Genomic DNA, 115,343 nt, shown 5'->3' with positions numbered 1-115,343 from the left:
TACGGTCGGGATATCAGCTCTTTGCCCAGCAGCGCCAAATGATCCAGACCCAGCTCCAGCAGCGCATAGCTCACCAGATGTAACGTCGCCCAGAAAAAGCACCACAGCCCGAGGAGGCGTCGGCAGCGAATAAGCAGCGGCTGTTTGCCGTAGCGCGCTAATGGTGTAACCAGCAGCGTCGCCAGCAGCAATTTCAGCGCCATTCTTCCGGTAAAGTGCTGGATATCTTTGGCCGGGTCGGCACTGAACCACCCTTGGTCAACGGACAATATCAGCCACAGCAGCGGCAGAAAACCAGCCAGATGGAGTAGCACTTTTAACCGGGTAATGTGTTGTAACGTCAGTCTCATGCTGATGTGGATTCCTATCCTGACAAGGTGTTATTGGCTAGACGTTTTGTGTTATTAGCTAGATGTTTTGTGTTGTTAACTAAAAATTATCGCGCAGATTCAGGCTGCGATACAGCGAGGCGACCTGATCGGCATAGCCGTTGAACAACAGCGTGGGTTGGCGCTCAACGTTAAGTAGCCCGCCGGAACCAATGACGCGTTCTGTCGCTTGCGACCAGCGCGGGTGATCCACATGCGGGTTAACGTTGGCATAGAAGCCATATTCATCCGGTGCCGCCAGATTCCATGTGCACGGGGGCTGTTCGCGAGTAAGCCGGATATGCACGATAGATTTGATGTTCTTGAAGCCGTATTTCCACGGCGTGACTAAGCGGATGGGCGCACCGTTCTGTGGCGGTAACGTCTTGCCGTAAACGCCGACGGCCAGCAGCGCCAACGGGTTCATGGCTTCATCGAGCCGCAGCCCTTCTACATAGGGGTAATCCAGCCCGCCGCCCATGAAGCGATCTTTTTGTCCCGGCATCTGTTCCGGATCGTAAAGCGTCTGAAACGCTACGTAGCGGGCATTGCTGGTGGGTTCGGCGTATTTAATCAGTTTGGCTAACTCAAACCCGACCCACGGAATCACCATTGACCACGCCTCAACACAGCGGAAGCGATAGATGCGCTCTTCCAGCGGAAAGCGTTTGAGCAAATCGTCGATATCCAGCGTGAGGGGTTTGGCGACATCGCCGTCTATTTTGACGGTCCAGCCTTCGGTTTTTAGCCCGCCGGCATTCGCTGCCGGATCGGCTTTATCCAATCCAAATTCATAGAAGTTGTTATAACCCGTGACTTTATCTTCCGGCGTGAGCGGCAGATCGAGTTTCCAGTCGGCAGGTTGGCTAAATGTGAGCGGTTTACCCGGCGGCGCTTTCGGTTTATCACCGCCTTTAAACCAGGCCAACAGGTCAGCCTGTGCAGAAAATGGCAGTGAGAGCGCCGCTGCGGAAATACCCAGCGCTTTTAAGACGCGCCGACGCTGATAGAAGAGGGATTCCGGGGTAACGTCGGCTTCCGTGAACTTGCGATGTTTGTGCATGTGAACTCCCGCCAGTCATTATTATTGTTGACGCAAAGTGGCGTTTTTAATGCTTACCGTTCACTTAGTTATAGATTAATTGCGGTAGAAACCGCGACAGGAGAGATGAAATACTTTTTTGCAGGGTGTAACAGCCACCCGAAGGTGGCTTATACCCGTCATACTTCAAGCTGCATGTGCGTTGGCTTCCCTTACTCACCCCAGTCACTTACTTGAGTAAGCTCCTGGGGATTCGCACGGTTGCCGTCTTCCTGCAACTCGAATTATTTAGGGTATAGCGTACAACAAGAAAAAGACGTTAGCTGATTTTCACCAGCGTGCGGCCAGTGACTTTGTTTTCCAGCAGTGCGGCAGCGACAGCAGGGACGTCTTCTAATCCGATTTCCTGTGTGACCTGCTGATAGAACGACTCAGGCAGAATGGTAGCCAGACGCTCCCACGCTTGCTGACGGCGAGCCAGCGGTGCCATCACGGAATCCACGCCTTGCAGGCGAACATTGCGTAAAATAAATGGCATCACGGTAGTCGGCAGGGCAACACCGCCAGCCAGACCGCACGCGGCGACCGTTGCGTTGTAATCCATCTGCGCCAGCAGCGTCGCCAACACGTTATCGCCGACGGTATCCACCGCGCCAGCCCAACGTTGTTTCTCCAGCGGACGAGGGCTTCCGCTGAATTCGCTGCGATCCAACACCTGTTTGGCGCCCAGTTTCTTTAGGTAATCGGTGTTGTCAGCACGGCCGCTGACGGCAGTGACCTGATAACCTAGCTCTGCAAGCAGGGCGACTGCTGTGCTGCCGACGCCGCCGCTGGCACCCGTCACAATAATGTCGCCGCTTTCCGGCGTGATGCCACCGTCTTCCAGCGCCATCACACACAGCATCGCGGTAAAGCCCGCTGTACCAAGAATCATGGCCTTACGCGCATCCAGCGACGCGGGCAGTGGCACCAGCCAATCGCTCTTCACGCGCGCCTGTTGCGCCAATCCGCCCCAGTGGTTTTCACCCACGCCCCAACCGGTCAGGATAACAGGCTGGCCGACGCTAAACCGATCGCTGTCGCTGTGGCGTACGGTTCCTGCGAAGTCGATCCCAGGAACCATCGGGAAGTTACGGATAATTTTGCCTTTGCCGGTAATGGCAAGCGCATCTTTATAGTTAATGCCGGACCAGTTGATATCGACAGTTACATCCCCGGTGGGAAGCTGCTCGGCGTCAATCTCGCGAATCTGAGCGTGGGTCAGTCCGTCTGACTGTTCAAGAACTAAAGCCTGCATGGGCTATCTCCTGTGGCAGGATTAAAATGGGGAAGTCATTAACGACTATAGTTATTACAGGTACTATTTGTTAAAAGGTACTGTTTGTTAAAAAAGGTACTATGTTGCTGGCCTATGCGAACTGATAAAAAACAACAAACTCGCAGAAATAACAATTATTTGGAATAGGACGCAGGGATGGGATTTACGACCAGGTTCTCGATACTCATAGTATTGCTGACGGTTCTCGCCATTTTTCTTATGCTTTTCAGTAGCATATTTAGCCTCTGTTATTATAGCCAGTTGCGAACCGAGCAGCAGCTACGCGAGGTCACGGCCAGTATCGATCAGGCGCTATTAGTGCAATCGCCCGAAAATATTCAATATTGGCTGCCGGGAATGATGAAAACGGCAGGCATTGTGGCGTTGGATATTCAGGATAACGATTCGACCCTCTATTCAATACAGCTGCCCGAGGCCGGCTGGGAACGCACGCATCTCTATCATGAGGTCGAGTTTCCGCTGATGCATCATTTGAACATGACGATCGCCTTAAAATATGTCGACCCGCTGATTGGTTTACCGCGTTTCGTGGTGTCGACGCTATCAGTATTGCTGGCCGCGGGCCTGATGCTCCTCATGCTGTACTTTTCCATTCGCTGGCTGCGTCGGCAGGCTGCCGGACAGGAAGAGTTGGAAAAACGCGCACAGCGTATTCTCAAGGGCGAGCGAGAATCGGTTATGCAGGGCTCGGTACGTGAATGGCCAGTTAAGACCAGCGGGGCGCTCGATCAACTGCTGTCTGATTTAGTGGAAGCGCGTGAGGAACGCGGGCGGGTTGATACGTTAATTCGTGCTTTCGCCGCGCAGGATGCTGAAACCGGGCTGAGTAATCGTCTGTTTTTTGATAATCAATTGACCACACAGCTTGAGGATGGCGAAGAAGTGGGGACGCACGGCGTCGTCATGATGATTCGCGTACCTGATTTTGAAACTTTGCAAGAAACGCACGGCTATACCAGTGCGCTTCAGGAATACCGTTTCACGCTGGTCAACCTGCTATCGACGTTTGTCATGCGCTATCCCTCTGCGCTGCTGGCGCGTTATTTCAGCAGCGATTTCACCGTATTGCTCCCCCACAGCACGCTAAAGGAAGCCACTGCGATTGCCACGCAGTTGGTGAAGTCTATCGATATTCTCCCCGCCTGTCCGTTGATCGATCGCGAGGACGTTCTCCACATTGGTATTTGTGCCTATCGCGGCGGGCAAAGTGCCGAGCAGGTGATGGAGAGTGTGGAAGACGCGACGCGCAATGCGGTGTTGCAGGGCGGTAATAGTTGGTGCGTGTTTGACAGGCAGGTGCCTGACAAAGGACGCGGCAGCGTGAAATGGCGGACCTTGCTGGAACAGACGCTGGCACGCGGTGGCCCACGGCTGTATCAGAAACCTGCGGTGACAAAAGAGGGCGTGGTACATCATCGCGAAATGATGAGTCGGATTTATGACGGGGAACAGGAACTGCTCGCAGCGGAGTATATGCCGCTGGTTCAGCAACTGGGGCTGGCAGCCAGCTATGATCGGCAGCTTGTCGCACGAATTATTGACCTATCAGCAAGCTGGCCTGGAGAAACACTGGCTTTACCGGTAAGTGTGGACTCACTTTTGCAAAAGCCTTTCCTGCGCTGGCTAAAAGAAATGTTGCTGCAATGTCCGAAAACGCAGCGTCAGTGCATTTTATTTGAACTTGCAGAGGCAGATGTCTGTCAATATATCGGCCGCCTGCGCCCGGTTCTCAATTTGATCCTGGGATTAGGCTGTCGCCTGGCGGTTACGCAGGCGGGTTTGACGCTGGTGAGTACGACGTATATCAAGTCACTCCCCGTGGAGATCATCAAGCTTCATCCTGGTTTGGTCCGCAGCCTTGAGCGCCGTCCGGAAAATCAGCTGTTTGTACAAAGCCTGACCGAGGCCTGTAAAGGGACGCAAACGCGGGTGTTTGCCGCTGGCGTGCGAACCAAAGAGGAGTGGCGGATGCTGTTGGGCAAGGGAGTTTATGGTGGGCAAGGCGATTTTTTTGCCGCATCAGTCCCTGTAACGGATGAGCTGAAAAAATATTCACCGCGGCATCGTGTTTAATATAAACGTCCCGTTCAAATTGACGTAGAATGAGGCGGTTGTTAAATCGGTTAGTGTGTGCTTACGTTAGCGGCAATCCGATTAAATGTTAGATTTTATGTCCTGTGTTAGCGCAATTCTGTCGGGTGGACAGTGGTAAGATGCCTTGCCGCCTGAGGAGAAAGCATGTTGTGCCTTCTCCCTGACGCCGACGTGCGCAACTCAGACTTATTTTTCACCGAAGCAGAGCCTTTTCGTGCCTTGTCGCTGCTTCGTGTGGTTGGTAAAGTAGGCGGATTTATTTTTCGCCCCCAGCTTGCAGGATTATCCTTTAGTTATGTTTAAGAAATTTCGTGGCATGTTTTCCAACGACTTGTCCATCGACCTGGGTACCGCCAATACCCTGATTTATGTTAAAGGGCAGGGCATCATACTGAATGAACCCTCTGTGGTTGCGATTCGTCAGGATCGTGCCGGTTCTCAAAAAAGCGTGGCGGCAGTCGGCCATGACGCTAAGCAGATGCTGGGCAGAACGCCTGGGAATATCGTGGCGATTCGCCCGATGAAAGACGGTGTGATTGCCGATTTCCAGGTCACAGAAAAAATGTTGCAGCACTTCATCAAGCAAGTGCATAGCGACAGCTTTATGCGTCCGAGCCCGCGCGTGCTGGTATGTGTTCCGGTCGGGGCAACGCAGGTTGAGCGTCGTGCCATTCGCGAATCCGCGCTGGGTGCCGGTGCCCGTGAAGTGTTCCTGATTGAAGAACCGATGGCGGCTGCGATTGGTGCTGGCATGCCAGTATCCGAAGCGACCGGTTCCATGGTGGTGGATATCGGTGGTGGTACCACGGAAGTCGCGGTGATCTCGCTGAACGGCGTGGTGTACTCCTCTTCTGTACGTATTGGTGGTGACCGCTTTGATGAAGCGATCATCAACTACGTTCGCCGTAACTACGGTTCACTGATTGGTGAAGCGACGGCAGAACGTATCAAGCATGAAATCGGCTCCGCTTATCCGGGCGATGAAGTGCTTGAGATTGAAGTGCGCGGGCGTAACCTTGCTGAAGGTGTACCGCGTGGGTTCACGCTGAACTCCAACGAAATTCTGGAAGCGCTGCAAGAGCCGTTGACGGGTATCGTCAGCGCGGTCATGGCGGCGTTGGAACAGTGTCCACCGGAACTGGCCTCCGACATTTCCGAGCGCGGTATGGTGTTAACCGGCGGCGGCGCGCTGCTGCGTAACCTGGATCGTTTGCTGATGGAAGAAACCGGTATTCCGGTTGTGGTGGCTGAAGATCCGCTGACCTGTGTCGCCCGTGGCGGTGGCAAGGCGCTGGAAATGATCGACATGCACGGTGGCGATTTGTTCAGCGAGGAGTAATCCTGTCTGGAAAAGGGGGGACCGGATGGATGAACGCCTGCGTTTTTCATCTTTCGTGGTTACCCCTTTTTTATTTGCCTGAGCAATGAAATTCGCCCTACGGGGCACCGCTTTGTGACGTTAAAAATCGCCAGGTGCGATTTGAGGTTGCTGTCGAGGAATACGCAAATTTTATGAAGCCGCTTTTTAGCAGGGGGCCTTCCCTGCAATTACGACTTTTTCTTGCTGTCGTTACCGCGATTGTCGTGATCGTTGCGGACAGTCGGCTCGGTTCGTTCGTCAAAATCAGAACATACATGGACACCACCGTCAGTCCATTCTATTTTCTGGCGAATGGGCCCCGTCAGGTTCTGGACAATATGTCTGCCTCACTGGCAACCCGTGAGCAATTAAGCCTTGAAAATACCGCGCTGCGTCAGGAACTGTTGATGAAAAACAGTGACCTGCTGCTGCTAGGCCAGTTCAAGCAGGAAAATGCGCGCTTACGTGAACTGCTCGGCTCGCCACTGCGTCAGGATGAGCAGAAAATGGTAACGCAGGTGATGTCCGCCGGAACCGACCCCTATAGCGATCAGGTGGTGATTGATAAAGGTCAGGCGAACGGCGTGTATGAAGGGCAACCGGTCATCAGCGATAAAGGCGTGGTGGGTCAGGTTGTGGCGGTTGGTCAGTTTACCAGCCGGGTTTTGTTGATTTGTGATGTTTCCCACGCGTTGCCGATTCAGGTGCTACGCAATGATATCCGCGTGATTGCCGCCGGCAATGGCTGCGCCGACGATCTGCAACTCGAACACTTGCCTAACAATACCGACATCCGAGTGGGTGACGTGCTGGTCACATCGGGTCTGGGCGGTCGTTTCCCCGAAGGGTATCCCGTTGGTGTTGTGTCATCGGTCAAGGCCGATACACAGCGAGCCTATACGATTATTCAGGCACGTCCGACCGCAGGGCTACAACGTCTGCGCTATCTGCTCTTACTGTGGGGCGTGGAAAACAACTCCAATACGGCGCTGCCGCCAGCGGAAGTCCATCGGGTTGCCAATGAGCGTCTGATGCAGATGATGCCGCAGGTTTTACCGTCGCCTGACGACATGGGACCGCCGCTTCCTCCTGATACCGCTGCGCCCACCGCCGAGCCGCAAAGAGGCCGCCAATGAACCGTTATCGCAGGCATGGCAACTGGATTATCTGGCTTTCTTTTCTGATCGCCATGGTTTTGCAGATTATGCCGTGGCCGGATGAAATCTATATGTTTCGCCCCTCCTGGCTGACGCTGTTTCTCATTTACTGGGTGATGGCATTGCCACATCGGGTGAATGTCGGCACAGGATTTATATTAGGTCTGATTATGGACCTGATTCTTGGGTCTACACTGGGAGTACGGGCGCTGGCGCTGAGCATTATTGCTTATCTGGTCGCCTTTAAATTCCAGCTATTCCGAAATATGGCGCTATGGCAGCAGGCGTTAATCGTCATGTTGTTGTCGCTGCTGATGGACCTCACGGTATTCTGGGCAGAATTTTTAGTTATTAATGTCTCTTTCCGACCGGAAACATTCTGGAATAGCGTCGTTGATGGCGTACTCTGGCCGTGGCTGTTCCTGCTGATGCGTAAAATTCGTCGTCAGTTTACTGTGCAATAAGGTGATTCATGACTCAGCTTTATCTGGCCTCCGCTTCTCCTCGCCGTCGCGAACTGCTCACGCAGCTCGATATTCCTTTTTCTGTACTGAATGTCGCGGTGGAAGAACAGCGGTTACCGGAGGAGGCGGCGGAAGTTTATGTCCGGCGTCTGGCGCATGAGAAAGCGGCTGCGGGTGTCGTGGCGGCTCCGTCTGATTTGCCGGTTCTGGGTGCCGACACCATTGTGGTACTGAACGGCCAGGTATTGGAAAAACCACAGAATGAAGCCCATGCGGCAGAGATGCTGAGTCAGCTGTCCGGGAAACCGCATCAGGTGATGACAGCCGTCGCGCTGGCAGATAAAGACGATGTATTGAGCTGTCTGGTGGTAACCGATGTCGTTTTCCGTCCGCTCTCGCAGCAGGATATCGAACGGTATATCGCCAGCGGCGAACCGATGGATAAAGCCGGGGCTTACGGTATTCAGGGCAAAGGTGGATGCTTTGTCCGGTCGCTTAACGGGAGCTATTACGCGGTGGTTGGGCTGCCGCTGGTAGAAACCCATGAGCTATTCAGTAATTTTGCTGCGTTGCGGAGTGCAAGAGGAAAACATGACTGCTGAGTTACTGGTAAACGTTACACCGTCAGAAACGCGCGTTGCCTATATCGATGGCGGCATTCTGCAAGAAATTCATATTGAGCGTGATGCGAAGCGCGGCATTGTCGGCAACATTTATAAAGGCCGCGTGAGTCGCGTCCTGCCGGGCATGCAGGCGGCGTTTGTGGATATCGGTCTGGATAAAGCGGCATTCCTGCACGCATCCGATATCATGCCGCACACCGAATGCGTTGCCGGTGACGAACAGAAGAATTTTCACGTCCGTGATATCGCCGAACTGGTGCGTCAGGGGCAGGATCTCATGGTGCAGGTGGTCAAAGACCCGCTGGGAACCAAAGGCGCACGTCTGACGACGGATATCACGCTGCCATCGCGCTATCTGGTGTTTATGCCCGGTGCATCGCACGTTGGCGTGTCACAGCGGATTGAGAGCGAAGCGGAACGCGAGCGCTTAAAGAAAACGGTCGCTGAGTATTGCGATGATGACGGTGGTTTCATCATTCGTACCGCGGCGGAAGGCGTCGGTGAAGAAGAGCTCTCGCAGGATGCGGCGTTCCTGAAGCGTCTGTGGGGCAAGGTGATGGAGCGCAAAAAGCGCAACCAGACCAAATGTAAGCTCTATGGTGAAGTGGCGCTCGCCCAGCGAATTTTGCGTGACTTTGCGGGTGCCGCGTTGGATCGCATTCGCATTGACTCCCGACTGACGTATGAAGCGCTGCTGGAATTTACCGCCGAATACATCCCGGAGATGACCCGCAAACTTGAACACTATGCGGGTAAACAGCCGATTTTTGACCTGTTTGATGTGGAAAATGAGATTCAGCGTTCGCTGGACAGAAAGGTTGAACTGAAATCCGGTGGCTATTTGATCATCGATCAGACCGAAGCGATGACGACTGTCGACATCAACACGGGGGCATTCGTTGGCCACCGCAACCTGGATGAAACCATTTTCAATACCAACACGGAAGCGACGCAGGCGATTGCACGACAGCTGCGTTTGCGTAACCTCGGCGGCATCATCATTATCGACTTCATCGATATGAATAATGAGGATCACCGTCGGCGGGTGCTGCATTCTCTGGAGCAGGCGCTGAGTAAAGATCGGGTCAAAACCAGTATTAGCGGCTTCTCTCAACTAGGATTAGTGGAGATGACGCGTAAGCGCACGCGTGAGAGTATCGAGCACGTGCTGTGTCATGAATGCCCGACGTGTCATGGTCGTGGCACGGTGAAGACGGTAGAAAGCGTCTGCTATGAAATCATGCGTGAAATCGTGCGTGTCCACCACGCTTATGACACCGATCGTTTCCTGGTCTATGCCTCACCGGCAGTCGGGGAAGCGCTGAGAAGTGAAGAGTCGCACGCGTTAGCTGAGGTTGAGATTTTCGTCGGCAAACAGGTCAAAGTACAAATCGAACCCCTGTATAGCCAGGAGCAGTTTGACGTCGTCATGATGTAAATTCGTGCGCTCGTCGTCGGCGACGAAAGAAGGAGAAATTAGTGAGGCGACTGCCCGGAATACTCATCATCACGGGTGCCACTCTTGTCGTGATGGTAGCGCTGTTAGTCAGCGGCTTAAGACTGGTGCTGCCACAGCTCGATCACTTCCGGCCACAGCTGGTGGCCTGGGCGCAGTCTGCTGCCGGTATTCCGTTAGAAATCGGCTCGATGACGGGGCGCTGGGAGTCCTTTGGCCCCACGCTGGAAATTGAAAAGCTTCGCACGTCCCTGCCGGAATCGGACTGGCAGGTTGACCGTATTACGCTGGCGCTGGATGTGTGGCAGTCGCTGCTGCACGGGCGCTGGCAGTTTCGCGATCTCACGTTTCACCAATTAAAACTGGATATTAATAGCCAATTTACCGGGCAGCAGCAGGATAGCAAACTGATGGAGTCAGGGAAGGTCAGCGATCTTTTCCTGCGCCAGTTTGACCACTTTGACCTGCGTGACAGCCACATTACCTTTCTTACCCCTTCCGGTTCCCGCGCGGAGCTGAGCATCCCGCAACTGACCTGGCTGAATTCCGAGAAGCGCCACCGGGCAGAAGGCTTGATCAGCCTGTCGAGTTTTAATGGTCAGCACGGCGTCGTGCAGATGCGTATGGACTTGCACGACGATCAGGGGCTGCTCAGCAACGGTACGTTCTACCTGCAGGCTGACAATATCGATATGAAGCCCTGGCTCAGCCGCTGGATGAAAAACACGACCGGACTGGAAAGTGCCGATTTTAGTCTGGCAGCCTGGTTGAACGTCCGTGACGGCGACATCCACAGTGGTGATGTGTTCCTCAATCACGGAACGGCCAACTGGGGTGAAGGCAGCGATGCGCATCGCCTGAATGTAGATGACATGACGCTGCACGTCAGCCGTCAGGAAAATGGCTGGCAGGTCGATGTGCCTGAGTTGAATCTGGCAACGGATGGCGTCGTCTGGCCGAAAGGTCAGCTCTCAGCTCTCTGGCTGCCAAAGAATGAACACATGTTAGGGCCCGATCGGCAGGAAGCGCTGCGCGTTCGAGCCAGCAATCTGGCGCTGGAGCGGGTCAGTACGCTGCTCCCACTGCTGTCCGGGACGACGCCAGAATTGAAAGCGCGCTGGGATGAACTGCAACCGACGGGCACACTGAATACCGTTGCTGTCGATATCCCTCTGCAACAGCCGGAGCGAACCCGCTTTCAGGCCAACTGGCAGGATGTGAGCTGGAAGCAGTGGAAATTACTGCCGGGGGTCGATCATTTCTCTGGTTCTGCGCGCGGTAGCGCCGAGCGTGGTCAGGTCAGCGTCGAATTAAAACAGAGCACGCTGCCCTATGTGGATATGTTCCGTGCGCCGCTGGAAATTAAACAGGCCAGCGGCACGATTGACTGGCGTAATGATGCACAGGGTCTGGCGCTCTGGAGTCATGGACTAGACGTGCAGGCGAAATCGCTATGGGCTAACGGCGATTTCCGCTATGAACAGCCCGCTAAGCAGGAGCCGAAGCTGGATATTCTGGCGGGTATTCGGCTGACCGATGCGGCGGATGCCTGGCGCTATTACCCTGAACTGTTTATGGGCACCGAGCTGGTGGACTATCTGAGCGGTGCGCTGAAAGGCGGCCGTGTCGATAACGCCACGCTGATCTTTGCTGGTAACCCGCAGCATTTCCCGTATACGCACAACGAAGGCCAGTTTGAAGTCTGGGTGCCGGTTAAAGATGCCACCTTCGAATTTCAGCCGGGCTGGCCTGCGCTGACGCCGCTGGATATCAATCTGGACTTTGCCAACAACGGCCTGTGGATGTTTGCACCGCAAACCTGGCTGGGCAAGGTGGAAGGCAAAAACATTAGCGCGGTCATTCCCGATTATGAAAAAGAGATGCTGCTCGTCGATGGTGAACTGGATGGTCCGGGGCCGGAAGTAGGGAACTATTTTAATCAGACGCCGCTGAAATCCTCGCTGGGTGCGGCGCTGGATGAGCTGAAAATTGGCGGGCCGGTGAAAGGCACACTGCATCTGGATATTCCGCTTGCTGGTGATGATGTTCGCGCCAGCGGTGATATCGCGCTGAACAATAACAGCCTCTACATCAAGCCGCTGGATACCACGATTAAGAACCTCACCGGTAAGTTTCGCTATGAAAACGGCAACTTACGCAGTGACACGCTTCAGGCGAACTGGATGAATCAGCCGATGGCGGTCAATTTCACGACGGAAGAGCAAGCGAAGGCTTTTCTGGTGAATGTTGGCTTGCAGGGCGACTGGCAGCCTGCGCTCTTGCCCGGTTTACCAGCATCGGCCAGCAAAGCCCTGTCCGGCACGGTTGGCTGGAAGAGTACGGTGGCCGTCAACCTGCCGCATTCCGGTAAAACAACCTATGATGTTGATGTACTGGCTGATCTCAATAAAGTAAGTAGTCACTTACCTAACCCGCTAAGTAAACCCGCTGGCGAGAGCCTGCCGCTGGAGGTAAAAGCCAGCGGTGACCTGAATGGTTTCGCGATGCAGGGACGGCTGGGCAAGGATAACCACTTCAATAGCCAATGGCTGCTGAAAGGCGATACCGTGACGCTGGCGCGGGCAAGCTGGCAGAACGGGGCAGCGGTGGCGCCTGCATTGCCAGACGATTCTTCGCTGGTGCTCGATCTTCCGCCGCTGGATGCTGAAAGCTGGCTGGGACTCCTGCCTTCGTTGCGTGCCTCGACATCGGCGGAAGGGAAAAAAGCGCAGAGCGCTTTCCGTTTTCCTGAAGCGGTGACGCTGCGGACGCCTGAGCTACAGCTGCTGGGGCAACAGTGGCACGATCTGGAAATCACGCGCAAAAATACGCTTGCTGGCAGCGAAGTGCAGGCAAAAGGGCGTGAAATTGACGGAACGGTTGAGATACCCAATCGTGGCATGTGGCGCAGCGACATCAATTATCTCTACTACAATCCTCAGTGGAAAGGGAATGAAGCGACCAATCCGGTGGCATTAGCAGAGAAAAAATCACCGCTAAACGACCCGAGTATCAGCTTTGAAGACTGGCCGTCGCTGGCGGTTAACTGTCGCCAGTGCTGGATTATCGGGCAGAATATGGGACGTATTCAGGGAACGCTGCTGACAGAAAAGGAAAAATTAACGCTGGCAGACGGTATGATTGATACGGGCAAGGCGCGTCTGACGGTAAACGGTTCCTGGCAGGAAAATGCGGAAGGCGTGCGGACGGCGCTAAAAGGCCGTCTGACGGGGGATAGCCTGGAGCAGAACGCTAACTGGTTTGGCGTTGATTCACCGCTGAAAGCCGGTTCTTTCGATGTGGACTACGATCTGTACTGGCGCGGTACGCCTTGGGCGCCGGATATTGCCAGCCTGAGCGGAATATTGCACACGCGTATTGGTAAAGGTGAAATTGCCGAAGTGGGCGCGGGTCAGGCGGGTCAACTGCTACGTCTATTGAGCTTCGATGCGCTGATGCGTAAGCTGCGATTCGATTTTAGCGATACGTTTGGTCGCGGATTTTACTTCGACTCGATTCGCAACACGGCATGGATTAAAGACGGCGTGTTGCATACTGATGATATGTTGGTCGACGGTCTGGAGGCCGATATCGCGATAAAAGGCGATCTCGATCTCGCTAAGCGACAGGTCAATATGGAAGCGGTTATCGCCCCGGAAATTTCCGCGACGGTGGGGGTGGCGACCGCATTTGCCGTTAACCCGGTTGTCGGGGCCGCGGTGTTTGCTGCCAGTAAAGTGCTGGCACCGCTATGGAACAAGATTTCGCTGATTCGCTACCAGATTTCCGGTAGCCTCGATCAGCCAAAGATTCAGGAAGTGTTGCGTGAGCCGAACAAGAAGAAAGGCGAATAATGCCGTTGGGGCAGCGCAGCGTACTCAGCCGATTATCTGATAAAGAGTGAAAAACTATGAGCCTTTCGTTTGTCAGTGAGCAGTTACTCACCGCCAATAAATTGAATCTTGACGATCTTTCTGCTGTGCTGGGGTCGCTTAATGAGCGTCGACTGGACTATGCCGATCTCTATTTCCAGTCCAGCTACCATGAGTCCTGGGTACTGGAAGATCGCATCATTAAAGACGGTTCTTACAATATCGATCAGGGCGTGGGTATCCGTGCGATTGACGGTGAAAAGACCGGGTTTGCTTATGCTGATCAGATCACGCTGAACGCATTACATCAGAGCGCGCAGGCTGCACGCAGCATTGTGCGGGAACAAGGCACAGGGACTGCGCACACGTTGGGAGCGGTATCGCATCATGCGCTTTATCCAACGTTGAACCCACTGGATAGCCTGACGCGTGAGGACAAAATTGCGCTGTTGCAGCGTGCTGACACGGTTGCACGTGCCGCAGATGCGCGCGTACAGGAAGTGTCAGCTAGCTTGACCGGCGTGTATGAGCTGGTGCTGGTGGCAGCGACGGACGGTACATTGGCGGCGGATGTGCGCCCGCTGGTTCGTCTGTCGATCAGCGTGTTGGTCGAAGCTGAAGGCAAACGCGAACGCGGTTCCAGCGGCGGCGGCATGCGTGGCGGCTATGACTATTTCTGGGAAGTGGCTGACGGCGAAGCACGTGTTGATGCCTGGGCGAAAGAAGCCGTTCGTATGGCGCTGGTTAACCTGTCGGCGGTGGCTGCTCCTGCCGGGCCAATGCCTGTGGTGTTGGGTGCCGGCTGGCCGGGCGTATTGCTGCATGAAGCGGTTGGTCATGGGTTGGAAGGTGATTTTAACCGTCGCGGCACGTCAGTATTCAGCGGACAGATGGGGAAACTCGTTGCGTCAGAGCTGTGTACGGTGGTGGACGACGGCACGCTGACCGGACGTCGTGGTTCGCTCTCGATGGATGATGAAGGTGTTCCGGGGCAATACAATGTCCTGATCGAAAACGGTATTCTGAAAGGCTACATGCAGGACAAGCTGAATGCGCGTCTGATGGGCGTTGCGCCAACGGGCAATGGGCGCCGCGAATCTTATGCGCATCTGCCGATGCCGCGTATGACGAACACCTATATGCTGGCCGGGAAATCCACGCCGGAAGAGATTATCTCCAGCGTCGAATACGGCCTGTATGCGCCAAACTTTGGCGGCGGTCAGGTCGATATTACCTCTGGCAAGTTCGTCTTCTCGACCTCCGAAGCCTACCTGATCGAAAAAGGTCGCATCACCACGCCAGTCAAAGGTGCCACGCTGATTGGCTCCGGCATTGAAGCGATGCAGCAGATCTCAATGGTCGGCAACGATCTGGCGCTGGATAAAGGCGTCGGCGTATGCGGCAAAGAAGGGCAAAGTCTGCCTGTCGGCGTTGGCCAGCCTACGCTGAAGCTGGAAAGCCTGACCGTCGGCGGCACTGCGTAATTTGCTCTGAATCCTGAGTTCCCTTTAAGACCGCGCTTTATTAGCGCGGTTTTTTTCAGGGGTTGCTATGTAGCGGAACACACAATCAGGACACCGCGGCAATAATTGATTTGAGCTGCTTGATGTGTATTTCATCCCGCTGTACCAAAACGTCTTCCTTAATCTTGAGAACAATGCCTTTTAACAGATCTGTGGTGCTGGAGATATTTGTCGCGGTTTTGAGTACATCAATGTCTGTCGCGACATGCCTGCCTTTAAGCGAAAGACGTTTCTCGGATTTTCCTTTTGCCAAATCACTTTGTAGAAAACGCGGGATATCTTTTGCCGCTGCGTGGTCAGCTGCCAGCGTGTGCAGATAATATTTCATCAGCGTGGGAATAAAATCGGGCTCCCCACCTAATTCGCAACTTGCCAGATTCAGGATGTCTATCATGTGCGCGGGCACTCGACTTTCCAGCGCTTTACGCTGCACATCCAGCGCTTTCTTAATCATGGGGGTCGACTGATGGGGGATGATGGCAACATTTCCGCAGCGTTCGCAAACGCCAACCAAAACCTGCCTCACCACGCCGCTATTATCGCTGAACGGGACGTCTCTAAGCTGAAACGTCGCAGTTTCAAGTGACTGGCATGTGTTACAGAGAGTGGCTTGTGTATCGCCGACTTTGAAAATTTTCATGTCATCGCCTCAATGGTGGACGCTAATAAAGACACAATCCGGCTCGGTAAAATACCATTTGATATACCACGGTATTCCCCGATGGCGGCAACGGATGATATGAACATCAATATGCGCTGCAAAATGATGGGGTGAAGAGGAGTAAGATGGCCCGGCAGATTGATAAATAATATCAATGAGTTCTGTTATTGATGTTTGTCCGGTTGCCAGCAAATTCTTCGTGCTGATGTTCCCTCTGGCTTCATGCAGCACATTACCTGACTGCAAACAGACAATAAGCTGCTTTTTGGCATCCTTGAATCCCATCTCTCACCTATATTGTACGAATTTATTCGTACGTTATCCATGTGATTTTACTTTCCTGAACGAAGGGAAGAGATATAACGCAAGGATGGTGGGATCGGGATGTGTTTTGTATGAAAGAGGGAAACGCCTCGCATTTTCCTCTTTGCAAAACCTACTTTTTTTCCTCGCTATGATTCTGCCGATAGCCCTGATAGGTCAGGGCGACGTTTTTGAAGTATTCCGTCATGTAGTTAATGCAGACTTGTACTTTCAGCGGTAGGTTGTCTTTGCGGGTGTAGAGCGCGTAGACCGGGCGCGGGTCGGAGTGGTAGCGGTTAAACAGAATCTCGATTTCACCGCGGTTAATTTCATCCACGACCCACATGAGCGGCACGTACGCGATACCCGCGCCAGTCTTAAGCCAACGCACCAGCGTTTGTGGGTCGTTAGTGACAAAGCGCCCTTGTGGCGTGACGCGGGTCGAAATGCCTTCCGGGGCGATCAGCTCGAATTCGCTGTCGGGCCGTACGCTGTATTCCAGCCAGGAAAAATTCACCATATCTGCTGGTTTATCCGGCGTGCCGTGCTGTGCCAGATAGCTTTTTGCGGCGCAGACCACCATTGGCATCGAGCCTAAGCGTTTCGAGAACAGGCTGGAATCCTGTAGCGCGCCGACGCGGATAACGATATCCAGCCCGTCGGCAATCAGATCGGGAGCGGGAATTCCGGTGACCAGATTGACGGACAAACCAGGATATTCCTTCAGCATAGCGGCAGTCATGGTGGACAACACATTCTGCGCCATCGTAGAAGAACTGCCGATGCGCAGCGTGCCGATCGGCGTGTTGTTGAAGGCATAAAGCTGCTCATGGACTTCATGTGCCTCATGCAGCATGCGGCGACAGCCGTGGTAATAGATTTTCCCTGCTTCCGTCAAACCAATGCTGCGTGTGCTGCGATTAAGCAGCTTAATCTGTAGCTCATCTTCAAGCTTGGTAACGGTCTGGCTGACGGCGGATACGCTCATCTGTAACTGACGGGCAGCAGCGGTAAAAGAACCAAATTCCACCACGCGGGCAAACACCGACATACTCTTTAGTCTTTCCATTATTCACTCTGGCTTAAAAGTGATTTAGATCACGCTATGTAGATAAGGTGATAATAAGCATCCATAATATAGCCTATCCGGTGGTTCTGGGCAGAACAGAGCCATTCAATGATTGTGTTTATTTACCCAATTAGAGTAATACGCTGATTTCCCATCGTTAGTCAGCCTCTGCTGACATCGCTATTCATCAGTTTAACGCTATCCCATCCGTTGGCTACTCGCCTGCGGGATGAGGCTCTGTTGTCGGTGCTGAAAGGCCGCGCCAGACGACATAATTTACCACCCGGTAGCGCACCTGCTCGTTGCCGCTCTCTAATAGAAAAAGGAAAAGAGGATGAGTTCACTCCCGGTTATGGTGCTGTTCGGGCTGTCATTTCCCCCCGTATTTTTTGTCTTGCTGGTATCGCTGACCCTGTTTTTTGTCGTGAATCGCCTGCTGCAACCGACGGGGATCTATGACTTCGTCTGGCATCCTGCGCTGTTTAACAGCGCGCTGTTCTGCTGTCTGTTTTATTTACTGTTCCGTTACGGTCTGTGAGGTGTCTGTGAAAGCGTTCTTTTTACCCTTGTTTAAACAGCAGGCCGTGCTGATCAAAAAACTGAGCCGCGTGGTTATCACGTTGGTGATTGTACTGTGTGCGATCGTGGCCATTTTTCGTGTCTGGGCGTTCTATACCGAATCACCCTGGACGCGTGATGCCAAATTTACGGCGGATGTCGTGGCAATTGCGCCGGACGTCAGCGGGTTACTGAGCGATGTTCGCGTGACGGACAATCAGCTGGTGAACAAAGGTGACGTGCTGTTTGTCATCGATCAGCCGCGCTACCATCAGGCCGTGGCGCAAGCGGAAGCCGATGTTGCCTACTATCAGGCGCTGGTGACGGAAAAACGTCGGGAATCAGGGCGTCGGGCGCGACTGGGCATCAGTGCGATGTCACAGGAAAATATCGATCAGTCCAGTAATGCATTGGAAACCGCCACGCACCAGCTTGCTAAAGCGCAGGCGGTATTGTCACTGGCGCAACTGGAGCTGGAACGCACCGTGGTACGCGCCCCTGCCGACGGCTGGGTGACCAACCTGCATGTGCAGAGCGGTGAGTTCATTGAACGAGGTAACACGGCGGTAGCGCTGGTGAAGAAGGATTCGTTCTATCTGCTGGCGTACATGGAAGAGACCAAGCTTGAAGGCGTGCGTCGTGGCTACCGTGTGGAAATTACGCCGCTGGGTAGCGAAAAGATATTTTATGGCACGGTTGATAGCGTGGCGGCTGGGGTGAATAACAACAGTAACAGCGCGAACAGTAAAGGTCTGGCTAACGTGGATTCCAATCTGGAATGGGTGCGCCTGGCGCAGCGTGTGCCGGTAAAAATTCGCCTCGATAGCCAAATGGGCGACCTCTACCCGGCTGGCACCACGGCCACCGTGGTGATCACCGGTGAGCAGGTCAACAATGATAAAACGCCTTCGCCGCTCATCCGTCTCCTGTATCGTCTGCGTGAGTTCGGCTAAGTGAGGCGATGATGAAAACTCCGTCGCTAACAGGCTCTATGTTCTTTACGACGCCACAGTTTGCACGCTTGCGCTTTGCTTTCAAGCTGAGCTTCGCGATCGTGCTGTCCCTGTTTTTGGGCTTCCACCTCCAGTTGGAAACGCCGCGCTGGTCGGTGCTGACGGCGGCGATTGTCGCTGCTGGCCCGGCGTTTGCTGCGGGCGGCGAGCCATTTTCCGGCGCGATTCGCCATCGTGGCATGCTGCGTGTCGTCGGCACCTTTATAGGCTGTATCGGCGCACTTGTCATCATTATTGCCACCGTTCGCGCACCGGTTGTGATGTTGATGCTGTGCTGTATTTGGGCTGGCCTCTGTACCTGGGTTTCCTCGCTGGTTAAAGTCGAAAACGCCTATGTGTTCGGGCTGGCGGGCTATACCGCGTTGATTATTATTGTGTCGACGCAGGGGACACCGCTGCTGACGCCGCAGTTTGCCGTGGAACGCTGTAGCGAAATTGTGTTGGGCATCGTCTGTGCGATTCTGGCGGATTTGCTGTTCTCGCCACGCTCGATCAAGCAGGATGTTGACCGCAGTATCGGCGAACTATTGGTGGATCAGTATCGGTTACTGCAACTCTGCATGAGCGGGGCGGAGAAAGATGCGATAGATGCGGCATGGCACGCACTGGTACGCAAAACAACCGCGCTAAACGGCATGCACAGCAGCCTGATGTTGGAGTCCTCGCGCTGGCAGAATAGCAATCGCCGCTTAACGTCGCTGCATACGCAATCGCTCACGATGATTACACAGGCGTGTGAAACCTATCTGATTTTGCAGGACACCCCGACTCCCGTAAAAAGCAGCCTGAAACTGGTGTTGGATCAGCCTGTTGAGTCGTTTCGCGATGTGCATTGCCGTGTGAAAGCGTTGCGCCAACTGATTGCGGCGGACAGTCGTGACGTGCCGCCGATGCTGATCAGTTGGGTCGGAGCGGCGACGCGCTACCTGCTGCTGGCGAAGGGCGTGCAGACCAACGGACGTATCAATACGATTGAAGCCGATGTGCTGAACAGCGAAGTGGAAATTAAAGTGCCATCAGCTGAAACTCATCACGCCATGATTAATGGTTTACGCACTGGCGTGGCGACGGCGCTGGGCTGTCTGTTCTGGCTGAGCACGGGCTGGACTTCCGGCAGCGTGTGTATGGTGATGATTGCGGTGGTGACGTCGCTTGCCATGCGGTTGCCGAACCCGCAGATGATGGCGAAGGATTTTCTTTTCGGGACGATCTACGCGCTGCCGCTGGGGGCGTTGATGTTCATGTTTATCATGCCGTCAACGCAGCAAAGTATGCTGCTGCTATGCCTGAGTCTGGGAGCAATGGCCTTCTTCCTCGGCCTTGAAGTGCAAAAACGTCGACTCGGCTCACTGGGTGCATTGGCCAGTACGATCAATATTCTGGTGTTAGATAACCCGATGACGTTCAACGTCAGTCAGTTTCTGGATAGCGCGATCGGCCAGATCATCGGCTGTTTTCTGGCGTTGATGGTGATCCTGTTGATCCGGGATAACACCAAGGCACACACGGGGAGAACGCTGCTGAACCGCTTTGTGTATGGCGCGGTCTCGGCGCTAACGACCAACACGGCGCGTCGCAAAGAAAACCACCTGCCTGCGCTGTATCAGCAGCTGTTCCTGCTGTTGAACCGCTTCCCTGACGATATTGCCAAGTATCGCCTCGCACTGTGGCTGATCATCATGCACCAGCGTCTGAGAACGCTGGATATTCCGCAAAACGCGGTGCTGTCTGCCTTCCATCGCCAGATTCGTGCAACGGCGGAGCAGGTGATTTTGGCCCGACGCGATAGCACGCGCAGCCGCTATTTCACGCAGCTGTTGGATGAACTTGAACGCTATCAGCAGATGCTGACAGAACAGCAGCTTCCCCCGAGCGTGACAGCGCCGGTGGGACGATTGACCGGGATCCTGCGTGCTTATCAGCATGCGCTGAGCAACTAATCTTAGTGGGCGAGGTGGAGCGGTAACTCTGACGATTAATCCGAGAGTACCGCAGCTCTCGCCCATCACTTCTATACTGAATTATCTATAGCTTCCCTCATAACGTCATGGAATATGACCATTTTCAGGAGGTAACACGATGTCAGGACAAAATTTGCAGGATCATGAACTGTTTAAAACGGGCTACTTTGCTGCGGGGAAATGGCAGCAGAGCGGCGCTACCTTTGAGGTCGTGAATCCGGCGACGGGCGAGTCGATTGCCAGCGTGGCGAAAGCGGGAAAGAAAGAGACGCAGGCGGCGATTGACGCCGCGTATGCCGCGTTTCCTGCCTGGAAGCGTAAAACCGCGAAAGAACGTTCTGAAATTCTGTATCGCTGGTACGAGTTGATTCTGGAGAATAAGCACTATCTGGCGGAGCTGATGACCGCCGAACAGGGCAAGCCTGTGCAGGAAGCCGAAGGCGAAGTCGTCTACGCGGCGAATTTCATTCAGTGGTTTGCTGAGCAGGGCAAGCGGGCTAACGGTGAGATTATTCCGCCTGCGAAACCCGGATCGAAGATTTACGCCACGCGTGAGCCCGTTGGCGTCGTTGTTGCCATTACGCCGTGGAATTTCCCGCTGGCGATGCTGACGCGTAAGCTGGGGCCGGCGTTGGCCGCAGGATGTACCGGTGTGATCAAACCTGCGAACAACACGCCGCTGTCTGCATTTGCGCTGTTGGCGCTGGCGCAGCAGGCGGGTGTGCCGGATGGCGTACTCAACGGCGTGGCGGGCGACACGCAGGCGATCAGCGATACCGTCATGGCGAGCGATAAAGTGCGCAAAATCTCCTTCACCGGCTCGACAGAAGTAGGGAAAACGCTGGTGCGCAATGCCGCAGAGACCATGAAGAAAGTGTCGATGGAGCTTGGCGGGAACGCGCCTTATATCGTGTTTGATGACGCAGATATTCAGGCCGCAGTAAAAGGCGCGATAGCTAACCGTTTCCGTAACGCAGGTCAGGTTTGTGTTAGCGCCAACCGGTTTTATATTCAGGACGGCGTCTACGATGAGTTTGTTTCTCTGCTCGCGGAAGAAGTGAAGAAACTGAAAGTCGGTAATGGTATGGATGACGGCGTCGTGCTCGGTCCGCTGATTGACGATGCCGCCGTTGAGAAGGTGGAAAAGCATGTCAATGATGCGGTGGAAAAGGGGGGCAAGGCGCTTGTCGGTGGTAAACGGCACAAGCTGGGCCACAGCTTCTTTGAGCCGACGGTGATTGTTGATGCCAACGAAGCGATGCTGCTGGCGCAGGAAGAAACGTTTGGTCCGGTTGCTCCCTGCTTCCGTTTCAAAACGGAAGAAGAAGTGATTCAGCGCGCCAACAATACGCCGTTTGGGCTGGCCGCCTACTTCTACAGCCAGAGCTTGCAGCGTGTGTTCCGCGTGGCAGAAGCGCTGGAGAGCGGCATGATTGGTATTAACGAATGCGCGGTTTCAACCGAATTAGCCCCCTTCGGCGGTGTGAAAGAGTCAGGATTAGGCCGCGAAGGCTCGGTTCTGGGGCTGGACGAATTTCTGGAAGTGAAAACCTGGCATTTGGGCGGGTTGTGATCTGAATGGATGCTGCGATCGGCATTGATCGAATCCGATTGAATACCGGAAAACAAGATAGGTAATACGTGGGATGAGTGAGTCAGACTCCTCATCCCACGTTAGCCGTTAGTCTGTGGTTTCAGCCAGTTCGCGCAGATACTGGAAGATCTGACGGGCGGATTTCGGCGGCTTGTTCGTCGCTTTCTCTTTCTGCGCATTACGCACCAGAGAACGTAACTGCTGACGGTCAGCGTGAGGATAAAGCGCCAGAATATCGGGAACCACATCGTCACCTTCTTCAATCAGACGGTCGCGCAGCTGTTCCAGTTTATGGAATAACGCGACCTGCTGATTATGACGGTTGTTCAGCTTATCCAGCGCGGTTTGGATCGGCTCTGGATCGCGGGCGCGCAGCATTTTACCAATCAGCTGTAGCTGGCGGCGGCGGCCTTCTTTCTTGATCCGCTGCGCCAGTTCCACCGCCGCACGCAGATCGTCGTCCAACGGGATCTTCTCCAGGGCGTTTTTGCCCAGCTCGACCAGTTCCGCGCCGAGATCTTTCAGCGCTTCGGCATCGCGCTTTATTTCACTTTTGCTGACCCAGATAATTTCATCATCTTCGTCGTCTTCTTGGTTATCTGGGACGTCATTCAGCCAGTCTTCGTACTTTTGCTTCATGGTTGGCTCCTAAAAAGTGTCCAGGAGCAATTCTTAACGCTACGCGTAGCGGCTCCGGGATGGTGAACAGCGTGCCCACCAGAAAAAAGAGGCTGATACTAACAGGTTTGGGCTTTGTGCGAAATTGTCCGTAGATCCTGTTAGACTAGAAAGCATTATGCTACACCTTTTTATGCTCGTCATACTTCAAGTTGCATGTGCGTTGGCTGCGTTCAGTCACCCGAATCACTTACTTGAGTAAGCTCATCGGGATTCCTTCGCTTGCCGCCTTCCTGAAACTTGAATTATTTAGAGCATATTTCTCTCTACTCATATTTTTCGAGTGGGGATGATGGTGAGCTTTCTTCCACTCATTATGGCAGAACAATGACGATAACTACTCAGGTTGCAGAGCAGCGTAAAGCGCTGGAGCTCGCGGTGGCTCAGGCGCTGGAACTGGCGCGTGCCGGTTCTGATGCGGCAGAAGTCGCGGTGTCAAAAACGACGGGCATTAGCGTCAGTACCCGTTATGGTGATGTTGAAAATGTTGAATTCAACAGCGATGGCGCGTTGGGCATTACGGTTTATCACCAACAGCGTAAAGGCAGCGCATCGTCTACCGATCTCAGCCCGGATGCGATAGCCCGTACCGTACAGGCCGCGCTGGATATTGCTCGCTATACCTCTGTCGATCCGTTTGCTGGCCCGGCGGATCGGGATCTTCTGGCGTTCGACGCGCCGGATCTGGATCTGTTCCATCCAACCGAACTGGATGCGGATCGCGGCATTGAATTAGCCGCTCGCGCAGAGCAGGCCGCATTACAGGCGGACAAGCGCATTACCAACACCGAAGGCGGCAGTTTTAACAGCCACTACGGCGTTAAGGTGTTCGGCAATAGCCACGGTCTGCTGAAAAGTTACTGCTCTAGCCGTCATTCTATGTCCAGCTGTGTGATTGCCGAAGTGAATGGCGATATGGAGCGCGATTATGCCTACACCGTTGGCCGTGCGCTGGATGACTTGCGCAGCCCGGAATGGGTAGGCGAAGAGTGCGCGCGCCGTACGTTATCCCGCCTGTCACCGCGTAAGCTGCCTACCATGCAGGCTCCGGTGATGTTTTCTGCGGAAGTGGCGACGGGCCTGTTTGGTCATTTGGTTGGTGCCATCAGCGGCGGCAGTGTTTATCGTAAATCCACTTTCCTGCTGGATAAGCTGGGTCAGCAGATTCTGCCTGAGTGGCTGACGATTGAGGAACAACCGCATCTGCTGAGAGGGCTGGCCTCTACGCCGTTCGACAGCGAAGGTGTGCGGACACAGGCGCGTGACATTGTGAAGGCGGGCGTGTTGCAGACCTGGCTCATGACAAGCTACTCCGCGCGTAAGTTGGGAATGCAGAGCACCGGCCATGCGGGTGGCATTCATAACTGGCGGATTGCCGGACAGGGGCTGGATTTCAACGGTATGTTGAAACAGATGGGCAAAGGCCTGCTGGTGACCGAACTGATGGGGCAGGGTGTGAGCGGTGTGACGGGGGATTATTCCCGTGGAGCATCCGGCTTCTGGGTCGAAAACGGTGAAATTCAGTATCCGGTCAGTGAGATTACTATCGCGGGTAACCTGAAAGACATGCTGCGCAATATTGTGACGGTGGGGAATGATATCGAAACCCGAAGCAATATCCAGTGTGGTTCCGTGTTGCTGCCAGAGATGAAGATCGCAGGGGAATAAGCCTGCTCTTTGTGAATAACCGTCGCCGTCGGCAGTGTCCGACGGCTGTTACTCTATGCCTTATTAGCACGCATTTATAGCAGAGTAGCACCTTGCTGGTTTAGCGGTGGTACTCGCCTGCGGCTTCTGGCTGATAGAGTAGTTCTAGTACTTCAATTCGTGTTTCTTCACCGTTTGGCAACTGCCAGGTGATCGAGTTTCCCACATGCATTCCCAATAGTGCCGCACCCAGCGGAGCCATCACCGACAGCGGTTCTTGACTGTCCTTCACCGCGGCCGGATAAACCAGCGTGCGGATGTGCTCTTCGTTGGTATTCAGATCGCGGAAACGCACCCGACTATTCATGGTGACGACATGTGAGGGAATTGATGCCGAAGGCAGAATGTCCGCCCGATCCAGCTCCTCATTCAACGCCTGTGCGATATCGCTGTCCGCAAAGGCGGGCTGCTCCAATAACATATCCAGACGTTCTGCATCCAATTCACTAATTGTCAGGTTAGGTTTCGTCATACTCCTCTCCAGTTGGTATTTTCAGATGATATAAAAATAACCCCCCGCACCCAAAGGAGCAGGGGGTATAAGAAAATATTATGATTTATAGAGGTAGATAGTAGGAGGTTCGGAAGGGAAAGTGAAGCGCTCCTTGCTACGAAGGCTGGCTGATAGCCTGCTAAGGAAATGCTAGTCCTCGTCGAACCCGGCTTCGAACAGCCCGATGACGGCGGCAAGCGCCTGCTCTTCATCCGGGCCTGTCGCTTCTACCTCGATGAGCCGCCCTTTGGCCGAGTCCAGCATTAGCATGGCAATCACGCTGCTGGCTTCGGCTTCGGTGCCGCTGTCATTACGCAGTATCACTTCTGCATCAAAGCTCTGCACCAGCTCGAACAACTTCATGGCTGGGCGAGCGTGCATGCCCAGCTTGTTTTTGATTTCAACCGTTTGCCGGACTGTCATAGGTTACCTGGTTGGTCTGGTTTGCCGACTCTTACGAGGGTTTACGTTTTTCCAGCGTACGGTGGCGAGACTGTACGTTCTTACCGCGTGAACGGAAGTAGTCTGCCAGCTGTTCGGCAACGTAGACGGAACGGTGTTTACCGCCGGTACAGCCAATGGCGACAGTCAGGTAGCTGCGGTTATTGGTTTCCAGCATCGGCAGCCACAGTTCCAGATAGCTGCGAGTCTGGTAGATGAAGTTGTGAACTTCGGTGTGCCTGTCGAGGAAGGACGCAACGGGCTTATCCAGACCGGTCATCGGGCGCAGTTTCGGATCCCAATGCGGGTTCGGCAGGAAGCGCACGTCAAAGACGTAATCCGCATCGATAGGGATACCGTGCTTGAAGCCGAACGATTCGAACACCATTGTGAGCTCGCGTTCCCGCTTGCCGAGCAGACGGGTTCGCAGCATCTCGGCCAGTTCATGTACCGACATCTCTGAGGTGTCGATAATCAGGTCGGCGCGTGAACGCAGCGGCTCCAGCAGGTCGCTTTCTTCATCAATCGCGCTTTCCAGTGACAGATTCTTGCTGGAGAGCGGGTGAAGACGACGAGTGTCGCTGTAGCGACGGATCAGCGTATTGCGATCGGCATCCAGAAACAGCAGTTGAGGCGAGAAGCTTGGCGGCAGTTGCTCCATGGCATGCTCGAAGATCTCGGGTGATTCCGGCATATTGCGCACGTCAATGCTGACTGCTGCGGAAATGTTACGTGCCGCAAGCGTATTAGCCAGTTCTGGCAGTAGAACCACTGGCAGGTTATCTACGCAGTAGAACCCCATATCTTCCAGTGCGCGCAGGGCGACAGATTTCCCTGAACCTGAGCGACCACTGACAATCATCAGCACCATCTGACGACTCCCCTCTGGCAACGTGATGGCGAATTTTCATTGCCACTGTTTTTATAAAAAAGTGATGTATAGCTAAAAAAATGACGGCTTAGCGCAGGGATTGCAAGCATTCTCTGAATCCACGGCGAATCGCCCGTCATCGTGAACATGACAACCATCCGGCTTAACCGGCTTCCGTCATAATCTGGTACAGCTCTTCATCGCTTTGCGCCGCACGCAGGCGTCGGCAAACCGTTTTATCCGCCAGCCGCTTGGCAACAAGCGACAGGGTATGCAAATGGGTTTTACATTGTTCCGCTGGAACCAGCAAGGCAAAAAGCAGATCAACGGCCTGATTATCAATGGCATCGAAAGCGATCGGTTGCTCTAACTGGATGAAAACACCGATGGCACCCAGCGCATTATCGTCTTCCAGCTTACCGTGAGGAATGGCAATGCCGCCGCCGATTCCTGTGCTGCCCATCCGCTCCCGAGTCAGGATGGCATCAAAGATAATCTGCGAAGGAATGTTAAGCTGCCTGGCGGCCAGCTCACTGATAATTTCCAATGCCCGTTTCTTACTCTGGCAGTGGACGGTGCTTCGGGTGCACTCAGGACGTAATACGGTGCTGAGCTGCAATACGGGATCGTGGTTCATTTTATTTTCACTTAACGACGCTTTCACTTCTGGTGATCCCGACCCACCCGATGGATGGGCCGAGTTTGTCCTTTGCCAAATGGCAAAGAAGAAAATTAGTGCTGCTTGAGTTTATCTTTATGCTTATTGAGCTGTCTCGCCAGCTTATCAATCAATAAATCTATCGCGGCGTACATATCTGCCGCCTCTGAGGTTGCATGCAGCTCGCCGCCATTCACGTGGAGCGTGGCCTCGGCAATTTGCTGAACTTTTTCCACTCTCAATACCACATTGACCTGATTAATCCGGTCAAAATACTGCTCTAATTTGGCAAACTTGCCATTCACAAAATCACGCAGTGGTTCAGTGATATCGATGTGGTGTCCGGTAATGTTGAGCTGCATAGTGTCTTCCTTCTCTGTTGAGATCAAACCAGTTGTTTACGCTGATTCGACGGTGGGATAGATAAAGACTCTCGGTATTTTGCAACGGTTCGACGCGCCACGATGATGCCCTGATCGGAGAGCAGTGCCGTAAGCTTGCTATCGCTCAGTGGCTTCACGGGGTTTTCCGCTGCAATAAGCTTCTTCACCAACGCGCGGATTGCCGTTGATGAGGCTTCTCCGCCGCTATCGGTATTAACGTGGCTGGAGAAGAAATATTTTAGCTCAAAAATGCCGCGCGGGCTGTGCAGGAACTTCTGTGTCGTCACGCGTGAGATGGTGGATTCATGCATATCCACCGCTTGAGCGATGTCTGCCAGTACCATGGGCTTCATGAATTCTTCGCCCTGCTCGAAGAAATCCTGCTGCTGTTCGACGATGCAGCGGGTGACCTTCAGCAGCGTGTCATTGCGACTTTCCAGGCTTTTGATGAGCCAGCGCGCTTCTTGCAGATTGCTGCGGATAAACTGCCCGTCGCTGTCGTTGCGCGCGCTGTTACCCAGCGCGGCATACTGCTGGTTAATCTGCAACCGGGGGACGCTGTCGGTGTTCAGTTCGACGGCCCAGATCCCCTGAACTTTACGTACCAGCACGTCAGGAATCACGTATTCGGATTCACCGGTGTTGATCGATTGTCCCGGACGGGGATCGAGCGATTGGATCAGCGCCAGCGCTTCTTTCAGCACCTCTTCTTTCAGACGAGTAACGCGGATCAGGCTGCGGAAATCATGGTTGGCTAACAGATCGAGATGATCGCTGACGATCAGGCGCGCTTCGGTCAGACGTGGCGTGTCGTCGGCGAATTGGGAAAGCTGCACCAGCAGACAATCACGCAGATCGCGAGCGGCGACGCCAACGGGATCGAAGCGCTGCACGCGTTTTAGCACGGCTTCAACCTCTTCCAGCGTCACGTCGTCGTCACCGATGCTGTCAAGAATGTCCTGCAACGGTACGGTCAGGTAACCGGTGTTGTCGACTGCATCGACGATAGAGGTCGCGATAGCCGCGTCGGTGTCGGAAAACGGCGTTAGCTCAACCTGCCACATCAGGTAATCCTGAAGCGTTTGCGTGGTTTCGCCTTGATAAATCGGCAGTTCTTCATCGCGATAGTCGGTGCCAGTGCCCGACGGCGTGCCTGCGGAGTAGATTTCATCCCAGGTAGCATCGAGCGGCAATTCTTCCGGCATGTCTCTTTGTTCAAGGGCTTCGCCGGTATCCAGCGAATCGCTGTCTGCCTTTTCAAATGACTCGATTTCGTCGTGCTGATCCGTTTGTTCGAGCAACGGATTGCTTTCCAGCGCCAGTTGAATTTCCTGTTGCAATTCAAGCGTGGACAGTTGCAACAGGCGGATCGCCTGTTGGAGCTGTGGAGTCATGGCCAGTTGCTGGCTAAGCCTGAGTTGCAAACCTTGCTTCATAAATCGCGCTAACGTCCCATAAGTACTGCAAAGATAAAATATTACCCTATCAGAGTCGGAAGCCTTCGCCCAGATAGACGCGTTTCACCTGTTCATCGGCCAGAATATCGGTCGGTGAACCGTGGGCGATCAGGTTGCCCTGACTCACGATGTAGGCTCGTTCACAGACATCAAGCGTTTCGCGGACGTTATGATCGGTAATCAACACGCCAAGCCCGCTGTCACGCAGATGCTCAATGATTTTTTTAATATCCAGTACGGAGATCGGGTCTACGCCCGCAAACGGTTCATCCAACAGGATGAACTTCGGATTCGCTGCCAGCGCACGCGCAATTTCTACGCGGCGTCTTTCTCCACCGGACAGCGATTGTCCCAGACTATCGCGCAAATGAATAATATGGAATTCTTCCATTAGCTCATTGGCACGATCTTCTTGCTGTTCGGTCGTCAGATCTTTACGGATCTGTAACACCGCCATCAGATTGTCATACACACTTAAGCGACGGAAGATAGAGGCTTCCTGCGGCAGATAGCCGATGCCGCGCAGCGCGCGTTCGTGCAAAGGAAGCAGGCTGATGTCGTCATCGTCAATGACGATACGTCCTTCATCACGCGGAACGATGCCTACGACCATGTAGAACGTTGTCGTTTTGCCAGCACCGTTCGGCCCAAGCAGGCCGACGATTTCGCCGGAATTCACAGTGAGGCTGACGTTTTCCACGACCTTACGGCCTTTGTACGCCTTGGCGAGATTTTCTGCGGTTAATGTTGCCATAACTTATTCAGTGACCCGTGGTTGCGGTTGCTGAGAACGAGAAGGCTGGCTCTTGTTCTCTTTCTCCTGAAGCTGGGAAGGAACCAACACCGTCGTCACGCGTTTTCCTTTGTCGCTGGTCGCTTCCATCTGCTGCTGTTTCACCAGATAAGTGATGCGATCGCCTTTGACATTGCTGTCCTGCTGTTCCAGATAGGCATTGCCAGTCAGCACCAGAAAGTCAGTGGCCAGCTCGTAGCGGATTTTCTGCGCGTGACCTTTTACCGGTTTGCCGTTGTCCTGCATCTGGTAGAACGTCACGGGGTTGCCGTAACCTTCCACCACTTCACTGCCTTGCGCGCCCTGTGGACGCGTCACGACGACCTTGTCGGCTTTTACTTCAATCGTGCCTTGCTTCACGACAACATTGCCAGTGAACGTCACCGTGTTGCCCTGCATGTCCAGAGATTGCTGTGCTGAATCAATGTGAATAGGTTGATTGCTATCGCCGGTCACGGCAAAGGCGGAAACGCTGACGGCGAACAGCGAGCTGGCGATCAGGGTGTTACGCATCAGATTATTGGTTTTGGATTTCATAAGAGGTTTTTACCTTTTCGATCAACTCGGCCGTTTTGTTACGCAGATTCCCGCGCATTTTCATTCCGCTTGACGTGAAGCTGGCGCCGTACAGGGTGACTTCATCATCGGAAGAGACGTCCTGCGTGACCAGATTCACCTGGGCATTATTCGTTGTGATGCGCTGAAGCTGTGCGTCTTTCGTCAGGCTATTCACCTCAACGTTGCCGTACAGATAGAGCATCTTGTCTTTTGTCAGCTTGGCGCGATCGGCGCGTACTGACCAGGTTGCGGTGCCTTGTTCATTGAACAGCGTGGCGACAGGCTTGGTAAACCAGCTCAACTGCTCGTCGTTGAAATACTCCGCTTTTTCCGAAATCAGTCTGTAGCTCAGCTTACCCGCAGGGCTGTATACCTGCGTATTCGTCTTTTCGCTGGTATAAACCGGCACGGCGGGGTCGTTTGCACCCGGTGCTGCTACCGTGTCGTCATCTGCAATATTCCAGCCGATGAGGATAAGCACCAACAGGGCCAGAAAAGCGGTGAGCCAACGCTTGGTTTTACTCATATTGACAACCCTTTGGCATGCTCCAGCTTGTCCTGCGAGAACAGAATCAAATCACACAGCTCACGTACTGCGCCACGGCCTCCCGCAATGCGGGTGACATAATCTGCGCGTGGTAACAGCAGCGGATGGGCGTCTGCCACGGCAACGCTCAGCCCGACCTGCGCCATCACTGGCCAGTCGATCATATCGTCGCCGATATATGCCACCTGATTTGCCGTTACTGACAGTTTATCCAACAGATCGTTGAAGGCCAAAACCTTATCCGATTGCCCCTGATAGAGATGGTTAATGCCCAGCGTCTTACACCGATCTTCCAGCAATTTTGCTGAACGCCCGGTAATGATGGCAACCTCAATATCAGACGTCAGCAAGCAGCGAATGCCATAGCCGTCGCGGACGTTAAAGGCTTTCAGCTCTTCGCCGTGATTACCCATGTAAATCAGACCATCGGACATCACGCCGTCAACGTCGCAAATTAACAGGCGAACCTCACGGGCTTTATCCAGTACCTGTTGATCGACAGGCCCATAGCAGGTATCGGTTTGCGCCCTGACTTCACTCATTCACTATTATCCTTTCTTTTTAAACCACGCCAGCTCGCAGCATATCGTGCATGTGGACGATCCCGACCAGACGATCGTTTTCTGCCACCAGCACTGAGGTGATGTGGCGCGACTGCATCAGGTTAAGTGCATCCACCGCCAGCGTTTGCGGTGTGACCCGGATGCCGCCCGCGGTCATCACATCAGCAATGCGCGCGCTGTTCAAGTCAATATTCATGTCGAAGATGCGGCGCAGGTCACCATCGGTAAAGATGCCCTGAATTTTCATATCCGCCTCGCAGATTACCGTCATACCCAGATTTTTGCGCGTAATTTCCACCAGCGCATCACGCAGCGAGGCATCGTGTGGGACATGGGGAATCTCATCACCTGAATGCATGATATCGCTGACGCGCAGTAAAAGTTTGCGGCCAAGTGCGCCACCGGGGTGAGAAAGGGCGAAATCTTCGGCAGTAAAGCCGCGTGCCTGTAACAACGCCACAGCCAGCGCGTCTCCCATGACCAGCGTTGCAGTGGTGCTGGTGGTGGGTGCCAGGCCGAGCGGGCAGGCTTCCTGCGGGACGTGAACGCACAGGTGAATATCCGCAGCCTTGCCCATCGTACTTTCTGGTGCGCTGGTCATGCAGATCAGGAACACTTTCTGGCGTTTCAGAACCGGAATCAGCGACAGAATTTCATGGGACTCGCCAGAGTTGGAAATAGCAATCACGATATCGTGCGGCGTCACCATGCCGAGATCACCGTGGCTGGCTTCGCCCGGATGAACAAAAAAAGCAGGCGTACCGGTGCTGGCGAAGGTCGCGGCAATCTTGCAGCCGATGTGGCCGGATTTGCCCATTCCCATCACGACTACTTTGCCCTGGCAATCGAATATCTTTTTGCAGGCGAGGGTAAAGTTGTCATCAATGTACTGGTCTAATTGCGCCAGCCCATCGCGCTCGATACTCAGTACTTGCTTGCCTGCTTGCTGGAAATCGAAATCGGCTGGTAGTTCATGAGCCTTTTGTAACCTATGGCCGGTTTGTGAGCCATGATCGGCTCGTAGTGCATGATCGGATAGTGCACGGTCAGACTGCTGTTTTAGATGAGCATCTTGTTCAAACTGTGACATACCAATAGTCCTGATTATGATGAAAAACAGAGCGTCTTATGAAAAACAGGTTCTTATGAAAAAAAGAACAGGGTCGTCAGATAGGCGATAAAGGCGCAGCATAATAATGCGCCTGCGCCCTGTCCTATACGGCGTTTTTTGCTGAGGCACAGTGCGGTTAACAGCACGCTCGCCGCCAGCATGACCCAATAGTCGCGCTGAAAAGCCTGAGGGTTCAGTGCGCCCGGCGAGAGCAGAGCAGGTACGCCCAGAACAATCGCAATATTAAAAATGTTCGAGCCAATCAGGTTACCCAGCGCAATATCATCTTCTTTCTTCAGCGTCCCGACGATGGCGGTAGCAAGCTCAGGCAGGCTGGTGCCAATCGCCAATATGGTCAGCCCGATAGTTAACTCACTGACATCGAAGTAGCGTGCAATGACGGTAGCGTTATCCACCACCATACGAGCGGCCATGGGTAAAATAATCATGCCAAGAATCAACCACAGCACGGCGACCATCTGGCTGCTGTCATCCTGCGGGAGTTCCGCTAGTTGTTCGCGCGTCAGGCTATCGCCGCCTTCCCGCTGTGCCTGTTGTGCCATGCGAAGTATCAACACCAGACACAGAATGGCGGCAAAGAGCAGCATGATGCCGTCGGTGCGGCTCAGGTAGCTATCATGCAGTAAAACGCCACACAATAAAGTGACGGACAACATGAGCGGCAATTCCCGGCGCAGAATGGCCGAATGTACCGTTAGCGGGCGAATGAGTGCCGCGCTGCCGAGAATGAGTAAAATATTGGTGATATTGGAACCCAGAACATTACCGACGGCCATGTCGTTCTGATCGTTCAACGCGGCGGTAACCGAAACGATCAGCTCGGGTAGCGAGGTGCCGAAGCCGACAATGGTGATGCCGATAACGAAAGGCGGTAAGCCAAGAGAACGCGCAAGCACGGCGGCACCATAGACAAGACGATCGGCACCGTAAACCAGTAATAGCAAACCAACGAACAAGAGTAGTGTTGCAAAAAGCATGCAGCGTCCTTTAATAGGATATAATCACCGGCCTGTTGTCGAATAAGTCAGTATTTCTGGACGATTTTCGCACAAAAAGCATTTTCTGTGATGAGTGCTAATTCTGACGGTGCTTGGCGAAAAAGTAAAACCTGTCGCGATAAGTAAAACCCAGTAACGGTTTGTGCCGCCATTTTGGACAAGAACTTACGGTAAGTTTTTGTAAAACTCGCACCTTGATGAAAGCCAGCCGTTAGGCTGGAGTAAAAGACCTCTGTATGAGCGTACTGATGGGTAAGGAATGGAAATAATGAACCATGAGGCAACTAATCTGGTCGAGATCCGTGGTCTTAGCTTTCGGCGCGGAGAGCGAGAGATTTTTACGGACATCACGCTGAATGTGCCTAAAGGCAAGGTCACCGCGATCATGGGGCCTTCCGGTATTGGGAAAACCACGCTGTTGCGCCTGATTGGCGGACAGCTACCGCCGGACAGCGGCGAAATCTGGTTTGATGGTGAGAATATCCCGACGTTGTCGCGCAGTGAGTTGTACAACGCGCGCAAGAAAATGAGCATGTTGTTTCAGTCCGGTGCGTTATTCACCGATTTGAACGTGTTTGATAATGTCGCCTGGCCGCTGCGTGAACATACCAAACTGCCGGAAGAACTGTTACGTAGCATCGTCATGATGAAACTGGAGGCAGTGGGACTACGCGGCGCGGCGAAACTGATGCCGGCGGAGCTTTCCGGCGGCATGGCGCGGCGCGCGGCGTTGGCGAGAGCCATCGCGCTCGACCCGCAGTTGATTATGTTTGATGAGCCTTTTGTCGGGCAAGACCCGATTACGCTCGGGACACTGGTGAAGCTCATCGACGAGTTGAATCATGCATTGGGCGTGACCTGCATTGTGGTTTCTCACGATGTGCCGGAGGTGATGAGCATTGCCGATTATGCGTATATCGTGGCCGATAAGCGGGTGATCGGGGAAGGGACCGCGGATCAACTGAGAGCAAACAGTGACCCGCAGGTTCGTCAGTTCCTGGATGGTATCGCCGACGGACCAGTACCTTTCCGCTTTCCAGCCGGTGACTATAAAACGTCGCTGCTCGGTTCAGGGGGTTAACGCAGTCATGTTATTACGGACGTTGGCGTCGTTGGGGCGCCAGGGAATCTCTACCAGTGCCTCGTTTGGGCGCGCCGGCCTGATGCTGTTTAATGCGCTGGTGGGTAAACCCGAATTCAGAAAACAGTGGCCGCTGTTGGTGAAACAGCTTTACAGCGTTGGTGTGCAGTCGCTGCTTATCATCATGGTTTCCGGCCTGTTTATCGGCATGGTGCTGGGGTTACAGGGCTATATCATCCTGACAACATACAGCGCTGAGGCCAGTCTGGGCATGATGGTGGCACTGTCGCTGTTGCGTGAACTTGGTCCGGTGGTGACGGCATTGCTGTTCGCGGGCCGAGCGGGCTCTGCGCTGACGGCAGAAATTGGCCTGATGAAGGCGACAGAGCAGCTCTCCAGCATGGAGATGATGGCGGTCGATCCGCTGCGCCGCGTTGTCGCGCCGCGCTTCTGGGCAGGGTTAATCAGCATGCCGCTGCTGGCGGTGATTTTTGTCGCGGTGGGTATTTGGGGCGGCGCGCTGGTCGGTGTGGACTGGAAAGGCATCGACAGTGGGTTCTTCTGGTCTGCCATGCAAGGTGCGGTTGACTGGCGTCAGGATGTCTTGAACTGCGTGATTAAAAGTATCGTATTTGCGATTACCGTGACCTGGATTGCACTGTTTAACGGCTATGACGCGATCCCGACGTCTGAAGGGATCAGCCGTGCAACGACCCGAACCGTCGTGCACTCGTCGTTAGCGGTACTGGGATTGGATTTTGTGCTGACAGCACTGATGTTTGGGAACTGAGTCGATGCAAACAAAGAAAACTGAAGTCTGGGTTGGTGTGTTTATGTTGATCGCGCTGGCTGCCATCCTCTTTTTATGCCTGAAAGTCGCCGATCTTAAATCGATTGGTAGCGAGCCGACGTATCGTCTGTATGCGACGTTTGACAACATTGGCGGGCTGAAAGCGCGTTCTCCGATCAGAATTGGCGGCGTAGTGGTTGGCCGCGTAGCGGATATTTCGCTGGACGAGAAAACGTACCTGCCACGCGTGGCGATGGATATTCAGCAGCGCTACGATCATATTCCTGATACCAGCTCTCTGGCCATTCGTACCTCCGGCTTGCTGGGCGAACAGTATCTGGCGCTGAACATTGGGTTTGAAGATGAAGAAATGGGCACCGCGATCCTGAAAGATGGAGGTGTGATTCAGGACACCAAGTCAGCGATGGTGCTTGAAGATCTCATCGGTCAATTCCTATATAAGAGCGGCAGCAATAGCGAAGATAATGCCGGTCAATCAGGTACGGAACCGGGTGCCAATCCTGCGGCAACCCCTGAACACAACAACGAACCTGTTCCTTCACATCCATAAGAGGATATCTGCATGTTTAAACGTTTACTGATGGTGGCTTTACTGGTGGTCGCGCCATTAGCCAACGCGGCGGATCAAACGAATCCCTATCGTTTAATGAATGAAGCGGCGGAAAAAACTTTTGATCGTTTAAAGAACGAACAGCCAAAGATCAAACAAAACCCTGATTATTTGCGTACCGTCGTACGTGAAGAGCTGCTGCCGTATGTTCAGGTGAGATACGCCGGTGCGCTGGTTCTGGGTCGTTACTACAAAGATGCGACACCGGCACAGCGTGATGCCTATTTCAAAGCGTTTGAAGCCTATCTGGAGCAGGCTTACGGCCAGGCGCTAGCAATGTATAACGGGCAGACCTATGAGATTGTCCCTGAGAAACCGCTGGGCGATGCCGATATCGTTTCTATTCGCGTCACCATCATTGATAACGGCGGCCGCCCTCCGGTACGTCTGGATTTCCAATGGCGTAAGAACAGTAAAACCGGTAACTGGCAGGCGTACGACATGATTGCCGAAGGTGTCAGTATGATCACCACCAAGCAGAACGAGTGGGCGGCAATATTGCGTCAGAACGGCGTGGATGGCCTGACTAAACAGCTGGAATCCTCGGCGAAGCAGACCATCACGTTGGATCAGAAAAAGTAATTTGGGTACAAACATGGCGAACGCATTGAACTGGCAGACACAGGAATCAACGCTGGCGTTAACGGGCGATCTGGATCGTGAAACGCTGTTACCGTTCTGGCAGCAGCGTGAATCGTTGCTGGCGGGTAAAACGACGCTGGATGTGTCTGGATTAAACCGCGTTGATTCTGCCGGGTTAGCATTGCTGATGCACGTTTATCAGCAGCCGTCTTCAGGCGGAGAGATAACGATTGTCGGTGCCAGCGATCGGCTAAAAACGCTCATTGCGCTCTATAACCTGAATGAAATCATCCCTGTGTCTTAAACGGTAACGCGGGTTACCGGATTCGCCCCTTTAGGCATCGTCTGAAGGGGCGTATTCTTTGTTTAAGATAGCGTCATATTCATCTAAGATACCTCCCTGTAAATCATCTCCCCCTGACATAGAAATCGAGAGCGATGGAAAATAACGAAATTAAAGACGTGCTGATGAACGCATTGGCACTGGAAGAAGCCCATGTTTCTGGTGATGGCAGCCATTTTCAGGTCATCGTAGTGGGCGGACTTTTTGCTGGAATGAGCCGAGTCAAAAAACAGCAGGCTGTTTATGCGCCGCTGATGGAGTACATCGCGGATAACCGTATTCATGCGTTGTCGATCAAGGCTTATACGCCGGAAGAGTGGCAACGCGACCGTAAACTGAACGGCTTCTAAGTATTATTCTCCGTGCGAGTGGGAATAAGCTGCTGGTATCAGTGTGACGACATATTGAATTAAGACATTGAGATACAAAGACTATGGATAAATTTCGTGTTCAGGGCCCAACCCGCTTAGCGGGGGAAGTGACCATTTCTGGCGCCAAGAATGCTGCGTTGCCCATCCTGTTCGCTGCGCTACTCGCAGAAGAGCCGGTAGAAATTCAGAACGTACCGAAACTGCGCGATATTGATACCACCATGAAGCTGCTTGGTCAGCTGGGTGCGCGCGTTGAGCGTAACGGTTCCGTCCATGTGGATGCCAGCGAGGTAAACGTGTTCTGTGCGCCGTACGATCTGGTGAAAACCATGCGCGCCTCTATTTGGGCTCTAGGGCCGCTGGTGGCGCGTTTTGGTCAAGGTCAGGTCTCGCTGCCCGGCGGCTGTGCGATTGGCGCGCGTCCGGTAGATTTGCACATTTATGGCCTTGAGCAGCTCGGTGCACAGATCGTACTGGAAGAAGGCTATGTCAAAGCAACGGTTGATGGCCGCCTGAAAGGTGCGCACATCGTGATGGATAAAGTGAGCGTAGGTGCCACGGTCACCATCATGAGTGCGGCGACGCTGGCGGAAGGCACCACGATTATTGAGAACGCGGCGCGTGAACCAGAGATTGTCGATACGGCAAACTTCCTGAATACGCTGGGTGCGAAAATCAGCGGTGCAGGCACGGATAAAATCACCATTGAAGGTGTTGCGCGTCTGGGCGGCGGTGTTTACCGCGTGGTGCCTGACCGTATTGAGACCGGGACATTCCTGGTCGCGGCTGCGGTATCTCGTGGTCAGATTATGTGTCGCAATACCCGTCCTGATACGCTGGATGCGGTGTTGGCGAAGCTGCGCGAAGCGGGCGCGGAGATCGAAATTGGCGAAGACTGGATCAGTCTGGATATGCACGGTAAGCGTCCAAAAGCCGTTACCGTTCGCACGTCGCCGCATCCGGGGTTCCCGACCGATATGCAGGCACAGTTCAGCCTGCTGAATCTGGTTGCGGAAGGGACGGGCGTGATTACCGAAACCATCTTCGAAAACCGCTTCATGCACGTGCCTGAGCTTATCCGTATGGGCGCACAGGCGGAAATTGAGAGCAACACGGTGATTTGCCACGGCGTTGATAAGCTGTCTGGTGCGCAGGTGATGGCGACCGACTTACGTGCGTCAGCTAGTCTGGTATTAGCCGGTTGTATCGCGGAAGGTGTGACGATAGTCGATCGTATTTATCACATCGATCGTGGCTATGACCGCATCGAAGATAAGCTACGTGCGCTAGGTGCGAATATCGAGCGTGTTAAAGAGCACGAGTAAGCGTTTTAGCTGGTTTATCTTCACAATTAGGTTTGTCAGCCGGGTGGGTTCCCACCCGGTTTCTTGTTTACCTGCCGATGTGACTTTATCAATCGACCTGACATGTCGTTATTGGGTAGGGAATTCCTGAATCGTCATTTGTAGTGTGATTTGATTTTTATCACGCACAATCGTGACTGGAATGACAGTGCCGGGGCGTATTTCCGAAACCTGTTCCATGGTTTCAATAATCGAGCGTGCAGGCTTATTGTTCACGCTGACGATGACGTCTTCGACGCGAATACCCGCTTTATCCGCTGGTCCACCTGGATCGATAGTCTGAACGAGAATCCCGCTTAATCTATCCTGCGCATCACGATTGTTAGTCGACGTGCTGTTCTCAATATTCTCGATCTGTACGCCGTTAACGCCAATATAGCCACGCACCACGCGGCCATCGCGGATGAGTTTTCCCATCACCTTGGTCGCCAGCGCGACGGGAATGGCGAAGCTAATGCCTTCCGGTGTTTCACCGTTGCTACTTTTATCAAACGAGAGGGTGTTAATACCGACCAGTTCACCAAGCGTATTGACCAGCGCACCGCCGGAATTTCCGTGGTTAATTGAGGCATCGGTTTGCAGCAAGTTTTGGCGTCCTACCTGACTTCTTTGCTGACCGTATGTACTAAGACTGACACGGCCAGTGGCGCTGATGACGCCCTGCGTGACGGTTTGCCCCAGATTATAAGGGTTGCCGATCGCCATCACGACATCGCCGACGTGCGGTATGCGGTCTGGATTTATCGGAATAACGGGCAGGTTGACGCCATCAATTTGCAACACAGCCAGGTCCGTCAGGCTATCGGAACCGATCACACGGGCTTCGTACAGCCTGCCGTCTGACAGCTCTATCTGGATTTGCTGCACGTTATTGATTACATGCTTGTTGGTTAAAATATACCCTTTTTCATTCATGATGACGCCGGATCCGAGAGGATGAATGGCGACTTCGTTGGGTTTCCCCTCTTTAGCAACCCGGTTATAAACGTTCACCACAGCAGGCGCCGCATGGCTGACGCCCTGATGGTAGCTTATGGGCGAACCATCACTATTTTTGTCATTGCCTTTCAGAAACGACGTGCCAGACCCGACAAAGGGCAGTACGGCCAGAATAATACCGGCGACGAGGGCACCAAAGAGCGCTGAACGTAATAACTTAGCAAGCATGGCCGTGATTTACTGTGGAAAAAGGGAGATAAGAGGAGGATATCACGAGAAGTTCGGACACCGCATGGTTCGGTGTCCGATTTTTTAACATTAGCGATGTTCTGGCCAGTTAAGCTGCCGAAAAAGACGGCAGGCGATTAACGTAGCAGCAGGTAAATCGTTTCTTCGCCCCGGACGATATTCAAGGCCAGAACGGAAGGCTTCGCTTCCAGCAGTTTGCGCAGTTGCGTGATGTTTTCAATACGCTCGCGGTTCACGCCGATGATGACATCGCCTTTTTGCAGACCGACCTGTGCCGCAGGGGTGTCCTTAGCAACGTTATCGATCTGTACGCCTTTGCTGCCGTCTTTCAATTGGCCATTAGTCAGAGAAGCCCCCTGCAATGACGGTGAAAGCGTTTCAGCACTGGTTGATGCCGATGAGCTGTTATCCAACACGACGGAAACTTCCTGCGGTTTACCATCACGCAGCAGGCCGATTTTCACGGTCTTGCCCGGTGCGGTGGTGCCAACTTTGGCCCGCAGTTCTGCAAAGCTGCTGATGGGTTTACCATCCAGCGTCGTCAACACATCGCCCGCCTTGATACCGGCTTTGGATGCGGCAGATTTCGGTAAGACTTCGCTGACGAAGGCACCGCGCTGCGCGTCGACGTTGAAGGCTTTCGCCATTTCTGACGTCATCTCGCTGCCTTTAATACCCAGCAGACCGCGTTTCACTTCGCCAAATTCAACCAGCTGCTGCGCCAGATTCTGGGCCATATTGCTAGGGATAGCGAAACCGATACCGATGTTTCCGCCGCCTGGAGCCAGGATCGCGGTGTTGATACCGATCAGCTCACCGTTGAGGTTAACCAGCGCACCGCCGGAGTTACCGCGGTTGATGGACGCATCGGTCTGGATGAAGTTTTCTAACCCTTCAAGATTCAGGCCGCTACGTCCCAGCGCGGAGATAATACCGGACGTCGCAGTCTGACCAAGGCCGAACGGGTTACCCACGGCAACGGCAAAATCACCGACGCGCAGTTGATCGGAATCGGCCATTTTTACAGAGACCAGATTCTTGGCGTCATTCAGCTGTAGCAGGGCGATATCGGTCTGCTCATCACGCCCAATCAATTTCGCCTCATACTCACGTCCATCATTAAGCTGGACGCGGATCTTGTCAGCGTTATTGATCACGTGATTGTTGGTGAGCACGTAACCTTTTGCGGCATCAATAATGACGCCAGAGCCCAGTCCTTCAAACGGGCGAGAATTTTGTTTGTCCGTCGGGAAGTTAGGGCCAAAGAAGAACTTGAATTCTTCCGGTACGCGCTGACGCTGTACCTGTGTACCTTCAACATGCACGCTGACGACGGCTGGCAAGACTTTCTCCAGCATCGGGGCCAGACTTGGCGTCTGTTGACCTTGAACCACGGCAGGCAGCGCAGCATTTGCAGCGGGAAGCGTGGACAGGGTCAAACCTATACTCATTGCCAGTGCACTAAATAGTAATGATGTTTTTTTCATTGTTATTAACTCTCTCACGGCCTGCGGATGAATAAAACGATGATATATAAACTTAAAGACACGGTGAAGAGTCAGACTGGCGATCAATGTGTAAAGTTCACTGCTGTTTCGTCAGCAGATTGTAACTATCGCTTTTTTAATGCGTGATCGGACGATGGCAGCCTGCGGTACGCGTCTTAAACGTACAAGCGTTTTAAGCGTAGAACAAGAGAGGGGAAAGCGTGAGACAGAAAGCCCCACGCTTAAGGTAATTGAATGAATTACTTGCGAATCGGGCGTTCGCCACGCAGCAGGCCTGATGCACCGTCGGAATAATCGCGCGGCGGCATGTTCACCGGAGCCTGATCGTTATCCGCTTCTGATTCGGTCAGACGATATTTAAACGGATTATCCTGACCGGGAACGTTAGGTAACAGGTTATTGGAGCTTTTCGCCATGTGTTGATAAAGCTGACGATAATCATCCGCCATGTTATCCAACAGCTCCGCACTGCGGGCGAAGTGACCTACCAATTCCTGACGATAATCTTCCAGTTCGGTTTTGCTTTTCTCCAGCTCATTCTGCAATACCTGCTGTTGCCGCAGCTTACGGTTACCAAAGCGCATGGCTACAGCACCAATAATAATACCGACAACTAAACCTATCAGCGCATACTCCCAAGTCATAATAGCTCCTATTTTGACGTCGTTGTCCCGTAGGGTTTTTCACTTAATAATAGTCACTATAACCGTTAACCTTGCCTGAGTGGAATCCTGATGCTCGATGACAGAAAGGAATGTTGACCTACCGCGGACATCAAGGTTGTTAACTGCGACGATTACGGCTTAAATCGACGACAACACACAGCAAAACACGACTAACTTTTTTCTCAGGGATTGCGATGGCTATGGTTATTCCACAGACAACACAACAGCAAACAACACCCTTGGCGCTTTATCAGCAGGCGCTTTCTGCTGGTGAATATCAGCCGGACGAGGTGCAACGGCAAACCGTTGTGCGCCTGGAGGCGATACATCAGGCGTTATGTGAACGCGCTGCTGATGGCGATGCAGGGGCATCCGACCGCGTGGGGAAATGGCGTAGCTGGCTGGGGCGGCGTAATAAACGTGAATCTGCGCCGGTTCAAGGGCTGTACATGTGGGGCGGCGTCGGGCGCGGTAAAACCTGGCTGATGGATATGTTTTTCCACAGCTTGCCCGCCGAACGCAAGATGCGCCTGCATTTTCATCGTTTTATGCTGCGTGTGCATGAAGAACTGAACCAGTTTCAGGGGCAGGAAAATCCGCTGGAGAAAGTGGCCGACGGTTTTAAAGCCGAAACGGATGTGCTGTGTTTCGATGAATTTTTCGTCTCTGACATTACCGATGCGATGCTGCTGGCTGAGCTGTTGCGAGCGCTGTTTGCTCGTGGTATTGCGCTGGTGGCGACGTCGAATATTCCGCCAGACGACCTCTACCGTAATGGACTGCAACGCGCGCGTTTTTTGCCTGCGATTGAGTTGATTAAGCAGTATTGCGAAGTGCGTAATGTTGATGCGGGTATCGATTATCGTCTGCGTACGCTGACGCAGGCACACCTTTATCTCTCGCCGCTGAATGAAGAGACGGATGCTGCGATGCAGCAGATGTTTACCCGTCTGACCGGGAAACCGTGGCAGACGCCGGGGCCAGTGCTGGAGATCAATCATCGTCCGTTATCGACACTTGGCGCGAGTGACGGCGTGCTGGCGGTTGATTTCCACACTCTGTGCACCGAAGCGCGTAGCCAGAATGATTACATCGCACTGTCGCGCCTCTATCACACGATGCTGTTGCACAATGTGACGGTGATGGAAACGAAGGAAGAGAACACCGCTCGCCGTTTTCTGGCACTGGTGGACGAGTGCTACGATCGCCGTATCAAATTGATTATTTCTGCGCAGGCGTCGATGTTTGAGATCTACCAGGGAGATCACCTGAAATTTGAATACCAGCGCTGTTTATCCCGTTTGCAGGAAATGCAAAGCGAAGAGTACTTACGGCAGCCGCATTTGGCGTAACGCAGGCTGCGGTTTTTTAGTCATTTGCGTGTGAAAAAAGGTCGATCTTTGAGAATGACTTCTCTATAATCTTGCGACCCCACGTTACAACAAAGTTTTTTTTCCCAAAAACTTTATAGTGCCGGCAATGGCTATTCGAAGGGGTAGGTTTGCTGGACTTGATGGTCGTGTGAGCCTCAACTGTTTTCGAGCGTTTGGGTGTTCACCAACGTGTAACTAATTATTGGGTAAGCTTTTAATGAAAACTTTTACAGCTAAACCAGAGACCGTAAAACGCGACTGGTACGTTGTTGATGCGAACGGTAAAACTTTAGGCCGTCTCGCTACTGAACTGGCTCGTCGTCTGCGCGGCAAGCATAAAGCGGAATACACTCCGCACGTTGATACGGGTGATTACATCATCGTTCTGAACGCTGACAAAGTTGCTGTAACTGGCAACAAGCGTACTGACAAGATTTATTATCATCACACCGGTCACATCGGTGGTATTAAACAAGCGACCTTTGAAGAGATGATTGCCCGCCGTCCTGAGCGTGTGATTGAAATCGCGGTTAAAGGCATGCTGCCGAAGGGCCCGTTGGGTCGTGCTATGTTCCGTAAACTGAAAGTTTACGCGGGCACCGAGCACAATCACGCGGCACAGCAACCGCAAGTTCTGGACATTTAATCGGGATTATAGGCAATGGCTGAAAATCAATACTACGGCACTGGTCGCCGCAAAAGCTCCGCCGCTCGCGTGTTCATCAAACCGGGCAACGGTAACATCGTTATCAACCAGCGTAGTCTGGAACAGTACTTCGGTCGCGAAACTGCCCGCATGGTAGTTCGTCAGCCGCTTGAACTGGTCGACATGGTTGGTAAATTTGATCTGTACATCACCGTTAAAGGTGGTGGTATCTCTGGTCAGGCTGGTGCGATCCGTCACGGTATCACCCGCGCTCTGATGGAGTATGATGAGTCTCTGCGTAGCGAACTGCGTAAAGCTGGTTTCGTTACTCGTGATGCTCGTCAGGTTGAACGTAAGAAAGTCGGTCTGCGTAAAGCACGTCGTCGTCCTCAGTTCTCCAAGCGTTAATTTCTGGCTGCTTTGCAGCGAAATCAATGCAAAAAACCCGGTGCTGGTCACCGGGTTTTTTTATGTCTAGCGTTTACCTTTACTGCTATTCCGTTGCGTTTTTTACATCATGCAGGTCGCGATCTTTGACTTCTGGCATCAAAAGGGCAGATAGCAAGCCAATGCAGGAGTAGCAAATTAGCATCACAGCGATGGGATACCATGACCCTGTTATTTGGCAAAAAATACCCGCTAGCAAAGGACCGAGCCCCGTAGCGAATAACCCACCGATTTCTTTGGAAATTGCCATTTGGGAGAAGCGGTTTTTTGAACCGAACATCTCTGCCATCGTGATTCCTTCGATAGCGGCTTGCCCCAGCACCGCGATGTTATGAATCAGGATTAAGCATACTGTTATCGTGGCAACTGCCTGCTCTTTATTCACGATGATTGAAATCATCGGATAAGCGAGAAGAATAGAGCCCAGCGTCAGGATGATATAAGGAATGCGGCGCCCGATTCTATCTGATAGCCACCCCATCAATGGGATTGTCAGAAAGCCGATGACTGAACTAATCATGATGGCATCGGTTGGAACGGCCTTGCTAAATAGTAGTGTTTGTACCATGTAGCCAGCCAGGAAAGTCTGGATAATGCCCGAGTTCCCCGCTTGTCCGAAGCGAAGGCCTGTTGCAATCCAAAACGCTTTCCCTTTTAGCAAAGACCAAAAAGGCGTGTGCTGGTGGGCGACTTCTTTTGTTTCTTGTACCCCTTCAAATACCGGGCTTTCCTTCAGATTCAGACGTAACCAGATAGCAAACCCCATCACCACGAAACTCGCAAGGAAGGGAAGACGCCACGCCCAATCAATGATCTCTTCATTGCTAAAGAGGTAAAACATCGCAGCCCAAATGGCCGTCGCACTCAATGTTCCGCAGTTGGTTCCCATTGCAACCAGTGAGGCGATAATGCCTTTTTTACCTTCAGGCGCATATTCTGCCAGCATGGTACTGGCACCAGAGATCTCTGCACCGGCACCTAGTCCCTGAATAACTCTGAGCACCACCAATAGAATCGGTGCCAGAATGCCAACCTGCTGGTAAGTTGGGAGTGCGCCTATTAATGTGGTACAAACGCCCATTAATGCGATGGTAATAAACAGGACCTTTTTCCTGCCTACTCTATCTCCCATTTTCCCGAAGAAGACGGCACCGACAATACGGGCAATGTATCCTGCACCGTAGGTTCCCATCGCGAGAATTAATGCCATAGCAGCCGATTGTTCAGGGAAGAAAATTTCATGGAAGACCAACGCGGCACCAAGAGAATAGAGCTGGAAATCCATGAATTCTAGTGTGGTACCGAGCCAGCCAGAAACGGATGCCCTGGCAAGATCGGAGGTGCTTCTTTTAACCTTAACTGGAGATGAGTTCATAGTGTCACCATATGATTATTAGATTTAATTCAATATGTGGTGAGGTATAAATACCTGGTGGCACACACGAAAAATCATTTCCAGACAATATGTGGAAATAATTAATCGGTAGAAGAATAAGAAAAACACCACATCTTGATTTTTGGTCAATAGCGTATTGCCAGCATTCCTTTGCCGTATTAATCCGATTTAAAATTGAAGGTGATATCTTTATTAAAATTTAACGAGTACTTTTGAGGAAATATTTTTATCACTTGCCGCAATTAATGCATTTTCAACATCGTGATAAGAATATTCAGCGGAGATAATGGGCTGTGGATTTATAATGCCTTTCTCCAGCCATTTAACCGCAGTAGCAAATTCATTAATGAATCGGAATGATCCTTTCCACGAAAGTTCTTTTACTAGCATTTGTGCAACGGGATATTGAACAGGGCTTGGTCCCATACCAATTTGTACAATCAAACCATTAGGGCGTGTCGCAAAGACTGATGAGGCGATTGCCGCAGGCGCACCGCTGGCCTCGAATGTCACATCAAAGTAGCCTTTATTTTGGTTATAGATTTCCATTGCACTTTCATCAAGCGGATTGACGGAGGCATCGGCTCCCATTTCCAGCGCGATGTTTCTGCACCTTTCACTGATGTCGGATGCGACAATCTCTACGGCGCCTGAGGCTTTCGCTGCGGCAATCGTCAAGGCACCAATAGGGCCCGCACCGATGACCAGGACTTTTTTACCGACCAGGCTGCCTGCGACATTGATGGCATGAATAACAACCGCTGTTGGTTCCGCCAGTGCCATAATTTGCGAAGGGACATTTTCGTCATAGGGATAGCACTGCTGCGCGGAAACCGTGACATATTGAGCAAACCCGCCGTGTACGTGCGGATTAAATTGTGCGCTTCCCATGAATCGCATACTGGCGCATTCGTTCTGCTTGCCTTCCAAACAATAGTCGCATTTGTTGCAAGGCTGGGAAGGATTGATCGCAACTTTTTGTCCGACTTTTAATTGACTATTGGCAGGGGCCTGATGAATTCTGCCAACGAATTCGTGACCAATGACCATGGGATGTTTTATTACAGACAAACCGGCATGGCCTTCATGATAATAATGAATATCTGAACCGCAAATACCGCCGCATTCAACGTTAACGACAATATCATTTTCGGTATAAGTCAGTTCACGACTTTCTACTTTTACGTCTTTTTTCCCATGAACAATACATGCATCAAAGGTAAGCGTATCTTGTTTCATCTTGATACCTCTAAAATAATATAGTGTGGTTTTCCTTTGTCGCGGTGGAGAGCGTTAAAACCACACGTTGACTTATCAATCATCTCTGACAAATATTAGTTTCCTGAGAATCAGAGTACCGCTAACCATCCGCCATCGACATAGATGACCTGACCATTGATATAATTCGATGCATCAGCAGACAGGAAAATAGCCGTACCGATAAGTTCTTCGGTTTTTCCCCAGCGTTTAGTTGGGTTGCTACTTTTGACCCACTTATCGAACTCAACATCTTTAATTAAGGCTTCATTCATGTCAGTCAGTATGTAGCCGGGGCCGATTGCGTTCGCTTGAATGTTATATTCTGCCCATTCTGCCGACATGGAGCGCGTCAACATTTTGATTCCGCCTTTAGCGGCGGTATAAGGGGCGACGGTAGGACGTGCTTGTTCACTGGTCAGTGAACAGATATTGATAAATTTGCCGCCGCGGCCGCGTTTTATCATACGGATTGCAGCCTCGCGCGACACGAGGAATGTTCCTGTCAGGTGAATGTCCATGACGCGCTGCCAGTCCTGTAGCGCGAGGTCGACTAACGGTTGACGATGTTGGATCCCTGCGTTATTAATCACAATGTCGATTTCTATACCAGCGGCATCCATCAGGTTGAATGCATTGACGATCTGGTCTTCTTTTGAGACATCAATCACGTAACCTTTAGCGTTATAGCCCTTTGCCGTTAGCTTTTGTACCGCCTCGTTCAGCGTTTCTTCTCTGATGTCACTAAGTACAATGGCGGCACCGGCCGATGCTAATCCTTCTGCATAGGAAAAACCGAGGCCTCTTGCAGAACCGGTAATGAGTGCAGTTTTCCCTGATAGATCAAATAGTTTTGCGGCATCCATTATCAACTCCTTAACTGATTATTGAGTAGTGAATAGGTTATTTTTTAAGAGGTAGTATTGTCATACATCATGTTGTCATACAACTAACGAGTGGAAGTGATGGTGTCGCTTTGTTATACTTCAATCAACAGTCAAAGCGTTTTTTTGTGATCATGATTCCAATAATTGATTTGAGGCGTTATGGACAATATAGAATCAATACCAAGAAATAATATTGCTGAAGCCGTTTATCAGAAGATGCAGAAAAAAATACTCAGCGGTGAGTGGAAACAGGGTGAGAAATTACCGTCTGAGTTTGAATTAAGTGAAGCTTTTGAAGTAAGTAGAACGAGTATTCGCAGTGCGGTGCAAAAATTGAGAAACCTGGGAATCATCTATACCAAACATGGTCGAGGTTCTTTTGTTTCAAATGAAATTGAAAGCTTCCGTATGCAGGCGAATGACAAGCCGATTCTTCACCTGACGAAAGGTGAATTCATGGACATGATGGTGTTTCGGCAAACGGTGGAATTTAAGTGCATCGAGCTGGCGGCAAAAAATGCAACGGATGAGGATATTGCTCTTATAGAAGATGCACTTAACCGAATGCTGGTCAACAAAAACGACTATAAAAAATACTCTCAGGCCGACCTGGATTTCCACATGGCGATTATCAATGCGGCGCACAATAAAGTGTTTTCACATGCAATTAAGTATGTGAAAAATATGTACTATTTCTATCTAGAAGAGTTAAACCGCGTGCTAGGCATAACGTTGGATAGTATTGATGCGCATATCAAAATTTTTATGGCGATAAAAAATCGTGATGTTGAAACCGCTAAGCTATGCCTGGATCAGGCGATGGAATGTAACATTGTTATGATTAACAACCTCGATAATAACTAACGTGTAAATATCACCCTATTTCTCAGGTCGCTTACCTCTCCTTTATTCCTATGTCAGTAACGGCCTGCTGATGCTTGCTTTATAGCATCGGCAATTGATGTGACTTCGCGATATTTTTGTATCTGAAATGTCCCTCGTAGTGATCCGCTATTTATCTAATTTATTAAAATGATTACCTTTCGTGACACCCCCTTCAGTCTGCTGTACTTCCCTGTTTTCTCTTCGATATAAGTTGCTTTTATTTTTTCCTTTTGATAGTAATACCTCAAGAGATATGATGTCATACAACAAATGAGATTCTACATAATCTGATTGTGGCTATCACAGGAGTTTTTGCATGATAAAGGTAACAAACGTAAAGACGATTCTAACGGCACCGGGTGGCATTGATCTGGTTGTCGTCAAGGTCGAAACCAATCAGGACGGTTTATACGGTTTGGGATGTGCAACCTTCACCCAACGTATTTTCGCGGTTGAAGCGGCCATTAATGAGTACATGAAGCCTTTCCTTATCGGGAAAGATCCTTCTCGTATTGAAGATATCTGGCAGTCCGCTGTCGTGAGCGGCTATTGGCGCAATGGGCCGGTGATGAACAATGCGATCTCGGCTATCGATATGGCGCTGTGGGATATCAAGGGTAAAGTCGCTAACCTGCCGGTCTATGAATTGCTGGGCGGCAAATGCCGTGACGGTATTCCGCTTTATCGTCATTGCGATGGTGCGGATGCGGTCGCGGCGGAAGATAACATCCGTGCGGCAATGGAAGAAGGCTACCAGTATGTTCGTTGTCAGATGGGCATGTACGGTGGAGCCGGGACGGAAGACCTCAAACTGATTGCCACTCAGTTGGATAAAGCCAATATCACGCCGAAGCGCTCACCAAGAACGAAGACGCCCGGCATTTATTTCGATCCTGATGCTTATGCCAGAAGCATTCCGGCATTTTTCGATCATCTGCGCAATAAGATTGGGTTTGATGTTGAATTTATTCATGATGTTCATGAGCGGGTATCGCCAGTTACCGCGTTGCAAATGGCGAAGTCCCTGGAAGATTACAAGCTCTTTTATCTTGAAGACCCCGTTGCTCCAGAGAATGTTGATTTCCTTAGCGTGATGCGCCAACAAACATCCACTCCAATTGCGATGGGAGAACTGTTTGTTCATGTTGCCGAATATAAGCACCTGATAACCAATCATCTGATTGATTTTATTCGCTGCCATATCAGTATGATCGGTGGGATTACGCCAGCCAAAAAACTGGCGACACTCGCCGAATTTCATGGTGTGAGAACCGCCTGGCATGGGCCGGGGGATATCTCACCTGTTGGCGTAGTTGCGAATATGCACATTGATATGAGCATTACTAATCTGGGTATTCAAGAATATACGCCGATGAATGAAGCGTTACGGGACGTTTTCCCCGGCTGCCCGGATATTGAAGGCGGATACGCGTACCTGAACGATAAGCCAGGATTAGGGATTGATATCGATGAGCAAAAAGCGAAGCAATTCCCTGTTGAAGGTGGATTGCCGTCATGGACGAATGCACGCTTACCGGATGGCACGGCGGCACGACCTTAATCTCCGGCTTAACGGTGTCAATGTGCTTTAATTTCGCTTACTTAGAAGCCGACGGCCCTCGTCGGCTTCCAGGGACCTGACTGTTCAGCGCAGGCTAATGCAGGGGATAGATTATTCTCTGGCAGCGTTGTTTAGACTTCGCGATTGCAAATGAAAAATTTGTATTTAATAAAAAAACACTTATTTATCATTTTGTTAAATAAGATTATCCGCTTATATCCCCACAAAACGAACAAAATCTGATAAACTATCCGCCGATTTTATGCCTGTGTGTAGGCTATCGTGTAGCTGTTTAAAACAGCTGGATTTTTATCCGGTGACGTTTACACACATTGGCGAGCAGCATTTCGAATAGCGGTTTGCAGGTTACTGACTGCGCGGTTATTCGCCATATTTTCTCGATAAACTTGGAGGTTTTCATGGCTGTCGCTGCCAACAAACGTTCGGTAATGACGCTGTTTTCTGGTCCATCCGACATTTTTAGCCATCAGGTCCGCATCGTATTGGCGGAAAAGGGTGTGAGTGTCGAGATTGAGCAGGTAGACATGGATAATCTGCCTCAGGATCTTATTGACCTCAATCCTTACGGTTCCGTGCCAACGCTGGTCGATCGTGAACTGACGCTCTATGAATCACGTATTATCATGGAGTATCTGGATGAACGTTTTCCTCATCCTCCGTTAATGCCTGTCTATCCGGTTGCGCGCGGTAACAGCCGCCTGATGATGCACCGCATTGAGAGCGACTGGTATTCTTTGCTGAAGAAAATTACGCACGGCAGCGCTCAGGAAGCGGATGCAGCGCGTAAGCAATTGCGTGAAGAACTGCTGGCCATTGCCCCCGTGTTCAATGAAGCGCCTTATTTCATGAGCGAAGAGTTCAGCCTGGTGGATTGCTATCTGGCTCCGCTGCTGTGGCGTCTGCCGCAGTTAGGCATTGAACTGAGTGGTTCGGGCGCGAAAGAGCTGAAAGGCTACATGACTCGCGTCTTTGAGCGTGATGCGTTCCTGGCTTCCCTGACGGAAGTGGAACGTGAAATGCGTTTGCAAACCCGAGGTTAAACCGTATGGCGTTGTCTCAACTGTCTCCGCGTCGTCCGTATTTATTACGGGCTTTTTATGATTGGTTACTGGATAACCAATTAACGCCTCATCTGGTGGTAGATGTCACTCTGCCGGATGTTATGGTGCCGATGGAGTTCGCCCGTGACGGCCAGATCGTGCTGAATATCGCACCGCGCGCTGTTGGCGGCCTTGAGTTAGCTGATGACAGCGTTCGTTTCAATGCCCGTTTTGGCGGCGTACCGCGTCAGGTTTATGTGCCGATGGCGGCCGTCATGGCGATTTATGCACGTGAGAACGGGGCTGGAACGATGTTTGAGTCCGAACCTGCTTACGAATCTGCAGGTGAGTATGAAGACTTTCAGGAAGGCGCACCCGCTTCAGGGACGGTCATGTCGATTGTCGATAGCTCACCTGATTCTGAAGCGCCTGACGATGGCTCGGGTTCTGATGATGAACCACCACAGCCGCCTAAAGGTGGCCGACCGTCGCTACGGGTCGTGAAGTAATGTTTAAGGGCACCCTTGTGGTGCCCTTTCTTATTCCCGTTGTTCGCGGACTATGCGGTTAACTGAACACCATTCCGCCATCAATCAATAGCGACTGCCCCGTCATATAGTCGGAATCATGGCTGGCCAGATAGGACACGCAGGCAGCGACATCTTCCGGTTCGGAAAGGCGGCCCAGCGTGATGCGTTTGGCGAACTCTTCCGTCGCATAGCCACGCGGTTTCCCTGCGGATTCGGAGATCTTCCGATCGATTTCATCCCACATTGGTGTTTTTACGATACCCGGACAGTAACCGTTGACCGTGATACCCAGCGGCGCTAAATCGCGTGCGGCCGTTTGCGTTAAGCCACGCACTGCGAATTTACTTGAGCTGTAGACGGCAAGTTCGGGGTTGCCCACATGCCCGGCCTGCGAGCAGGCATTGATGATTTTTCCGCCGTGTCCCAGAGATTTGAAGGCATCGAGCGCAGCCTGAATGCCCCAGATAACGCCTTTGACGTTGATGTTATAAACGCGATCGACAACGTCTGGCGTGATGTCTTCAATCAGGGTTGAAGGGGCAACACCAGCGTTATTGACGATGACGTTAAAGTCACCAAAACGCTTTTTGGTTGCGGCAACGGCGGCGAAAACCGCTTCACGATCCGCGATGTCCGCCTGTAGTGCGATGGCCTGCCCGCCGGATTTTTCGATTTCCTGCGCCACGCTGTGTGCGGTTTCTTGGTTATAGTCCACGATGGCGACGGCAAAACCGTCTGCCGCCAGTCTGAGAGCAATAGCGCGACCAATTCCTTGACCGGCTCCTGTTACAAGAGCCACTTCGACTGTCATAGTTCCTTCCTCCTTAATGAAATCCAATCTCAATAAAGACAAGTTAATGCCGGAGGTAAGTGTAGGTCGTTAACGTGATATTGCAGGATTTATTACGAAAGGTTCTTTAGAACCCAGTGGAAAGACGAAGGTTTTATTAGCCTGTTTGGTGTGATATTCCGTATGGGGTGGATCGCTACCGGCTGCTACGGTTCACTTCAGCTTCTGACCACGGCGTTTAGGGAACTATCGATGGTTTAGGGAAATATCGATGAAAGTTGAGCGCTGTCCGACTTCCTGAGAGTAAGAGCAAAGGCGTATATCACCTATGCTATAACCGAAACCAGCGGCGATATTCCCTGTTTATGGGATATTGCGATTCCAGAAGGCAGAACATTAGGAGAGGGAGCTATGCATCAAGGTCGTTGTTTATGCGGCGGGGTGACGATTTCCACGACGCATTCTGTCAGTGAAGTGGCTGTCTGCCATTGTGGTATGTGTCAGACGTGGGGCGGAGGGCCGCTCATGGCGGTGGAGTGCAAAGATCCGGCGATTAAAATAGAAGGCGAAGAAAACATTACGGTATGGCAGTCATCGGAATGGGCCGAACGCGCGTTTTGCCGCGTGTGCGGCACACATCTGTTTTACCGTCTGCGCGGTACGGATGCTTATGAAATTCCAGCAGGTTTTTTTGCCGACGAAGCCAACAAGAAGATGGTCACGCAGATTTATATCGATAACAAACCGAGCTACTACTCGTTTGCGGAAAAGACGCCGATGCTGACAGAGCAGGAGGTGATTGCGCTGTATTCCGGTAAAGACGAATCTGGTAAAGACTAAAAAAGAAAAGGGCAGCCTACGCTGCCCTTAAGAGAAGTGGGTCGTTCTTACACTTCCAGATAGTTCATGATACCGTCAGCGGCTTTACGGCCTTCTGCGATGGCGGTAACCACCAGATCGGAACCGCGTACTGCATCGCCACCCGCAAAGATTTTCGGGTTGCTGGTCTGGAACGCGTTATCGCAACTTTCAGGTGCGACAATGCGACCTTGGTCGTCCAGCTTGACGTCATGTTCTGCCAGCCACGCCATTTTGTGCGGACGGAAGCCAAACGCCATGATGACCGCATCGGCTTCCAGTACGTGCTCGGAACCCTCTACGATTTCAGGACGACGACGGCCGTTGGCATCCGGTGCGCCCAGCGCAGTACGTGCCATTTTCACGCCGCACACTTTGCCCGCGCCATTGATCTCGACGCTTAACGGTTGCAGGTTGAATTTGAACTCGACGCCTTCTTCACGCGCGTTTTTCACTTCGCGCTTGGAGCCCGGCATGTTCTCTTCATCACGACGATAGGCACAGGTAACGTGCGTTGCGCCCTGACGAATCGAGGTACGCACGCAGTCCATCGCGGTATCACCACCGCCCAGCACCACAACGCGTTTACCTTGCATGCTGATGTAAGGCTCGTCTACTGCGGCTTCAAAGCCCATCAGCTGCTTGGTGTTAGCGATCAGGAACGGCAGCGCATCGTAGACACCCTGAGCGTCTTCATTGTCCAATCCGCCACGCATAGACTGATAGGTGCCGACGCCGAGGAAGACTGCATCGTACTCGTCCAGCAGCGCTTTCATCTGCACGTCTTTACCAACTTCGGTATTCAGACGGAATTCGATGCCCATCTCGGTGAAGATCTCACGACGTTTCACCATCACTTCTTTTTCGAGCTTGAAAGAAGGGATACCGAAGGTCAGCAGGCCACCGATCTCAGGATGACGATCGAACACGACAGCCTGTACACCACTGCGTGCCAACACGTCAGCACACGCCAGCCCAGCAGGGCCTGCGCCAATGATGGCGACGCGTTTGCCGGTCGGTTTGACGTTGGCAACGCTTGGCTTCCAGCCCATCTCTATCGCTTTATCATTGATATAGCGTTCGATGTTGCCGATGGTGACCGCGCCGAATTCATCATTCAGCGTACAAGACCCTTCACACAGACGGTCCTGCGGGCATACGCGACCGCAGACTTCCGGCAGGCTGTTGGTCTGGTGCGATAACTCAGCCGCTTCGATAATGCGGCCTTCGTTCGCCAGCTTCAGCCAGTTCGGGATGTAGTTATGTACCGGACACTTCCACTCACAGTAAGGGTTACCGCACGCCAGGCAGCGGTCTGCCTGGGCTTTGGACTGGCTTTCTGAGAACGGCTCGTAGATCTCAACAAATTCAATTTTACGAATCTTCAGCGGCTTCTTGGGCGGATCAACGCGCTGTAAGTCGATAAACTGGTAAACATTCTGACTCATGATGACCTCTTACTGCGCCTGAACCCGCAGCTCGGCTGCGGAACGACTACGGTGACCCAACAATGCCTTCACATCACTTGACTTCGGTTTCACCAGAGCAAACTTCGGTGCCCAGGTCGGCCAGTTAGCGAGGATCTCTTCTCCGCGGTGTGAACCGGTATTCTGTACATGCTCGGTGATCAGGCCACGAAGATGTTCTTCATGGATAGCCAGTTCTTCGACATCCAGCACTTCCACCAGTTCCGGGTTAACGCGTTTGCGGAATTCACCGTCTTCATCCAGCACGTAGGCGAATCCACCAGTCATACCTGCGCCAAAGTTCACGCCAGTACGACCCAGTACGCAGACGATACCGCCTGTCATGTATTCACAGCCGTTATCGCCGATGCCTTCTACCACGGTGATACAGCCGGAGTTACGTACGGCGAAACGCTCACCTGCACGGCCCGCGGCAAACAGCTTACCGCCGGTAGCGCCGTAGAGGCAGGTGTTACCGATGATGCTGGCTTCGTGGCTGCGGAAGGCAGAACCGACTGGAGGACGCACGGAGATACTGCCGCCTGCCATGCCTTTGCCCACGTAGTCGTTGGCATCGCCAGTTAATTTCAGCTCTACGCCGCCGGCGTTCCAGACGCCAAAGCTCTGTCCTGCGGTACCGGAGAAGTGCGCTTTAATTGGATCGCCTGCCAGCCCTTGATCGCCATGTTTCTCGGCAATTGCACCGGACAGCGTCGCGCCGACGGAGCGATCGGTGTTACGGATGTCGAAGTAGAGCGCTTTACCCTGTTTCGCATCGATGTGCGGCTGTGCCTGCGCCAGAAGCTCTTTGTTCAGCAAGCCTTTATCGAACGACAGATTGCTTTCAGTGCAGTACAGCGCTTTGCCCGGCTGAGGCTGTGCAGCGTGCAGCAGCGGCGACAGATCCAGCTTGTTCTGTTTCGCACTGAAACCGTCCAGCTCAACCAGCAAGTCGGTACGACCAATCAGATCCACCAGACGGCTGACGCCCAGTTCTGCCATCAGCACGCGAGTTTCATGCGCGATGAAGTGGAAGTAGTTGGTTACACGCTCAGGCAGGCCGTGGTAGTGATCGCGGCGCAGTTTCTCATCCTGCGTTGCAACACCTGTCGCACAGTTATTCAGGTGACAGATACGCAGGTATTTACAGCCCAGCGCAACCATTGGTCCGGTGCCGAAGCCGAAGCTTTCTGCACCCAGAATCGCCGCTTTGACGATATCCAGACCGGTTTTCAAGCCACCGTCCACCTGAAGGCGGATTTTGTGACGCAGACCGTTGGAGACCAAAGCCTGTTGCGTTTCAACCAGACCCAGCTCCCACGGACAGCCCGCGTATTTCACGGAGGACAGCGGGCTGGCACCCGTGCCGCCGTCGTAGCCAGCAATGGTGATCAAATCGGCGTACGCTTTGGCAACGCCTGTAGCGATAGTTCCGACGCCCGGTTCGGACACCAGTTTTACCGAAATCATCGCTTTCGGGTTGACCTGCTTCAGATCGAAAATCAGCTGTGCCAGATCTTCGATAGAGTAAATATCGTGATGCGGCGGTGGTGAAATCAGCGTCACGCCCGGCACGGAATAACGCAGACGAGCAATGTACGGCGTGACTTTATCACCCGGTAACTGACCGCCTTCGCCCGGCTTCGCGCCCTGCGCCACTTTAATCTGAATCACATCGGCGTTAACCAGATAGGCTGGCGTCACACCAAAGCGGCCAGAAGCAACCTGCTTGATACGGGACACTTTATTGGTGCCGTAACGCGCCGGATCTTCGCCGCCTTCACCGGAGTTGGAGAAACCGCCCAGTCCGTTCATCGCCTCTGCCAGCGATTCATGGGCTTCAGGGCTGAGCGCACCGATGGACATGGCCGCGGTATCGAAGCGTTTGAACATTTCAGAAGCGGGTTCAACGCTGTCGATCGCGATAGCCGCGCCTTCTTGCGGTTTCAGTGCCAGCAGGTCGCGTAAGGTCGCTGCTGGACGCTCGTTAACCAGTTTGGCGTATTGCTCGTAATCGCTGTACTCCCCGGTTTTCACCGCGGTTTGCAGCGTGGTGACGACATCCGGGTTGTAGGCATGGTATTCGCCGCCGTGAACAAATTTCAGCAGGCCGCCCTGTTCCAGCGTTTTACGTTTCAGCCAGGCACGCTTAGACAGGTTCAACAGATCCTGTTCGAAGTCGCTGTAGTTTGCACCGCCGATGCGGCTGACGACGCCCAGGAAGCATTGCGTCGACACGTCTTTGTGCAGGCCCACGGCTTCAAACAGCTTGGAACAGCGATAAGACGCAATCGTCGAGATACCCATTTTGGACATAATCTTGTACAGGCCTTTATTGATGCCGTTACGGTAGTTCAGCATCACGGCACGATAAGGTTTGTCGATCGTGTGGTTATCCACCATCCGCGCCAGCGTTTCGTAGGCGAGGTAAGGATAGATAGCCGTCGCACCAAAGCCTAACAGCACGGCAAAGTGGTGCGGGTCGCGCGCGCTGGCGGTTTCGACAATGATGTTGGCATCACAGCGCAGGCTCTTTTCGACCAGACGGCGCTGAACGGCACCGACGGCCATCGGCGCAGGGACAGGCAAGCGTGATTCGCTAATGCCACGGTCGGAGAGCACCAGCAGCACGGCACCGTCTCTGACTTTGCTTTCTGCTTCGTCACACAGCTTCTCGATTGTCTGTTGCAGCGTTTGCTGCGACGGATCAAACGTCAGATCCAACGTGTCGGCGCGATAGTGCAGCTCATCCTGCGACGTCAGCTGTGTGAAGTCGGAGTAAAGCAGGATCGGTGATTTAAAGCTCAGACGGTGAGCCTGACCTTCCGCTTCACAGAAAACGTTCATCTCGCGACCAATACTGGTCGCCAGCGACATCACATGCGCTTCACGCAGCGGATCGATCGGCGGGTTGGTCACCTGCGCGAACTGCTGACGGAAGTAGTCATAGATGATGCGTGGACGGCTGGACAGCACGGCGAACGGCGTGTCATCGCCCATCGACCCCGTGGCTTCCTGACCGTTCTCGCCCAGCACGCGGATGACCTGATCCAGCTCTTCGCTGCTGTAACCGTACTGTTTCTGGAAGGTCTCCAGCAGCTCATCGTCGAATTCACGGCTGCCGACCTGATCGTCTGGCAACTCTTCAAACGGCACCAGACGCTTAACGTTTTTCTCCATCCACTCTTTGTAAGGGTGACGGCTTTTCAGATCGTCATCGGTCTCGGCGGAGTGCAGGATACGACCGCTGCGGGTGTCGATCACCATCAGTTCGCCCGGACCGACGCGGCCTTTTTCAACCACTTCATCCGGCTGGTAATCCCAGATACCGACTTCAGACGCACAGGTGATCAGCTTGTCTTTGGTGATGACGTAGCGCGCAGGGCGCAGGCCGTTACGATCCAGATTACAGGCAGCATAGCGCCCGTCGGACATCACGATACCGGCCGGGCCATCCCACGGCTCCATGTGCATGGAGTTAAAGTCGAAGAAGGCACGCAGTTCAGGATCCATATCCGGGTTGTTCTGCCAGGCTGGCGGAACCAGCAGGCGCATGGCACGGATGATATCCATCCCGCCGCTCAGGAACAGTTCCAGCATGTTATCCAGTGAGCTGGAGTCAGAGCCGGTTTCGTTGACGAACGGCGCGGCATCCTGCAAATCCGGGATCAGCGGCGTTTTGAACTTGTAAGCACGCGCGCGTGCCCACTGACGGTTACCAGCGATGGTGTTGATCTCGCCGTTGTGCGCCAAATAGCGGAACGGCTGCGCCAGCGGCCAGCGTGGAACGGTGTTGGTTGAGAAACGTTGGTGGAACAGGCAAATTGCCGATTCCAGACGCAGATCGGCCAGATCGAGGTAGAAGCGCGGCAGATCCGCCGGCATGCACAGACCTTTATAGATCGTGACCAGATTGGAGAAACTACAAACGTAGAACTCTTTATCTTCAATGCGTTTTTCGATACGACGACGCGCCATGAACAGGCGACGTTCCATATCACGTTGACGCCAGCCAGCCGGGGCGTTAACGAAAATTTGCTCAATACGCGGCATGGACGACAGGGCAATTTCCCCCAGTACATCCGGGTTGGTCGGAACTTCACGCCAGCCGAGTACGGACAGCGTTTCGTTCTGCAACTCTTCTTCTACAATCCGACGTGTGGCGCGAGCCAGCTCTTCGTCCTGATTGAGAAACATCATGCCAACGGCGTAGTTTTTGGCTAAACGCCAGCCGTGCTCTTCCGCCACCAGACGAAAGAAACGATCGGGCTTCTGAAGTAATAAACCGCAGCCGTCGCCAGTCTTGCCGTCAGCAAGGATTGCGCCACGGTGCTGCATGCGTGCGAGTGCGTGAATGGCAGTACGCACTACTTTATGGCTTGGCTCACCTTCTATATGGGCGATTAATCCGAAACCACAGTTATCTCTCTCTTGGGATGCATCGTACAACATGTTAGTGAACCTCCCCAGGCTCTGTGTGACTCTCACAACCTACTGCGAGAAAGCACCGTGGCGTTGAGCGGCTAGTATTACGCTCTCTTCTTCGGCCTCTCGTGACGGTCTCACAAGTGGTAAATGACTTGTTTTTAGAGGGAGTCTTCATTTACTGCATAAATATGACGAGTCGTGAACCCGTCAGGAAAGCTTCCAGCGGATCCCCAAATTAGCGAGAAAGCCTGTTCAGGTCAAATACCTGTGTAAAATGTGCTGATAAGCGATAATTTTTAATTATACCTATGAAAGATAATGATTTTTTTAGAAAAACTATCTCGATAAATGGATATGGGGTTTAATTGAAGTGTGAGCTGTATCACTATACAAAAGCGCGGGAACCCTTATCCATGCTGCGTTCTCTCTGCGTCGTAGCATATTATGCTGTATATGACTACTTTTAGATTTCATGAAACTATTTTTAAGTATTGCTTCATCTTTTCATTAAGCGAGCATGCGGGATAAGAAAAATTAATTAGCACTGACGTGAGTTTATTTTCACTAAAAGCGAATAAAAATGCATTTCATTGGGATGTGTGTGATTGATCGCGGTCATCGCGAAGGGAGCGAGAGAAAGGTAGTCTGCTGTTCCTCAAGGGAGCAGGTTAGAATATGCAATTGCAAAAATTAATCAATATGTTTGGCGGAAATCTTCAACGTCGCTATGGCGAGAAGATCCACAAGCTGACGCTGCACGGCGGGTTTAACTGCCCAAACCGTGATGGCACGCTGGGGCGGGGCGGTTGCACGTTCTGTAATGTGGCCTCGTTTGCCGATGAGCAGATGCAGCAACGCAGCATCGCGCAGCAGTTGGAAGCGCAGGCGGGAAAGGTGAACCGGGCCAAACGGTATCTGGCGTATTTTCAGGCGTATACCAGCACTTATGCCGAGGTTCAGGTGCTGGAAAACATGTATCAGGAAGCGTTGAAGCAGGCCGAAATGGTGGGGATTTGCGTGGGCACTCGCCCCGACTGCGTGCCCGATGCGGTGCTGGATTTGCTGTCCCGCTATCATGAACAGGGCTACGAGGTTTGGCTGGAACTGGGCCTGCAAAGCGCGTGTGACAAAACGCTGCACCGGATTAATCGCGGTCATGATTTCGCCTGCTATCAGGAAACCACCCGCCGCGCGCGTGAACGCGGCCTGAAAGTGTGTAGTCATCTGATTGTGGGTTTACCGGGAGATGACGCACAGCACTGCTTATCGACGCTGAAGCAGGTGGTTGAAACCGGCGTGGAGGGTATTAAGCTTCATCCTCTCCATATCGTGGAAGGCAGCACGATGGCGAAGGCCTGGCGAGCGGGAAGGCTGCCAGAGCTGGCACTGGACCGCTACGTGGAGATAGCAGGAGAGATGATCCGCCATACGCCGCCGGAGGTGATTTATCACCGCATTTCCGCCAGCGCCCGCCGCCCGACGCTTCTGGCACCGCTTTGGTGTGAAAACCGCTGGACGGGCATGGTGGAGCTGGATCGCTATCTGCAAACGCATGGCGTACAGGGTTCCGCGCTGGGAACGCCTTACCGCTATGCTGATAGGTAATGTGCCGCAGGGCATTGGCGGCTAATGCTGTGCCGTGAATCTGTGCGGCAGCACCGTATAAGCCGTCGTTTTACGTTATGATGCGCGGGTGGGTGACTAAGGGAAATCGCTATGAAGCAAATTCGTCTGTTGGCGCAGTACTATGTTGATTTGATGGTAAAACTGGGGCTTGTTCGTTTTTCACTGCTGCTGGCCTCGGTATTGGTGCTGCTGGCGATGGTGGTGCAAATGGCCGTCACCCTGTTGCTCAGCGGGGAAGTCGAAAATATCGACGTGGTCCGCTCCATTTTCTTCGGGCTGTTGATTACGCCCTGGGCCGTTTATTTTCTCTCCGTGGTGGTGGAACAGCTCGAAGAGTCGCGCCAGCGGCTGGCGAAGCTGGTGGCAAAGCTGGAAGAAATGCGCCATCGGGATCTGGAGCTGAATGCGCAGCTTCAGGAGAATATCGCGCAGCTCAATCAGGAAATCGCCGACCGTATCAAAGCGGAAGACGCGCGCGCGCTGGTGATGAGCCGACTCAAAGAAGAGATGTCCCGCCGTGAACAGGCGCAGATTGAGCTGGAGCAGCAATCTGCGCTGCTGCGTTCATTCCTCGATGCCTCGCCGGATTTGGTTTACTACCGTAACGAAGATAAAGAATTCTCAGGCTGCAACCGTGCGATGGAACTGCTGGTGGGCAAAAGCCAGAAGCAGCTTATTGGTCTGACGCCGCAAGATGTTTACTCCCCCGATATTGCCGAGAAAGTGATGGAAACGGACGAAAAAGTGTTCCGCCACAACGTTTCTCTGACCTATGAACAATGGCTGGTGTATCCCGATGGCCGTAAAGCCTGTTTTGAGCTGCGCAAGGTGCCGTTTTATGACCGGATGGGCAAACGTCACGGGCTGATGGGATTTGGACGCGATATAACGGAGCGTAAGCGTTACCAGGACGCGTTAGAGAACGCCAGTAGGGAGAAGACCACTTTTATCTCAACAATCAGCCACGAGCTTCGTACGCCGCTTAATGGCATTGTCGGGTTAAGTCGCATCCTGCTGGATACGCAACTTGACCCTGAGCAGCAAAAATACCTGAAAACCATCCACGTCAGCGCGATCACGCTGGGCAATATCTTTAACGACGTGATTGAGATGGACAAACAGGAGCGCCGTAAGGTGCAACTGGATAACCAGCCGATTGATTTCACCGGTTTTCTGGTGGATCTGGAAAACCTCGGCGGCCTGCTGGCGGAACCGAAAGGCCTGAAGCTGATTATGGACCAGCATCAGCCTTTGCCGCAGAAAGTCATTACTGATGGAACGCGCCTGCGGCAGATTTTGTGGAACCTGCTTAGTAACGCGGTGAAATTCACGCCGAAGGGTGAGAACGGCAAAAAAGGCGAAATTGTGGTGCGCGTCTGGCATGAAAAAGGCGATCGTCTGCGCTTTGAAGTGGAAGATTCCGGGATGGGCATTCCGGCGGATGAGCTGGAAAAAATCTTCGCCATGTATTATCAGGTCAAAGACCAGCACGGCGGAAAGCCCGCAACGGGTACGGGAATCGGTCTGGCGGTGTCGAAGCGTCTGGCACAGAACATGGGAGGCGATATCCAGGTTTCCAGCACGCAAGGCAAGGGATCCTGTTTCACTCTGACCGTGACGGCACCGAGCGTCGATGAAGCGGGAAGCTGTCTGGACGACGACGATTTGCCGCTACCAGCGCTGCACGTTCTGCTGGTGGAGGATATTGAGCTCAACGTCGTCGTCGCGCGTTCGGTACTGGAAAAATTGGGTAATAGCGTGGATGTCGCCATGACCGGGCAGGAAGCGTTGGATATGTTCGATCCCGATGAGTTCGACCTGGTTCTGCTCGATATCCAACTGCCGGATATGACCGGTCTGGACGTGGCGCGTCAGCTGCGTTCACGCTATGGCAAACGCAGCATGCCGCCGCTGGTGGCGCTGACGGCGAACGTACTGAAAGATAAACGTGAATATCTGGATGCGGGTATGGACGACGTGCTCAGTAAGCCGCTGTCGGTGCCTGCGCTGACGGCTGTCATCAAACAGTTCTGGGACACGCATACGGTGTGGACGGAAGAACCGATGGTTGAGGAGGAGGATGACATGGCAAACGCAGAAGAAGATCTGCTGGATATCCCGATGCTGGAACAGTATCTGGATTTGGTGGGGCCGAAATTGATCCACCAGAGTCTGGAGATGTTTGAACAGATGATGCCGGGCTATCTGGCAATTCTGGATTCCAATATGACAGCGCGCGACCAGAAAGGCATTACGGAAGAAGGGCACAAAATCAAAGGGGCGGCGGGTTCTGTTGGATTACGGCATCTGCAACAAGTCGCCCAGCAGATTCAGACCTCATCGCTACCGGCATGGTGGGATAACGTGCAGGAATGGGTTGATGAGCTTAAGCACGACTGGCGTCATGACGTTCAGGTACTGCGTGATTGGGTAGCAAAAGCCGAAAAAGAATCCTGATACGGTCTGTTGCGGCCACAAGGACGTGGCGAGCAAAACGGGTAGACAATTTGTTTTCGTCTTGCGCGATATCATGCAAAAAGTGCCAACAGCGGCAGATTGGGTGATGTTTACGATTCTAGGGGGATGGGGATGCGAGGGCTTTGCACGTTTTCATACGGTAGAAAAAAATGACCCCGACCGAAGCCGGGGTGCGCGAATTATGCGCCAACACCAGGGAAAACATGCACCTGCATTTAGATCTCAGGGTTTGTAAACTCGCAAGTGCGGATATTCGTGTCTTAACTATGTTCTTAACAACTACAACGTTGCTCTTAACGACTACAACTTACAACAACGACTAAAACCTAGCTACTGTACATCTTCATCAAGCAACAAAATAGCAAATGTAGAAATCTTTGTTACAAGAATCATTAAAATGTGTGATGTAGATTAGTGTTTGTCAATTAAAAAATCAATTAGTTGATGTAATGAAATGAAGGAAAAGATGATGAAACGAGTCGGCATTGTCCTTAGTGGCTGTGGTGTTTATGACGGTTCCGAGATTCATGAAGCCGTATTGACGTTACTTGCGCTGGATCGCGCGGGCGCGCAAGCGGTTTGCTTTGCGCCAGATAAACCACAATTACAGGTGGTTAATCACCTGACAGGTGACGTAACTGGTGAGAATCGCAACGTTTTAGCAGAATCAGCACGGATCGCCAGAGGAAAAATCCAGCCGCTTTCTGCAGCACATGCACAAGATTTAGATGCGCTGATTGTGCCGGGTGGTTTTGGCGCGGCGAAAAATTTAAGTGACTTCGCGACGCAGGGAACGGCGTGTCAGATTGATGAAACGCTGCAATTGCTCACACAGGAAATTTATAAGCAAAATAAACCAATTGGTTTTATTTGCATCTCACCCGCACTGCTACCGACGATTTTGGGTGTACCTGTTCGCGTAACCATTGGTAACGATATTGATACCGCTGAAGCCGTCGACGAGATGGGCGGTATCCACGTGGTTTGTCCGGTCGATGATATCGTGGTCGATGCGGAACATAAAATCGTAACCACACCGGCCTATATGCTGGCTAATTCCATCAGCGAAGCGGCACAAGGCATTGATAAGCTTGTGGCACGCGTATTGGATCTCACCGAATGAGGTGGAACCGAGGGCGTGGAGGCTTATTCACGTGGCTGAAGCGCCTGATTGTTCGGAGTCTGTTGGTTGTCATCGGTGCGTGGCTGGCTGGCATCCTGCTGTTTTCCTTCCTGCCTGTGCCGTTCTCTGCGGTGATGGCCGATAGGCAGATCAGCGCATGGCTGAGAGGCGAATTCTCCTACGTTGCTCATTCTGACTGGGTTTCGATGGAGGAGATCGCCCCGGAAATGGCGCTGGCGGTAATAGCGGCGGAAGACCAAAAATTCCCTCAGCATTGGGGCTTCGACCTGGATGCGATCGGTCAGGCACTGAAGCACAACGAGCGCAACACGCAGCGGATTCGCGGAGCCTCTACGCTCTCGCAGCAGATGGTGAAGAACCTGTTTCTGTGGGATGGACGTAGCTGGGTGCGCAAGGGGCTTGAAGCGGGTATTACCACCGGGGTTGAGCTGGTCTGGACGAAACGGCGAATTCTGACCGTGTATCTGAATATCGCTGAATTTGGCCCCGGCATCTTTGGCGTGGAAGCGGCCGCCAGACGTTATTTCAACAAGCCTGCCAGCAGGCTGACGGCAAGTGAATCCGCTTTGCTCGCGGCGGTGCTACCAAACCCCATTCGCTTTCGTGTGAATGCGCCCTCCGGCTATGTTATTCAACGCCAGCAGTGGATTTTGCGCCAGATGAGGCAGATGGGCGGCGACGCATTTTTGCGAGATAACAACCTGAATTAAGTCGCTTTGTTCGTTTACTATACCGAGAAATTTTCGCGTTAACGGTCGTGTTTTCGACATCAGGAGAAAGTATGCGGTTACGTTATTGGTCAGGTTTACTGGTTGCATTATGTTGTGTGGCTTCCGTTGCCCGTGCGGACGCGGAGCCTAAAGCGTCATCCCCCGATAATCCCTACGCCTTCTTGCAGCAGTCTCAGCTATCCGCAGTAAAACAGCAGCTACAGCAGAAAACGGAAAAGCCGCAGACGCGAATGGCGTACGAGCAGCTTATTTCGGAAGCCGACCGCGCGCTGAAAATAAATAACCCCAGCGTGACGGAAAAGAAATCCACGCCACCCAGTGGTTCAAAGCATGATTATTTGAGCCTCAGCGCCTACTGGTGGCCCGATCCCGACAAAGCTGATGGTTTGCCTTGGATTCGTCGTGATGGGCAGGTAAACCCTGCCAGCAAGGATGAGGAGACCGATGGGGTAAGGCTGGCAAAATTTACTGCCCAAACGCAGGCGTTGACGCTAGCGTGGTATTTCTCTGGCAAACAGGCTTATGCCGACAAAGCCATGTCGATGATCCGTACCTGGTTTATCGACCCCGAGACGCGCATGAACCCTAACCTCGACTTCGCGCAAGGCGTGCCGGGCATCGCGCCGGGCAGAGGCTCGGGCGTGCTGGACGGGCGCTATTTTTCCACCCGCATCGTCGATTCGCTGATTATGCTGCGTCACGCCCCAGGCTGGACGGCGCAGGATGAACAGCAGATGCAGACATGGATGAGTGATTATCTGCACTGGTTGCAAACCAGCAAGCTGGGGAAAAAAGAGGCAACGGCCCAGAACAACCACGGTAGCTGGTATACGGTACAGGTTGCGGGGATCGCCTGGTATCTGGGGAAAATCGACGTGGTGAAATCCATGGCGCAGTTACAGCGGGAAAAATTGGATCACCAGCTGCAACCGGATGGGGCTCAGCCGGAAGAATTGGCGCGTACCCGTTCTTTCCATTACAGCTACTTCAACCTTCAGGCGATAACGGATATGGCTATTCTGGCTTCCCGCGTCGGCGAGAATATCTGGCAGTACCACACGCCAAAGGGAAGCAGTGTGATAAAGGCGCTGGATTTTATGGCACCGTATCTGGATGAAAACAAGGCGTGGCCGCGCAAAACGATGGACAGGCAAAGCAGCCGTCTTATCCCGCTGTTATTGCAGGCGGAGCGTGGTTCGAACACGCCGCGTTATCAGACGCAAATCAGGCAGGCAGGCTTTGCAGAATTGCTCACCGGTGAAGCTGGTGCGCGCGATAAAGAACCGAGTCACATCAGCGTTGAAACTCGCCGCGCACTCTGGCTGCTTAACCCTGTTACGCCATAATTTCCTTGAGCCTCGGCCTCATCAGGCAAAGATATGCGTCCCTGAATCGGGATAAAAAGTGCAGAAATAAAAAAACCGCTGATGTTGTCATCAGCGGTTTTTTGTTTTTTAAAGAAAAAAGCGCGTTATTGCAGGTAGGTGAAGGCCGTCGTGACGTGCTTCACGCCGCCAACTTTACTGGCGATCTCTGCGGCAGAGGTGCCTTCACGCTGTGTCACCAGACCTAACAGGAAGACTTCGCCGTTTTCCGTTGTGACTTTGACGTTAGAGGATTTAACCGTGTCGCTTGCCAGAATCTGTGAGCGCACTTTGGTGGTGATCCAGGTATCCATGGAGGCGGTTCCCATTGAAACCGGCGTGCCTTGGCGTATCTCGTTGTAGACTTCGGCTGCCCCGTCCACGCCGAGGGCGATTTGTTTAGCCCGGCTTGCCATTTCTGTGCTCGGTGCTTGCCCTGTTAACAATACTTTCCCCTGATAAGCCGTTGCAACGATACGAGCCTCTTTTTTCAACTGCTCGTCTTTGCTGATTGCATTCGTCACGCGGACTTCCAGTGTGCCATCGTCAACCTGCGTGCCTACGGTACGCGGGTCCGTGGCCGTTTTGGTTGCCACGGCACTGCCAACAGCAACAACCCCGACACAGCCTTGTAGCAGCAGGGCGATAGACAGCACGGCAAATGCAGAACTTATCCTCATGTAGTGCTCCTTCAATCGTTCTGGTGTGGAAAAAGTGTGTTATCAATTAAATCGCACAGGCAATTTACTGTCAGCATGTGCATTTCCTGAATACGGGCGCTGCGGTGTGACGGGATGCGAATTTCCACATCCTGCGGCCCGAGCAGCCCGGCCAGTTCTCCGCCATCGTAGCCGGTCAGCGCGACAATCGTCATGTCGCGGGTAACGGCAGACTCTACGGCTTTAACAATATCGCGGCTGTTGCCACGGGTTGAAATGGCCAGCAGTACGTCGCCAGCTTGGCCTAACGCTCTGACTTGTTTGGCATAGACCTCTTCATGCAAGCGGTCATTCGCTATCGCAGTTAAGACCACATTATCCGCATTAAGTGCGATAGCCGGTAAGCTGGGGCGCTCTGCTTCAAAGCGGTTAATCATGCTGGCAGCAAAATGCTGCGAATTGGCTGCTGATGTTCCGTTACCGCAGCACAGAATTTTGTTGCCGTTTAGCAGAGACTGCACCATCGCAATCGCGCCACGGGAAATGGCGTCTGGCAAGGCTTCTGCCGCTGCAATCTGCGTTTGAATACTCTCGGTAAAACAAACTTTTATTCTATCCAGCACGTTGAATTAACCTACGTAAATTGAAGGCCATCAAGGAATTAAGATATCCCTGAGTGGTAAAAATGTTATCCCTGTGCGGCAAAGGCGTTAGGGAGCCAGTCGAACTGTTCACCTGTAATTGCCAGCACGTCAAAACGGCAATCCACTGTGTCAAAGCTGGCACCTCGCTGTGCCAACCACACGGCGGCGGCATGCAACAACCGCTGCTGTTTGCGTCGGGTGACGCTGGCTGCGGCATCACCAAAATGGGCGTTGCGCCGATAGCGCACTTCGACAAACACCCAAATATGGCGATCGCGCATGATCAAATCCAGCTCACCGCCGCGTAGCGTAACATTCGCCGCGGTGAAGGTCAGGCCCGCGCGTTCAAGATAACGCCGGGCCTGTTGTTCGTAAACTGCGCCAGCCGCTCGCTGATTCAGAGAACGGGTACCAGTTGACCCTGACGATATTGCTGCCAGGTTAACTGACGATTGATGGTGCAATCCGGCCCTGAACTCAGCATTCCTGTTGCCCCAGGGATCTGGTGGCCCGGAATCTGGCGCATTTCACCGAAGTGGCTGGCGAGCGTCCAGGCATCCATCCCCATGGCATACAAGCGGACTAACGAGTAATCGTTTTTAAACTGGCTGCTGACCTGCTGCATCAGCGCTGGATTAGCACCGGCTAACAGAGGGATATCGCTGAACTGCAACCCTTCCATTTCGAGGCGGAAGTCAGGACCCAATCCGGCCTGGAAGCTACGTGAGCTGGCGTAGAGCGCCGGACGTGCGCGTGAGGTGGTGCGCATGTCGATCATCGGCTTAATCAGCGCCAGCTCGTCTGGCGTTGCGATGATATAGACCGCATCAATATTGCCACTCACGGACGAACTGGTCGTCGGTTGAACCTGTGACGGGATGGTCAGGCCACCGATGGTGGTGCCTGGCTGTGCCTGCTGCTGCGACACGCTAACAGGCTGACCGCTCAGGCTTAAGCCCGCGCCGCTATTAATCGCCTGTTTTAACTCTGCCGTGTTGCCAAAGCGCTGTTGCAGAGCGCTGGTGCCGCTTTGCTGGTTCCAGGCCTGAGCGAATGCGTTAATGATACGGTCGCCCAGTGCGCCGCGGGGGGCTAGAACCAGCGGCTGCTGTTTACCCTGCTGATGGATAAATTTTGCCGCGTCTCGGGCTTCATCTTCTGGAGAGAGGGCGAAGTAGCAGATGTTAGCGCTATTTTCGACGTGTTCCGGCTGGTTCAACGCCAAAATGTTCAGCGGTGACTGGTTGTTCGCCAACTGATCCACTTCATTTTTCAGCAGCGGACCGATGACCAGCGAAGCGCCATCTTGCTGTGCCTGTGTGAGAATATTCGCCAGCGGTTGTGAAGACGTATCATACACTTTGACCGGGAGTGAGCTGGACAGCCCCGCGCTTGTCGCCTGTGCTTCCGGTGCAGGCGTCGGGGTGGCTACCGCCTGATCGCTGTACGGTGCGGGTGATTGGGCATTCTGACCGTCGGATGATGGGACTACCTGTCCGTCCTGCGCAGCATCCGCTGAAGGTGCTGCAGGGGCAGATACGGGGGCGGTGGCTATCTGACCGTTCTTGGCCGCGTTAAAACCTTGCTGGATGGCATTGGCGAAAACCTGTGCCTGACCATTGAGTGGCAACAGCAATGCGATGCTGTTCACCGATGACTGCTGGTAGTTAATGACCTGATTCAACTGCGTAGGCAGCGTTTTTGCAGCAGGATGGTGTGGATAGCGGGTTTGCCAATCCTGAATCGCGCTCTTTAACTGATCGGGAGAAGTACGGTTATCCTGATAGTTATTAAGCAGATCGACCCAGCCTTGCAGCACATTTTCATTCGCATTAATCAGCAGCGAGTTCGACTCCTGCGGTGACATTTGCGTCAGCGCCAGCCAGGTCTGATCGAGGTTCATCTGGTGCTCGTCGCCTTTCAGCAGCGGCTCTTGAGCGATATAGGCTCGCAGCAGCTCAATGGACGGACGGCCTTGTGCGGTTTTGATTTGCGTCTGGTAGTAACGCTGCTTTTGCTCATCGGAAAGCGCGCCCACATCAAGCTGGCTCAGCGCTGCTTTAGCCGCATCCATATTGTTTTGGGCAACGGACAGTTCCGCACTGAGTAACTGCTGTTCTTGCTTTTGCGCTGCGCTTAATTTTTCTGGCAGTGCATTGAACTGCTGGCTTGCCTGAGGGGCTTTCCCTTCCTGTAACAGGGAACGAATAGCAAGTAATTGCCAGTCAGCCTTGTTATTATCGCTACTTTGCTGCATCTGTTGCAGATAATAATCGGATGATGCGTCGGCTTTGCCCTGAACCTCGGGTTGTGGGCTCTGCGGTGCATGACTTGGACAGCCTGCGAGAAACAGTGCCGCTAACAAAACAGGGATAACACGCCCTGCCTGGGTACGGACGAAATGAAAGGGAAGCATACTGTATCCAGTGATTTTTTTTAAAGATGCTCAATATTAAATCGGCAACCCGGATGAAACAATGAATCAAGACCAACAAGCAGACATTTCTGCATCTACCCTCTACATTGTCCCCACGCCAATCGGCAATCTGGGCGACATCACGCAGCGTGCGCTAGCGGTATTGGCGAGCGTTGATCTGATCGCCGCAGAGGATACCCGCCATACCGGTCTGCTGTTACAACATTTTGCGATTAATGCGCGACTGTTCGCATTACACGATCACAACGAACAACAAAAAGCGGATGTGTTGCTGACTAAATTGCAGTCAGGACAAAGCATCGCGCTGGTTTCAGATGCAGGCACACCGCTGATTAACGATCCCGGTTACCATTTGGTTCGACGCTGCCGTGAAGCAGGCGTTCGCGTGGTGCCGCTGCCGGGCGCGTGCGCGGCGATAACGGCGCTCTCTGCGTCCGGTCTGGCGTCTGACCGTTTTTGCTATGAAGGCTTTCTGCCCGCCAAAACCAAAGGTCGCAAGGATAAGCTGCGTGAGCTAGGGGAAGAGACTCGCACGCTGATTTTCTACGAATCCACACATCGTCTCTTGGACAGCCTGCAGGATATCAGCGAGGTGCTGGGAGCCGAGCGCTACGTGGTGTTAGCGCGCGAAATCACCAAAACCTGGGAATCGATTCACGGCGCGCCCGTGGGCGAATTACTGGCCTGGGTGAAAGAAGATGAGAATCGGCGCAAAGGGGAAATGGTGCTGATTGTGGAAGGACATCAGATTGACGACAGCGCGCTGTCTGCGGAAGCGCTGCGCACGCTGACGCTATTGCGTGCCGAGCTACCGTTGAAGAAAGCGGCGGCGCTGGCGGCAGAGATTCACGGCGTGAAGAAAAACGCGCTTTACCGCTATGGGCTGGAGCAAGAAGGCGATAGCGGTGAATCGGAGGATGACAAGTAGGGCAATTTGCCCTATCATCCGCGCCGGAGTTGACCAGACAGTCGCCGCTTCACTGCCGTCCCTTTCGGGGGAGACAGGTGGAGGGGAGGAAAGTCCGGGCTCCATAGGGCAGGGTGCCAGGTAACGCCTGGGAGGCGCAAGCCTACGACTAGTGCAACAGAGAGCAAACCGCCGATGGCCCACGCAAGTGGGATCAGGTAAGGGTGAAAGGGTGCGGTAAGAGCGCACCGCGCGACTGGCAACAGTTCGTGGCACGGTAAACTCCACCCGGAGCAAGGCCAAATAGGGGTTCACATGGTACGGCCCGTACTGAACCCGGGTAGGCTGCTTGAGCCAGTGAGTGATTGCTGGCCTAGATGAATGACTGTCCACGACAGAACCCGGCTTAACGGTCAACTCCCTTCATCATAAAACCCCGCTTCGGCGGGGTTTTGCTTTATGGGGTAGGCAAGATGAATGACTGTCCACGACGCTTTTTATGAAAGAACGCGGCTTAACGGTCAACGCCCTTCATCATAAAACCTCGCTTCGGCGGGAGGCTTTTTCTTTCATCCTGCCATGTATGCCATACCTTTCAAATTAATTGATGTTCTCCATCACATAACTCTGACTTTTTCTGTGTCATAAAGCGCGTAAAGTAAGGCCATCGTGTGCGGCTGCACGCTCGCTGACATCTTTCAGAGGATATGACTATGAACAACACTTCCCGGATGCCTGCACTGTTCCTCGGCCACGGTAGCCCGATGAACGTGTTGGAAAACAATGTGTATACGCAGGCATGGCAAACGCTGGGTGAGACGCTACCGCGTCCGAAGGCGATTATCGCGGTTTCTGCCCACTGGTATACCCGTGGTACGGCTGTGACGGCAATGGAAAACCCGCGCACCATCCATGATTTTGGCGGCTTCCCGCAGGCGCTGTTTGATACCCAGTATCCGGCACCCGGTTCTCCTGAATTGGCGGCGAGAATTCAGCAGGTGCTGGCTCCGTATCCCGTTACCGCCGATCAAAGCCAATGGGGTTTGGATCACGGCTCCTGGGGTGTGCTGATCAAGATGTATCCCGATGCGGATATTCCCGTTGTGCAACTGAGCGTGGACGGTACGCAGCCTGCCGCGTATCACTACGAATTAGGGCGCAAGCTGGCAGCCCTGCGTGATGAAGGCTTCATGATTGTGGCGAGTGGCAACGTCGTGCATAACCTGCGGATGGTGAAATGGGACGGTGACGCTGAGCCGTATCCGTGGGCCATTTCGTTCAATCAATTTGTGCGTGATAACCTGACTTATCAGGGCGACGACCACCCGCTGGTTAATTTTATGCAGCATGAGGGTGCCGCATTATCCAACCCGACGCCCGATCACTATTTCCCGCTGCTCTATGTGCTGGGAAGCTGGGACGGTAAAGAGGCGATCGGCATTCCGGTCGATGGGCTTGAAATGGGTTCGCTGAGTATGCTGTCGGTGCAGGTGGGATAATCCGCTTTTGGTGGCAGAAATGAGAAGGCACGGTCTTCACCGTGCCTTCTATACTCGTCATACTTCAAGCTGCATGTATGTTGGCTGCGCTTAAATACTCGGCCCGTCGTGGGCCTCGCCCTAAAGGGCCGCTGCAAGCAGCGTTCAAATCTGCTCCCGGCAGATTTGTCACCCGAATCACTTACCTGAGTAAGCTCATCGGGATGCCTTCTCTTGCCGCCGCCATGCAACTCGAATTATTTAGAGTATATTTTTCTGCTTAATCCAGAATGGTATGCGGATAGAAGCGCGAGAGATCCTGAGTGATCAGGGCGCGATCTTCACGTACGCCGATACCACAAGGTTGATCGTTTACCAGCCAGCTACCAATCAGCGTGTAGCTGTCGCCGAATTTTGGCAGTTGATGGTACTGCTGGACGATCATCCCTTCTTCGCCGTAAGGGCCATCGGCTGACGCAATCTCTTTGCCATTTTCGACGATCTGGATGTTCGCCCCTTCGCGTGAAAACAGCGGCTTAATGACGTAGCTGTCTAGTTCAGGGTGTTCATCTTCCGCGAAATAGGCAGGAAGCAGGTTGGGGTGGTTTGGGAACATTTCCCACAGCATTGGCAGCAACGCTTTATTGGAAATAATGCTTTTCCAGGCCGGTTCCAACCAGCGCACGCCGGCATCTTCCAGCTTGGTGGAAAACATCTCGCGCAGCATGAACTCCCACGGATACAGCTTGAACAGATTACCAATTACCTGATTTTCAGGGTCGGTAAACTGGCCTTTCTCACCGAGGCCAATTTCCTCAATGTACAGAAACTCGCTCGGCAGACCGGCTTCCAGCGCGCAATCTTGAAGGTATTGCACCGTGCCGCGATCTTCTTCCGTATCCTGACAGCAGGCGAAGTGCAGCAGGCCGAAGCCGTGATTGAGCTTTAGCTCTTCAAAGCGTTCGATCAGCTTTTCCTGAATGCTGTTGTACTGGTCTGAATTCTGCGGCAGATTTCCGGCGTTGATTTGATCTTCCAGCCAGAGCCATTGGAAAAAGGCCGCTTCGTACAGCGACGTCGGTGTATCCGCATTGTTCTCCAGCAGCTTGGCTGGAGATTTGCCGTCATACGCCAGATCGAGGCGTGAATACAGCGAAGGCTGATTGGTACGCCATGAATGTCTGACGAATTCCCAGGTGTGTTTAGGAATTCGGAATTTGGCGAGCAGCGCGTCGCTGTTGACGACTTTTTCCACCACCTGCAGACACATCTGGTGCAGCTCGGCGGTGGCTTCTTCCAGCTCTTCGATCTGGGCAAGTGTGAACTGGTAGTAAGCCTCTTCGCTCCAGTAGGGCTCGCCATACATGGTGTGGAAACGAAAACCAAATTCGGTGGCTTTTTCCTGCCAGTCAGGACGCGCTGTAATATCTATCCGCTTCATCTAATACGTCCTCAGCCGCCCATGCTACGGGAAGAGCTGGAACTTGAACTGGCGCTGCTGCGCTGCATGCTGTTTTGTTTCGCGACGGTTTCACCAAAGCCACCACGCGTGATGGTTGAGGTCGTTGCAGGCTTCGGTGCCAGTGCGGTTTTCGGCACGGTCATCGTGCGGCCTGTTGTCGCGTTGCCATAGTTTTTACCAGCGGCATCAACGAACTGGCCATTGGCCGGGCTGGCTGGCGTTTTTGGACTGAACAGCGGCTGCTGTGCGAAACCGGCACCGCCACCCATCATTCGGCCCATCATGTAACCGGCCATCAACGGCATCCAGGACATACCGCCGCCCTGTTGAGATTCTGCTGCCATACCGGCCTGTGCCGGTGCAGGCGTTTGAGTACACTGCGCTTCGCCGAATTCTGCTACGCAGTCTTCTTTTGTTGCGTATTTCGGTGCCGTTTTTTCTGCTTCTTTTAACGCATTATTGTATGCAGTGGTGCACTGGGCAGCCATTGACGGGTTAGCAGAAGAACAGTCATCCGCATTCTGGTAGAGGGAGACGGTTTCATCAGTTTGCTCGCAGCCCGCGAGGAAAAATACGGCGCTGACGGCCAAAGCAACAGGTGCCAGACGGTGCGTCCGCCATTCCTTGCGGAACGTTTCCTGATTAATATTTTTTGTACGTTTCATCGTGTTTATCCCAGAGCAAAGCATCACGGCCAATAACAAATAAGTGTGCCTAAGAATAGGGGAACGCTGCTTGAATTTAAAGCGGCAATAGGTGTAACGGGAGGTGTCTTTACGTTGCTATACATTAAGAACCTATCCCATTAGGGCTATTTCGTTTGCCATTTTGAACCTGGGCAGTGCTCGAAATCCTCACGTACTACGTGTACGCTCCGGTTTCTGCGCGCTGTCCGCGTCCAAACTGGCTGCACCAATAACGCCTACTGGGATAGGCTCTAAGTCGTGCAACGTTTCGCTTTATGGCGAAAGAAGGTGGTGCCTGTGTTCTGGTACAGTTGCGTTATTTTGTGGAAAAGAGACAGGTATGAAAAAGGGGAACCGTGGTTCCCCTGTATTTGATGCGTGTAAGCGCGGCTACCGATTAACGCTGCGCCGAGGCAGTTGTTGCCAGCGGAGCTGTGTTGTCGGTTACGGTCGGCGTCGTTGAAACCGGCTGACCCAGTGACGCATTCAGCGCCTGCAGATCGGCTTCATTCAGCGTGCCCTGCGCGGATTTGATGTTTAACTGATTGATCAGGTAATCATAACGTGCGCTGGAGAGCTGCTGTTTGGCGTTATACAGCGTAGTGGTGGCATCCAGGACGTCAACGATGGTACGCGTACCGACCTGATAGCCTGCTTCCATCGCATCCAGAGAGCTTTGTGCAGACACTTCAGCCTGTTTGTAAGCGTTGATGCTGCTGATAGACGCGGAAATATTGTTAAACGATGAACGTACCGTTTGGATAACAGAACGGTGTGCACTTTCCAGCAGTTCGCTGGCGCTGACGTAGCTGTGCTGCGCCTGTTTCACCTGAGAGTTGGTCGCGCCACCGCTATACAGTGGCAGAGTGAAGTTAATGCCAACTCGGTGTTGCCCGGCGTCGGTGTCGTTGAAGTTGCCGCTATTCGTCCGTGAACCGGAGTAACGAGTATCGCTCACCCCTGTTGACGCGGTGAGATCCAGCGTTGGCATATAGCCTGTTTCGGCGGAGCGAATCTGCTCACGTGCCAAATCCTGGCTCAAACGTGCGGACAACAGGTTCAGGTTGCGATTTTCCGCTTCTTTCAGCAGGTTATTAACCGCTTCCGGTTTCTGGGTAGAGAAACGCTCGATGTTCAGGCCGGCCAGATGTGGGTAGAAATTTCCGGTGATCTGACGCAGGGATTCCAACGCGTTATCCAGCGTATTGCGGGTCAGCACTTCATTTGCCAGCACGCTGTCATACTGAGCCCGGGCGTTCTGGACGTCGGTAATCGCAACCAGACCCACGTTGAAGCGCTGTGTTGTCTGATCCAACTGGCGATAAATCGCCTGCTTTTGCGCATTGATGTAGGACAGCGAGTCAATAGCACGCAGGACGTTGAAATAGGCGGTCGCCGTGTTCAGCATCAGGTTTTGCTGAGCTGTCTGATAGGTGACGTCTTCAATCCCCGCTTGTTTTTCCTGCAACGTCAGCGCACGCCATTTGGACATGTCGAACAGCGTCTGGGTTAACTGCAATGTCGCGCTTTTCTCGTTGTTGTTGACGCCATTGCTGTCACGGTAACCTTTGTTATAGGTATAACCGGCGTTGATTCCCAACTGCGGCAGTAACGGGCTACGTGATTCGTTAATTTTTTCAAACGCGGCGTCGCGGGTTGCCGCAGAGCTGCGTAAATCAGGGTTGGTACTTTTTGCCTGCTGGTAGACTTGTAACAGGTTTTCCGCCTGACTCATGGCGCTAAAACCGCCCAGGCTCAGACCAATCAGAAGAGGGAGCAATTTCTTCATTTGCATTCCTTGTTGTGCAGCAATCTCGCTATGGTAGCGCTGTCTGTAGACGAATAATTGTCGATTCTATCAGAATCTGCCAATAGGATAAGGTAGCTGAACGTGCCATCTTTCAGCGGAATATGTCCACAAGGTCAGGTAAATCGACCTGTTGGATGATTCAGTGCGGCGTTTTGCTGTTCAGTAAGGCACCGAAAAGTGATGCGATGGGTGAGAACCCCCTCACTTGGCCGACGTCACGCCTAATAAGCGTTCAAAAACAATGATGAGTATAATGACAGCGGATTCCGCCATACAATACCGGATTCCATTAATACTTGTTACAGGAGTGCAGTTATGTCGTCTTCCGCATCCGGTCCGGTTACTTTCACCAAAGATGATGTAGAAATTATTGCACGCGAAACGCTGTACGACGGTTTTTTTTCGCTGGAGCGTTACCGTTTCCGTCATCGCCTGTTTAATGGCGGTATGAGCGATGAGGTCAGCCGTGAGATCTTCGAACGCGGCCATGCCGTAGTGTTGCTGCCTTACGATCCGGTGCGTGATGAAGTGGTATTAATCGAACAGATTCGCATTGCGGCCTATGACACCAGCGCGTCTCCCTGGCTGTTTGAGCTGGTGGCTGGCATGATTGAGCCAGGAGAAAGCCACGAAGAAGTGGCGCGGCGCGAAGCACAGGAAGAAGCCGGATTAAGGGTTGGCCGTTGCCGACCGATAATCAACTATCTCGCTAGCCCCGGCGGCACCAGCGAGCGTCTGGCGGTGATCGTGGGCGAGGTGGATACGCGTACGGCGAAAGGTATTCACGGTCTGGCGGAAGAGAATGAAGATATCCGCGTACATGTGGTGAGCCGTAAACAAAGTTATCAATGGGTTGAAGAAGGCATCGTTGATAACGCCGCGTCTGTCATTGCCTTGCAATGGTTGGCGTTGCACCATGAAGAACTGAAACGTGAGTGGGTGGATTGAATTTATGAAACGTTATACTCCGGATTTCCCGGCCATGATGAGGCTATGTGAAACCAACTTCATGCAATTGCGGCGTTTGCTGCCAAAAATTGATGAAGTCGGTGAAATCGCGGTTTATCACGTCAATAATGCGGTCTATCAACTGACGATTCTTGAGTCTACTCGCTATACCTCATTGGTGGAAATTAAGCAGACAGCGCCCACTGTCAGCTACTGGAGCCTGCCAATGATGAGCGTTAGATTGTATCATGATGCGTTGGTTGCGGAAGTGTGTGCCAGCCAGCAGATCTTTCGCTTCAAAGCACGTTATGATTATCCTAATAAGAAGTTGCATCAACGTGACGAAAAGCATCAAATTAATCAGTTTCTTGCTGATTGGCTAAAGTATTGTTTGGCGTATGGTTCGATGTCGATACCGGTTTTTGATACCCAATAGATTTCAAGACGCAGGACGGCGACAGTCGAGCCAACAAGGGAAGGCAGCGTATTCTGCAATTTGAAAGATGACGGGTAGAGACAGATTTACGTAACCAAGGACACCATTTGGAAAGCCTGTTGACACTGCCTGTGGCGAGTGGCGCCAGAGTCAGGATTTTACAAATAACAGATACCCATCTTTTTGCGGGCGAGCATGAAACCTTGCTGGGTATCAACACCTATCGTAGCTATCACGCTGTGCTGAATGCCATCAAGGCTCGGCAGGATGCGTTTGATTTGATCGTCGCGACGGGCGATTTAGCGCAGGATCACACGCTGCAAGCCTACCACCATTTCTCACGCGGGATTGCGCAGATCCCCGCACCTTGCGTATGGCTTCCGGGTAACCACGATTTCCAACCGGCGATGGTCGATGCGCTGGCTGACGCCGGTATTGCGCCGTCCAAGCATGTGCTGCTGGGTGACAAGTGGCAAATCATCCTGTTGGACAGTCAGGTGTTCGGTGTCCCACACGGCGAGCTGAGCGAATACCAGCTTGAATGGCTGGAGCGCAGTCTGAAAAGTCAGCCCGATCGCTTTACGCTGCTGCTGCTGCATCATCACCCGCATCCTTCTGGCTGTACCTGGCTCGATCAGCATAGCTTGCGTAACGCGCATAATCTGTCTGCGGTGCTGGATCGCTATCCACAGGTGAACACCGTGCTGTGTGGTCATATTCATCAGGAGATGGATTTTGACTGGCACGGCCGCCGCTTGCTGGCCACGCCGTCGACCTGCGTACAGTTCAAACCGCACTGCACTAACTTCACCATTGATGACGTGGCGCCGGGCTGGCGCTATCTGGACCTGCTGCCGGATGGCCGTCTGGAAACCGAGGTCTATCGTCTTTCAGGCAGCGAATTCCTGCCTGACATGGATTCGGACGGTTACTAATGCCAACGCTTATTTATCTGCACGGCTTCAACAGTACGCCACAGTCGGCAAAAGCGACGGCTCTGCAAACGTGGCTGGCAGAGCAGCATCCTGAAATCGATATGGTGATTCCACAGCTTCCACCGTATCCGTCGGAGGCGGCTGAGATGATGGAGTCGCTGATTATGGAGCGGGCCGGCCGTCCGGTGGGTATTGTGGGCTCTTCCCTCGGTGGTTATTATGCCACCTGGCTATCCCAGTGTTTTATGCTGCCTGCCGTGGTGGTGAACCCTGCGGTGAAGCCGTTTGAACTGTTGCTGGACCATCTGGGCGAATATCAGAACCCCTACACCGGTGAAAAATATGTGCTAGAGTCTCGGCACGTTTACGATCTGAAGGTCATGCAGGTTGACCGACTGGAATCGCCGGATTTGCTCTGGCTGCTGTTGCAGACAGGGGATGAGGTTCTGGACTATCGTCAGGCAGTCGCGTATTACACGGCCTGCCGTCAAACTGTGGAGTCAGGGGGCAATCATGCCTTTGTCGGATTTGAGCACTTTTTCGCACCGATTGTGAATTTTTTAGGGCTCACGACAGACTGAATCGTCACCTATGATTGAAAAACGATCCGCCGAAAGCGGTTCGTTAAACACCATTCACTGAACTCAAAGAATTAACGCAAACTATGGCTCAATCAAGTTATAACGCTGATGCGATTGAAGTACTCAGCGGACTGGAACCGGTGCGCCGTCGTCCGGGAATGTACACCGATACCACGCGTCCTAACCATCTGGGACAAGAGGTCATAGATAACAGCGTTGATGAAGCGCTGGCGGGTCATGCACGCCGAATTGATGTGATTCTGCACGCCGATCAGTCGCTGGAAGTCATTGATGACGGTCGTGGGATGCCGGTGGATATCCACCCGGAAGAAGGCGTACCCGCCGTTGAACTGATCCTGTGTCGTCTGCACGCAGGCGGTAAATTTTCCGGTAAAAACTACCAGTTCTCGGGCGGCTTGCACGGCGTAGGGATTTCCGTGGTGAACGCCCTGTCTACCCGCGTCGAAGTTACCGTTAAGCGCGATGGTCAGGTGTACGACATCGCGTTTGAAAACGGCGATAAAGTGCAGGAACTCACCGTAACCGGCACCTGCGGACGTCGTAACACCGGAACGCGCGTGCATTTCTGGCCGGATGAAAAGTTCTTCGACAGCCCCCGTTTTTCCGTCTCCCGTTTGACGCACCTGCTGAAGGCCAAAGCGGTCTTATGTCCCGGTGTAGAAATCATCTTCAAAGATAAAGTTAACAACACCGAGCAGCGCTGGTGCTATCAGGATGGCCTGAATGACTACCTGTGCGAGGCGGTAAATGGCCTGATCACGCTGCCGGAAAAACCGTTTCTGGGGTCGATTACTGGCGATACGGAAGCCGTAGACTGGGCGCTGCTCTGGCTGCCGGAAGGCGGTGAGCTGCTGATGGAAAGCTACGTTAACCTCATCCCGACGCCAATGGGCGGGACGCACGTTAACGGCCTGCGCCAAGGCTTGCTGGATGCGATGCGTGAATTCTGCGAATTCCGCAACATTCTGCCGCGCGGCGTGAAGCTGAGCGCAGATGACATCTGGGAGCGCTGTGCTTACGTGCTGTCGGTCAAAATGCAGGAACCGCAGTTTGCCGGGCAGACCAAAGAACGTCTCTCTTCTCGCCAGTGCGCCGCGTTTGTGTCCGGCGTTGTGAAAGACGCTTTCAGCCTGTGGCTGAATCAGAACGTACAGGCTGCGGAGCAGTTGGCCGAGCTGGCGATTTCCAGTGCTCAGCGCCGTATGCGCGCCGCTAAAAAAGTGGTGCGTAAAAAGCTGACCAGCGGGCCTGCACTGCCTGGCAAACTGGCGGATTGTACCTCGCAGGATCTCAACCGGACGGAGCTGTTCCTGGTGGAAGGGGATTCGGCGGGCGGGTCGGCGAAGCAGGCGCGCGAGCGTGAATTCCAGGCGATCATGCCACTAAAAGGTAAGATCCTGAATACCTGGGAAGTGTCCTCCGATGAGGTTCTGGCGTCGCAGGAAGTACACGATATTTCAGTCGCGATCGGTATCGATCCTGACAGCGCCGATCTCAGCCAACTGCGTTACGGCAAGATCTGTATTCTGGCGGATGCGGATTCCGATGGTCTGCACATTGCGACGCTGCTGTGCGCGCTGTTTGTCCGCCATTTCCGGGCACTGGTTCAGGGTGGGCACGTTTATGTTGCCATGCCGCCGTTGTACCGTATCGATCTGGGCAAAGAGGTGTACTACGCGCTGGACGAAGAGGAAAAAGCGGGCGTGCTGGAACAGCTTAAGCGCAAGAAAGGCAAGCCTAACGTACAGCGCTTTAAAGGTCTGGGCGAAATGAACCCGCTACAGCTGCGTGAAACCACGCTGGATCCCAACACTCGCCGTCTGGTGCAGTTGACCATCAACGAAGACGATGTCGATCAGACGATGGCGATGATGGATATGCTGCTAGCGAAGAAACGTTCTGAAGATCGCCGCAACTGGCTGCAAGAGAAGGGCGACAAGGCGGAGATCGAGGTCTAACTGCCGACTCTGCATTAGCTAAACAAAAAATGACAAGCTGGCTGTATGGTGAGCGAAAAGGCTCATGATACAGCCAGCTTTCTTCTTTTCAGTTCTCAGCAAATCAGCAGACGACCTTGCCACTTATCCTTAAGCCTATTCGTCTGATTCTGTCGTTTTCTTTACGATGCCGGTTAACCACTGCGGCTCAACGTTTCTCACATCTCACCTGCGCATCCCATCCTGACAGGGCGTATTGAACGATATTCTCAAGTTCTGTGCGGCTGGTGCCATCGCGTGATTGCAGCACCATTCCGCCCTGTATCGCGAGAACATAGCGCGCCAGTCCGTTAACGTTCAGCGCGGCGTCCAATTCCCCCTCAGACACAGCTTGCTCAAAGCGTGTTTCTAGCTTTTTCAGCGCCTGCGCGCGCGCATCCCGCACGATAGCGCCAAGGGTGGCATTTCCCTCTTCGCCGACGGCGGACAGCACCAGCATGCAGCCGGGAGGATCGTCTGAGCCGTTCGCGCCGGTGAGCGCTGCGGCTGAATCCATCAGGTAGGCCTGAACGGCGTCACGAACCGTCTGAGCGCTATCGAAACCCGCCCAGACGCGTGGGCCATAGTGTTCGGCGTAGTAGCGAACCGCTTCGGCGTACAGTTCCTCTTTTGACCCAAACGCGGCATACAGGCTGGGCGAACCGATCCCCATTGCGGCGGTGAGATCGGACATAGAGGTAGCGGAAAAGCCCTTGTGCCAGAAAAGGCGTGTTGCCTTTTCCAGCGCTTTTTCGCGATCGAACGCCCGTGGTCGCCCTTTAGCGGGACGCTCCGTTGCGATGTTTTTAGGCGTAAATGAATTCTGCATCGTTCGTTACATAAATGAATTGACGGTTACCCAGAGGGCGTTTATAAAATTATATATCAATCACTACAAAATAGGGTAAGCGATGACTGAACTTGCAGGTAAAAAAGCGCTGGTGACTGGCGCATCTCGCGGTATTGGTGCGGCCATTGCGCTTGAACTGGCGGAAAAAGGCGCAGATGTGGCGATCACCTACCAGAACTCTGAGGCACGGGCATTGGACGTGGTGCGGGCGATTGAAGCAAAAGGCCGCCGTGCCTTCGCGATAAAGGCCGATAGCGCGGACGCTGAAGCCGTTGTGCGCTCGGTGAACGAGGCCGCAGACGCGTTGGGCGGTCTGGATATTCTCGTCAATAACGCCGGGATTGCTCGCGGCGGCATGCTGTCGCAACTGAGCCTTGCTGACATTGATGACACGCTGAACGTGAATGTGCGTGCCGTGGTGCTGGCATCGCAAGCGGCTATCCCGCATTTAGGTCAGGGTGGTCGTATTATCTCGATAGGGTCGAGTGTCGCCGAGCGTGTTCCTATGCCGGGAATGTCGGTCTACGCGATGTCCAAATCGGCGTTACTTTCTTTCACCCGCGGGCTGGCGCGTGAGCTGGGGCCGAATGGTATCACCGTGAATCTGGTGCATCCGGGGTCAACCGATACGGACATGAATCCGGCTGACGGCGAGTATTCAGAGGCACAGCGTTCGTCGATCGCACTGGGTCATTATGGCAAGCCTGAAGACATTGCGGCAGCGGTTGCGTTTCTGGCGAGCCCGGCTGCGCGACAAATTACGGGAACCGGGATCACAGTGGATGGCGGATCTAACGCCTAACGCGATCTTTATCCTGTTTCATCTTGCCGGGGTGGATAAGCCGCTTTGGCAGGATGATGTTCGGACGGTGGCAGTCATTTACAGGTGACTGCGGTATGATGCAAGTACACGATAACGCTTGGTGAAGACCGAATCGACGGCAGGTGTACGCGCTTATGAAAGTCACGCTTGAGGAACTTCAGGCTTTTGTGGTGGTGATCGACACCGGTTCGATCACGGCGGCAGCGGAACAGCTTGGGCAAACCACGTCGGGCATCAGCCGGGCGCTGCGGCGTCTGGAAGACAAGCTGGGGACGACGCTGTTGCATCGTACCACGCGACGCCTCTCCCTTTCCGAAGAAGGCACGATGTTTCTTGAGCACGCCCGTGGTGTGATTCACGCCGTAGAGCATGCCGAAGAACAGGTGTTACTGCGCCATGAGCAACCGAGCGGACGGCTGCGAATCAACTCGGGTTCGGCATTTATGCAGCATGTGATCGTGCCTCTGGTGCCGGAATTCCGCCGCCGCTATCCCAAGATCGTTCTTGAACTCAACACTGACGATTTCATTATTGATTTGCTTGAGCAGCATACCGATATCGCCATTCGCATCGGTACGCTCAAAGATTCCACCATTCATGCCCGGCTGCTCGGTGCAAGCAAGCTGCGTATTGTCGCTAGTCCTGAATATCTACAGCAGAATGGTACGCCCAAGACGGTCGAGTCATTGGCCGATCATCTTTGTCTGGGGTTTACCCAGTCGGAGTCGCTGAATCACTGGCCGCTGCGGCATGGGCTTCAGGACTTCTATACCATCAAGCCAGTACTATCAGCCTCAAACGGTGAGATCTTGCGTCAGCTTGCGTTGCAAGGTGAAGGGATTATGCGTATGTCTACCTTCCTGATCGGGGACGATTTGGCGGCGGGGAGGCTGGTACCGATCCTCACTGAGGAGACGGTGGACGCCAGCCTGCCGGTTTACGCGGTGTATTATCGCAATAGCCAATTGGCGGCGCGCATTACCTGTTTTCTGGATTTCATGAGCGAAAAACTCACGGAGAATCCGCTGTGAGGCGTGACCCACAGTGGTAGGGAAGCGAGCCTAATACCGATTAGGCAACGTGTTCGTCCAGATGCTGACGGTAATTTGCAAGATAAGCTGGCACGTCCGGTGCCTTTATCACATCATTGCAGATGAAGGTCGGCAGTGGCGATAACCCGATGAACTGGTTCGCTTTATGGAACGGCAGATACACGCCGTCCACGCCCACACCGTGGAAGAACTGTTCGGGATCGTTGAAGGCCTCCAGCGGTGCATTCCACGTTAGAGACAGCATGTATTTCCGGCCTTGTAGCAGCCCACCCGAACCGTATTTCTTGCTGGCATCCGAACGGCTGCGGCCATCGCTGGCATAAAGCGAACCGTGACCGGCGGTAAATACCTCATCGATATATTTCTTCAGGATCCATGGCGTATCCATCCACCATCCCGGCATTTGGTAAATGATGGTGTCTGCCCACAGGTAGTTCTGAATTTCCTGTTCAATATCGTAGCCGCTGTCCACGACCGTCACGCGCACGTCGTGACCTTTATCGCGTAGGAAACTGGCGGCGACATCGGTAAGGGTATGGTTCAACTCACCTTTGGAGTGAGCGAATGATTTGCCTGCGTCAATCAGCAAAATGTTTTGCATAGGTCTGCTCTCGAATCGGTTATCAACGAAGATGTTGGGCGTAGTCTAGAGCAGAGAGCAGTGCAGAAAAATGTGCGCTAGCGCATAACACTGTTGACTGAATATCAATAATCAAGAAGCAGAATGACGCCATATTGAAATAATGTGGGTGGGGTAAAAGGCAAGAGCATCCTTCCCTTGCCTTGTTCAGATCGTGTGGCGCAGCTATCGGTATAAGGTGGCTTTGCCTGTCGAACCGAAGAGCGCCATTTTGTAGCGAATCACCTCTTTTGCCGCCTTAATCGGTTCCGGATAGATGGCATTCGGGTCCCACCAGGTTTCACGGCTGAGGATTTCCCGCGCTTTCTGGAAATAGGCGAATTTCATGTCGCTGGAGATATTGATTTTGCCTACGCCAAGCGTTACCGCTTCGGCAATTTCGGCGTCCGGGTTGGCGGAACCGCCGTGCAGGACGAGCGGAATCGAGACCCGCTGCGAGATATCCCGCAGGATATGCATTTGCAGCTCTGGCTTCAGGTCTTTGGGATAGATGCCGTGCGCGGTGCCGATAGCGACGGCTAACGTATCAACGCCCGTCCGGTTGACGAAATCTTCTGCCTGCTCGGGGTCGGTGTAGATCACTTTGCTGACGCCGCCTTCTATCGTGGTGCCAGTATCGCCAATCGTGCCTAATTCCCCCTCCACGGAAACGCCAACGGCATGCGCCAGTTTCACCACTTCGGTCGTAAGCGCCACGTTCTCTTCATAAGGCAGCAGCGAACCGTCGATCATCACGGAGGTAAATCCACACTGAATGGCGCGCAGAACGTGTGCAATCGACGCGCCATGATCGAGGTGAATGACAAATGGCACGGGGCTGCGCAACGTTCTTTCTCGCACATAGGCGAAGAACTCATCGGTCACGAATTCCAGCTCGCTCGGGTGGATAGAGATAATGGCTGGGGTATTTGTTGCTTCGGCTTCTTCCACTACGGCGCGGATAAAGCAGCTGTCGGCCACGTTAAAGGCGCCGATAGCGAAGCGGTGTTCACGCGTGGGCTTAAGGATATCGGTCATTGAAATCAACATGTTATGTCTCTCCTGTGTCGAATAAAGGGCAAAGCGTTCCTGTACCAGTGGAAAACCACTGATGGCGAAAGTCGGTAAAGGGCGAACGGTCAGGCTTGGTTGGCGGAGCCGGACCAACTGAGATAATCGGCGACCGCATCGCAGCAGGCGGATTCCATCGTCGCCAGCAGGTCGGACAGTTCTGTCGTTGGGTGCTGATGCAGCGCCTGTTGCAATGCCGTTTTGCCTGCCTCAAAAACGGCCGCGCCAACGTTGATTTTGGCGACGCCGTGACGGCTGACGCGGCGAATATCGTCGGCCTTGGTGCCGCTACCGCCGTGCAGCGCCAGCGGCACGGTCGATTCCCGATGCAGGGCTTCGAGACGCTCAAAATCAATCCGTGGCGTCACCCCCGGTGGATAAATGCCATGGGCGGTGCCGACCGACACGGCAAGCAGGTCGATACCGGTTTGGCGGATAAAGGGAACGACGTCTTCCACCTGTGTCATTTTCACCGTGGCATCCTCAAGGTCGTAGACGGGCGCATCGGCGATATGCCCAAGCTCGCCTTCCACACAGACGCCTGCGGTTGCGGCGATGGTGACCACCTGCTTTGTGCGCAGGATGTTTTCCGCCAATGGATGGCTGGAGGCATCGATCATCAGTCCGGTAAAACCGGCGCGGAACGCCTGACCAATCAGGCTGAAAGCTGTGCCGTGATCCAGACTGAGCACCACCGGAACGGTGGCTTGCTCGGCCAGCGCCTTGACCAGCGGCACCGCGAGATGCGGCGGAAAGTGCGCGCAGTGACCCTGATACACATTAAGAATCAGCGGCGCACGCTGTTGCTCGGCGGCGGTTATGGCCGCACGGGCGGTCTCCAGGTTGAAACAGTTGATGGCGAGCACGGCATACTGCTGTTGATACGCGTCATCAATGAGGGCTTTCATTGCGGCATACATGGCGGCTCCTGTTATTCGAGAGTGAATTTAATGTCTTCGTCACGCACGCTGCTGTCGTCAACGTCGTCGAACTCTTCATCTGCCTGCGTAACACGTTTCTTAATCAGCGACAGCATCACGCCGCAGATGACCGTGCCGATACCGAGCGCCAGGCAGAACATCAGCGGCTTGGTAAACAGCGGAACCACAAACATGCCGCCGTGTGGCACGGGCGCCTCCACGCCCCAGACCATGATGAGCCCGCCCGCAATGGCCGAGGCGACGACGCAACTGGCAACCACCCTGAACAAGTCGCGTGCGGCAATCGGGATCACCCCTTCGGTAATCATGCAGATCCCCATCGGGAAGGCGGCTTTTAGCGCCTCTTTTTCAGCGCGGGTGTATTTGTAGCGGGTCAGCAGGAAGGACAGCGTGATGCCGAAAGGCGGAATCATTGAGCCGACAAATTTGACGGCTTCCGGTCCGTAGATGCCATCGACCAGCATGCCATCGGCGAAGAGCGACATCGTCTTGTTCACCGGTCCGCCGAAGTCGAAGGTTGCCATCGCCCCCAAAATCGCCCCCATCAGGAATTTCGAGCCGCCCTGCATGGATTCCAGCAGATGAATCAGCGCTTTTTGCAGCCAGACAATGGGCTGGCCGATAAACGTCATCATCAGCAGCCCGGCGATAATGGTGCTGAGCAGCGGCAGGATCATGACGGGCATCAGCCCCTGCATCGAGGTGGGCAGTTTGATGTAGCGACGCAGCAGTAGCACGGTGTAGCCGACTAAGAAGCCGCCGAGAATACCGCCGATAAACCCGGTTTGAATCTGGCCGCAGATAAAGCCCACGATCAGGCCGGGAGCGAAGCCGGGACGGTCGGCAATGGAGTAAGCGATAGCGGCGCTGATGAGCGGTACAATCAGCCCCATGCCCCAACCGCCGATCTGGTTGAGCATCCACGCGATGCTGCCGGTTTGCTTGCCGACATCCGGGCCGCCGATCACCTGACCGAGGGCAATACAGATCCCGGCGGCGACAATGAGCGGGATCATCCAGGAAATACCGGTAAGCAGATGCCGTTTTATTTCCTGTCCAACGGTGATTTTTCTGGTGTTCATAATTATTACCCCGAAATTGAGATATTCAGGCACCCGCTAAAGAACTAGCGACTTTTTCCAGAAATTTAATCGGAGATTTAATAACGACCTCCGTTTTTACTCGAACGACGGGTTTACCCTTAAATCGCTCTTCGCCTGTTATTTTGATATCGATAGCCAAAATAACGACATCGGCTGCGGCTATCTCCTCGGGCGTTAATTCATTCTCCGTACCAATGGTGCCTTGGGTTTCCACTTTAATGGTGTAATTTAAGGCGTTCGCACCCTTAATGAGTTTCTCGCGTGCGATATAGGTATGCGCAATGCCTGCCGTGCAGGCGGCAACACAAACAATATTCATTTTGAGCCTCGTTTTATGTCGGAGTGACGGGCGCTGTTTCTGCGTACTGACTAAACAGCCGAATAATTTTATGGGGATCGGATTCGTCCAGCAGTTGAGCAATCACCTCATCATCGGCCAGTGCACTGGCAACCTGAGACAGCAGGCGAATGTGTGTCGTGTTCTGATCTTCCAGACGCACGGCAAAAAGAATAATGCAGCGAACCTGGCTACCGTCCAGTGTCTCCCAGGGAATATCCTGACGGGTGCGGCCAATCGCGAGCGTGGTTTGTTTGACGGCGGAGGATTTCCCATGAGGGATCGCAATATGGTTTTCAAAACCGGTTGAGCCTTCGGCTTCACGTAACCAGACGTCGTGAATAAAATCCTGTTTATTGGTAATAGCGCCATCGGCATACAACAGATCGGTTAATTCATTAATGGCTTCATCTTTATTGGTCGCGGACATGTTTAACTTCACGCGATTGGCATTCAGTATTTTATTGATATCCATTGAGCACACCTCATCTATAAAATTAAAAAATTAACGTTCGGCCGAGAATCAGTGAGGGACGGCCTGATGCAGCTGATTAGTGATAACTTTTTCGGTCACGCGCTTAATGTCATCGTCGTTAAAAAAGGCAGAAACATAGATGACAGGAATATGTTGCTCTTCCAGATGAATCGTGGAAATAATCAGCTCAATCTCTTCCTGCTGGCAAAACGTTTGCATATTGCTGGCCGAGATCACGCCAACAATAATCCAGTCAGGAAACGCGCGCAGAATACGGTTTTTTAACAGGTGTGACGTCCCTACGCCGCTGGAGCACACCACCAGAATACGTTTATGCGCAATTTGGCGTTCCAGCGCGGCTTGAAAATGAATGGTTAGATAGCCGACTTCATCCTCAGCGACCGGTTTTAATTGAAACCGCTGACAGACTTCACTCATGGCTTGCTGAGTCATTTCATAAATATCGATAAATTCGCTTTTTATATCGTCTAATAACGGGTTGCGAATATGTATTTGGTATTTTAAACGGTTCAGCAACGGCTTAATGTGAATAAGCAATCCTTCATGTAATAACTTATCCGTGCGCAGGTCGATATTGATTAAATCAGAAAATATCTGCGTCAAGGCGCGCGTAATTCTGCGTGATTCACCGTTAGAGAATTGATAACGCAGCAGTTGGTTATTTTCCCGCTCCTCCATCACAATGCCCGAAGAAATAATATATTGATAAATGAACCAGACTTCATCAGAAGGCAGCGTGCTCTCGACCCGCTGCTCTATTTGGCTCACCATGTTTTGAGCGATAGAGAAGATGCGATTATCAACCTGCTGGTGAACGGATTCTTCCGCCATCATTAACGCTTTCCCCTGCGCAATCCGGTGCATCATAATTAAGGTATGCGTGAAAATGTTGATGTAATAAGGCTCGCCGAGCGGATAAGAAAGCTGCTGCTCCATGCCTTGTAACAGTGATTCGACGAAGGACACGTCTTCTTCACCGAAATAATTAATCAGCGCCTTATAGCTGCCGGGGTCGAGACGAGAATGGCTAAGCGGGCCGGGCTCTTTATGGTGCATTACGTCATTAATGAGAGAAGCCATCGCCTGACGCACCTGATTCTCACTGCCTTCAATGTGCGTGCCGCTCTGACTGCGTACCAGCGCCAGCCCCAGTGGATGTAGCCAGCTTTCGATGATTTTCAGATCGTTAACGATAGAGGCGCTGCTGATAAAATAGCGTTCTGACAGCTTGCTGATGGACGTTTCATGAGGTGTATCGCTTAACAGCTGCGAGGCAATTTTGACGCGACGAGCATTGTTGATTAGGGCATCGGTGTCCCCATCGTCCACGACAATTTGCTGTTCCAGCAACGCGAGGTGTCGGTCGTCATCCGTAGTTAACATGATTCCCGCACCGACCTTTTTGTCTGGATAAATATTCCAGACAGAAAGGAAGGCTTCAACAAATTGCATATCACGATAGACAGTTTTTTCCGACACATCCAGGTAATGTGCAATATCTTTAACCGTTACATATCCCTGGTGTTGTAACAGATATTTCAATAAACGGTTCTGGCGAGAGGTGAGTGGCTGCATCATATTACCCTCATGAATTTTTAGATTTTCTGATGCTTATCGAATTGATAACTTTTTCTAAATAATTTCCTGTTTTATTTTCTCTGTACGTTTATTTAAATAGCATGCTGTAGTGATTAATCTAGTCGTGATAGTCGATAGGGACAATACTAAATGCTGTCCGCTGAATAGGACAAAATTAAAACATGACGCTGACGGAATATTAATTGAGATCGCGATCACGTTATAGCGTGAGTTAAGTCAGACGTTCTTATCGATATATTTATTCTTTAATACTGAGAAAATAACGATATTGGCGTCATTAAACGGGATGTGGCGTGAAGAGCGTGTAGAGGAAAATAAAAAGGCAAGAAAGCCGTGGTACGCATTCTTGCCGAGTTGTGGTGATACCCGAATAGTGGTGGCGATGCCCGAATGAGGCACCGCCTTTTTTATTGAATCGTGAGCGACGCGGATTAGAAGTCCACGTTCACACCCAGCTGGAAGGAACGACCAGGTTGCACGGAGAGGGCGCGGTCATACTGTCCCTGCCGATCGTTGGTCTCAATCTGGCGGCTGCTGAGATAATCCCAATATTTACGGTCAGTCAGGTTATACACGCCACCGTTGACTTTCACGTTCTTGCTAATGCGATAGTAGGCGGTCAAGTCAACCATGCCATAGCCGGGAATACGCATATATTCGGTATTCGAGGTGGCGATTGCGTTGCCAGCATTGGTATAACTTTCACGGCTGGTATCCTTCGCCTGTTTCCCTTTCTGGAAGGTCGACGTCAGGGCAGCGCCGTAGCGCTGAGCAGGATCGTCATAGGCAATACCTATCACGGCTTTCATTGGCGCAACGCTGTCAAGATCGACATAGCGGTCGCCGAGGTAGCGCGATTGCGATTGGCCTTTGGTGTAGCCAAACGCCAGCGTGGTGCTGAGCCCGTCAACCGCTGGGAACCAGGTACCTAGCTGTATTTTGCTGCTGACTTCGCCGCCGTAGATATAAGCCTTATCGCGGTTTTCCGCCTGATATATCGTGCTGATATTGCTTGGCACATTGACGAATTTATCGGGGTTAGCGCTACGACGGTAGCGGGTATTGGCGATAAAGTTCTTATACGTGTTGTAGAACAGCGCGGTACGGAAGGTGACCCCCTCCGTCGCTTCCCCTTTTAATCCCCACTCTACGTTGTTGCTGGTTTCCGTTTTGAGGTCGCTATTGCCGATAAAGGCATACTGAGCTGGTCCGGCATAGTTGGCGTCCAGGTTGGTGCTGCCATAAAGCTGGCTGGCATCTGGGAACTGTGCGCCACGACGGTACTGCACATAGGTCGTCAGCGTCGGCGTGATGTCGTAGAGGAAGCTCAGAGACGGCAGGACTTGCGTATCGCTGTTGGCTTTGCCGTACAGTCTGTTGACATCGGATTCACTGATGACACTGCCGTCACCGCTCAGGCGAACCGTGTTGGTCGGTTTGGTACGCTGATGGATAGCGCGCACGGCAGGGACAACCGAGAAGGCGTGCCCCGCCAGATCCCACGTAGCGGTATCCTGCACAAAGCCGCCGACGGTGTAGCTATTGCTATCAGCTTCCGGCTGCATGATGTTATTGGCACCCGTTTGGTTAGGCGACTGCCTGAACGGACGCTCTGTTTTGCTTTGGCTGGCGTTAAGGCCCCAACCGAACTCGTGGCGATCCCAGCTTTTCACCATATGGGTATCGAACCCATAGGTGGTGACATTGTAGTCGGAATAGACGCGGTGGCTATCTGCTGCCGCCATCCCTGTGGTTGCGGGCAGCCAGGTATTGTCGTGTGATTCGCTGTTTTGGAAGTAAATGCGGCTATCAACCAAATCGACCAGCGTGTTGTTAACGGGCGTCCAGCGATCTTTCAGGCTGGCGGTCCAACGGCGTGTCTCGCTGCTCTGTTGCGCCGTGCCGTAAATGGTGTTGTTGCCGCTTGGCAGACTACCCCAGTAGTCATAATGGGTGTGGTTAGTTTTATGGTAATAATCCAGCGTACCGGTGAGCTGATGCTCATCGTTAGCCTGCCAAATGCCGGACGCCAAAATGGCGTTAGAGTGCCAGTTGGCAGGGTACGCGGCGATCTCGTCGCTGTTATTACGCGTTTGCTGGCCGTCGCGGCGGCTGAGAACGACAACGCCGCGCAATTCGTCATCACCGCCTGCTGCGGTGATGCCGTTATGCCAACCATGGTTGGCGGAGTCGTAGTCGCTCTGAAAACCGAAGTAGTCCTGCTTGCCTGCTTTCAGATAGTCATCGGCAGATTTTGGCCGGAAGGAGACGCTGCCCCCGAGTGCGTTGACAGTATTTTCTGCGGAGGTGACGCCTGACTCAATATCGACGCTGCTGTACACGTAAGGGTCGATATAGTCGCGCCCCATGCCGAAGGTATTGAATCCGGCACGGCTGGCGTAGCTGCGGCCCGTGGCATTGGGCAGGGCGATGCCATCGGTATCGATCGCAACACGGTTGCTTTCAATACCGCGAATGTTGTAGCCCGTGTAACCGCCACGGTCGAAGCCGCTTTTCCCTGTATTACTGCCGCCGCTGGACCCGGTTGCGCTCACCAAAGGTTGGTAACGCATGATTGTGCCGAAGTTGTTACCGCCTTCTCTTTGCATGTCTGCAGCAGTCAGCGTTGTGCTTGAACCGGCTTTTTTCTCGACTTTTGGCGAGTGAACCGTCATCACATCGTCAGTCTGTCCCGCTTTCGCCGCCGAATCGTCTTGGTTCTTCACGTTGAGTGCGTTGTTGCCTGTGGTGCTATCCGCTGCCATGCTGTTCAGCGCGACGCCAGTCAAGATGCCGGTGAGAAGAATTTTATTTAAATTCTTGTTAATTAACATAATGATACTCTGCTATAAGGTTGTTCTGGCCAGCGGCGTTGGGGAAACATGGCGTGCTGGTCGCTAACGTCTGCAAGGGAAATGCAAAACGGCGAATAACATTAATTATCATGTGGTAATGATAATTATTATCAATATGCTAAGCATTATCATCTAATGTTGCAACGATGATGAATAATTCTTAATGAAACGGTATGTTTGCTATCAAAAAGGAAGCGACGGGCGATGAATCAACGCTGACTTTCCCTTAACCGCAACTGCGAGATGACGAACAATGCCGATTGAAATCCCCGAATCCGTTCTTCCACTGTTTCACGCGGCAGGCTGGCCGCGTGCTGAAGCGCAACCCATTCCGTCGTTTGTGCCAGAGAATCACCCAGCCTTTGCCATCCTTCACGTGTTCAGCGGGCTGACAGTCGGGCAGTGCGGTGCAGGAGAAGCGTGTGCCAGCGGCGACATCGCTTTTGGTGGCAGCGAGGATTTGCAGCAGGATGAAACGCTGGTGGAGTGGCAAGGCATTCTGAACACGACGCTGATTCTGATCGGCGAAACCCATCATGCGCACGGTGCTCTGCTGATGGATGACGCAGGAGCCTGCTACGGGATGAGCTTTATACATGAGGCATTCTGGTTTGAAGGCGCGTCTTTCGGTGCTGCGGTTGAACGTATTCTGCTTGGCCGTAAGGGGAAACCGATGCTGCGACCCGACCAGACGTCAATTTCTGTGTACGGCGAAACGATTACCGCAGATCACCCGAGCGTTCATCGTTACCGCTAGCCACCTTCTCCGGTAGTCGTCGGATTCACTTCGGTAATCGCCTGATGCGATGATTCTCTGAGGCGGCATCGTTCCCCGTGGCACGGTTCCCTGCAACGTAGTTTTCTGCGAATGGTTCCCTGTGACATCACCTCATCAGATAAGGTACTATTCCCGCCAAACATACCGCCGCTATGGCGTGCCGGAAAGCGTAACCATCGCGCCGCGATGTGAGGGAAGTGAGATAAATGAGTGAGATGACTCATGACGGCGCAGAAAGCCTTGCGCTGCGCACGTTTACCGAAAATGCATATCTGAATTATTCCATGTACGTCATCATGGACAGGGCATTGCCGTTCATTGGCGATGGCCTGAAGCCTGTGCAGCGTCGCATCGTGTATGCGATGTCTGAGCTGGGACTGAATGCCAGCGCCAAGTTTAAAAAATCCGCCCGTACTGTGGGTGACGTGCTGGGTAAATACCATCCGCACGGCGACAGCGCCTGCTATGAAGCGATGGTGCTGATGGCGCAGCCGTTCTCTTATCGCTATCCGCTGGTGGATGGTCAGGGGAACTGGGGCGCGCCGGACGACCCGAAATCCTTCGCCGCCATGCGTTATACCGAATCGCGGCTGTCCAAATATGCGGAAGTGCTGCTGTCTGAACTCGGGCAGGGCACGGTCGATTACACCCCGAACTTTGATGGCACGATGCAAGAGCCGAAGATGCTGCCTGCGCGTCTGCCTAATATTCTGCTGAACGGCACTACTGGGATCGCCGTCGGGATGGCCACGGACATACCGCCGCACAACGTGCGTGAAGTCGCCGCCGCCGCAGTCATGCTGCTGGAAAACCCGAAAGCCTCGCTGGACGAGTTATTGCAGCATGTTCAAGGGCCGGATTTCCCGACAGAAGCTGAAATCATCACGCCGCGCGATGAAGTGCGCAAACTCTACCAGAATGGCCGTGGTTCCGTGCGTATGCGTGCGGTGTGGAAGAAAGAAGACGGTGATGTCGTGATTACCGCGCTGCCACATCAGGTTTCTGGTGCCAAAGTGCTGGAGCAGATTGCCAGCCAGATGCGTGCGAAGAAGCTGCCGATGGTCGAAGACCTGCGTGATGAATCCGATCACGAGAATCCAACCCGTCTGGTGCTAGTGCCACGCTCAAACCGGATCGATATGGATCAGGTGATGAACCACCTGTTCGCCACGACCGATCTGGAGAAAAGCTATCGCGTTAACATGAACATGATCGGTCTGGATGGTCGCCCGAGCGTGAAAGGGCTGGTCGAGATCCTGAGCGAGTGGCTGGTCTTCCGTCGCGACACCGTGTGCCGCCGTCTGAACTACCGTCTGGAAAAAGTGCTCAAGCGCCTGCATATCCTTGAAGGCTTGCTGACCGCGTTCCTGAGTATTGATGAAGTCATTCATATCATCCGCACGGAAGACGAGCCGAAACCCGTTCTGATGCGCCAGTTCAGCCTGAGTGAAACACAGGCTGAAGCGATCCTGGAACTGAAATTACGTCATTTGGCCAAGCTGGAAGAGATGAAAATCCGCGGTGAGCAGGACGATCTGGCAAAAGAGCGCGATCAGCTTCAAGCGCTGCTGGCGTCAGACCGTAAGCTCAGCAACCTGATTAAGAAAGAAATTCAGGCGGATGCGCAGGCCTATGGTGACGAACGTCGTTCACCACTGCGTGAGCGTGGCGAAGCGAAAGCGATGAGCGAGCACGACTTTGTGCCGTCCGAACCGGTTACCATTGTGCTCTCGGAAATGGGCTGGGTACGCAGTGCGAAAGGGCATGACATCGATCCGGTCGGGCTGAGTTATAAAGCGGGCGATAGCTTCCGCGCCGCCGCGAAAGGCAAGAGCAATCAGCCTGTGGTGTTCATTGACTCCACCGGCCGCAGCTATGCGCTGGATCCGATCACGCTGCCTTCCGCACGCGGTCAGGGTGAGCCGCTGACAGGCAAACTCACGCCGCCGCCGGGCGCGACGATTGAACAGGTGCTGATGGCCGCAGACGATCAGCCGTTGCTGATGGCATCTGATGCGGGCTATGGCTTCGTGTGTACCTTCAACGATCTGGTGGCGCGTAACCGCGCGGGTAAAGCGATTATTACGCTGCCGGATAACGCGAAGGCGCTGGCACCGATCGAGATCAAAGGCGACGACAACCTGCTGATGGCGATCACCGCCGCAGGCAGAATGCTGCTGTTCCCAGTCTCCGATCTGCCACAGCTGTCGAAAGGCAAGGGCAACAAGATTGTGTCCATCTCCTCGGCTGATTTTGCGGAAGGGAAAGACCGTCTGACCTGGCTGTATCTGCTGCCACCACAGGCTTCCGTCACGCTGTACTTCGGTAAGCGTAAGCTGGTGCTGCGTCCGAACGAGCTTCAGAAGTATCAAGGGGAGCGTGGGCGGAAAGGCACATTGCTGCGTGGACTACAGCGCATTGACCGAATTGAGGTGGATGCACCACAGCAGATTAGCACCGGCAGCAGCGAAGAATAATTCCTCCATATTGTCATGTGCATGTTGAGAAAGGCGGTGTCATACCGCCTTTCTTTAGTTTCCGGTTGCCATCTTGCAGCAAATTGAATCACCGTGTGTTTTAGCGCGAAATCGCTATACTAGCGGCGGCTGTCGGCTAATGAGGTTGCTATGTTATCCATTTTGCGTTTTTTTATTGTCGTTATCTTTTCGATTTTGATCTGTATTTTTGGCTTGTTTTACTGCCTGTTCAGCCCTCGAAATCCCCGCCATGTCGCGACCTTCGGCCATCTTTTTGGTCGCTTGTCCGTGGTGTTTGGTCTGAAAGTAGAAATGCGGATACCGGAAGAAGCTGCGCATTACGGCAACTGCATCTATATCGCGAATCATCAGAACAACTACGATATGGTCACGGTATCCAGCGCGGTTCAGCCGCGTACCGTTACCGTGGGCAAGAAAAGCCTGCTGTGGATCCCGTTCTTCGGGCCACTGTATTGGCTGACAGGTAACTTGCTGATTGACCGTGAAAACCGCGCTAAAGCGCATGGCACCATTGCCCAGGTCGTGAAGCATATTAAAGAGCGCAACACGTCTATCTGGATGTTCCCCGAAGGTACGCGCAGCCGTGGACGCGGCCTGTTGCCATTCAAAACCGGTGCCTTTCATGCTGCGATTAGCGCAGAGGTGCCGATTGTGCCGATTTGCGTTTCTACGACCAGCAACAAGGTGAAGTTGAACCGCTGGAATAACGGGCTCGTTATCGTAGAAATGTTGCCGCCGATTGATACCCGCGCATATACCAAAGATCAGGTTCGCGAGCTGGCTGCACACTGTCATGATGTGATGGCGGCCAAGATTGCGGAGCTGGATGCGGAAGTCGCGGCGCGCGAAGCAGCAGACAAAAAATAAACTTACCCCATCGAGTTACGTGATTATTTCTTCCGATTGTCTATCCAAGAACGAATCGGAAGATAAACTTTGCTTACGGTTTATTGGATTTACGGAGTCATTATGTCACTCAGCCGACGTCAGTTTATTCAGGCATCGGGCCTTGCGTTATGTGCGGGTATGACGCCACTGGCAGCCAAAGCCAGTGGGAATCCCGCCGCATTGCCGATACCGCCATTACTGGAGTCGCGCCGAGGCCAGCCGCTTTTTCTGACCATGCAGCGTGCCCATTGGGCATTCTCCGGTGACCGTAAGACCTCCATTTGGGGAATCAATGGCCGCTATTTAGGGCCGACGGTGCGGGTCTATGATGGCGATGACGTTAAGCTGATTTACAGTAACCGCCTGAATGAGCCTGTCGCGATGACGATCGGCGGCTTACAGGTGCCGGGGCCACTGATGGGCGGGGCGGCTCGCATTATCTCTCCAGGAACCGACTGGTCACCGGTGTTGCCCGTTCGTCAACCAGCGGCGACCTGCTGGTATCATGCGAATACGCCGAACCGCATGGCTCCGCATATCTATAACGGGCTGGCTGGGCTATGGCTGGTGGAAGACCGAGCCAGTAAGGCCCTGCCGCTGCCCAATCACTACGGTGTTGATGATTTCCCACTGATTATTCAGGATAAACGACTGGATAACTTTGGTGTCCCTCTCTATAACCCGCCTTCTAACGGTGGGTTCGTGGGTGACTCGCTGCTCGTCAACGGCGTGCAAAATCCCTTTGTTGAAGTGTCACGTGGCTGGGTTCGCCTGAGATTGCTGAACGCGTCGAATTCCCGACGTTACGTGATGCGGTTGAGCGATGGGCGAGCGATGCATGTGATTGCCAGCGATCAAGGGCTGCTGCCGGCACCGATGGCGGTAAACCAGCTTTCTCTCGCGCCCGGCGAACGGCGCGAAATTCTGGTCGACATGTCGCAAGGCGAAGAAGTGACGCTAACGGCAGGTGAGTCGGCTGGGATTATGGATCGTCTGCGCGGGCTGTTTGAGCCTTCCAGCATCCTGATTTCGACGCAAATACTGACGCTGAAGCCGACGGGGCTGTTGCCATTAGTCACGGATAACCTGCCGATGCGTTTACTGGCCGACAACATCATTGAAGGTAGCATCAGCCGCACGCGCGAATTCCGTCTGGGTGACAGTCTGCCCGGCATCAACGGCGCGATGTGGGACATGACGCGTGCCGATGTACAAACCCAGCTTGGCCGCTGTGAGCGCTGGATTATCCACGCCGACACGCCGCAGGCTTTCCACATTCAGGGCGTCAAGTTTCTGGTGCGCAGCGCGAATGGTCGGCCACCAGCGGTGGAAGACAGCGGCTGGAAAGATACGGTGTGGGTGGATAACGATGTCGAGCTGCTGGTTTATTTCACGCAGCCTTCCTCAATGGCGTTCCCCTTCCTGTATTACAGCCAGACACTGGAGCTGGCCGATCGCGGCTCGACGGGACAGCTCATCGTACAGCCTGCGATGTAAACCAACCTATAGCCTGCCAGCTTCTCCGCGCTCCCCCTTTTGCCGTGACAAAGGTAACGGCCGCCCGTCTGATGCGCTGCTTGCTCGTCAGACGGCAATGTTCCCGATCCCCATCTGTTTCTTAATGTGATCCACCTCTATTCAGACAAACCAAAATTAAAGATGCAGAGCCGCGCGGACGATACCTTATATATTGATGTTGCTATTAATTAAGGGTGAATTGCGTTTTGCGTCGCGCACTGTTCCGGACCTGATTATTACTAACAGAACATTTTTTATTACAACAATGTCAGCGTCCGAGCGTTTCGTTTCGCTATGAAATCAGGTTCACTTTCTGTTTTAACCTGTACGCAGCCAGAACGCTGCGTCACTAAAAAGGCTGCACTATGCGGGAATTACTGCTTTGGGTCAGGGATCAACTGGCTGGAGCGCCGTCGGCGCCTCGGTACATGCAGCTCGCGTCGTTGCTTGAATCAGAAATCGGCCGCCGTAAGACGTTATCCGGCCAGTTCTTACCCGCCGAAAGACTGATTGCGCAGCAGTTGGGATTATCGCGCGTAACGGTTTCCCGTTCCCTGTCACTGTTGGAAGAAAAAGGGCTGATTGTGCGCCAGCAAGGGGTGGGAACCCGCGTGGCTCAACGGCTTAACTACGCGCTGAGCGCCGAGGATGAAGGATTCACTGCGCTGATATTGAAACAAGGCGGCGTCGCCGGCAGCCTCTGGTTAGAAAAGTCAATACAGGTTCCACCCGCTGCCATCGCCGCGAAAATGTCTCTGCCAGAAGGTGAGGCCGTCACCTATCTGCGACGCGTCCGGCTCAGCAATGGTGAGCCCGTTTCGCTGGAAACCACCTGGATACCGCAAGAATTTCTACCCGACCCCGAAGCGCTTGAGCAGTCTCTCTATCAATATTGGATGGCGCGTGGCGTCACACCGGACAAAAAACGCTATCGTTTCAAAGCGATTGCCTGTACGGCAGAAATCGCTGCGCTTCTTGGTATTGCGGCGGGGGCTCCAGCGCTGTATTGCCAACTGCATGTTTATAACGAACGGGGTGAACTGCTGGAATACAGCGAAGCACATTGCCGTAGCGATGTGTATGAGATTCAGTTTGCTGATTAGATGAGAAGAAAAATGCCAGCCCGGTGAAGGCTGGCATCGAAGATAGATTAGTCGTTTCTCGGTTCGTCAGGGTCCGATCCCAGACGTTTCCCGCAGTCCAGCTTGGCAATTTCACTGAGCTCGTCTTTATCCAGACGGAAATCAAACACCTCGAAGTTTTCCTTGATACGCGACGGCGTGACCGATTTAGGAATCACCACCAGCCCACTGTCCAGATGCCAGCGGATCACGATCTGTGCCGGCGTTTTGCCGTATTTTGTCGCCAGTTTACGGATAATGGGATGGTCAAAGACGCCTTCGCCGCCCTGCGCTAGCGGGCTCCAGGATTCCGTCTGGATATGGTGGATAGCATTCCAGGCATGGAGCTGTCTTTGCTGGAGAAGAGGATGTAGCTCGACCTGATCGATGACCGGCAATACGCCCGTTTCTTCTTTTAACCGCTGTAAGTGGTGAATATGAAAATTACTGACGCCGATACTTTTCGCCAGACCCTGTTCCTGGAGTTTGATGAGTCCGCGCCAGGCATCCACGAAGGTGTTCTGTTGCGGGAGCGGCCAGTGAATCAGGTAGAGATCGATATAATCTAACCGAAGTTTTCTCAGGCTCTCTTCCAGCGCTTTTTGGGGATCGGTGTGATCGCCATTCCAGAGCTTGGTGGTGATGAACACCTCTTCACGCGGCAGGTTCGCGGAACTCAGTGCCTGACCAACGGCTTCCTCGTTCTTATAAATCGCGGCGGTATCGATCGCCCGATAACCGATGGACAATGCTTCAGTCACGGCGATCACCGTGTCCTCACTGCTTGCTCGCCAGACACCAAGGCCCAACTGGGGCATGATATTGCCGTCCGCCAGCTTAACTTTCGGTTGCGTCATCTCATTCTCCTTTTATATCCGTTAATCCATAAAAGTATCATACGGTTAACTGGATGGGCGACCTGTTCATGTCACGGACATTGGGTCACGGACATGGAGCAACGTGATCCCTCGCAGGAACAGGCATATGCTTTCATTCTAGTAGAAAAATTCGTCGGCTATACAGTGCCTGATGATAAAGGGAGCCGATTGGCTCCCTTTAACAGACACAGCATTGAGGGTATATACTCGTCATACTTCAAGTTGCATGTGCGTTGGCTGCGTTCACTCACCCGAATCACTTACTTGAGTAAGCTCATCGGGATTCCCTCGCTTGCCGCCTTCCTGAAACTTGAATTATTTAGAGTATCGATATGGTTAAACGATAGTGTTTTCTCCTCTAACTCGAATGATTAGGGGGAGAGGCGCTTAGCGCGCCGCCTCGTAAATCTTCTGGCTTTCTTCCAGCGTGATGTCGCGATGTTCGCCCAGAGCAGTCAGGCCGTGCTCGCTGAGTTTGGCGACCAGCGTCGGAATGGCGCTGCCATCCAACTGATAGCCAGACATGCGGGTCGGCACGCCCATCTTCTCGAAGAAATCACGCGTAGCAGCAATCGCACCGTCGATACGCTGATCTTCGCTACCGTCACGCAGGTTCCAGACGCGCTCGGCGTATTGCAGCAGCTTGTCGCGTTTCTGGGCTTTTCTTGCCGTCAGCATGGCGGGCAGAACGATAGCCAGCGTCTGGGCATGGTCAAGACCGTGCAGCGCCGTTAATTCGTGGCCCAGCATGTGGGTTGACCAGTCCTGCGGCACGCCTGCGCCAATCAGACCGTTCAACGCCATGGTCGCGCTCCACATCACATTGGCTCTGACCTTGTAGTTCTCCGGTTCAGCCAGCGCGCGTGGGCCTTCTTCAACCAGCGTCAGCAGTAAACCTTCCGCAAAACGATCCTGTACTTTGGCATCGACGGAGTACGTCAGGTACTGCTCAACGGTGTGAACGAAGGCATCGACCACGCCGTTCGCGATCTGGCGAGCAGGCAGGGTGTACGTCACGACCGGATCGAGCACGGCGAAAAGCGGTTGAGTGTGGCGTGAGCGGAAAGCGAGCTTATCGTTGGTCGATTTACGCGTGATGACCGCGCCGTTGTTGGATTCCGAACCGGTCGCTGGCAGGGTGAGCACCGCCGCCATCGCGACGCCGCGATCGATTTCCGCGCCGCCGGTTTGCAGAATATGCCACGGGTCTTGTGCTGCCTGATAGTCCGCGGCGGCAGCGATAAATTTCGTGCCGTCGACGACAGATCCACCGCCAACCGCCAGCAGGAAGTCAATCTTCTCTGCCCGGACGACCTCGACAGCTTTCATCAGCGTTTCGTAAGTCGGGTTTGGCTCAATGCCGGAAAACTCACGGACATTGCGGCCTTCTAAGGCACGATAGACCTGATCCAGCACGCCATTGTGCTTCACGCTGCCGCCGCCGTAGGTGATGAGGATACGGGCATCGGCAGGAATTTCTTTGCCTAATTCAGCAATCTGGCCTTCGCCAAACAAAATCTTGGTAGGGGTATGAAGTGTGAAATTTAGCATAGGTTATTTGTCCAGTTTAAAGCCCTGTTGGAGGATCGCGGGTAAGACTTTCGGGAAATAAATGTGCTGATAGTAGCTGGCGGTGTTATCACCCCAGTTGTCGCCGTCTGCGCGGCCGGTTTGCTGCCAGTGTGCCACCAGCGTTTGGTTATATTGCTCAATCGCCGCAGGCAGAACGTCCTGATGATAGGTTTCATCATGGCGGAAGGAATTCAGCGGCAGGCGCGGTTTCTGATGCGCAGGGGTATCCACGTAGCCAATCGCAACGCCTGCAACGGGGAACGTCAGTTCAGGCAGTTCCAGAAAGTCGATCATCGCCTGTGGGTCGCGACGAATACCGCCAATCGGGACGATGCCCAGCCCAAACGAGCGTGCGGCGGCCATCAGCGTGCCGAGCGCGATGCCGACATCCGTTGTGCCGGAAATCAGGCTTTCGAGGCTTTCATGCGCGTGCTGCTGCTTGTCGCTCATGGCAATCCCAACCTGCGTTTTATGCATATCCAGCACTACGGTGATGAAGACCGGTGCCTGGGCAATCCACGGCTGGCCGCCAGCCAATTCGGCAATGCGTGCTTTGCGTTCTGGGTCGCGAGTGACGATGAGCGAGACCTGCTGAGAGTTCACGGACGTCGGTGCCAGATGTGCAGACTGAATAATGGCATCCAGCACGTCATCGGGAATCGCTTTATCAAGATAGCTACGTTCACTGCGGTGTGAAGTGAACAGTTCAATCGTTTTATTCATGTCTTTTCCCGTGGGATGAAAGGATAACGGTATGCTCAATATTGTCATCAACCCACGTAAGACGTTCAATGCACATTTCTGTTTGCTTATTGCCTATTTCTCCAAAATACAGGAGAAAAGGGTGATAATAATTCGCAGGTATGTCATTTTGTTTCTTCTGTCAGGAGAGAGGCTTCGGACAGGAAAAGCAAACCCGTAGCGAGAGAACACCATTTTGACGCGAACCCAATACATGTTGACGGACAGCCAAAGCATGTCGACGGAAAACCCATGTGGGCAACTTGTTCAGAAACAAGATGTTCAGAAGCAAGACGCTCAGAATCCAGCAGAACAGCAGCAGACCGTGCGGCAGCGCATTGTGCAGCAGGCAATACGCTGTTCAGCTAAAAGCTGGACCACGCCTTCGCTCGTCCCGCAGGTCAAAATTCTGTACACGGAACAGCATCATCCGCGTGTGCCGGTGATGTATGAACCGACGATCGTCATCATTTTTCAGGGCCAAAAGATTGGTTATCTGGGCGGAAAAACGTTCCAGTATGACCCGGAAAACTACCTGTTGATGACGGTGCCGCTGCCGTTCGAATGTGAAACGATAGCCAGCGTTGAACACCCGCTGGTGGGGATGGCGATCCGTATCGATATCCAGATGCTTCAGGATTTGCTGATCGACATCGGTGACGATGACAGCGCGATCCGCCCTTGCTCCTGTACGTGCGGCGTGAACAGTGCCCCGCTGACCGATGAAATTTTATGTGCCGTTGAACGGCTGCTGGATGCGATGAATAATCCGCGTGATGCCCGCGTGCTGGGGCCGGCGATTGTGCGCGAGATTATCTATCATATGCTCTGCGGTGAACGCGGTGCGGCATTACAGGCGCTGGTGAATCGGCACACGCATTTCAGCCAGATAGCCAGATCTCTGCGACGTATCGAAAATCACTACGCCGATAGCCTGAACGTGGAACAGCTGGCGGCTGAAGTGAACATGAGCGTTTCGGCGTTTCATCACAACTTTAAGGCCGTCACCAACACATCGCCGTTGCAGTACCTGAAATCCTACCGCTTACATAAAGCGCGGGTGCTAATGATCAACGAGGGGCTGAGAGCGGGCGTTGCGGCGACCCGCGTAGGGTATGAGAGCGTGTCGCAGTTTAGCCGGGAATTTAAGCGCTATTTCGGTGCGACGCCGAGCGATGAAGTCACGAGAGTAAAGGCCAGTAACATGGCGGTTGAGGAAAGCTGAAGACGTGAAGAAAGCGTTCCGTTGCCCGATTAGGCGACCGCACGTTTTTTGCGCCACACCATGACAGCCATGCCGATCAGGCCGCTAACCAGCAAAATAATCGGGAGCAGGATCAGCGCGGTCATCACCTGATCTTCATAGCGTTTGACCAGCGGAATGTGGCTGAGCGCATAGCCGAGCGTGACAATCCCGCCGACCCACAGCAACCCACTGAGCCAGTTGAAAATCTGAAAGCGCGTATTGTTTAACCCAGAAATGCCCGCCATCGTTGGCAGCAGCGTGCGGATAAATGCTAAAAAGCGGCCAACCAGCAGCGCCATCAGGCCGTGGCGATGAAACAGGTGATGGGCTCGCTGGTGGTAATGGGCGGGAAGCTGCAACAGCCAGCCCTTTACCAAGCGCGTATCACTCAACCAGCGCCCTTGAAGGTAGCTGAGCCAGCAGCCGAGGCTGGCGGCGATGGTGAGCAGAATCATTGTAGGGAAAAAGCTCATTACGCCTTTGGCAATCATGGCACCCGTGAGCAGCAACAGGCTATCGCCAGGCAGAAAAGAGGCGGGGAGCAGACCGTTCTCCAGAAACAGTGTCGTGAACAGAATGCCGTAAACGACCCAAACAACGTGGGGATCGGCCAGTGCACTAAAATCCTGCTGCCAGAGCGCCTGAATAATGTCGTGAACCACACTCATATTACTTCCCGCCAGTGACGATATTCACTATCTCTCAGGCTGCGGCGTGGGACGCTGGGCTACCTGAAATCTACTGCTTATCAAGCCCTAAGATCGATATGGGCAAAACGCCTTGCCGCATGATGAGAATGCAGCAGGGCTTAATGCTTAGTTTTGGTTAAGGTAACGCGGTTTTTGGGTAAGCGTTGACTCATGATTATCATAACGCATTACCCACCGCGCCGCAGGGGAAATCAAGATACGGCGGTTTTATGGCCGTCACACTTTCTATATTTTGTTTCCTGCCTGTATGTGGTTTCCAGCGGTGAGCTTGCTGACGCCTTGCCAGACTAGGCGATCAGCCTGCTGAAACCCGCGGCCAGATCGTCAATCAGATCGTCACTGTCTTCAAGTCCAATATGTAACCGAATAAGAGTGCCGGTAAAATCTACGCCGCCAGCAGGACGGATGGCGGCCAGATCTTCCGGCTGATTCGCCAGTATCAGCGACTCAAAGCCACCCCAGGAATACGCCATGCTGAAGTGCTCAAAATTGTCCAGATAGTTCGCCAACGCTTCTTTGCTTAATTTCTCTTTCAACACAAAAGAGAACAAGCCGTTGCAGCCTTTAAAGTCGCGTACGTAGAATTCATGCCCTTTGCACTCAGGTAAGGCCGGGTGGTTAACCACCGCGACTTCGGGTTGCTCCGCCAGCCATTTCGCAATGCGGATGCTGCTTTCCTGATGCTGTTTGAGCCTAACGCCCAATGTACGCAGGCCACGGCTGGCGACATAGGCGGTATCGGCATCGACCATTTGCCCCATCAGATAAGAGTGTTCACGCAGCTGTGCCCAGCAGCGCTCGTTAGCGACCGCGGTGCCAATCATGGCATCGGAATGGCCGACAATATATTTGGTGGCAGACTGAATGGAGATATCAATATCAAAGTCGAATGCTCTGAATAAAATGCCTGCCGCCCAGGTATTATCAATCATGATGATAATGTCGGGATTGATGCGGCGCACGGCTTGTACGATGGCTGGCACATCGTGGACTTCCATCGTGATGGAGCCGGGCGATTCGAGAAAGACCACTTTGGTATTGGGCTGGATCAGCTCGGCAATATCGGCACCGATCAGCGGGTTAAAGTAGGTGGTGCTGACGTTCATCTTGCTGAGGACTTTATTACAGAAATCCTGCGTGGGTTCATAGGCCGAACCGGTTACCAGCACATGATCGCCTGCTGAGACGAAAGAAAGAATGGCGTTAGAGATAGCCGCTGCACCGCACGGGTACAACACACAACCTGCACCGCCTTCCAGCTCAACCATTGCTTCCTGAAACGAAAAGTGGGTCAGCGTGCCGCGGCGACCATAGAACAGCGCTCCTTTTGCTCGGTTAATCGTGGCGTTTTTTTTGTCCTGCACGGTATCGAATACCAGAGAGGACGCGCGCTGAATAACGGGGTTGACGGAGCCGTGGGTGAATTTCTTGCTGCGTCCTGCGGCGACTAATGCTGTTGCCGTTTTTTTGCTTGTCATAACCACTATCACCTTTTCTGTTCAGTTCTGCCGGATGACTCACTACACCGACGATTCCCAACGGCGATGCAGAGGGAATCGTGGGGCGGGGCATGATTGGATTTATAAGCGTTCGATTGATGAGGTCTACGTTATCACGGCTTGGGCGGCGTGTGGGTGGGTTTTGTCACGGCGGAAAAATGCTTCGCACCGCAGGAATACCCGTGGAGAACGGGCTTTCAGCCCGTTTTGCGGTGAGATGGTTGGAAGTAGGTGAAAATATTTCAGGTCAGAAAATGTCGGGAAAGCGCCATGTTGTTCTGCATTGCGGCGAACAACATGGCGCAATTGGGCGTGCGTTAACCCGTATGGACGCCAAAGAATTTGGGTAGCCAGAGCGAGATGGCCGGAATATAGGTGACCAGCATCAGCACAAAGAAGAGCCCGCAGTAGAAGGGCAGCATCGCTTTAACGACCTGTTCTATCTTCTGTTTACTCACCGCACTAGCGACGAAAAGCACCGACCCCACCGGTGGTGTAATCAGGCCGATCCCAAGGTTCACCAGCATGATCATGCCGAAATGCACCGGATCGATGCCGAGCGAGAGGGCGACGGGCAGCAGAACGGGCGTCAGAATCAGGATCAGCGGTGCCATGTCCATCAGCGTACCGATCAGCAGCAGCATGATATTAATCCACATCAGGATGACGTATTTGTTATCCGAAATGGAGGTGAAAAACTCGGTAATACGCGCGGGCAACTGCATGTAGGTCATGATGGCACCGAATGCGGCCGCGAAGCCGATCAGGATCATCACGATCGTGACGGTCTTGACCGTGCGGTACATCAGCTTGGGCAGTTCCGACCACTTGTAATCTTTATAGATAAACATGGTCACGAAGAAGGACCACAGACAGGCAATGGCCGCAGACTCGGTCGCGGTAAAAATACCAGACAGAATCCCGCCCATAATGATGACAACCGTCATCAATCCCCACAGGGTATCGACAAAGATTTTCAGCGCCTGACGAAACGGCACGCGTTCGCCTTTTGGATAGCCGCGCCGATGGGCAAAACCGACGCACATCACCATCATGGTCAGGCTGAGCAGCAGACCGGGCAGGATCCCTGCAATAAACAACGAGGCAATGGAAACTGTGCCGCCGGTTGCCAGCGAGTAGATCACTGAGTTGTGGCTCGGCGGTGTCAAAATCGCCTGCACGGAGCCGCTGGCGGTGACGGCAGCGGAGAAGTCGCGCGGATAACCCTTCTTCTCCATTTCCGGGATCATCACCGAACCGATAGAAGCGGTATCCGCCACGGAAGAGCCGGATATCGCGCCGAAAAACGTTGAGGCCACGATATTAACCAGCGATAAGCCGCCGCGAATAAAGCCGACAAAAATGTAAGCGAAGCTGACCAACCGACGAGCGATGCCGCCTTCGGCCATGATTGCCCCGGCCAGAATGAAGAAAGGAATCGCCAGCAGTGAAAATTTGTTAACGCCGTTGGTAATCTGAATCATGACTGCCTCAAGCGGCAGATCGATCCAGAATGCACCAACAATGGCGCTTAACCCCACCGCGTAGGCGACGGGAACGCCGACCGCCAGCAGCACGGCCAGGGTAGCAACAAGAATAAATGCATCCATGGTATTGGCTCCGAATTAAGAACTGCCAAGCATTACCACAGGGCGTTTATCCTGCGGGCCGAAAAACATTTTTTCGATGATAAAGAGCACGGTGATTAACGAGCCGATAGGCAGCGGTAAATAACTTTCGCCCGCAGTTAATACAGGAAACTCCGCGACGGGCTGTTCCCATAATTCCATGCAAAGCACGGTGCTGTAGTAGAGAATAAACAGGCTGATTAGCAGCATCAGGAGATTCGACAGGTGAACGCAAACCTTCTTACCGGCTTCTGGCAATCTGTCGGTCAACATACTGACGGCAATATGTGAGTTGGAACGGTAGCTGACAGCGGCACCGACAAAAGTAAACGTCACCATACAAATAATAGAAATGGGTTCTGGCCAGGATAACGCGGCATTCAATACATAGCGTGCGAATATACCGACAGGAATAACAAGCGTCATAATTAATAACGCCAGACCAGAAACCCACATGGCAATACGATAGAGTACATCCATGCTGGAAAGATAAGACTGTGCCATTTTTCCACCTATACTCACTTCGCTGAGTGATAAGCAAAGGATCATTGTTGATATCAGGCTATTAATGGTGGCGGATAAATAGCAGGCTATTTATCCGCTGAGATGAGGTACTGATTATTGGACGTCAGCGACGGCTTTAATCAGATCCTGATATTTGGCACCAAACTGATCGCGAACGGATTGGGTGGCTTTGAAATAGTACTCGGTATCAATTTCATGGAACTGAACGCCACCGGCTTTCATTTTATCCAGAGATTGCTGAGTATATTCATTCCATAGCACGCGCTGTTCTTGCTGTGCTTCTTTCGCCAGCTTCAGGATAAGATCCTGATCCTCTTTAGAAAGTTTGTCCCATTTGGTTTTGGAATACAGGAACAGCTCAGGAATAATGAAGTGGCGGCTCCAGGTATAGTTTTTCACGACAGGCAGGTAATTGTGTGCGACAAACGTTGGTGGGTTATTTTCGGTGCCGTCAATCACGCCGGTTTGCATACCGCTGAAGACTTCGCTGACGCCCATGGCAATCGAGTTGGCCCCCATCGCTTTTAGCGTTGCCAGCGCAACCGGGCTACCCTGTACGCGAATTTTCATGCCTTTGAGGTCTTCTGGTTTCGCCACCGGTTGTTTGGTGATTAAGTTACGCGTTCCTGCATCCATCCAGCCCAGAAAAACCAATTTTGATTTACTGCTATGGGTAATCTTGTCACCAATTTCCTGACCGATTTTTCCATCCAGCACTTTATGCAGATGATCTTCATCACGGAAAATATAGGGCAGCGTGAAGACTTCTATTTCCGGTAAAATAGCGGCAACGGGCGTCATTGATACACGGATAATATCAATCGCGCCGAGCTGCGCCTGCTCAATCATTTGTTTCTCATCACCCAATACCCCGCCGGGGAAGGTTTTAATTTCCAGCCTGCCATTTGTAGCGGCTTTTAATTTTTCTCCCATTTTCTGAACGGCGACGACATTAGGGTAACCTTCAGGGTGAACATCAGAGGCTTTAATTTGTTGTGCCTGAATCGCTTGGCTCATCAGGAGTGCAGTAGAACCCAGACAAACACCGATCAATGTTTTCGACAGCTTCATTGAATTATCTCCAGAGGTGGGGTGACATTATCGATAATCAAAGGGTGATTTAAAAATATAAACCCATGAAAAATAGCGTAATGAAGAGTGGGTTTAATGATGAGAAGACGGCCGCCTATTACGTATTATTGTGGCGTGTGTCAGTATTCTCTGCGAGTTAAGCTAACCTATTATACAACTTCGTAGAATGACTCGTGTCACAAAAGAAAAAGCTAATATGAAATGCTGTTTTATATGGACTTTATTCCTATTTGACTTATAGGAATATACGTAACTTGGTGTTTTTATTTATCTTATTATGTGCATATGTATCTATTTATTTCAGTAAACTTATCGCCAGCCATCATGAAATGGTGTGATAACTTAATGTTGATCACAAAAAGCCGATCGTAAAAACCGTGGCTATCGCGCCGTGTTTTAGGGGGATCTCCCGCCTGATATATTCCTGAATGCTCTTCTTCTTGTCGTTCTTATGCTTTTCCTGCAGATGTGCGAGCAATACCCTCTGAAATCCTGTCAAAACGCAAGGAAAGTGCGTTATCTGATGTAAATAATAATGAGAACGACTATCAATTCGTTCAGGGTTTGGTATCATTTCAGGCTGCGTTATTGCGGCATTATACCTGCGAATATGTGCGGATATTGTACAGAACAGATGATTGTACAGAACAGATGATTGTACAGAACGAATGGTGGAGGCACAGCGTGAAGACGGCTGTCAGTAATACAACTCAACAGGTGTTATCAACCTGGCAAAAAAAACGTGGCGCGTTCAGCGCATTTTCCCGTAGCGTGCTGGTTATCCTGCTGTGTACGGCGGGACTAAGTGGAAATGCGTTTGCGGCTCCAGCAACGGCACCGTTATCGACAGAGAATGCAGCACCAGCCGCTCAGCCTGCTGTTGCGTCGCCTTCCGCTCCTGTGACGACCGATGTGCAGGCACCAGCCTCAGCACTCGCGCTGCCTGCCAGTGCGGCACCGGGCACCAACAACCTGATGAAAACCGATTTGTCCGTCTGGGGTATGTACCAGCACGCTGACGCCGTGGTGAAAACGGTGATGATCGGTTTGCTGCTGGCCTCCGTGATTACCTGGGCGATCTTCTTCAGTAAAAGCGTTGAGATGTCTGGCGCGAAACGCCGCCTGCGCCGTGAGTATCTGGCGTTGGAACAGGCGAAAACATTGGACGACGCGCTGGAAACTGCAGACGCGTTCAAAGCCGGCAGCGTCGCACAGCAATTGCTGGTTGATGCGCAGAACGAGCTGGAGCTTTCCGCACGTTCTGATGACAACAACGGAATTAAAGAGCGCACCGCGTTTCGTCTGGAACGTCGCGTGGCGGCTACCGGGCGTCACATGGGGCGTGGTAACGGCTATCTGGCAACGGTCGGCGCAGTTGCCCCGTTCGTGGGGCTGTTCGGTACGGTATGGGGCATCATGAACAGCTTCATCGGTATCGCACAGACGCAAACCACTAACCTGGCGGTCGTTGCTCCGGGGATTGCAGAAGCCCTGCTGGCGACGGCGATTGGTCTGGTTGCCGCGATTCCTGCAGTGGTCATCTATAACGTCTTTGCTCGTTCGATTGCTGGTTACAAAGCGATGGTCGGCGATGTGGCTGCACAAGTGCTGCTGCTGCAAAGTCGCGATCTCGACGTGGCTGCCAGCAACGATAACCGGGCGTCTTCAGCAGCGCATAAACTGCGGGTGGGTTAAGTCATGGCGATGCATTTGAAGGAGGACGTGAGTGATGACGGTGAAATGCATGACATTAACGTCACGCCGTTCATTGACGTCATGCTGGTTCTGCTGATTATCTTCATGGTGGCTGCCCCGCTGGCAACGGTAGACATTCGTGTCGATCTGCCAGCTTCATCAGCAGCACCACAGCCGCGGCCGGAAAAACCGCTTTATCTGACGGTAAAAGCGGACAAGCAAATGTTCCTGGGTGAAGAGGTGGTTAGCGAGCAGTCGCTGGCGCAGGTGCTGGATGCGAAAACCAGTGCCAACAAAGAAACGACCATCTTCTTTCAGGCGGATAAAAGCGTCGATTATGAAACCATCATGAGCGTGATGGATTCACTGCGTAAAGCGGGCTACCTCAAGGTCGGCCTGGTCGGTGCGGAAACCGCTGCCGCTAAATAACGGCTGAGGGTTGCGTTGTAAGAAGGAATGCGGATGTTCAAACCGCGTTCCTTTTTTACGTCTGCAGGTTTACATCTGGGTGATAGGGCAGAGTGGTTGGGCGTTAGCCTACGCCCGCGAGTCAGGATGACGCCAGTGAATCCGCGTCGGGATATAGCGTCGATCTTCTTCAAGCGGCTGTTGTGCAATCAGGCTGGTCACCATCTCAAAACTGCTGCGCGCCAGATTTTCACAATCCTGCGCCACGGTATCGATCTTCAACGGTAAGCAGTCAAACAGATAGTGATCGTCAAAGCAGCACAGTCGAATGCCGCTTTCCATCAGGTTATGCTGGTTCATATAGCGCAGCACGCCTTCCATCAGGCCACAGGCGGCAACAAACAGCGCTTTTGGCGGACGACCCAGCGTTGCACACAGCTGAGCAAACATTTCATAACCCGCGCTGGGGTGATAGCTGCCGTGAATAATCCACTCCGGCTTGCAATCGATACCTGCGCGTGTGAGTCCAAGCTGGAAGCCTTCCAGACGGTGGCGAGTCGGGGAGATTCGCGGCTGGCCGCCAAGGAAATAGAATTCATCACGATGCTGACGGGCGATACGCTCGACCATTTCTGCCGTGGATTCTACCGCTTCGGAAATCACCATCGGCAGCGTGGAATCACCAATCACCCGGTCAAACTGTATGACGGGCAACTGCTGATTAATTTTCTGATATTCGACATCGCTTAACAGGCTGGAAGCGACAATCAGGCCATCGACCTGACGCTGCACCAGACTGTTGACCGCCATCATCTCCTGACTGGCGTTTTCGTCGGTGCAGGCAATCAGCAACTGTAGTCCTGCTTCACGGCACAGCATTTCCAGCTCGCGTGAAATCACGGCAAAGCCGTAGTTGGTCATTTCCGGCACCACCAGCCCCAGCGTGTTGCTGCGTGAGGAACGCAGCGAACGTGCGTGAATGCTGGGTTGATAACGTTGCTCGTGTGCGACGGCCAAAATGCGATCGCGGGTTTCATCAGAAACGCGAAACTCTTTGCTACGCCCGTTAAGTACCAGGCTGGCGGTAGATTTTGATACACCAGCCAGCGCGGCGATGTCACTGATTGTTATGCGTTTAGTCGGTTTCACCGCGAGGTCTGCTATCAGAAAAAAGGGAAGTTATTCTATCACGCATGACGCTAACAGCCAGTGCTGTAGCGTTAATCGCCCAGAACCGCTGAACGTCATGATCGCCTCGCTTTCCGGGAAATAGCGTGCAGACATCACGGCTTCACCGTCGTTGATAAAAATTTCAACGCTGGAGCGATCGCACAGGATCTGCAATTGGTTCAGAGCGCCGCGCCAGTAACGATGCTCGGGCTCGCCGGTACGACGGTTACGTCGGCTCAGCGTGACGCGTTCACCGTCCCAACAGAGAACCAATTGGGAAGCGAGGCTGAACTGGAATTCTCCCCGCACGGTGATAAGGATTTCCGCGCTGCTAGCGTCCAGCGGAGACGCGTAGTCTGCGGCACCCTGCCAGCTGTAATGCTGTCTGCGCAGCAACTGCAACTCGCGCGCAGGGCGTTGATAAACGCGATCGTCATGCAGCGTGAGTTCACGCGGGCAGGTCATGGTATGGATCCAGCCATGTTCGATCGTCGGTTCAAAAAATTCATTGTCGTCAGGAATCGACATCCAGCCGAACAGCAGGCGTCGCCCGTCTTCACTCAGCGTGGTTTGTGGAGCGTAAAACTCGAAGCCGAGATCCAGTTCGTGGAAATCCTGATGCAGGTAAGCGCCGTTTTCGTAATTGAGTGAGCCGATGAAATAGCCAGCCTGAAAGGTATTTAGGTAGCGTTCCTCTTCGGGGGGAACGCCCTGCGGGCAGCAAATCAGTACGTCTTTGCCATCCAACGGGAACAGGTCCGGGCATTCCCACATATAGCCAAAATCACCGAGCCCGCCCAAACGGGAACCGGCGATCTCGCCGATCTTTTCCCACGCCAGCAGATCGGCAGAACGGTAGAGCAATACTTTACCTTGTAGATCGAGATCCTGTGCACCGAGCACCATGTACCAGTGGTCGTCATGACGCCACACTTTGGGATCGCGAACGTGGCCGGTGTAGCCGTCGGGGAGCGTCAGAACCGCTCCCAGTTTGTCATATTCACCGTTAGGGTTCTCACGGGCGAGGCACTGAAACGCGGTACGTGAACCGTCATCGTATTTGACGTTACCGGTGTAAATCAGCGTGATCGCGCCATGATCCACCACGGCAGAACCGGAGTAGCAGCCGTGGCTTTCATAGCTTTCGCTCGGCACCAGCGCGACGGGCTCATGCGTCCAGTTCACCAGATCGGCGGAACTCCAGTGCCCCCAGAATTTCGCTCCGTGGGCACAGGCTAAAGGATTCCACTGATAAAACAGATGGTAACGCCCGTTGTGATGAATAAATCCGTTCGGATCGTTGAGCAGACCAACGTTTGGAGACAGATGCCATTCCGGGCGATACGGATCTTCCTGTTTCCGTGAATGGCCTGACATCAGGGCGTGCGCCATGCGCTTTAGTAAGTGGACTTCCTTCATTATTCGCTATCCGTTTTATATTTCAGCAGTAAGGAAATGATAAA

106 protein-coding genes and 1 other RNA gene (2 of these 107 only partly in view) are annotated in these 115,343 nt (G+C 53.0%); 52 read left to right on the top strand and 55 right to left on the bottom strand.

What is annotated here, in order from left to right; translation table 11 throughout:
- From msrQ to acuI, 3 genes are all read right to left on the bottom strand, one after another.
- A protein-coding gene (gene msrQ, locus MYB54_RS20245) for a protein-methionine-sulfoxide reductase heme-binding subunit MsrQ (RefSeq protein ID WP_014913834.1) crosses the window boundary here: on the bottom strand, nt 1-350 show its 5' portion. Its footprint begins 250 nt before the window's first position; the window shows 350 of its 600 coding nt (coding positions 1-350); its start codon is at nt 348-350; the stop codon falls past the left edge of the window.
- A 79-nt stretch (nt 351-429) separates the two neighbouring features.
- A complete protein-coding gene (gene msrP, locus MYB54_RS20240; protein ID WP_248721278.1) occupies nt 430-1,431 on the bottom strand; it encodes a protein-methionine-sulfoxide reductase catalytic subunit MsrP in 1,002 nt (333 codons plus the stop codon).
- A gap of 298 nt (nt 1,432-1,729) precedes the next feature.
- A complete protein-coding gene (acuI, locus tag MYB54_RS20235; protein ID WP_039282849.1) occupies nt 1,730-2,707 on the bottom strand; it encodes an acrylyl-CoA reductase (NADPH) in 978 nt (325 codons plus the stop codon).
- A gap of 177 nt (nt 2,708-2,884) precedes the next feature.
- Between acuI and csrD the strand changes: the two genes are divergently transcribed.
- The 9 genes from csrD to tldD all read left to right on the top strand — a co-directional run bounded on the left by csrD (nt 2,885) and on the right by tldD (nt 15,259).
- Nucleotides 2,885-4,822, top strand: a complete 1,938-nt coding sequence (csrD, locus tag MYB54_RS20230) for an RNase E specificity factor CsrD (RefSeq protein ID WP_039282847.1) — start codon at nt 2,885-2,887, stop codon at nt 4,820-4,822.
- Between the two features lie 165 nt (nt 4,823-4,987).
- Nucleotides 4,988-5,146, top strand: coding sequence for a hypothetical protein (locus MYB54_RS20225; RefSeq protein ID WP_155121814.1), 159 nt, complete (start codon nt 4,988-4,990; stop codon nt 5,144-5,146).
- The gene (gene mreB, locus MYB54_RS20220; RefSeq protein ID WP_010300322.1) at nt 5,139-6,182 is read left to right on the top strand and encodes a rod shape-determining protein MreB; all 1,044 of its coding nucleotides are present in this window, start codon (nt 5,139-5,141) and stop codon (nt 6,180-6,182) included. Before MYB54_RS20225 ends, mreB begins: the two co-directional genes overlap by 8 nt.
- A 173-nt stretch (nt 6,183-6,355) precedes the next feature.
- Complete coding sequence (gene mreC / locus MYB54_RS20215) at nt 6,356-7,339, top strand: rod shape-determining protein MreC (protein ID WP_014913839.1); 984 nt, start codon at nt 6,356-6,358, stop codon at nt 7,337-7,339.
- Nucleotides 7,336-7,824 (top strand): rod shape-determining protein MreD, encoded by a 489-nt coding sequence (gene mreD / locus MYB54_RS20210; protein ID WP_012772977.1) that lies wholly within the window; start codon nt 7,336-7,338, stop codon nt 7,822-7,824. Before mreC ends, mreD begins: the two co-directional genes overlap by 4 nt.
- An 8-nt stretch (nt 7,825-7,832) precedes the next feature.
- Nucleotides 7,833-8,426, top strand: coding sequence for a Maf family protein (locus tag MYB54_RS20205; protein WP_039510003.1), 594 nt, complete (start codon nt 7,833-7,835; stop codon nt 8,424-8,426).
- The gene (gene rng / locus MYB54_RS20200) at nt 8,416-9,885 is read left to right on the top strand and encodes a ribonuclease G (RefSeq protein WP_010300332.1); all 1,470 of its coding nucleotides are present in this window, start codon (nt 8,416-8,418) and stop codon (nt 9,883-9,885) included. Before MYB54_RS20205 ends, rng begins: the two co-directional genes overlap by 11 nt.
- A 41-nt stretch (nt 9,886-9,926) precedes the next feature.
- On the top strand, nt 9,927-13,757 hold the full coding sequence (yhdP, locus tag MYB54_RS20195) for an AsmA2 domain-containing protein YhdP (RefSeq protein ID WP_248721277.1): 3,831 nt from the start codon (nt 9,927-9,929) through the stop codon (nt 13,755-13,757).
- Between the two features lie 56 nt (nt 13,758-13,813).
- A complete protein-coding gene (tldD, locus tag MYB54_RS20190; protein WP_014913843.1) occupies nt 13,814-15,259 on the top strand; it encodes a metalloprotease TldD in 1,446 nt (481 codons plus the stop codon).
- 85 nt (nt 15,260-15,344) lie between these two features.
- On the opposite strand, the gene MYB54_RS20185 is transcribed toward tldD, so the two are convergent.
- The 3 genes from MYB54_RS20185 to aaeR form a co-directional block, all read right to left on the bottom strand.
- The gene (locus MYB54_RS20185) at nt 15,345-15,938 is read right to left on the bottom strand and encodes a hypothetical protein (protein ID WP_039462618.1); all 594 of its coding nucleotides are present in this window, start codon (nt 15,936-15,938) and stop codon (nt 15,345-15,347) included.
- A 9-nt stretch (nt 15,939-15,947) separates the two neighbouring features.
- On the bottom strand, nt 15,948-16,244 hold the full coding sequence (locus MYB54_RS20180) for a hypothetical protein (RefSeq protein WP_072010305.1): 297 nt from the start codon (nt 16,242-16,244) through the stop codon (nt 15,948-15,950).
- A 151-nt stretch (nt 16,245-16,395) separates the two neighbouring features.
- On the bottom strand, nt 16,396-17,331 hold the full coding sequence (gene aaeR / locus MYB54_RS20175; protein ID WP_039462621.1) for an HTH-type transcriptional activator AaeR: 936 nt from the start codon (nt 17,329-17,331) through the stop codon (nt 16,396-16,398).
- A gap of 334 nt (nt 17,332-17,665) precedes the next feature.
- Between aaeR and aaeX the strand changes: the two genes are divergently transcribed.
- The 4 genes from aaeX to MYB54_RS20155 all read left to right on the top strand — a co-directional run bounded on the left by aaeX (nt 17,666) and on the right by MYB54_RS20155 (nt 22,436).
- Nucleotides 17,666-17,869: a p-hydroxybenzoic acid efflux pump operon protein AaeX gene (gene aaeX / locus MYB54_RS20170; RefSeq protein WP_005975424.1), complete on the top strand. Its 204-nt coding sequence runs from the start codon at nt 17,666-17,668 to the stop codon at nt 17,867-17,869.
- A 7-nt stretch (nt 17,870-17,876) separates the two neighbouring features.
- Nucleotides 17,877-18,842 carry a p-hydroxybenzoic acid efflux pump subunit AaeA gene (gene aaeA, locus MYB54_RS20165; RefSeq protein WP_180773994.1) on the top strand — a complete coding sequence of 322 codons (966 nt, stop codon included), beginning with the start codon at nt 17,877-17,879 and terminating at the stop codon, nt 18,840-18,842.
- Nucleotides 18,843-18,853: 11 nt separating this feature from the next.
- Nucleotides 18,854-20,842: a p-hydroxybenzoic acid efflux pump subunit AaeB gene (gene aaeB, locus MYB54_RS20160; RefSeq protein ID WP_205605332.1), complete on the top strand. Its 1,989-nt coding sequence runs from the start codon at nt 18,854-18,856 to the stop codon at nt 20,840-20,842.
- A gap of 139 nt (nt 20,843-20,981) precedes the next feature.
- On the top strand, nt 20,982-22,436 hold the full coding sequence (locus MYB54_RS20155; protein WP_205564084.1) for an NAD-dependent succinate-semialdehyde dehydrogenase: 1,455 nt from the start codon (nt 20,982-20,984) through the stop codon (nt 22,434-22,436).
- 108 nt (nt 22,437-22,544) lie between these two features.
- Here MYB54_RS20155 and yjgA read toward each other — a convergent pair whose 3' ends face one another.
- A complete protein-coding gene (yjgA, locus tag MYB54_RS20150) occupies nt 22,545-23,096 on the bottom strand; it encodes a ribosome biogenesis factor YjgA (protein WP_010296620.1) in 552 nt (183 codons plus the stop codon).
- A 366-nt stretch (nt 23,097-23,462) separates the two neighbouring features.
- On the opposite strand from yjgA, the gene pmbA reads away from it, so the two are divergent.
- The gene (pmbA, locus tag MYB54_RS20145; RefSeq protein ID WP_010681570.1) at nt 23,463-24,803 is read left to right on the top strand and encodes a metalloprotease PmbA; all 1,341 of its coding nucleotides are present in this window, start codon (nt 23,463-23,465) and stop codon (nt 24,801-24,803) included.
- Nucleotides 24,804-24,903: 100 nt separating this feature from the next.
- On the opposite strand, the gene rnk is transcribed toward pmbA, so the two are convergent.
- The 12 genes from rnk to MYB54_RS20085 all read right to left on the bottom strand — a co-directional run bounded on the left by rnk (nt 24,904) and on the right by MYB54_RS20085 (nt 33,715).
- Nucleotides 24,904-25,314 carry a nucleoside diphosphate kinase regulator gene (gene rnk, locus MYB54_RS20140; protein ID WP_014913850.1) on the bottom strand — a complete coding sequence of 137 codons (411 nt, stop codon included), beginning with the start codon at nt 25,312-25,314 and terminating at the stop codon, nt 24,904-24,906.
- 171 nt (nt 25,315-25,485) lie between these two features.
- Nucleotides 25,486-25,758: a PTS phosphocarrier protein NPr gene (gene npr / locus MYB54_RS20135; RefSeq protein ID WP_010296626.1), complete on the bottom strand. Its 273-nt coding sequence runs from the start codon at nt 25,756-25,758 to the stop codon at nt 25,486-25,488.
- A gap of 31 nt (nt 25,759-25,789) precedes the next feature.
- A complete protein-coding gene (gene rapZ / locus MYB54_RS20130) occupies nt 25,790-26,647 on the bottom strand; it encodes an RNase adapter RapZ (protein WP_010296630.1) in 858 nt (285 codons plus the stop codon).
- Between the two features lie 163 nt (nt 26,648-26,810).
- Nucleotides 26,811-27,284 carry a PTS IIA-like nitrogen regulatory protein PtsN gene (ptsN, locus tag MYB54_RS20125; RefSeq protein ID WP_039279069.1) on the bottom strand — a complete coding sequence of 158 codons (474 nt, stop codon included), beginning with the start codon at nt 27,282-27,284 and terminating at the stop codon, nt 26,811-26,813.
- A 95-nt stretch (nt 27,285-27,379) separates the two neighbouring features.
- A complete protein-coding gene (gene hpf / locus MYB54_RS20120) occupies nt 27,380-27,667 on the bottom strand; it encodes a ribosome hibernation promoting factor (RefSeq protein WP_010296634.1) in 288 nt (95 codons plus the stop codon).
- Nucleotides 27,668-27,690: 23 nt separating this feature from the next.
- Complete coding sequence (gene rpoN, locus MYB54_RS20115) at nt 27,691-29,124, bottom strand: RNA polymerase factor sigma-54 (RefSeq protein ID WP_010681574.1); 1,434 nt, start codon at nt 29,122-29,124, stop codon at nt 27,691-27,693.
- A 49-nt stretch (nt 29,125-29,173) separates the two neighbouring features.
- Nucleotides 29,174-29,899: an LPS export ABC transporter ATP-binding protein gene (lptB, locus tag MYB54_RS20110; protein ID WP_010296638.1), complete on the bottom strand. Its 726-nt coding sequence runs from the start codon at nt 29,897-29,899 to the stop codon at nt 29,174-29,176.
- Between the two features lie 3 nt (nt 29,900-29,902).
- Nucleotides 29,903-30,475: a lipopolysaccharide ABC transporter substrate-binding protein LptA gene (lptA, locus tag MYB54_RS20105; protein ID WP_014913854.1), complete on the bottom strand. Its 573-nt coding sequence runs from the start codon at nt 30,473-30,475 to the stop codon at nt 29,903-29,905.
- Nucleotides 30,456-31,022 (bottom strand): LPS export ABC transporter periplasmic protein LptC, encoded by a 567-nt coding sequence (gene lptC, locus MYB54_RS20100; protein WP_014913855.1) that lies wholly within the window; start codon nt 31,020-31,022, stop codon nt 30,456-30,458. The genes lptA and lptC overlap by 20 nt, the downstream gene beginning before the upstream one ends.
- A complete protein-coding gene (kdsC, locus tag MYB54_RS20095) occupies nt 31,019-31,585 on the bottom strand; it encodes a 3-deoxy-manno-octulosonate-8-phosphatase KdsC (RefSeq protein WP_010296644.1) in 567 nt (188 codons plus the stop codon). The genes lptC and kdsC overlap by 4 nt, the downstream gene beginning before the upstream one ends.
- A 19-nt stretch (nt 31,586-31,604) precedes the next feature.
- On the bottom strand, nt 31,605-32,696 hold the full coding sequence (kdsD, locus tag MYB54_RS20090) for an arabinose-5-phosphate isomerase KdsD (RefSeq protein ID WP_104212679.1): 1,092 nt from the start codon (nt 32,694-32,696) through the stop codon (nt 31,605-31,607).
- 53 nt (nt 32,697-32,749) lie between these two features.
- On the bottom strand, nt 32,750-33,715 hold the full coding sequence (locus MYB54_RS20085; protein ID WP_039524209.1) for a calcium/sodium antiporter: 966 nt from the start codon (nt 33,713-33,715) through the stop codon (nt 32,750-32,752).
- 289 nt (nt 33,716-34,004) lie between these two features.
- On the opposite strand from MYB54_RS20085, the gene mlaF reads away from it, so the two are divergent.
- From mlaF to murA, 7 genes are all read left to right on the top strand, one after another.
- On the top strand, nt 34,005-34,817 hold the full coding sequence (gene mlaF, locus MYB54_RS20080) for a phospholipid ABC transporter ATP-binding protein MlaF (RefSeq protein ID WP_014913858.1): 813 nt from the start codon (nt 34,005-34,007) through the stop codon (nt 34,815-34,817).
- Nucleotides 34,818-34,824: 7 nt separating this feature from the next.
- Complete coding sequence (gene mlaE, locus MYB54_RS20075; RefSeq protein ID WP_010280162.1) at nt 34,825-35,607, top strand: lipid asymmetry maintenance ABC transporter permease subunit MlaE; 783 nt, start codon at nt 34,825-34,827, stop codon at nt 35,605-35,607.
- A 4-nt stretch (nt 35,608-35,611) separates the two neighbouring features.
- Complete coding sequence (gene mlaD / locus MYB54_RS20070; protein WP_014913859.1) at nt 35,612-36,178, top strand: outer membrane lipid asymmetry maintenance protein MlaD; 567 nt, start codon at nt 35,612-35,614, stop codon at nt 36,176-36,178.
- Nucleotides 36,179-36,190: 12 nt separating this feature from the next.
- Nucleotides 36,191-36,820, top strand: a complete 630-nt coding sequence (mlaC, locus tag MYB54_RS20065) for a phospholipid-binding protein MlaC (RefSeq protein WP_014913860.1) — start codon at nt 36,191-36,193, stop codon at nt 36,818-36,820.
- A gap of 13 nt (nt 36,821-36,833) precedes the next feature.
- Nucleotides 36,834-37,124 carry a lipid asymmetry maintenance protein MlaB gene (gene mlaB, locus MYB54_RS20060; protein WP_014913861.1) on the top strand — a complete coding sequence of 97 codons (291 nt, stop codon included), beginning with the start codon at nt 36,834-36,836 and terminating at the stop codon, nt 37,122-37,124.
- A gap of 134 nt (nt 37,125-37,258) precedes the next feature.
- Nucleotides 37,259-37,513 carry a BolA family iron metabolism protein IbaG gene (gene ibaG, locus MYB54_RS20055; RefSeq protein ID WP_010280170.1) on the top strand — a complete coding sequence of 85 codons (255 nt, stop codon included), beginning with the start codon at nt 37,259-37,261 and terminating at the stop codon, nt 37,511-37,513.
- A gap of 83 nt (nt 37,514-37,596) precedes the next feature.
- Complete coding sequence (gene murA, locus MYB54_RS20050) at nt 37,597-38,859, top strand: UDP-N-acetylglucosamine 1-carboxyvinyltransferase (RefSeq protein ID WP_014913862.1); 1,263 nt, start codon at nt 37,597-37,599, stop codon at nt 38,857-38,859.
- A 108-nt stretch (nt 38,860-38,967) separates the two neighbouring features.
- On the opposite strand, the gene degS is transcribed toward murA, so the two are convergent.
- The 3 genes from degS to zapG all read right to left on the bottom strand — a co-directional run bounded on the left by degS (nt 38,968) and on the right by zapG (nt 42,238).
- Nucleotides 38,968-40,065, bottom strand: coding sequence for an outer membrane-stress sensor serine endopeptidase DegS (degS, locus tag MYB54_RS20045; protein WP_248721276.1), 1,098 nt, complete (start codon nt 40,063-40,065; stop codon nt 38,968-38,970).
- Between the two features lie 137 nt (nt 40,066-40,202).
- Entirely contained in the window at nt 40,203-41,573 is a 1,371-nt protein-coding gene (gene degQ, locus MYB54_RS20040) for a serine endoprotease DegQ (RefSeq protein WP_039279103.1), read from the bottom strand.
- Nucleotides 41,574-41,833: 260 nt separating this feature from the next.
- A complete protein-coding gene (gene zapG / locus MYB54_RS20035; RefSeq protein ID WP_005975485.1) occupies nt 41,834-42,238 on the bottom strand; it encodes a Z-ring associated protein ZapG in 405 nt (134 codons plus the stop codon).
- A gap of 221 nt (nt 42,239-42,459) precedes the next feature.
- On the opposite strand from zapG, the gene zapE reads away from it, so the two are divergent.
- The 3 genes from zapE to rpsI all read left to right on the top strand — a co-directional run bounded on the left by zapE (nt 42,460) and on the right by rpsI (nt 44,686).
- A complete protein-coding gene (gene zapE, locus MYB54_RS20030; protein ID WP_039463042.1) occupies nt 42,460-43,611 on the top strand; it encodes a cell division protein ZapE in 1,152 nt (383 codons plus the stop codon).
- 238 nt (nt 43,612-43,849) lie between these two features.
- Nucleotides 43,850-44,278 carry a 50S ribosomal protein L13 gene (gene rplM / locus MYB54_RS20025; protein ID WP_005975488.1) on the top strand — a complete coding sequence of 143 codons (429 nt, stop codon included), beginning with the start codon at nt 43,850-43,852 and terminating at the stop codon, nt 44,276-44,278.
- A gap of 15 nt (nt 44,279-44,293) precedes the next feature.
- Nucleotides 44,294-44,686 carry a 30S ribosomal protein S9 gene (gene rpsI / locus MYB54_RS20020; RefSeq protein WP_010280182.1) on the top strand — a complete coding sequence of 131 codons (393 nt, stop codon included), beginning with the start codon at nt 44,294-44,296 and terminating at the stop codon, nt 44,684-44,686.
- A gap of 85 nt (nt 44,687-44,771) precedes the next feature.
- Here rpsI and MYB54_RS20015 read toward each other — a convergent pair whose 3' ends face one another.
- The 3 genes from MYB54_RS20015 to MYB54_RS20005 all read right to left on the bottom strand — a co-directional run bounded on the left by MYB54_RS20015 (nt 44,772) and on the right by MYB54_RS20005 (nt 48,244).
- On the bottom strand, nt 44,772-46,100 hold the full coding sequence (locus MYB54_RS20015) for an MFS transporter (protein ID WP_205592182.1): 1,329 nt from the start codon (nt 46,098-46,100) through the stop codon (nt 44,772-44,774).
- 213 nt (nt 46,101-46,313) lie between these two features.
- Nucleotides 46,314-47,360 carry an L-idonate 5-dehydrogenase gene (idnD, locus tag MYB54_RS20010; RefSeq protein WP_014913867.1) on the bottom strand — a complete coding sequence of 349 codons (1,047 nt, stop codon included), beginning with the start codon at nt 47,358-47,360 and terminating at the stop codon, nt 46,314-46,316.
- Nucleotides 47,361-47,470: 110 nt separating this feature from the next.
- The gene (locus MYB54_RS20005) at nt 47,471-48,244 is read right to left on the bottom strand and encodes an SDR family oxidoreductase (protein ID WP_010296684.1); all 774 of its coding nucleotides are present in this window, start codon (nt 48,242-48,244) and stop codon (nt 47,471-47,473) included.
- A gap of 180 nt (nt 48,245-48,424) precedes the next feature.
- Between MYB54_RS20005 and MYB54_RS20000 the strand changes: the two genes are divergently transcribed.
- The 4 genes from MYB54_RS20000 to sspB all read left to right on the top strand — a co-directional run bounded on the left by MYB54_RS20000 (nt 48,425) and on the right by sspB (nt 52,281).
- Nucleotides 48,425-49,129 (top strand): FadR/GntR family transcriptional regulator, encoded by a 705-nt coding sequence (locus MYB54_RS20000; protein WP_010280187.1) that lies wholly within the window; start codon nt 48,425-48,427, stop codon nt 49,127-49,129.
- A 337-nt stretch (nt 49,130-49,466) separates the two neighbouring features.
- Nucleotides 49,467-50,711, top strand: a complete 1,245-nt coding sequence (locus MYB54_RS19995; RefSeq protein ID WP_010280188.1) for an enolase C-terminal domain-like protein — start codon at nt 49,467-49,469, stop codon at nt 50,709-50,711.
- Between the two features lie 419 nt (nt 50,712-51,130).
- The gene (gene sspA / locus MYB54_RS19990; protein ID WP_005975503.1) at nt 51,131-51,772 is read left to right on the top strand and encodes a stringent starvation protein SspA; all 642 of its coding nucleotides are present in this window, start codon (nt 51,131-51,133) and stop codon (nt 51,770-51,772) included.
- A gap of 5 nt (nt 51,773-51,777) precedes the next feature.
- On the top strand, nt 51,778-52,281 hold the full coding sequence (sspB, locus tag MYB54_RS19985) for a ClpXP protease specificity-enhancing factor (protein ID WP_010296690.1): 504 nt from the start codon (nt 51,778-51,780) through the stop codon (nt 52,279-52,281).
- 58 nt (nt 52,282-52,339) lie between these two features.
- Here the strand turns inward: sspB and MYB54_RS19980 are convergent, their stop codons facing one another.
- Entirely contained in the window at nt 52,340-53,113 is a 774-nt protein-coding gene (locus MYB54_RS19980; protein WP_248721275.1) for a (S)-acetoin forming diacetyl reductase, read from the bottom strand.
- Between the two features lie 390 nt (nt 53,114-53,503).
- Here MYB54_RS19980 and MYB54_RS19975 point away from each other — a divergent pair, with 390 nt between their 5' ends.
- On the top strand, nt 53,504-53,932 hold the full coding sequence (locus tag MYB54_RS19975) for a GFA family protein (protein WP_180789016.1): 429 nt from the start codon (nt 53,504-53,506) through the stop codon (nt 53,930-53,932).
- A 47-nt stretch (nt 53,933-53,979) separates the two neighbouring features.
- On the opposite strand, the gene MYB54_RS19970 is transcribed toward MYB54_RS19975, so the two are convergent.
- Nucleotides 53,980-55,398 (bottom strand): glutamate synthase small subunit, encoded by a 1,419-nt coding sequence (locus tag MYB54_RS19970; RefSeq protein ID WP_039279119.1) that lies wholly within the window; start codon nt 55,396-55,398, stop codon nt 53,980-53,982.
- 9 nt (nt 55,399-55,407) lie between these two features.
- Nucleotides 55,408-59,868, bottom strand: coding sequence for a glutamate synthase large subunit (gene gltB / locus MYB54_RS19965; protein ID WP_039498171.1), 4,461 nt, complete (start codon nt 59,866-59,868; stop codon nt 55,408-55,410).
- A 651-nt stretch (nt 59,869-60,519) separates the two neighbouring features.
- Between gltB and mnmL the strand changes: the two genes are divergently transcribed.
- From mnmL to MYB54_RS19940, 5 genes are all read left to right on the top strand, one after another.
- Nucleotides 60,520-61,449, top strand: coding sequence for a tRNA modification radical SAM protein MnmL/YtqA (gene mnmL, locus MYB54_RS19960; RefSeq protein WP_248721274.1), 930 nt, complete (start codon nt 60,520-60,522; stop codon nt 61,447-61,449).
- A gap of 111 nt (nt 61,450-61,560) precedes the next feature.
- Nucleotides 61,561-63,927: an aerobic respiration two-component sensor histidine kinase ArcB gene (gene arcB, locus MYB54_RS19955; protein ID WP_205595073.1), complete on the top strand. Its 2,367-nt coding sequence runs from the start codon at nt 61,561-61,563 to the stop codon at nt 63,925-63,927.
- Nucleotides 63,928-64,417: 490 nt separating this feature from the next.
- On the top strand, nt 64,418-65,071 hold the full coding sequence (gene elbB / locus MYB54_RS19950) for an isoprenoid biosynthesis glyoxalase ElbB (protein ID WP_014913876.1): 654 nt from the start codon (nt 64,418-64,420) through the stop codon (nt 65,069-65,071).
- Nucleotides 65,068-65,802 (top strand): monofunctional biosynthetic peptidoglycan transglycosylase, encoded by a 735-nt coding sequence (gene mtgA, locus MYB54_RS19945; RefSeq protein ID WP_248721273.1) that lies wholly within the window; start codon nt 65,068-65,070, stop codon nt 65,800-65,802. Before elbB ends, mtgA begins: the two co-directional genes overlap by 4 nt.
- Before the next feature lie 71 nt (nt 65,803-65,873).
- The gene (locus MYB54_RS19940) at nt 65,874-67,169 is read left to right on the top strand and encodes an alginate lyase family protein (protein ID WP_014913878.1); all 1,296 of its coding nucleotides are present in this window, start codon (nt 65,874-65,876) and stop codon (nt 67,167-67,169) included.
- 125 nt (nt 67,170-67,294) lie between these two features.
- Here MYB54_RS19940 and dolP read toward each other — a convergent pair whose 3' ends face one another.
- From dolP to MYB54_RS19920, 4 genes are all read right to left on the bottom strand, one after another.
- Nucleotides 67,295-67,867 (bottom strand): division/outer membrane stress-associated lipid-binding lipoprotein, encoded by a 573-nt coding sequence (dolP, locus tag MYB54_RS19935; protein ID WP_014913879.1) that lies wholly within the window; start codon nt 67,865-67,867, stop codon nt 67,295-67,297.
- Between the two features lie 11 nt (nt 67,868-67,878).
- Nucleotides 67,879-68,469: a DnaA initiator-associating protein DiaA gene (gene diaA / locus MYB54_RS19930; RefSeq protein WP_005975525.1), complete on the bottom strand. Its 591-nt coding sequence runs from the start codon at nt 68,467-68,469 to the stop codon at nt 67,879-67,881.
- 65 nt (nt 68,470-68,534) lie between these two features.
- Nucleotides 68,535-68,891, bottom strand: a complete 357-nt coding sequence (locus MYB54_RS19925; protein ID WP_039279491.1) for a YraN family protein — start codon at nt 68,889-68,891, stop codon at nt 68,535-68,537.
- Complete coding sequence (locus tag MYB54_RS19920) at nt 68,888-70,906, bottom strand: penicillin-binding protein activator (protein ID WP_040034196.1); 2,019 nt, start codon at nt 70,904-70,906, stop codon at nt 68,888-68,890. Before MYB54_RS19920 ends, MYB54_RS19925 begins: the two co-directional genes overlap by 4 nt.
- 61 nt (nt 70,907-70,967) lie before the next feature.
- Here MYB54_RS19920 and rsmI point away from each other — a divergent pair, with 61 nt between their 5' ends.
- From rsmI to ygiD, 3 genes are all read left to right on the top strand, one after another.
- On the top strand, nt 70,968-71,855 hold the full coding sequence (rsmI, locus tag MYB54_RS19915; protein ID WP_248721272.1) for a 16S rRNA (cytidine(1402)-2'-O)-methyltransferase: 888 nt from the start codon (nt 70,968-70,970) through the stop codon (nt 71,853-71,855).
- 25 nt (nt 71,856-71,880) lie between these two features.
- Nucleotides 71,881-72,259: RNase P RNA component class A (rnpB, locus tag MYB54_RS19910), an RNA gene on the top strand.
- Nucleotides 72,260-72,547: 288 nt separating this feature from the next.
- Complete coding sequence (gene ygiD, locus MYB54_RS19905; protein ID WP_039524247.1) at nt 72,548-73,333, top strand: 4,5-DOPA-extradiol-dioxygenase; 786 nt, start codon at nt 72,548-72,550, stop codon at nt 73,331-73,333.
- A 259-nt stretch (nt 73,334-73,592) separates the two neighbouring features.
- Here the strand turns inward: ygiD and MYB54_RS19900 are convergent, their stop codons facing one another.
- From MYB54_RS19900 to tolC, 3 genes are all read right to left on the bottom strand, one after another.
- Nucleotides 73,593-74,753, bottom strand: coding sequence for a glutathionylspermidine synthase family protein (locus tag MYB54_RS19900; RefSeq protein ID WP_010297418.1), 1,161 nt, complete (start codon nt 74,751-74,753; stop codon nt 73,593-73,595).
- Nucleotides 74,754-74,764: 11 nt separating this feature from the next.
- Nucleotides 74,765-75,439, bottom strand: coding sequence for a DUF1190 family protein (locus MYB54_RS19895; protein WP_010280216.1), 675 nt, complete (start codon nt 75,437-75,439; stop codon nt 74,765-74,767).
- 418 nt (nt 75,440-75,857) lie between these two features.
- Nucleotides 75,858-77,249, bottom strand: coding sequence for an outer membrane channel protein TolC (tolC, locus tag MYB54_RS19890; RefSeq protein WP_180789026.1), 1,392 nt, complete (start codon nt 77,247-77,249; stop codon nt 75,858-75,860).
- A gap of 336 nt (nt 77,250-77,585) precedes the next feature.
- On the opposite strand from tolC, the gene nudF reads away from it, so the two are divergent.
- The 5 genes from nudF (at nt 77,586) to parE (ending at nt 82,149) form a co-directional block, all read left to right on the top strand.
- Nucleotides 77,586-78,218: an ADP-ribose diphosphatase gene (nudF, locus tag MYB54_RS19885; protein WP_014913885.1), complete on the top strand. Its 633-nt coding sequence runs from the start codon at nt 77,586-77,588 to the stop codon at nt 78,216-78,218.
- A gap of 4 nt (nt 78,219-78,222) precedes the next feature.
- Complete coding sequence (locus tag MYB54_RS19880; RefSeq protein WP_010280219.1) at nt 78,223-78,654, top strand: DUF1249 family protein; 432 nt, start codon at nt 78,223-78,225, stop codon at nt 78,652-78,654.
- Nucleotides 78,655-78,761: 107 nt separating this feature from the next.
- Nucleotides 78,762-79,589, top strand: coding sequence for a 3',5'-cyclic-AMP phosphodiesterase (gene cpdA, locus MYB54_RS19875; RefSeq protein ID WP_010297432.1), 828 nt, complete (start codon nt 78,762-78,764; stop codon nt 79,587-79,589).
- Complete coding sequence (yqiA, locus tag MYB54_RS19870) at nt 79,589-80,170, top strand: esterase YqiA (protein ID WP_014913887.1); 582 nt, start codon at nt 79,589-79,591, stop codon at nt 80,168-80,170. Before cpdA ends, yqiA begins: the two co-directional genes overlap by 1 nt.
- Before the next feature lie 83 nt (nt 80,171-80,253).
- Nucleotides 80,254-82,149, top strand: a complete 1,896-nt coding sequence (gene parE, locus MYB54_RS19865; RefSeq protein WP_014913888.1) for a DNA topoisomerase IV subunit B — start codon at nt 80,254-80,256, stop codon at nt 82,147-82,149.
- A gap of 187 nt (nt 82,150-82,336) precedes the next feature.
- On the opposite strand, the gene MYB54_RS19860 is transcribed toward parE, so the two are convergent.
- The gene (locus tag MYB54_RS19860) at nt 82,337-82,996 is read right to left on the bottom strand and encodes a TetR/AcrR family transcriptional regulator (RefSeq protein ID WP_014913889.1); all 660 of its coding nucleotides are present in this window, start codon (nt 82,994-82,996) and stop codon (nt 82,337-82,339) included.
- Nucleotides 82,997-83,078: 82 nt separating this feature from the next.
- On the opposite strand from MYB54_RS19860, the gene MYB54_RS19855 reads away from it, so the two are divergent.
- Together MYB54_RS19855 and MYB54_RS19850 are read left to right on the top strand one after the other, a co-directional pair.
- On the top strand, nt 83,079-83,819 hold the full coding sequence (locus tag MYB54_RS19855) for a 3-oxoacyl-ACP reductase family protein (protein WP_014913890.1): 741 nt from the start codon (nt 83,079-83,081) through the stop codon (nt 83,817-83,819).
- A gap of 155 nt (nt 83,820-83,974) precedes the next feature.
- Entirely contained in the window at nt 83,975-84,871 is an 897-nt protein-coding gene (locus tag MYB54_RS19850) for a LysR family transcriptional regulator (RefSeq protein ID WP_014913891.1), read from the top strand.
- 40 nt (nt 84,872-84,911) lie between these two features.
- Here MYB54_RS19850 and MYB54_RS19845 read toward each other — a convergent pair whose 3' ends face one another.
- The 8 genes from MYB54_RS19845 to MYB54_RS19810 all read right to left on the bottom strand — a co-directional run bounded on the left by MYB54_RS19845 (nt 84,912) and on the right by MYB54_RS19810 (nt 93,892).
- Nucleotides 84,912-85,493 carry an NAD(P)H-dependent oxidoreductase gene (locus MYB54_RS19845; RefSeq protein WP_014913892.1) on the bottom strand — a complete coding sequence of 194 codons (582 nt, stop codon included), beginning with the start codon at nt 85,491-85,493 and terminating at the stop codon, nt 84,912-84,914.
- Between the two features lie 204 nt (nt 85,494-85,697).
- The gene (locus MYB54_RS19840) at nt 85,698-86,561 is read right to left on the bottom strand and encodes a ketose-bisphosphate aldolase (protein WP_039524255.1); all 864 of its coding nucleotides are present in this window, start codon (nt 86,559-86,561) and stop codon (nt 85,698-85,700) included.
- Nucleotides 86,562-86,650: 89 nt separating this feature from the next.
- Complete coding sequence (locus MYB54_RS19835) at nt 86,651-87,502, bottom strand: class II fructose-bisphosphate aldolase (RefSeq protein WP_248721271.1); 852 nt, start codon at nt 87,500-87,502, stop codon at nt 86,651-86,653.
- An 11-nt stretch (nt 87,503-87,513) separates the two neighbouring features.
- Nucleotides 87,514-88,605: a PTS fructose transporter subunit IIC gene (locus tag MYB54_RS19830; RefSeq protein ID WP_010280227.1), complete on the bottom strand. Its 1,092-nt coding sequence runs from the start codon at nt 88,603-88,605 to the stop codon at nt 87,514-87,516.
- A 25-nt stretch (nt 88,606-88,630) separates the two neighbouring features.
- Nucleotides 88,631-88,945 carry a PTS fructose transporter subunit IIB gene (locus MYB54_RS19825; protein WP_039499687.1) on the bottom strand — a complete coding sequence of 105 codons (315 nt, stop codon included), beginning with the start codon at nt 88,943-88,945 and terminating at the stop codon, nt 88,631-88,633.
- Between the two features lie 13 nt (nt 88,946-88,958).
- Nucleotides 88,959-89,438 carry a PTS sugar transporter subunit IIA gene (locus tag MYB54_RS19820; protein ID WP_010280230.1) on the bottom strand — a complete coding sequence of 160 codons (480 nt, stop codon included), beginning with the start codon at nt 89,436-89,438 and terminating at the stop codon, nt 88,959-88,961.
- 48 nt (nt 89,439-89,486) lie between these two features.
- On the bottom strand, nt 89,487-91,037 hold the full coding sequence (locus MYB54_RS19815) for a BglG family transcription antiterminator (protein WP_248721270.1): 1,551 nt from the start codon (nt 91,035-91,037) through the stop codon (nt 89,487-89,489).
- Nucleotides 91,038-91,489: 452 nt separating this feature from the next.
- Nucleotides 91,490-93,892 (bottom strand): TonB-dependent receptor domain-containing protein, encoded by a 2,403-nt coding sequence (locus MYB54_RS19810; RefSeq protein WP_248721269.1) that lies wholly within the window; start codon nt 93,890-93,892, stop codon nt 91,490-91,492.
- A gap of 274 nt (nt 93,893-94,166) precedes the next feature.
- Between MYB54_RS19810 and MYB54_RS19805 the strand changes: the two genes are divergently transcribed.
- The 5 genes from MYB54_RS19805 (at nt 94,167) to MYB54_RS19785 (ending at nt 100,698) form a co-directional block, all read left to right on the top strand.
- Nucleotides 94,167-94,670, top strand: coding sequence for an SUKH-3 domain-containing protein (locus MYB54_RS19805; protein ID WP_248721268.1), 504 nt, complete (start codon nt 94,167-94,169; stop codon nt 94,668-94,670).
- 227 nt (nt 94,671-94,897) lie between these two features.
- The gene (gene parC / locus MYB54_RS19800) at nt 94,898-97,168 is read left to right on the top strand and encodes a DNA topoisomerase IV subunit A (protein WP_248721267.1); all 2,271 of its coding nucleotides are present in this window, start codon (nt 94,898-94,900) and stop codon (nt 97,166-97,168) included.
- 150 nt (nt 97,169-97,318) lie between these two features.
- Complete coding sequence (locus MYB54_RS19795; RefSeq protein ID WP_014913902.1) at nt 97,319-98,056, top strand: 1-acylglycerol-3-phosphate O-acyltransferase; 738 nt, start codon at nt 97,319-97,321, stop codon at nt 98,054-98,056.
- Between the two features lie 102 nt (nt 98,057-98,158).
- Nucleotides 98,159-99,574 carry a cell division protein FtsP gene (gene ftsP / locus MYB54_RS19790; RefSeq protein ID WP_039282743.1) on the top strand — a complete coding sequence of 472 codons (1,416 nt, stop codon included), beginning with the start codon at nt 98,159-98,161 and terminating at the stop codon, nt 99,572-99,574.
- Between the two features lie 386 nt (nt 99,575-99,960).
- Nucleotides 99,961-100,698, top strand: coding sequence for a GntR family transcriptional regulator (locus tag MYB54_RS19785; protein WP_205543302.1), 738 nt, complete (start codon nt 99,961-99,963; stop codon nt 100,696-100,698).
- Nucleotides 100,699-100,745: 47 nt separating this feature from the next.
- On the opposite strand, the gene dkgA is transcribed toward MYB54_RS19785, so the two are convergent.
- The 3 genes from dkgA to MYB54_RS19770 form a co-directional block, all read right to left on the bottom strand.
- Nucleotides 100,746-101,573, bottom strand: coding sequence for a 2,5-didehydrogluconate reductase DkgA (dkgA, locus tag MYB54_RS19780; protein WP_014913905.1), 828 nt, complete (start codon nt 101,571-101,573; stop codon nt 100,746-100,748).
- A 408-nt stretch (nt 101,574-101,981) separates the two neighbouring features.
- A complete protein-coding gene (yqhD, locus tag MYB54_RS19775; RefSeq protein WP_248721266.1) occupies nt 101,982-103,145 on the bottom strand; it encodes an alcohol dehydrogenase in 1,164 nt (387 codons plus the stop codon).
- Between the two features lie 3 nt (nt 103,146-103,148).
- Nucleotides 103,149-103,889, bottom strand: coding sequence for an NADPH-dependent oxidoreductase (locus MYB54_RS19770; protein ID WP_014913907.1), 741 nt, complete (start codon nt 103,887-103,889; stop codon nt 103,149-103,151).
- Nucleotides 103,890-104,121: 232 nt separating this feature from the next.
- Here MYB54_RS19770 and MYB54_RS19765 point away from each other — a divergent pair, with 232 nt between their 5' ends.
- Entirely contained in the window at nt 104,122-105,132 is a 1,011-nt protein-coding gene (locus MYB54_RS19765) for an AraC family transcriptional regulator (protein WP_180773991.1), read from the top strand.
- A 29-nt stretch (nt 105,133-105,161) separates the two neighbouring features.
- On the opposite strand, the gene MYB54_RS19760 is transcribed toward MYB54_RS19765, so the two are convergent.
- The 5 genes from MYB54_RS19760 to MYB54_RS19740 all read right to left on the bottom strand — a co-directional run bounded on the left by MYB54_RS19760 (nt 105,162) and on the right by MYB54_RS19740 (nt 110,586).
- A complete protein-coding gene (locus tag MYB54_RS19760; protein WP_014913910.1) occupies nt 105,162-105,821 on the bottom strand; it encodes a DedA family protein in 660 nt (219 codons plus the stop codon).
- A gap of 329 nt (nt 105,822-106,150) precedes the next feature.
- Nucleotides 106,151-107,341, bottom strand: coding sequence for a cystathionine beta-lyase (metC, locus tag MYB54_RS19755; protein ID WP_248721265.1), 1,191 nt, complete (start codon nt 107,339-107,341; stop codon nt 106,151-106,153).
- 338 nt (nt 107,342-107,679) lie between these two features.
- The gene (locus MYB54_RS19750) at nt 107,680-108,972 is read right to left on the bottom strand and encodes a TRAP transporter large permease (RefSeq protein WP_014913912.1); all 1,293 of its coding nucleotides are present in this window, start codon (nt 108,970-108,972) and stop codon (nt 107,680-107,682) included.
- A gap of 15 nt (nt 108,973-108,987) precedes the next feature.
- Nucleotides 108,988-109,494 (bottom strand): TRAP transporter small permease, encoded by a 507-nt coding sequence (locus MYB54_RS19745; protein WP_014913913.1) that lies wholly within the window; start codon nt 109,492-109,494, stop codon nt 108,988-108,990.
- A 114-nt stretch (nt 109,495-109,608) separates the two neighbouring features.
- Complete coding sequence (locus MYB54_RS19740; protein ID WP_014913914.1) at nt 109,609-110,586, bottom strand: TRAP transporter substrate-binding protein; 978 nt, start codon at nt 110,584-110,586, stop codon at nt 109,609-109,611.
- Nucleotides 110,587-111,291: 705 nt separating this feature from the next.
- Here MYB54_RS19740 and exbB point away from each other — a divergent pair.
- Nucleotides 111,292-112,302 carry a tol-pal system-associated acyl-CoA thioesterase gene (exbB, locus tag MYB54_RS19735; protein ID WP_104212650.1) on the top strand — a complete coding sequence of 337 codons (1,011 nt, stop codon included), beginning with the start codon at nt 111,292-111,294 and terminating at the stop codon, nt 112,300-112,302.
- Nucleotides 112,303-112,305: 3 nt separating this feature from the next.
- A complete protein-coding gene (gene exbD / locus MYB54_RS19730) occupies nt 112,306-112,731 on the top strand; it encodes a TonB system transport protein ExbD (RefSeq protein WP_010280259.1) in 426 nt (141 codons plus the stop codon).
- A gap of 108 nt (nt 112,732-112,839) precedes the next feature.
- Here exbD and MYB54_RS19725 read toward each other — a convergent pair whose 3' ends face one another.
- The 3 genes in view from MYB54_RS19725 to MYB54_RS19715 are tightly spaced (at most 30 nt apart) and all read right to left on the bottom strand, a layout consistent with a single transcriptional unit that may run on beyond the window.
- Nucleotides 112,840-113,859, bottom strand: coding sequence for a LacI family DNA-binding transcriptional regulator (locus MYB54_RS19725; protein WP_014913917.1), 1,020 nt, complete (start codon nt 113,857-113,859; stop codon nt 112,840-112,842).
- A 30-nt stretch (nt 113,860-113,889) separates the two neighbouring features.
- Nucleotides 113,890-115,299: a glycoside hydrolase family 32 protein gene (locus MYB54_RS19720; RefSeq protein ID WP_248721264.1), complete on the bottom strand. Its 1,410-nt coding sequence runs from the start codon at nt 115,297-115,299 to the stop codon at nt 113,890-113,892.
- Nucleotides 115,299-115,343 carry the end of a sucrose-specific PTS transporter subunit IIBC gene (locus MYB54_RS19715; RefSeq protein ID WP_014913919.1) on the bottom strand. It continues 1,326 nt past the right edge of the window, so the window shows 45 of its 1,371 coding nt (coding positions 1,327-1,371); its start codon lies off the right edge, out of view; it ends in the stop codon at nt 115,299-115,301. The genes MYB54_RS19720 and MYB54_RS19715 overlap by 1 nt, the downstream gene beginning before the upstream one ends.

Source organism: Pectobacterium nicotianae (assembly GCF_023272715.1).
In the GTDB taxonomy this organism is placed as follows: Bacteria; Pseudomonadota; Gammaproteobacteria; order Enterobacterales; family Enterobacteriaceae; genus Pectobacterium; species Pectobacterium brasiliense.
This window is presented reverse-complemented; position numbering and strand designations above follow the sequence as displayed.

Excerpts from the sequence above, each read along its gene's own strand:
- mtgA (WP_248721273.1), top strand. The coding sequence starts at position 65,068 with ATGAGGTGGAACCGAGGGCGTGGAGGCTTATTCACGTGGCTGAAGCGC.
- MYB54_RS19795 (WP_014913902.1), top strand. The coding sequence starts at position 97,319 with ATGTTATCCATTTTGCGTTTTTTTATTGTCGTTATCTTTTCGATTTTG.
- rng (WP_010300332.1), top strand. The coding sequence starts at position 8,416 with ATGACTGCTGAGTTACTGGTAAACGTTACACCGTCAGAAACGCGCGTT.
- parC (WP_248721267.1), top strand. The coding sequence starts at position 94,898 with ATGAGTGAGATGACTCATGACGGCGCAGAAAGCCTTGCGCTGCGCACG.
- MYB54_RS20000 (WP_010280187.1), top strand. The coding sequence starts at position 48,425 with ATGGACAATATAGAATCAATACCAAGAAATAATATTGCTGAAGCCGTT.
- ygiD (WP_039524247.1), top strand. The coding sequence starts at position 72,548 with ATGAACAACACTTCCCGGATGCCTGCACTGTTCCTCGGCCACGGTAGC.
- MYB54_RS19845 (WP_014913892.1), bottom strand. The coding sequence starts at position 85,493 with ATGCAAAACATTTTGCTGATTGACGCAGGCAAATCATTCGCTCACTCC.
- idnD (WP_014913867.1), bottom strand. The coding sequence starts at position 47,360 with ATGAAACAAGATACGCTTACCTTTGATGCATGTATTGTTCATGGGAAA.
- MYB54_RS20085 (WP_039524209.1), bottom strand. The coding sequence starts at position 33,715 with ATGCTTTTTGCAACACTACTCTTGTTCGTTGGTTTGCTATTACTGGTT.
- mlaE (WP_010280162.1), top strand. The coding sequence starts at position 34,825 with ATGTTATTACGGACGTTGGCGTCGTTGGGGCGCCAGGGAATCTCTACC.
- aaeB (WP_205605332.1), top strand. The coding sequence starts at position 18,854 with ATGAAAACTCCGTCGCTAACAGGCTCTATGTTCTTTACGACGCCACAG.
- MYB54_RS19825 (WP_039499687.1), bottom strand. The coding sequence starts at position 88,945 with ATGAATATTGTTTGTGTTGCCGCCTGCACGGCAGGCATTGCGCATACC.
- metC (WP_248721265.1), bottom strand. The coding sequence starts at position 107,341 with ATGACAAGCAAAAAAACGGCAACAGCATTAGTCGCCGCAGGACGCAGC.
- parE (WP_014913888.1), top strand. The coding sequence starts at position 80,254 with ATGGCTCAATCAAGTTATAACGCTGATGCGATTGAAGTACTCAGCGGA.
- MYB54_RS19740 (WP_014913914.1), bottom strand. The coding sequence starts at position 110,586 with ATGAAGCTGTCGAAAACATTGATCGGTGTTTGTCTGGGTTCTACTGCA.
- MYB54_RS20005 (WP_010296684.1), bottom strand. The coding sequence starts at position 48,244 with ATGGATGCCGCAAAACTATTTGATCTATCAGGGAAAACTGCACTCATT.
- kdsC (WP_010296644.1), bottom strand. The coding sequence starts at position 31,585 with ATGAGTGAAGTCAGGGCGCAAACCGATACCTGCTATGGGCCTGTCGAT.
- MYB54_RS19770 (WP_014913907.1), bottom strand. The coding sequence starts at position 103,889 with ATGAATAAAACGATTGAACTGTTCACTTCACACCGCAGTGAACGTAGC.
- yqhD (WP_248721266.1), bottom strand. The coding sequence starts at position 103,145 with ATGCTAAATTTCACACTTCATACCCCTACCAAGATTTTGTTTGGCGAA.
- MYB54_RS19815 (WP_248721270.1), bottom strand. The coding sequence starts at position 91,037 with ATGATGCAGCCACTCACCTCTCGCCAGAACCGTTTATTGAAATATCTG.
- exbD (WP_010280259.1), top strand. The coding sequence starts at position 112,306 with ATGGCGATGCATTTGAAGGAGGACGTGAGTGATGACGGTGAAATGCAT.
- MYB54_RS19765 (WP_180773991.1), top strand. The coding sequence starts at position 104,122 with ATGTTGACGGACAGCCAAAGCATGTCGACGGAAAACCCATGTGGGCAA.
- MYB54_RS19850 (WP_014913891.1), top strand. The coding sequence starts at position 83,975 with ATGAAAGTCACGCTTGAGGAACTTCAGGCTTTTGTGGTGGTGATCGAC.
- MYB54_RS20185 (WP_039462618.1), bottom strand. The coding sequence starts at position 15,938 with ATGAAAATTTTCAAAGTCGGCGATACACAAGCCACTCTCTGTAACACA.
- yqiA (WP_014913887.1), top strand. The coding sequence starts at position 79,589 with ATGCCAACGCTTATTTATCTGCACGGCTTCAACAGTACGCCACAGTCG.
- gltB (WP_039498171.1), bottom strand. The coding sequence starts at position 59,868 with ATGTTGTACGATGCATCCCAAGAGAGAGATAACTGTGGTTTCGGATTA.
- MYB54_RS19840 (WP_039524255.1), bottom strand. The coding sequence starts at position 86,561 with ATGTTGATTTCAATGACCGATATCCTTAAGCCCACGCGTGAACACCGC.
- dolP (WP_014913879.1), bottom strand. The coding sequence starts at position 67,867 with ATGAGGATAAGTTCTGCATTTGCCGTGCTGTCTATCGCCCTGCTGCTA.
- MYB54_RS19820 (WP_010280230.1), bottom strand. The coding sequence starts at position 89,438 with ATGGATATCAATAAAATACTGAATGCCAATCGCGTGAAGTTAAACATG.
- yjgA (WP_010296620.1), bottom strand. The coding sequence starts at position 23,096 with ATGAAGCAAAAGTACGAAGACTGGCTGAATGACGTCCCAGATAACCAA.
- MYB54_RS19920 (WP_040034196.1), bottom strand. The coding sequence starts at position 70,906 with ATGCTTCCCTTTCATTTCGTCCGTACCCAGGCAGGGCGTGTTATCCCT.
- mreD (WP_012772977.1), top strand. The coding sequence starts at position 7,336 with ATGAACCGTTATCGCAGGCATGGCAACTGGATTATCTGGCTTTCTTTT.
- rapZ (WP_010296630.1), bottom strand. The coding sequence starts at position 26,647 with ATGGTGCTGATGATTGTCAGTGGTCGCTCAGGTTCAGGGAAATCTGTC.
- murA (WP_014913862.1), top strand. The coding sequence starts at position 37,597 with ATGGATAAATTTCGTGTTCAGGGCCCAACCCGCTTAGCGGGGGAAGTG.
- zapE (WP_039463042.1), top strand. The coding sequence starts at position 42,460 with ATGGTTATTCCACAGACAACACAACAGCAAACAACACCCTTGGCGCTT.
- mlaD (WP_014913859.1), top strand. The coding sequence starts at position 35,612 with ATGCAAACAAAGAAAACTGAAGTCTGGGTTGGTGTGTTTATGTTGATC.
- rnk (WP_014913850.1), bottom strand. The coding sequence starts at position 25,314 with ATGACGAAACCTAACCTGACAATTAGTGAATTGGATGCAGAACGTCTG.
- MYB54_RS20155 (WP_205564084.1), top strand. The coding sequence starts at position 20,982 with ATGTCAGGACAAAATTTGCAGGATCATGAACTGTTTAAAACGGGCTAC.
- MYB54_RS19975 (WP_180789016.1), top strand. The coding sequence starts at position 53,504 with ATGCATCAAGGTCGTTGTTTATGCGGCGGGGTGACGATTTCCACGACG.
- npr (WP_010296626.1), bottom strand. The coding sequence starts at position 25,758 with ATGACAGTCCGGCAAACGGTTGAAATCAAAAACAAGCTGGGCATGCAC.
- degQ (WP_039279103.1), bottom strand. The coding sequence starts at position 41,573 with ATGAAAAAAACATCATTACTATTTAGTGCACTGGCAATGAGTATAGGT.
- degS (WP_248721276.1), bottom strand. The coding sequence starts at position 40,065 with ATGCTTGCTAAGTTATTACGTTCAGCGCTCTTTGGTGCCCTCGTCGCC.
- hpf (WP_010296634.1), bottom strand. The coding sequence starts at position 27,667 with ATGCAGCTCAACATTACCGGACACCACATCGATATCACTGAACCACTG.
- MYB54_RS20180 (WP_072010305.1), bottom strand. The coding sequence starts at position 16,244 with ATGGGATTCAAGGATGCCAAAAAGCAGCTTATTGTCTGTTTGCAGTCA.
- MYB54_RS19855 (WP_014913890.1), top strand. The coding sequence starts at position 83,079 with ATGACTGAACTTGCAGGTAAAAAAGCGCTGGTGACTGGCGCATCTCGC.
- MYB54_RS19810 (WP_248721269.1), bottom strand. The coding sequence starts at position 93,892 with ATGTTAATTAACAAGAATTTAAATAAAATTCTTCTCACCGGCATCTTG.
- MYB54_RS19900 (WP_010297418.1), bottom strand. The coding sequence starts at position 74,753 with ATGAAGCGGATAGATATTACAGCGCGTCCTGACTGGCAGGAAAAAGCC.
- sspB (WP_010296690.1), top strand. The coding sequence starts at position 51,778 with ATGGCGTTGTCTCAACTGTCTCCGCGTCGTCCGTATTTATTACGGGCT.
- lptC (WP_014913855.1), bottom strand. The coding sequence starts at position 31,022 with ATGAGTAAAACCAAGCGTTGGCTCACCGCTTTTCTGGCCCTGTTGGTG.
- ptsN (WP_039279069.1), bottom strand. The coding sequence starts at position 27,284 with ATGAACCACGATCCCGTATTGCAGCTCAGCACCGTATTACGTCCTGAG.
- MYB54_RS19830 (WP_010280227.1), bottom strand. The coding sequence starts at position 88,605 with ATGAACACCAGAAAAATCACCGTTGGACAGGAAATAAAACGGCATCTG.
- csrD (WP_039282847.1), top strand. The coding sequence starts at position 2,885 with ATGGGATTTACGACCAGGTTCTCGATACTCATAGTATTGCTGACGGTT.
- rsmI (WP_248721272.1), top strand. The coding sequence starts at position 70,968 with ATGAATCAAGACCAACAAGCAGACATTTCTGCATCTACCCTCTACATT.
- MYB54_RS19745 (WP_014913913.1), bottom strand. The coding sequence starts at position 109,494 with ATGGCACAGTCTTATCTTTCCAGCATGGATGTACTCTATCGTATTGCC.
- MYB54_RS20015 (WP_205592182.1), bottom strand. The coding sequence starts at position 46,100 with ATGAACTCATCTCCAGTTAAGGTTAAAAGAAGCACCTCCGATCTTGCC.
- dkgA (WP_014913905.1), bottom strand. The coding sequence starts at position 101,573 with ATGACGCAACCGAAAGTTAAGCTGGCGGACGGCAATATCATGCCCCAG.
- rpoN (WP_010681574.1), bottom strand. The coding sequence starts at position 29,124 with ATGAAGCAAGGTTTGCAACTCAGGCTTAGCCAGCAACTGGCCATGACT.
- pmbA (WP_010681570.1), top strand. The coding sequence starts at position 23,463 with ATGACGATAACTACTCAGGTTGCAGAGCAGCGTAAAGCGCTGGAGCTC.
- MYB54_RS20205 (WP_039510003.1), top strand. The coding sequence starts at position 7,833 with ATGACTCAGCTTTATCTGGCCTCCGCTTCTCCTCGCCGTCGCGAACTG.
- MYB54_RS19835 (WP_248721271.1), bottom strand. The coding sequence starts at position 87,502 with ATGTATGCCGCAATGAAAGCCCTCATTGATGACGCGTATCAACAGCAG.
- ftsP (WP_039282743.1), top strand. The coding sequence starts at position 98,159 with ATGTCACTCAGCCGACGTCAGTTTATTCAGGCATCGGGCCTTGCGTTA.
- rpsI (WP_010280182.1), top strand. The coding sequence starts at position 44,294 with ATGGCTGAAAATCAATACTACGGCACTGGTCGCCGCAAAAGCTCCGCC.
- MYB54_RS19880 (WP_010280219.1), top strand. The coding sequence starts at position 78,223 with ATGAAACGTTATACTCCGGATTTCCCGGCCATGATGAGGCTATGTGAA.
- MYB54_RS19895 (WP_010280216.1), bottom strand. The coding sequence starts at position 75,439 with ATGAAACGTACAAAAAATATTAATCAGGAAACGTTCCGCAAGGAATGG.
- tldD (WP_014913843.1), top strand. The coding sequence starts at position 13,814 with ATGAGCCTTTCGTTTGTCAGTGAGCAGTTACTCACCGCCAATAAATTG.
- MYB54_RS19980 (WP_248721275.1), bottom strand. The coding sequence starts at position 53,113 with ATGACAGTCGAAGTGGCTCTTGTAACAGGAGCCGGTCAAGGAATTGGT.
- rplM (WP_005975488.1), top strand. The coding sequence starts at position 43,850 with ATGAAAACTTTTACAGCTAAACCAGAGACCGTAAAACGCGACTGGTAC.
- MYB54_RS19860 (WP_014913889.1), bottom strand. The coding sequence starts at position 82,996 with ATGCAGAATTCATTTACGCCTAAAAACATCGCAACGGAGCGTCCCGCT.
- MYB54_RS19995 (WP_010280188.1), top strand. The coding sequence starts at position 49,467 with ATGATAAAGGTAACAAACGTAAAGACGATTCTAACGGCACCGGGTGGC.
- MYB54_RS19940 (WP_014913878.1), top strand. The coding sequence starts at position 65,874 with ATGCGGTTACGTTATTGGTCAGGTTTACTGGTTGCATTATGTTGTGTG.
- msrP (WP_248721278.1), bottom strand. The coding sequence starts at position 1,431 with ATGCACAAACATCGCAAGTTCACGGAAGCCGACGTTACCCCGGAATCC.
- MYB54_RS19720 (WP_248721264.1), bottom strand. The coding sequence starts at position 115,299 with ATGAAGGAAGTCCACTTACTAAAGCGCATGGCGCACGCCCTGATGTCA.
- tolC (WP_180789026.1), bottom strand. The coding sequence starts at position 77,249 with ATGAAGAAATTGCTCCCTCTTCTGATTGGTCTGAGCCTGGGCGGTTTT.
- mreB (WP_010300322.1), top strand. The coding sequence starts at position 5,139 with ATGTTTAAGAAATTTCGTGGCATGTTTTCCAACGACTTGTCCATCGAC.
- mlaC (WP_014913860.1), top strand. The coding sequence starts at position 36,191 with ATGTTTAAACGTTTACTGATGGTGGCTTTACTGGTGGTCGCGCCATTA.
- MYB54_RS19785 (WP_205543302.1), top strand. The coding sequence starts at position 99,961 with ATGCGGGAATTACTGCTTTGGGTCAGGGATCAACTGGCTGGAGCGCCG.
- aaeX (WP_005975424.1), top strand. The coding sequence starts at position 17,666 with ATGAGTTCACTCCCGGTTATGGTGCTGTTCGGGCTGTCATTTCCCCCC.
- sspA (WP_005975503.1), top strand. The coding sequence starts at position 51,131 with ATGGCTGTCGCTGCCAACAAACGTTCGGTAATGACGCTGTTTTCTGGT.
- mlaF (WP_014913858.1), top strand. The coding sequence starts at position 34,005 with ATGAACCATGAGGCAACTAATCTGGTCGAGATCCGTGGTCTTAGCTTT.
- mlaB (WP_014913861.1), top strand. The coding sequence starts at position 36,834 with ATGGCGAACGCATTGAACTGGCAGACACAGGAATCAACGCTGGCGTTA.
- ibaG (WP_010280170.1), top strand. The coding sequence starts at position 37,259 with ATGGAAAATAACGAAATTAAAGACGTGCTGATGAACGCATTGGCACTG.
- MYB54_RS19760 (WP_014913910.1), bottom strand. The coding sequence starts at position 105,821 with ATGAGTGTGGTTCACGACATTATTCAGGCGCTCTGGCAGCAGGATTTT.
- kdsD (WP_104212679.1), bottom strand. The coding sequence starts at position 32,696 with ATGTCACAGTTTGAACAAGATGCTCATCTAAAACAGCAGTCTGACCGT.
- acuI (WP_039282849.1), bottom strand. The coding sequence starts at position 2,707 with ATGCAGGCTTTAGTTCTTGAACAGTCAGACGGACTGACCCACGCTCAG.
- lptA (WP_014913854.1), bottom strand. The coding sequence starts at position 30,475 with ATGAAATCCAAAACCAATAATCTGATGCGTAACACCCTGATCGCCAGC.
- MYB54_RS19970 (WP_039279119.1), bottom strand. The coding sequence starts at position 55,398 with ATGAGTCAGAATGTTTACCAGTTTATCGACTTACAGCGCGTTGATCCG.
- MYB54_RS19750 (WP_014913912.1), bottom strand. The coding sequence starts at position 108,972 with ATGGATGCATTTATTCTTGTTGCTACCCTGGCCGTGCTGCTGGCGGTC.
- elbB (WP_014913876.1), top strand. The coding sequence starts at position 64,418 with ATGAAACGAGTCGGCATTGTCCTTAGTGGCTGTGGTGTTTATGACGGT.
- nudF (WP_014913885.1), top strand. The coding sequence starts at position 77,586 with ATGTCGTCTTCCGCATCCGGTCCGGTTACTTTCACCAAAGATGATGTA.
- mnmL (WP_248721274.1), top strand. The coding sequence starts at position 60,520 with ATGCAATTGCAAAAATTAATCAATATGTTTGGCGGAAATCTTCAACGT.
- lptB (WP_010296638.1), bottom strand. The coding sequence starts at position 29,899 with ATGGCAACATTAACCGCAGAAAATCTCGCCAAGGCGTACAAAGGCCGT.
- MYB54_RS20225 (WP_155121814.1), top strand. The coding sequence starts at position 4,988 with ATGTTGTGCCTTCTCCCTGACGCCGACGTGCGCAACTCAGACTTATTT.
- zapG (WP_005975485.1), bottom strand. The coding sequence starts at position 42,238 with ATGACTTGGGAGTATGCGCTGATAGGTTTAGTTGTCGGTATTATTATT.
- MYB54_RS19805 (WP_248721268.1), top strand. The coding sequence starts at position 94,167 with ATGCCGATTGAAATCCCCGAATCCGTTCTTCCACTGTTTCACGCGGCA.
- mreC (WP_014913839.1), top strand. The coding sequence starts at position 6,356 with ATGAAGCCGCTTTTTAGCAGGGGGCCTTCCCTGCAATTACGACTTTTT.
- arcB (WP_205595073.1), top strand. The coding sequence starts at position 61,561 with ATGAAGCAAATTCGTCTGTTGGCGCAGTACTATGTTGATTTGATGGTA.
- aaeR (WP_039462621.1), bottom strand. The coding sequence starts at position 17,331 with ATGGAAAGACTAAAGAGTATGTCGGTGTTTGCCCGCGTGGTGGAATTT.